The 114160-nt window shown below is 53.2% G+C and carries 113 protein-coding genes, 3 tRNA genes and 1 other RNA gene (1 of these 117 cut by a window edge); 71 read left to right on the top strand and 46 right to left on the bottom strand.

Going from position 1 to position 114160, the window contains the following annotated elements; translation table 11 throughout:
* The 3 genes from AC4IE8_RS14545 to AC4IE8_RS14535 all read left to right on the top strand — a co-directional run.
* A protein-coding gene (locus tag AC4IE8_RS14545; protein ID WP_490791325.1) for a cyclic nucleotide-binding domain-containing protein crosses the window boundary here: on the top strand, nt 1–1443 show its 3' portion. It extends 3819 nt beyond the left edge of the window; the window shows 1443 of its 5262 coding nt (coding positions 3820–5262); its start codon lies off the left edge, out of view; it ends in the stop codon at nt 1441–1443.
* 123 nt (nt 1444–1566) lie between these two features.
* On the top strand, nt 1567–2418 hold the full coding sequence (locus AC4IE8_RS14540; RefSeq protein ID WP_068989064.1) for a PfkB family carbohydrate kinase: 852 nt from the start codon (nt 1567–1569) through the stop codon (nt 2416–2418).
* A gap of 17 nt (nt 2419–2435) precedes the next feature.
* Entirely contained in the window at nt 2436–2792 is a 357-nt protein-coding gene (locus AC4IE8_RS14535; RefSeq protein ID WP_490791324.1) for a Rieske (2Fe-2S) protein, read from the top strand.
* Between the two features lie 55 nt (nt 2793–2847).
* Here the strand turns inward: AC4IE8_RS14535 and AC4IE8_RS14530 are convergent, their stop codons facing one another.
* The 3 genes from AC4IE8_RS14530 to AC4IE8_RS14520 all read right to left on the bottom strand — a co-directional run bounded on the left by AC4IE8_RS14530 (nt 2848) and on the right by AC4IE8_RS14520 (nt 5010).
* A complete protein-coding gene (locus AC4IE8_RS14530; RefSeq protein ID WP_068989068.1) occupies nt 2848–3054 on the bottom strand; it encodes a hypothetical protein in 207 nt (68 codons plus the stop codon).
* Between the two features lie 434 nt (nt 3055–3488).
* Nucleotides 3489–3782 carry a DUF6763 family protein gene (locus AC4IE8_RS14525; RefSeq protein WP_490791323.1) on the bottom strand — a complete coding sequence of 98 codons (294 nt, stop codon included), beginning with the start codon at nt 3780–3782 and terminating at the stop codon, nt 3489–3491.
* Between the two features lie 187 nt (nt 3783–3969).
* Nucleotides 3970–5010, bottom strand: coding sequence for an NADP(H)-dependent aldo-keto reductase (locus tag AC4IE8_RS14520; protein WP_490791322.1), 1041 nt, complete (start codon nt 5008–5010; stop codon nt 3970–3972).
* 82 nt (nt 5011–5092) lie between these two features.
* Here AC4IE8_RS14520 and AC4IE8_RS14515 point away from each other — a divergent pair, with 82 nt between their 5' ends.
* From AC4IE8_RS14515 to AC4IE8_RS14500, 4 genes are all read left to right on the top strand, one after another.
* A complete protein-coding gene (locus AC4IE8_RS14515; RefSeq protein WP_068989072.1) occupies nt 5093–5758 on the top strand; it encodes an energy-coupling factor ABC transporter permease in 666 nt (221 codons plus the stop codon).
* A 113-nt stretch (nt 5759–5871) separates the two neighbouring features.
* Complete coding sequence (gene djlA / locus AC4IE8_RS14510; protein WP_490791321.1) at nt 5872–6681, top strand: co-chaperone DjlA; 810 nt, start codon at nt 5872–5874, stop codon at nt 6679–6681.
* Between the two features lie 49 nt (nt 6682–6730).
* Nucleotides 6731–6961 (top strand): DUF350 domain-containing protein, encoded by a 231-nt coding sequence (locus AC4IE8_RS14505; protein ID WP_068989080.1) that lies wholly within the window; start codon nt 6731–6733, stop codon nt 6959–6961.
* Nucleotides 6962–6993: 32 nt separating this feature from the next.
* Nucleotides 6994–7548 (top strand): transglycosylase SLT domain-containing protein, encoded by a 555-nt coding sequence (locus tag AC4IE8_RS14500; RefSeq protein ID WP_068989083.1) that lies wholly within the window; start codon nt 6994–6996, stop codon nt 7546–7548.
* Nucleotides 7549–7555: 7 nt separating this feature from the next.
* Here the strand turns inward: AC4IE8_RS14500 and AC4IE8_RS14495 are convergent, their stop codons facing one another.
* Nucleotides 7556–8368: an alpha/beta fold hydrolase gene (locus AC4IE8_RS14495; protein WP_490791320.1), complete on the bottom strand. Its 813-nt coding sequence runs from the start codon at nt 8366–8368 to the stop codon at nt 7556–7558.
* Between the two features lie 217 nt (nt 8369–8585).
* Between AC4IE8_RS14495 and rpe the strand changes: the two genes are divergently transcribed.
* From rpe to AC4IE8_RS14450, 9 genes are all read left to right on the top strand, one after another.
* A complete protein-coding gene (gene rpe / locus AC4IE8_RS14490; RefSeq protein ID WP_490791319.1) occupies nt 8586–9278 on the top strand; it encodes a ribulose-phosphate 3-epimerase in 693 nt (230 codons plus the stop codon).
* 316 nt (nt 9279–9594) lie between these two features.
* The gene (locus AC4IE8_RS14485) at nt 9595–10272 is read left to right on the top strand and encodes a phosphoglycolate phosphatase (protein ID WP_490791318.1); all 678 of its coding nucleotides are present in this window, start codon (nt 9595–9597) and stop codon (nt 10270–10272) included.
* Nucleotides 10273–10442: 170 nt separating this feature from the next.
* A complete protein-coding gene (trpE, locus tag AC4IE8_RS14480; protein WP_068989099.1) occupies nt 10443–11939 on the top strand; it encodes an anthranilate synthase component I in 1497 nt (498 codons plus the stop codon).
* A gap of 2 nt (nt 11940–11941) precedes the next feature.
* Nucleotides 11942–12523 (top strand): anthranilate synthase component II, encoded by a 582-nt coding sequence (locus AC4IE8_RS14475; RefSeq protein WP_068989102.1) that lies wholly within the window; start codon nt 11942–11944, stop codon nt 12521–12523.
* A 124-nt stretch (nt 12524–12647) separates the two neighbouring features.
* Complete coding sequence (trpD, locus tag AC4IE8_RS14470; protein ID WP_068989105.1) at nt 12648–13670, top strand: anthranilate phosphoribosyltransferase; 1023 nt, start codon at nt 12648–12650, stop codon at nt 13668–13670.
* Between the two features lie 320 nt (nt 13671–13990).
* The gene (trpC, locus tag AC4IE8_RS14465) at nt 13991–14788 is read left to right on the top strand and encodes an indole-3-glycerol phosphate synthase TrpC (RefSeq protein WP_490791317.1); all 798 of its coding nucleotides are present in this window, start codon (nt 13991–13993) and stop codon (nt 14786–14788) included.
* 17 nt (nt 14789–14805) lie between these two features.
* Nucleotides 14806–15492 (top strand): helix-turn-helix transcriptional regulator, encoded by a 687-nt coding sequence (locus AC4IE8_RS14460; protein ID WP_068989112.1) that lies wholly within the window; start codon nt 14806–14808, stop codon nt 15490–15492.
* Nucleotides 15493–15734: 242 nt separating this feature from the next.
* A complete protein-coding gene (locus AC4IE8_RS14455) occupies nt 15735–16154 on the top strand; it encodes a VOC family protein (protein WP_490791316.1) in 420 nt (139 codons plus the stop codon).
* Nucleotides 16151–16726, top strand: a complete 576-nt coding sequence (locus tag AC4IE8_RS14450; RefSeq protein WP_490791315.1) for a DNA-3-methyladenine glycosylase I — start codon at nt 16151–16153, stop codon at nt 16724–16726. Before AC4IE8_RS14455 ends, AC4IE8_RS14450 begins: the two co-directional genes overlap by 4 nt.
* A 284-nt stretch (nt 16727–17010) precedes the next feature.
* Here AC4IE8_RS14450 and crp read toward each other — a convergent pair whose 3' ends face one another.
* Nucleotides 17011–17664 (bottom strand): cAMP-activated global transcriptional regulator CRP, encoded by a 654-nt coding sequence (gene crp, locus AC4IE8_RS14445; RefSeq protein WP_068989118.1) that lies wholly within the window; start codon nt 17662–17664, stop codon nt 17011–17013.
* Nucleotides 17665–18051: 387 nt separating this feature from the next.
* Here crp and AC4IE8_RS14440 point away from each other — a divergent pair, with 387 nt between their 5' ends.
* Genes AC4IE8_RS14440 through AC4IE8_RS14430 form a run of 3 tightly spaced genes read left to right on the top strand, consistent with a single transcriptional unit; the run spans nt 18052 to nt 20472 of the window.
* The gene (locus tag AC4IE8_RS14440) at nt 18052–18468 is read left to right on the top strand and encodes an OsmC family protein (protein ID WP_068989121.1); all 417 of its coding nucleotides are present in this window, start codon (nt 18052–18054) and stop codon (nt 18466–18468) included.
* Nucleotides 18461–20059, top strand: a complete 1599-nt coding sequence (locus AC4IE8_RS14435; protein WP_490791314.1) for a DUF885 family protein — start codon at nt 18461–18463, stop codon at nt 20057–20059. Before AC4IE8_RS14440 ends, AC4IE8_RS14435 begins: the two co-directional genes overlap by 8 nt.
* Nucleotides 20056–20472 carry a VOC family protein gene (locus AC4IE8_RS14430; RefSeq protein ID WP_068989125.1) on the top strand — a complete coding sequence of 139 codons (417 nt, stop codon included), beginning with the start codon at nt 20056–20058 and terminating at the stop codon, nt 20470–20472. Before AC4IE8_RS14435 ends, AC4IE8_RS14430 begins: the two co-directional genes overlap by 4 nt.
* 164 nt (nt 20473–20636) lie before the next feature.
* Here AC4IE8_RS14430 and AC4IE8_RS14425 read toward each other — a convergent pair.
* The 4 genes from AC4IE8_RS14425 to rplM all read right to left on the bottom strand — a co-directional run bounded on the left by AC4IE8_RS14425 (nt 20637) and on the right by rplM (nt 21768).
* A non-coding RNA gene (locus AC4IE8_RS14425) (RtT sRNA) lies at nt 20637–20766 on the bottom strand.
* Nucleotides 20767–20811: 45 nt separating this feature from the next.
* Nucleotides 20812–20885, bottom strand: a tRNA-Gln gene (locus AC4IE8_RS14420).
* A 47-nt stretch (nt 20886–20932) separates the two neighbouring features.
* Nucleotides 20933–21322: a 30S ribosomal protein S9 gene (rpsI, locus tag AC4IE8_RS14415; protein WP_068989128.1), complete on the bottom strand. Its 390-nt coding sequence runs from the start codon at nt 21320–21322 to the stop codon at nt 20933–20935.
* A gap of 17 nt (nt 21323–21339) precedes the next feature.
* Nucleotides 21340–21768: a 50S ribosomal protein L13 gene (gene rplM / locus AC4IE8_RS14410; protein ID WP_490791313.1), complete on the bottom strand. Its 429-nt coding sequence runs from the start codon at nt 21766–21768 to the stop codon at nt 21340–21342.
* Nucleotides 21769–22312: 544 nt separating this feature from the next.
* Between rplM and AC4IE8_RS14405 the strand changes: the two genes are divergently transcribed.
* From AC4IE8_RS14405 to ptsP, 14 genes are all read left to right on the top strand, one after another.
* On the top strand, nt 22313–23284 hold the full coding sequence (locus tag AC4IE8_RS14405; RefSeq protein ID WP_068989135.1) for a calcium/sodium antiporter: 972 nt from the start codon (nt 22313–22315) through the stop codon (nt 23282–23284).
* Between the two features lie 46 nt (nt 23285–23330).
* Nucleotides 23331–24314, top strand: a complete 984-nt coding sequence (locus AC4IE8_RS14400) for a KpsF/GutQ family sugar-phosphate isomerase (RefSeq protein ID WP_068991543.1) — start codon at nt 23331–23333, stop codon at nt 24312–24314.
* 92 nt (nt 24315–24406) lie between these two features.
* A complete protein-coding gene (kdsC, locus tag AC4IE8_RS14395; protein ID WP_068989142.1) occupies nt 24407–24928 on the top strand; it encodes a 3-deoxy-manno-octulosonate-8-phosphatase KdsC in 522 nt (173 codons plus the stop codon).
* Nucleotides 24925–25488 (top strand): LPS export ABC transporter periplasmic protein LptC, encoded by a 564-nt coding sequence (gene lptC / locus AC4IE8_RS14390; protein WP_490791312.1) that lies wholly within the window; start codon nt 24925–24927, stop codon nt 25486–25488. The genes kdsC and lptC overlap by 4 nt, the downstream gene beginning before the upstream one ends.
* Entirely contained in the window at nt 25475–25987 is a 513-nt protein-coding gene (gene lptA / locus AC4IE8_RS14385; RefSeq protein ID WP_490791311.1) for a lipopolysaccharide transport periplasmic protein LptA, read from the top strand. The genes lptC and lptA overlap by 14 nt, the downstream gene beginning before the upstream one ends.
* The gene (gene lptB / locus AC4IE8_RS14380) at nt 25984–26709 is read left to right on the top strand and encodes an LPS export ABC transporter ATP-binding protein (RefSeq protein WP_068989149.1); all 726 of its coding nucleotides are present in this window, start codon (nt 25984–25986) and stop codon (nt 26707–26709) included. The genes lptA and lptB overlap by 4 nt, the downstream gene beginning before the upstream one ends.
* A gap of 206 nt (nt 26710–26915) precedes the next feature.
* Entirely contained in the window at nt 26916–28400 is a 1485-nt protein-coding gene (locus AC4IE8_RS14375; RefSeq protein ID WP_490791310.1) for an RNA polymerase factor sigma-54, read from the top strand.
* A 153-nt stretch (nt 28401–28553) separates the two neighbouring features.
* Entirely contained in the window at nt 28554–28874 is a 321-nt protein-coding gene (gene hpf, locus AC4IE8_RS14370) for a ribosome hibernation-promoting factor, HPF/YfiA family (RefSeq protein WP_068989159.1), read from the top strand.
* 30 nt (nt 28875–28904) lie between these two features.
* Entirely contained in the window at nt 28905–29375 is a 471-nt protein-coding gene (gene ptsN, locus AC4IE8_RS14365) for a PTS IIA-like nitrogen regulatory protein PtsN (protein ID WP_490791309.1), read from the top strand.
* Nucleotides 29375–30310: an HPr(Ser) kinase/phosphatase gene (hprK, locus tag AC4IE8_RS14360; RefSeq protein ID WP_490791308.1), complete on the top strand. Its 936-nt coding sequence runs from the start codon at nt 29375–29377 to the stop codon at nt 30308–30310. Before ptsN ends, hprK begins: the two co-directional genes overlap by 1 nt.
* Nucleotides 30311–30328: 18 nt before the next feature.
* Entirely contained in the window at nt 30329–31195 is an 867-nt protein-coding gene (gene rapZ, locus AC4IE8_RS14355; protein WP_083225985.1) for an RNase adapter RapZ, read from the top strand.
* On the top strand, nt 31192–31590 hold the full coding sequence (locus AC4IE8_RS14350; protein WP_068989174.1) for a PTS sugar transporter subunit IIA: 399 nt from the start codon (nt 31192–31194) through the stop codon (nt 31588–31590). Before rapZ ends, AC4IE8_RS14350 begins: the two co-directional genes overlap by 4 nt.
* A gap of 13 nt (nt 31591–31603) precedes the next feature.
* On the top strand, nt 31604–31873 hold the full coding sequence (locus AC4IE8_RS14345; protein WP_068989177.1) for an HPr family phosphocarrier protein: 270 nt from the start codon (nt 31604–31606) through the stop codon (nt 31871–31873).
* Nucleotides 31870–33609, top strand: a complete 1740-nt coding sequence (gene ptsP / locus AC4IE8_RS14340; RefSeq protein ID WP_068989179.1) for a phosphoenolpyruvate--protein phosphotransferase — start codon at nt 31870–31872, stop codon at nt 33607–33609. Before AC4IE8_RS14345 ends, ptsP begins: the two co-directional genes overlap by 4 nt.
* A gap of 304 nt (nt 33610–33913) precedes the next feature.
* Here the strand turns inward: ptsP and AC4IE8_RS14335 are convergent, their stop codons facing one another.
* Nucleotides 33914–35599 carry a PAS domain-containing hybrid sensor histidine kinase/response regulator gene (locus AC4IE8_RS14335; RefSeq protein ID WP_490791307.1) on the bottom strand — a complete coding sequence of 562 codons (1686 nt, stop codon included), beginning with the start codon at nt 35597–35599 and terminating at the stop codon, nt 33914–33916.
* A 521-nt stretch (nt 35600–36120) separates the two neighbouring features.
* Here AC4IE8_RS14335 and AC4IE8_RS14330 point away from each other — a divergent pair.
* The 4 genes from AC4IE8_RS14330 to AC4IE8_RS14315 all read left to right on the top strand — a co-directional run bounded on the left by AC4IE8_RS14330 (nt 36121) and on the right by AC4IE8_RS14315 (nt 38295).
* Nucleotides 36121–36447 (top strand): PilZ domain-containing protein, encoded by a 327-nt coding sequence (locus tag AC4IE8_RS14330; RefSeq protein ID WP_490791306.1) that lies wholly within the window; start codon nt 36121–36123, stop codon nt 36445–36447.
* Nucleotides 36448–36545: 98 nt separating this feature from the next.
* Nucleotides 36546–36857, top strand: coding sequence for an STAS domain-containing protein (locus AC4IE8_RS14325; protein ID WP_068989186.1), 312 nt, complete (start codon nt 36546–36548; stop codon nt 36855–36857).
* 67 nt (nt 36858–36924) lie between these two features.
* Nucleotides 36925–37239 carry a hypothetical protein gene (locus AC4IE8_RS14320; RefSeq protein WP_068989189.1) on the top strand — a complete coding sequence of 105 codons (315 nt, stop codon included), beginning with the start codon at nt 36925–36927 and terminating at the stop codon, nt 37237–37239.
* 381 nt (nt 37240–37620) lie between these two features.
* Nucleotides 37621–38295 (top strand): response regulator transcription factor, encoded by a 675-nt coding sequence (locus AC4IE8_RS14315; RefSeq protein WP_490791305.1) that lies wholly within the window; start codon nt 37621–37623, stop codon nt 38293–38295.
* 45 nt (nt 38296–38340) lie between these two features.
* On the opposite strand, the gene AC4IE8_RS14310 is transcribed toward AC4IE8_RS14315, so the two are convergent.
* From AC4IE8_RS14310 to AC4IE8_RS14240, 15 genes are all read right to left on the bottom strand, one after another.
* Nucleotides 38341–40098, bottom strand: a complete 1758-nt coding sequence (locus AC4IE8_RS14310; protein ID WP_490791304.1) for a cytochrome C — start codon at nt 40096–40098, stop codon at nt 38341–38343.
* Nucleotides 40099–40193: 95 nt separating this feature from the next.
* Nucleotides 40194–42668: a glycogen/starch/alpha-glucan phosphorylase gene (locus AC4IE8_RS14305; protein ID WP_068989192.1), complete on the bottom strand. Its 2475-nt coding sequence runs from the start codon at nt 42666–42668 to the stop codon at nt 40194–40196.
* Nucleotides 42669–42955: 287 nt separating this feature from the next.
* Complete coding sequence (locus AC4IE8_RS14300; protein ID WP_490791303.1) at nt 42956–43360, bottom strand: VanZ family protein; 405 nt, start codon at nt 43358–43360, stop codon at nt 42956–42958.
* Nucleotides 43353–44651, bottom strand: coding sequence for a phosphoribosylamine--glycine ligase (gene purD, locus AC4IE8_RS14295; RefSeq protein ID WP_068989198.1), 1299 nt, complete (start codon nt 44649–44651; stop codon nt 43353–43355). The genes AC4IE8_RS14300 and purD overlap by 8 nt, the downstream gene beginning before the upstream one ends.
* Nucleotides 44651–46210 (bottom strand): bifunctional phosphoribosylaminoimidazolecarboxamide formyltransferase/IMP cyclohydrolase, encoded by a 1560-nt coding sequence (gene purH, locus AC4IE8_RS14290; RefSeq protein ID WP_068989205.1) that lies wholly within the window; start codon nt 46208–46210, stop codon nt 44651–44653. The genes purD and purH overlap by 1 nt, the downstream gene beginning before the upstream one ends.
* A 203-nt stretch (nt 46211–46413) precedes the next feature.
* On the bottom strand, nt 46414–46710 hold the full coding sequence (fis, locus tag AC4IE8_RS14285) for a DNA-binding transcriptional regulator Fis (RefSeq protein ID WP_305782040.1): 297 nt from the start codon (nt 46708–46710) through the stop codon (nt 46414–46416).
* Nucleotides 46707–47693, bottom strand: coding sequence for a tRNA dihydrouridine synthase DusB (dusB, locus tag AC4IE8_RS14280; protein WP_068989207.1), 987 nt, complete (start codon nt 47691–47693; stop codon nt 46707–46709). The genes fis and dusB overlap by 4 nt, the downstream gene beginning before the upstream one ends.
* A gap of 382 nt (nt 47694–48075) precedes the next feature.
* Nucleotides 48076–49296 (bottom strand): zinc-ribbon and DUF3426 domain-containing protein, encoded by a 1221-nt coding sequence (locus AC4IE8_RS14275; RefSeq protein ID WP_490791302.1) that lies wholly within the window; start codon nt 49294–49296, stop codon nt 48076–48078.
* 100 nt (nt 49297–49396) lie between these two features.
* Nucleotides 49397–50284 carry a 50S ribosomal protein L11 methyltransferase gene (prmA, locus tag AC4IE8_RS14270; protein ID WP_490791301.1) on the bottom strand — a complete coding sequence of 296 codons (888 nt, stop codon included), beginning with the start codon at nt 50282–50284 and terminating at the stop codon, nt 49397–49399.
* A gap of 13 nt (nt 50285–50297) precedes the next feature.
* Nucleotides 50298–51638, bottom strand: a complete 1341-nt coding sequence (gene accC, locus AC4IE8_RS14265) for an acetyl-CoA carboxylase biotin carboxylase subunit (protein WP_068989215.1) — start codon at nt 51636–51638, stop codon at nt 50298–50300.
* 8 nt (nt 51639–51646) lie between these two features.
* Nucleotides 51647–52096: an acetyl-CoA carboxylase biotin carboxyl carrier protein gene (gene accB, locus AC4IE8_RS14260; protein ID WP_068989218.1), complete on the bottom strand. Its 450-nt coding sequence runs from the start codon at nt 52094–52096 to the stop codon at nt 51647–51649.
* A gap of 24 nt (nt 52097–52120) precedes the next feature.
* Nucleotides 52121–52561 (bottom strand): type II 3-dehydroquinate dehydratase, encoded by a 441-nt coding sequence (aroQ, locus tag AC4IE8_RS14255; RefSeq protein WP_068989221.1) that lies wholly within the window; start codon nt 52559–52561, stop codon nt 52121–52123.
* 250 nt (nt 52562–52811) lie between these two features.
* Nucleotides 52812–55106 carry a protein-disulfide reductase DsbD gene (locus AC4IE8_RS14250; protein ID WP_490791300.1) on the bottom strand — a complete coding sequence of 765 codons (2295 nt, stop codon included), beginning with the start codon at nt 55104–55106 and terminating at the stop codon, nt 52812–52814.
* Nucleotides 55085–55414 carry a divalent-cation tolerance protein CutA gene (gene cutA, locus AC4IE8_RS14245; protein ID WP_068989226.1) on the bottom strand — a complete coding sequence of 110 codons (330 nt, stop codon included), beginning with the start codon at nt 55412–55414 and terminating at the stop codon, nt 55085–55087. Before cutA ends, AC4IE8_RS14250 begins: the two co-directional genes overlap by 22 nt.
* 236 nt (nt 55415–55650) lie before the next feature.
* Entirely contained in the window at nt 55651–56496 is an 846-nt protein-coding gene (locus AC4IE8_RS14240; RefSeq protein WP_490791299.1) for a CsgG/HfaB family protein, read from the bottom strand.
* Nucleotides 56497–56608: 112 nt separating this feature from the next.
* On the opposite strand from AC4IE8_RS14240, the gene AC4IE8_RS14235 reads away from it, so the two are divergent.
* Entirely contained in the window at nt 56609–57058 is a 450-nt protein-coding gene (locus AC4IE8_RS14235; protein ID WP_068989232.1) for an FxsA family protein, read from the top strand.
* A gap of 84 nt (nt 57059–57142) precedes the next feature.
* Here AC4IE8_RS14235 and ppk2 read toward each other — a convergent pair whose 3' ends face one another.
* Entirely contained in the window at nt 57143–57970 is an 828-nt protein-coding gene (gene ppk2 / locus AC4IE8_RS14230; protein WP_068989236.1) for a polyphosphate kinase 2, read from the bottom strand.
* 355 nt (nt 57971–58325) lie between these two features.
* On the opposite strand from ppk2, the gene groES reads away from it, so the two are divergent.
* The 7 genes from groES to darH all read left to right on the top strand — a co-directional run bounded on the left by groES (nt 58326) and on the right by darH (nt 66804).
* Nucleotides 58326–58616 carry a co-chaperone GroES gene (gene groES / locus AC4IE8_RS14225; RefSeq protein WP_068989238.1) on the top strand — a complete coding sequence of 97 codons (291 nt, stop codon included), beginning with the start codon at nt 58326–58328 and terminating at the stop codon, nt 58614–58616.
* Between the two features lie 72 nt (nt 58617–58688).
* A complete protein-coding gene (gene groL / locus AC4IE8_RS14220) occupies nt 58689–60332 on the top strand; it encodes a chaperonin GroEL (protein WP_068989241.1) in 1644 nt (547 codons plus the stop codon).
* A 193-nt stretch (nt 60333–60525) separates the two neighbouring features.
* Entirely contained in the window at nt 60526–62787 is a 2262-nt protein-coding gene (locus tag AC4IE8_RS14215; protein WP_490791298.1) for a methyl-accepting chemotaxis protein, read from the top strand.
* Between the two features lie 520 nt (nt 62788–63307).
* Nucleotides 63308–64261 (top strand): dialkylresorcinol condensing enzyme, encoded by a 954-nt coding sequence (locus AC4IE8_RS14210; RefSeq protein WP_490791297.1) that lies wholly within the window; start codon nt 63308–63310, stop codon nt 64259–64261.
* Nucleotides 64258–65406 carry a beta-ketoacyl-ACP synthase III gene (locus AC4IE8_RS14205; protein ID WP_490791296.1) on the top strand — a complete coding sequence of 383 codons (1149 nt, stop codon included), beginning with the start codon at nt 64258–64260 and terminating at the stop codon, nt 65404–65406. Before AC4IE8_RS14210 ends, AC4IE8_RS14205 begins: the two co-directional genes overlap by 4 nt.
* On the top strand, nt 65403–65810 hold the full coding sequence (locus AC4IE8_RS14200) for a DarG family dialkylresorcinol biosynthesis protein (RefSeq protein ID WP_068989252.1): 408 nt from the start codon (nt 65403–65405) through the stop codon (nt 65808–65810). The genes AC4IE8_RS14205 and AC4IE8_RS14200 overlap by 4 nt, the downstream gene beginning before the upstream one ends.
* Nucleotides 65803–66804: a BtrH-related acyltransferase DarH gene (darH, locus tag AC4IE8_RS14195; protein ID WP_490791295.1), complete on the top strand. Its 1002-nt coding sequence runs from the start codon at nt 65803–65805 to the stop codon at nt 66802–66804. Before AC4IE8_RS14200 ends, darH begins: the two co-directional genes overlap by 8 nt.
* On the opposite strand, the gene AC4IE8_RS14190 is transcribed toward darH, so the two are convergent.
* Genes AC4IE8_RS14190 through AC4IE8_RS14170 form a run of 5 tightly spaced genes read right to left on the bottom strand, consistent with a single transcriptional unit; the run spans nt 66782 to nt 71191 of the window.
* Nucleotides 66782–67651: a hypothetical protein gene (locus AC4IE8_RS14190; RefSeq protein ID WP_490791294.1), complete on the bottom strand. Its 870-nt coding sequence runs from the start codon at nt 67649–67651 to the stop codon at nt 66782–66784. The two genes, darH and AC4IE8_RS14190, sit on opposite strands and share 23 nt — an antisense overlap.
* Complete coding sequence (locus AC4IE8_RS14185; protein WP_068989260.1) at nt 67651–68799, bottom strand: beta-ketoacyl synthase N-terminal-like domain-containing protein; 1149 nt, start codon at nt 68797–68799, stop codon at nt 67651–67653. The genes AC4IE8_RS14190 and AC4IE8_RS14185 overlap by 1 nt, the downstream gene beginning before the upstream one ends.
* A 4-nt stretch (nt 68800–68803) precedes the next feature.
* Nucleotides 68804–69073 (bottom strand): phosphopantetheine-binding protein, encoded by a 270-nt coding sequence (locus tag AC4IE8_RS14180; protein WP_068989264.1) that lies wholly within the window; start codon nt 69071–69073, stop codon nt 68804–68806.
* The gene (locus AC4IE8_RS14175; RefSeq protein WP_068989271.1) at nt 69073–70263 is read right to left on the bottom strand and encodes an ABC transporter permease; all 1191 of its coding nucleotides are present in this window, start codon (nt 70261–70263) and stop codon (nt 69073–69075) included. The genes AC4IE8_RS14180 and AC4IE8_RS14175 overlap by 1 nt, the downstream gene beginning before the upstream one ends.
* A 4-nt stretch (nt 70264–70267) precedes the next feature.
* Entirely contained in the window at nt 70268–71191 is a 924-nt protein-coding gene (locus tag AC4IE8_RS14170; RefSeq protein ID WP_490791293.1) for an ABC transporter ATP-binding protein, read from the bottom strand.
* Between the two features lie 231 nt (nt 71192–71422).
* Between AC4IE8_RS14170 and glnE the strand changes: the two genes are divergently transcribed.
* From glnE to AC4IE8_RS14145, 5 genes are all read left to right on the top strand, one after another.
* Nucleotides 71423–74305, top strand: coding sequence for a bifunctional [glutamate--ammonia ligase]-adenylyl-L-tyrosine phosphorylase/[glutamate--ammonia-ligase] adenylyltransferase (glnE, locus tag AC4IE8_RS14165; protein WP_490791292.1), 2883 nt, complete (start codon nt 71423–71425; stop codon nt 74303–74305).
* On the top strand, nt 74289–75212 hold the full coding sequence (locus tag AC4IE8_RS14160) for a branched-chain amino acid transaminase (RefSeq protein WP_068989280.1): 924 nt from the start codon (nt 74289–74291) through the stop codon (nt 75210–75212). The genes glnE and AC4IE8_RS14160 overlap by 17 nt, the downstream gene beginning before the upstream one ends.
* A 25-nt stretch (nt 75213–75237) precedes the next feature.
* On the top strand, nt 75238–75426 hold the full coding sequence (locus tag AC4IE8_RS14155) for a zinc-finger domain-containing protein (RefSeq protein ID WP_068989283.1): 189 nt from the start codon (nt 75238–75240) through the stop codon (nt 75424–75426).
* Nucleotides 75427–75791: 365 nt separating this feature from the next.
* Nucleotides 75792–76217, top strand: coding sequence for a response regulator (locus AC4IE8_RS14150; RefSeq protein ID WP_490791291.1), 426 nt, complete (start codon nt 75792–75794; stop codon nt 76215–76217).
* Between the two features lie 3 nt (nt 76218–76220).
* The gene (locus tag AC4IE8_RS14145) at nt 76221–77918 is read left to right on the top strand and encodes a putative bifunctional diguanylate cyclase/phosphodiesterase (protein WP_490791290.1); all 1698 of its coding nucleotides are present in this window, start codon (nt 76221–76223) and stop codon (nt 77916–77918) included.
* Here AC4IE8_RS14145 and AC4IE8_RS14140 read toward each other — a convergent pair.
* Complete coding sequence (locus AC4IE8_RS14140; RefSeq protein WP_490791289.1) at nt 77915–80119, bottom strand: TonB-dependent receptor plug domain-containing protein; 2205 nt, start codon at nt 80117–80119, stop codon at nt 77915–77917. The genes AC4IE8_RS14145 and AC4IE8_RS14140 overlap by 4 nt on opposite strands.
* A complete protein-coding gene (locus AC4IE8_RS14135; RefSeq protein WP_490791288.1) occupies nt 80116–82293 on the bottom strand; it encodes a TonB-dependent receptor plug domain-containing protein in 2178 nt (725 codons plus the stop codon). Before AC4IE8_RS14135 ends, AC4IE8_RS14140 begins: the two co-directional genes overlap by 4 nt.
* 187 nt (nt 82294–82480) lie before the next feature.
* On the opposite strand from AC4IE8_RS14135, the gene AC4IE8_RS14130 reads away from it, so the two are divergent.
* The 3 genes from AC4IE8_RS14130 (at nt 82481) to AC4IE8_RS14120 (ending at nt 85886) form a co-directional block, all read left to right on the top strand.
* Nucleotides 82481–84085 (top strand): sensor histidine kinase, encoded by a 1605-nt coding sequence (locus tag AC4IE8_RS14130; RefSeq protein WP_490791287.1) that lies wholly within the window; start codon nt 82481–82483, stop codon nt 84083–84085.
* Between the two features lie 87 nt (nt 84086–84172).
* A complete protein-coding gene (locus tag AC4IE8_RS14125) occupies nt 84173–84970 on the top strand; it encodes a PhnD/SsuA/transferrin family substrate-binding protein (protein WP_068989299.1) in 798 nt (265 codons plus the stop codon).
* Nucleotides 84960–85886 (top strand): ABC transporter substrate-binding protein, encoded by a 927-nt coding sequence (locus AC4IE8_RS14120; protein WP_068989302.1) that lies wholly within the window; start codon nt 84960–84962, stop codon nt 85884–85886. Before AC4IE8_RS14125 ends, AC4IE8_RS14120 begins: the two co-directional genes overlap by 11 nt.
* A gap of 51 nt (nt 85887–85937) precedes the next feature.
* Here AC4IE8_RS14120 and AC4IE8_RS14115 read toward each other — a convergent pair whose 3' ends face one another.
* The gene (locus tag AC4IE8_RS14115) at nt 85938–86180 is read right to left on the bottom strand and encodes a hypothetical protein (protein WP_068989304.1); all 243 of its coding nucleotides are present in this window, start codon (nt 86178–86180) and stop codon (nt 85938–85940) included.
* A gap of 210 nt (nt 86181–86390) precedes the next feature.
* Between AC4IE8_RS14115 and AC4IE8_RS14110 the strand changes: the two genes are divergently transcribed.
* The 3 genes from AC4IE8_RS14110 (at nt 86391) to AC4IE8_RS14100 (ending at nt 88216) form a co-directional block, all read left to right on the top strand.
* Nucleotides 86391–86969 carry a tetratricopeptide repeat protein gene (locus tag AC4IE8_RS14110; protein WP_068989309.1) on the top strand — a complete coding sequence of 193 codons (579 nt, stop codon included), beginning with the start codon at nt 86391–86393 and terminating at the stop codon, nt 86967–86969.
* An 84-nt stretch (nt 86970–87053) separates the two neighbouring features.
* A complete protein-coding gene (locus AC4IE8_RS14105) occupies nt 87054–87872 on the top strand; it encodes an SDR family oxidoreductase (protein WP_068989316.1) in 819 nt (272 codons plus the stop codon).
* Nucleotides 87873–87991: 119 nt separating this feature from the next.
* Nucleotides 87992–88216: an RND transporter gene (locus tag AC4IE8_RS14100; RefSeq protein ID WP_068989319.1), complete on the top strand. Its 225-nt coding sequence runs from the start codon at nt 87992–87994 to the stop codon at nt 88214–88216.
* 28 nt (nt 88217–88244) lie between these two features.
* Here AC4IE8_RS14100 and AC4IE8_RS14095 read toward each other — a convergent pair whose 3' ends face one another.
* The 5 genes from AC4IE8_RS14095 to thiS form a co-directional block, all read right to left on the bottom strand.
* Entirely contained in the window at nt 88245–89048 is an 804-nt protein-coding gene (locus tag AC4IE8_RS14095; protein WP_068989322.1) for an ABC transporter permease, read from the bottom strand.
* A complete protein-coding gene (locus AC4IE8_RS14090) occupies nt 89045–89641 on the bottom strand; it encodes an ABC transporter ATP-binding protein (protein WP_068989325.1) in 597 nt (198 codons plus the stop codon). Before AC4IE8_RS14090 ends, AC4IE8_RS14095 begins: the two co-directional genes overlap by 4 nt.
* Nucleotides 89641–90333 (bottom strand): tRNA (guanosine(46)-N7)-methyltransferase TrmB, encoded by a 693-nt coding sequence (gene trmB / locus AC4IE8_RS14085; protein WP_068989328.1) that lies wholly within the window; start codon nt 90331–90333, stop codon nt 89641–89643. Before trmB ends, AC4IE8_RS14090 begins: the two co-directional genes overlap by 1 nt.
* 87 nt (nt 90334–90420) lie before the next feature.
* Entirely contained in the window at nt 90421–91215 is a 795-nt protein-coding gene (locus AC4IE8_RS14080) for a thiazole synthase (RefSeq protein WP_068989330.1), read from the bottom strand.
* Nucleotides 91216–91259: 44 nt separating this feature from the next.
* Entirely contained in the window at nt 91260–91460 is a 201-nt protein-coding gene (gene thiS / locus AC4IE8_RS14075; RefSeq protein WP_068989333.1) for a sulfur carrier protein ThiS, read from the bottom strand.
* 129 nt (nt 91461–91589) lie between these two features.
* Between thiS and AC4IE8_RS14070 the strand changes: the two genes are divergently transcribed.
* Nucleotides 91590–93422 carry an AMP-dependent synthetase/ligase gene (locus AC4IE8_RS14070; RefSeq protein WP_068989336.1) on the top strand — a complete coding sequence of 611 codons (1833 nt, stop codon included), beginning with the start codon at nt 91590–91592 and terminating at the stop codon, nt 93420–93422.
* A 76-nt stretch (nt 93423–93498) separates the two neighbouring features.
* A tRNA-Gly gene (locus AC4IE8_RS14065) sits at nt 93499–93572 on the top strand.
* Between the two features lie 50 nt (nt 93573–93622).
* On the opposite strand, the gene AC4IE8_RS14060 is transcribed toward AC4IE8_RS14065, so the two are convergent.
* Nucleotides 93623–93874, bottom strand: a complete 252-nt coding sequence (locus tag AC4IE8_RS14060; protein ID WP_068989339.1) for a hypothetical protein — start codon at nt 93872–93874, stop codon at nt 93623–93625.
* Nucleotides 93875–94220: 346 nt separating this feature from the next.
* Here AC4IE8_RS14060 and AC4IE8_RS14055 point away from each other — a divergent pair, with 346 nt between their 5' ends.
* The 6 genes from AC4IE8_RS14055 to AC4IE8_RS14030 all read left to right on the top strand — a co-directional run bounded on the left by AC4IE8_RS14055 (nt 94221) and on the right by AC4IE8_RS14030 (nt 98742).
* Entirely contained in the window at nt 94221–94595 is a 375-nt protein-coding gene (locus AC4IE8_RS14055) for a hypothetical protein (protein ID WP_490791286.1), read from the top strand.
* A 119-nt stretch (nt 94596–94714) separates the two neighbouring features.
* Nucleotides 94715–95041, top strand: a complete 327-nt coding sequence (locus AC4IE8_RS14050; RefSeq protein ID WP_068991559.1) for a putative signal transducing protein — start codon at nt 94715–94717, stop codon at nt 95039–95041.
* A gap of 3 nt (nt 95042–95044) precedes the next feature.
* On the top strand, nt 95045–97189 hold the full coding sequence (locus tag AC4IE8_RS14045) for an AsmA family protein (RefSeq protein WP_490791285.1): 2145 nt from the start codon (nt 95045–95047) through the stop codon (nt 97187–97189).
* A complete protein-coding gene (mutY, locus tag AC4IE8_RS14040) occupies nt 97186–98310 on the top strand; it encodes an A/G-specific adenine glycosylase (RefSeq protein WP_490791284.1) in 1125 nt (374 codons plus the stop codon). Before AC4IE8_RS14045 ends, mutY begins: the two co-directional genes overlap by 4 nt.
* Complete coding sequence (locus AC4IE8_RS14035) at nt 98307–98576, top strand: oxidative damage protection protein (protein WP_068989352.1); 270 nt, start codon at nt 98307–98309, stop codon at nt 98574–98576. The genes mutY and AC4IE8_RS14035 overlap by 4 nt, the downstream gene beginning before the upstream one ends.
* A 90-nt stretch (nt 98577–98666) precedes the next feature.
* Nucleotides 98667–98742 (top strand) — tRNA-Phe (locus tag AC4IE8_RS14030).
* A gap of 114 nt (nt 98743–98856) precedes the next feature.
* Here the strand turns inward: AC4IE8_RS14030 and moaA are convergent.
* The 4 genes from moaA to AC4IE8_RS14010 all read right to left on the bottom strand — a co-directional run bounded on the left by moaA (nt 98857) and on the right by AC4IE8_RS14010 (nt 103675).
* Entirely contained in the window at nt 98857–99843 is a 987-nt protein-coding gene (gene moaA / locus AC4IE8_RS14025; RefSeq protein ID WP_490791283.1) for a GTP 3',8-cyclase MoaA, read from the bottom strand.
* Nucleotides 99844–99927: 84 nt separating this feature from the next.
* Nucleotides 99928–101319 (bottom strand): sigma-54-dependent transcriptional regulator, encoded by a 1392-nt coding sequence (locus AC4IE8_RS14020; protein ID WP_490791282.1) that lies wholly within the window; start codon nt 101317–101319, stop codon nt 99928–99930.
* On the bottom strand, nt 101316–102791 hold the full coding sequence (locus AC4IE8_RS14015; protein ID WP_490791281.1) for a sensor histidine kinase: 1476 nt from the start codon (nt 102789–102791) through the stop codon (nt 101316–101318). The genes AC4IE8_RS14020 and AC4IE8_RS14015 overlap by 4 nt, the downstream gene beginning before the upstream one ends.
* Before the next feature lie 14 nt (nt 102792–102805).
* Nucleotides 102806–103675: a substrate-binding domain-containing protein gene (locus AC4IE8_RS14010; protein WP_083225990.1), complete on the bottom strand. Its 870-nt coding sequence runs from the start codon at nt 103673–103675 to the stop codon at nt 102806–102808.
* A 557-nt stretch (nt 103676–104232) separates the two neighbouring features.
* Between AC4IE8_RS14010 and AC4IE8_RS14005 the strand changes: the two genes are divergently transcribed.
* The 7 genes from AC4IE8_RS14005 (at nt 104233) to AC4IE8_RS13975 (ending at nt 113102) form a co-directional block, all read left to right on the top strand.
* A complete protein-coding gene (locus tag AC4IE8_RS14005; protein WP_490791280.1) occupies nt 104233–105810 on the top strand; it encodes a NapC/NirT family cytochrome c in 1578 nt (525 codons plus the stop codon).
* A gap of 15 nt (nt 105811–105825) precedes the next feature.
* Complete coding sequence (locus AC4IE8_RS14000) at nt 105826–106680, top strand: 4Fe-4S dicluster domain-containing protein (RefSeq protein ID WP_490791279.1); 855 nt, start codon at nt 105826–105828, stop codon at nt 106678–106680.
* Between the two features lie 5 nt (nt 106681–106685).
* On the top strand, nt 106686–109235 hold the full coding sequence (locus AC4IE8_RS13995) for a molybdopterin-dependent oxidoreductase (protein ID WP_490791278.1): 2550 nt from the start codon (nt 106686–106688) through the stop codon (nt 109233–109235).
* Nucleotides 109236–109264: 29 nt separating this feature from the next.
* Nucleotides 109265–109918 (top strand): TorD/DmsD family molecular chaperone, encoded by a 654-nt coding sequence (locus AC4IE8_RS13990; RefSeq protein WP_490791277.1) that lies wholly within the window; start codon nt 109265–109267, stop codon nt 109916–109918.
* A 909-nt stretch (nt 109919–110827) separates the two neighbouring features.
* Nucleotides 110828–111727 carry a helix-turn-helix domain-containing protein gene (locus AC4IE8_RS13985; RefSeq protein ID WP_490791276.1) on the top strand — a complete coding sequence of 300 codons (900 nt, stop codon included), beginning with the start codon at nt 110828–110830 and terminating at the stop codon, nt 111725–111727.
* A gap of 91 nt (nt 111728–111818) precedes the next feature.
* Nucleotides 111819–112109: a putative quinol monooxygenase gene (locus AC4IE8_RS13980; RefSeq protein WP_068989389.1), complete on the top strand. Its 291-nt coding sequence runs from the start codon at nt 111819–111821 to the stop codon at nt 112107–112109.
* 360 nt (nt 112110–112469) lie between these two features.
* On the top strand, nt 112470–113102 hold the full coding sequence (locus AC4IE8_RS13975) for a rhodanese-like domain-containing protein (RefSeq protein WP_490791349.1): 633 nt from the start codon (nt 112470–112472) through the stop codon (nt 113100–113102).
* A gap of 44 nt (nt 113103–113146) precedes the next feature.
* Here AC4IE8_RS13975 and AC4IE8_RS13970 read toward each other — a convergent pair whose 3' ends face one another.
* Both AC4IE8_RS13970 and AC4IE8_RS13965 read right to left on the bottom strand, forming a co-directional pair.
* Nucleotides 113147–113902 (bottom strand): hypothetical protein, encoded by a 756-nt coding sequence (locus tag AC4IE8_RS13970; RefSeq protein ID WP_068989393.1) that lies wholly within the window; start codon nt 113900–113902, stop codon nt 113147–113149.
* A gap of 21 nt (nt 113903–113923) precedes the next feature.
* On the bottom strand, nt 113924–114076 hold the full coding sequence (locus AC4IE8_RS13965; protein ID WP_490791275.1) for a hypothetical protein: 153 nt from the start codon (nt 114074–114076) through the stop codon (nt 113924–113926).
* Nucleotides 114077–114160: the final 84 nt, after the last annotated feature.

The following is a 114160-nucleotide window of genomic DNA, read 5'->3' as shown; positions in this document are numbered from 1 at the left end:
ATTGCCGACCAGCTGGCAGAGACTGAATCGACCCGGGATAACTTGAACTCTGAAAAAGAGGATCTGCAGCAACAGATAGCCCAGCTCAACTCCGAATTGGATCAGTTCAGACAGGATCAGCAGAATCAGCAGACCGATCATGAGTCGTTGCTGGCAAATGTAGAGGCAGAACTGGCAGCAGAAAAAGAGCGCGTTCAAACCGTCACCAACACCCTGCAGGAAGCGGAAACCAGTCGGGATTCTCTGAGTCAACAATTCAACGCGCTGGAGCAAGAGAAACAGCAGTTGCAGCAACAGCTCGATGAGAGCAAAGCTCAGCAGTCGACGCTTACTGAGGAGCTCGGGCGAGCCAATGAGTCCCTGGCGGAGGCGGCATCTGACGATGATCTGAAGAGTGCGCAGCAGGCGCTGAGTGAATCGGAAGAGACGATTATCAGACTGAAGCGGGAAGTCGAAGGCCTGAGAGAAGTCCAGTTGGAGATGGAGAGCCAGCTCACAGATGATGTGGACAGCGAGGTGAATGAGCTTCGCACCGCCCTCGAGGCAGAGCAGAAAAAGCGTGAAAAGAATGACAAGCTGGCAAGGCAGGCGAATGTACTGAAGCGGGAACGCGATGTACAGGAGACCGCCATCGAAATGCTTGGTGAAGATCTTGAAAATCTGACCGAAGAGAAAGATCGCCTGCAGCAGGAGCGGGACAGCCTGGCCAAACAGCTGACTGAGATGCGCGATCAGTTTACCGATCTGGTAAATGAGAACGATCATCTCAATTCCGAGATGAGCGGGATGCGGGACCATGTGTCAGATTCCAATCTGGCGGATGATCTGCTGGTGCAGATGGAAGAGTTGCGTATCAAGGCTGAGAACCTTGAGACCGAGCGGGATGAAGCGAATGACGAAGCCATCCGCATGCGCCGGGAAGTCGGCGAACTGCGCAGTGTCATCGAAACCTATGTAGAGCAGATACAGGATGTACAATCCTTTGGTGTCGACGAGCAAGTCAATGCCCTGCGTACCGAACTGGATATGGTGCGTCGTCAGGCAGCTGAGGATCTTGAGCATATGCGTCAGGAGCTGGAGCGCACCAAATCCAACCAGTCTCTCTCAAGCAGCCGGGATGTGGATGAAGTGGCAGCCTTACAGGCCAGTCGTCAGGAGATGCTCTCCCTGCAACAGTCACTGAATGAAAAGGACCATCTGCTGAGGCTCTCCCAAAGCCAGTGCCGGTCCCTCGAGGATTCGGTTGAAGACAGGGACAAGGAAGTGGATCAACTGAAACGCAAGTTGGAGTTGCTGCTGAGAAAGACCGGTGGACTGGATAACGCGACCTCACCGGCACGGGAAACCTCCGAAGCCGCTTCACGGCTATCCGAACTGGGCCAGCCGGGAGAGGATGGGGATTCCAAGCGTAACTCGCTGGGGCGTCTGTTCCGCCGCAAATAATCCACTCACTCCGGACGGTTGTGAGTCGCTTGTTGTACATCGGCCCGACCGTTTCGGCCGCACCGTCTGTGACGGTGTCACTCACTCTTTTTCAGCTCGATAATAGGAGTTAAACAATCTCCGATGCGAATTCTGGCAGTGGGGGTGGCAACCCTCGATATCGTCAATCGGGTCGAGGCCTACCCGCAAGAGGATCAGGAGATCAGGGCCATTTCACAAAGCCGCCGACGAGGTGGCAACGCCTGTAACAGTTTGACCGTGTTGAGCCGCTTGGGGCATAGCTGCAGCTGGGCCGGAGTGATGGCGGACGATGAGGCGAGTCGATTCATTCTCGATCAACTGCACAGCGTGCAGATCGATACCCGCTGGGTCCGGGTTGAGTCAGGGGGCATGACTCCAACCTCCTATATCACCACCGCTGAAGCGAGTGGATCCCGGACGATTGTTCACTACCGGCAGCTCTCCGAATTCAGTTATGAAGATTTTGCTGAAATTGACCTGCAAGCATATGACTGGGTCCATTTTGAAGGCCGAAATCCGCAAGCGACCCTGAAGATGCTGCAGCAGCTGAGGCAGCAGTATCCCAACCTGCAGGTATCGCTTGAGCTGGAAAAGCCCAGGCCGGGTCTGGAGCAGGCGCTGCCTTATGTGGATGTGGTGTTGATATCCCGCGCCTACAGCATGGCCAAAGGTATTGCGGATGCCCGGCAGCTGTTCGACCATATCACTCCGATGATCCGACAGGCGCTCTGTTACCTTGCCTGGGGCGAGCACGGCAGCTGGATGCTGGATCGGGATCGCGGGGTGCATTTTGAGCAGGCTGTCAAGCCGGCAAAAGTGGTGGATACCCTGGGGGCCGGGGATGTTTTCAATGCCGGCGTGATCCATGCTCTGTTTGAGTGGTTGGATCCCCTGGAGGCGCTGCGCTATGGCAACCGCATTGCCGGTGAGAAGTGTGGTCGGGACGGGCTTTAGCGGTGAATTGAAGGCTTATGTCATCCATACACAGATTATGCAGATTTGATGAATTCGAGGATCCGGGGAGCCGGGGTTTCAGCGTGGAACTGGAAGGTGGTACGCAGGAGATTCTGGTGGTGCACAAAGGAGGGCGGGTCTATGGCTATCTTAACCGTTGTCCTCACACCGGAATCAATCTCGAATGGCAGCCAGACCAGTTTCTCGATTTGAGCCAGAGCTACATTCAGTGCGTTACCCATGGTGCGCTGTTTCGCGTTGAAAATGGTCTCTGTCTGCGCGGTCCCTGTGCGGGGGATGCCCTCTCGCCGATACAGGTGGATGTGCGGGAAGGTGATGTTGTTGCGATTCTGGACTCTCCCCCCGAGGCATAAAAAAGCCGGGCCAAAAGGCCCGGCTTTCGAGTCACGAAGTGAGCGCCTTATCCTGTCAGCTCATTTTTTCGACAAAGGCGTTTAGGTCCGCCAGGACCAGCTCAGGCGGGAAAGCGCACTTCGTGGGAAGCTCGGAAGTGACCGGTTGCAGACCAAGCTGCAGTGCCGGCTGATCGAACTCTGAGGCGTTTTGAGGCGCAGACAGAGTGGTATGACCGGTTTCAATGATCTGGCCCGTACTCATATCATAGACTGTCTTCATCACACACCTCCTGGTTCGTTCTCGAAACAAGGTCCTGTTACTTTTAATAACGGCCCTGAAAAAGCAAACTTTAGAGCCCCGGAACAGCCTTCAAGCGCATGCTTGATGCCGCCGCATGCTGTTTATTAATTGATACGTCCGGGTAATTAACCTGGTTTCACTTTGCCTAAGTGACGGTTTTCAATCAACGTTATTGATTTCATGGTTAATTTCGACCGTTCGGCCCTGTAAAACTGATATGCTGGACCTCTTCGGTCAAGCTGCTTCAGAGTGGAATTTCTTTTCTTCATTCGGTGCCAACCCCGCTGCTTTGAGCAATAAATCTGATACACCGATCGCAAAACGGGCGCGAGCTGTACTGCAATGACCGATCATAGGGGGTTCGTAAGCTGTTGGGCTTACGACTGGCGTGGTGGGAAGTTCAGCCATGACGTCTAATCGGTATCTTCCAGGTGATCCAGGGGGTTGTAGTGGGTGTCCCCGGCCGGCTGGTCCAGGTCTACGCCGTAATCATCCTTGGAGAGATCATAAGAGCCTGCCCAGTCTTCCGGTGGGGCTGTCGGTACAATCTGAAGCTCCTTGAGGTCTTCCAGGTCGTACTCTTCCACTGTGCCATCGTAAAACTGGACCTCCACGACTCCCTCTTCCAGATCGTGAGCGACAACTTCGAACTGATCTCCATTGACGGTCCTGAACCAACTGCCGATACGGATTCTTGGTGCATTCATTTTCATACTTCTCCGCTGTTCAACTCAATCAGACAGTGTGATGGCACTGTTTTTTTCGCTATCTTTTTACAATAGACAACCCGCTTGGTATTGATCTTTTAATCGGTCTCTTGATCATGACTTTAGCCCATTTTTTCTGTTGATCCTATGCTCTTTGTCATGGAAACAGGGCACTTTTTGTAAAGTTTCATGGACTTGGGTTCGGCTGCTCTGTGTGGATCTTTTCAATACCTTCAAGCACCTCCCGGTCCAGGCTGAGATCGATGCTGGCCAGATTCATCTCCAGTTGCTGCTGGGTGGTCGCACCGATGATGGTACTGGTGACAAAAGGGCGGCTGGTGACGTAGGCCAGAGCCATCTGCCCTGGATCCAATCCATGCTCCCTGGCCAACGTGACATAGCGTTCACTGGCAGCGCTGGCCTGGCGGTTGGTGTAACGGGTAAAACGCTCGAACAGGGTCAGGCGGGCCTTGGCGGGTTGTTTGCCCTCCAGGTATTTGCCTGACAGAACACCGAAGGCCATCGGCGAGTAGGCGAGCAGGCCACAATTTTCCCGGTGGGCAATCTCAGCCAGGCCGATTTCGAAACTGCGATTCAACAGATTGTAGGGATTCTGAATCGAGACCACTCTGGGCAGTCCCTTCTGTTGTGCGACCTGCAGATAGCGCATCAGGCCCCATGGGGTCTCGTTGGAGACACCGATATGGCGGATTTTGCCGGCTTTTTTAAGATCCCCCAAGACCTCCAGGGTCTCTTCGATGGGGGTTGCTGACTCATGCTTCGGATGCTGATAACCCAGGGCACCGAAATAGTTGGTTTTGCGATCCGGCCAGTGCAGCTGATAGATATCAATGTAATCTGTCTGCAGACGTTGCAGACTCTGCTCCAATGCGGCCTCGATATTGGATCGGTCGAGGTGCAGATTGCCGTCCCTCAGATAGCTGAGCCAGTCTGCCGGACCGGCAACTTTGGTGGCGAGAACCAGTTGCTCCCGTCGGCCATGGCGTGCCAGCCAGCTGCCGATATGGCGTTCTGTTTCGCCCTGGGTATTGGCTTTCGGCGGAACCGGATACATCTCCGCTGTGTCGATAAGATTAATACCTGCCTCAATTGCACGGTCGAGTTGAGCATGGGCTTCGGCTTCGCTGTTTTGTTCACCAAAGGTCATGGTGCCGAGTGAGAGAGCGCTGACTTTGATTTGGCTATCACCGAGGGATCGGTAGATCATTGGGTTCTCCCCTGTCATAAATCTGCTGTGTCAACAGCCGTCAGCATAGCTGAAATCGGCTCGGAGGAAAGGAAGGAAATCGATGGAATTGGATGGTGGTCTGTTTTCAACGACCCTGCTGTTCTGGCTTGCCGGTCTCTGTGGTGCCGTGCTGATTGCTGCGTTGAGACTGGCTACCTGGCAGCGTCTGACACAACAGAATCAGATTCATGTGTTCCTCGGTGCGATTGTTTGTCTTATCGCGCTTTGGCATATGCGGGGTCAGATCCAGCCCGGCCTCTCGTTTCATCTGCTGGGCGTGACGGTGATCACTCTGATGTTTGGCTGGTCACTGGCGATTATCGCCGCCAGTATCGCGCTGTTCGCGGTGAGCATGAATGCAGGCTACGGCTGGGAAGGCTATGTGGTCAGTTTCCTGACCGTGGTATTAGTGCCGATTACCCTGTCGCAGATCGCTCTGGTGCTGGTACGCTCCTGGTTACCCAAGCAGTTTTTTGTCTATGTCCTGGGGAACGGCTTCTTCACCGCCTGGCTGGTGGGTTATATCAGCGGGTATCTGGCCATGCAGCTGCTGGTGTTGAGTGGCGCCTACACGATGGCGGAACTGCAGGTGACGATCATCCCCTTCTTTCCACTGATGTTCTTTCCCGAAGCCTTGATCAATGGCTGGGTGATCACCATGCTGGTGGTGTTCTTCCCGGCCTGGGTCTACTCCTTCAGCGATGAGCAATATCTTCACGGTAAATAGCTTAAGCGGGGTCGGCTGAGGTATAGTCTGCCGATTGCCATGGTGATTGAAGGCTCTGAGTCTTGCTCTCGCTGTGTGGATTGGTGTTAACAGGCCCTAAGTGAGGTGCAGCCTTGAGTTGGTGGGGAAAACTGGTTGGTGGCGCTTTTGGATTCATGCTTGGTGGGCCCTTGGGGGCTGTACTGGGCGCCGCCTTGGGCCACAAATTCGATAAAGGCCTGAAAGGGCTGCCGGATGATGACATCAGCTGGGGGCCAGGGGATCAGGAGCGGGTCCAGACCGCATTTTTTACCGCAACCTTCTCGGTCTTAGGCCATCTGGCAAAGGCGGATGGGCGGGTCTCCCAGGATGAGATCCGGCTTGCCGAAAACCTGATGGGCCAGATGTCCCTCTCCAGCGAGATGCGACGCACCGCGATCCGTCTGTTTCAGGAAGGTAAATCGGACCAGTTCCCTCTCGATGATGTGGTAACCCAGTTCCGCCAGGAGTGTCACCGGCGCCAGACGCTGATTCAGATGTTTCTGGAGATCCAGATCCAGGCGGCCTATGCCGATGGTGAGATGGACCGGCAAGAAGAGCTGTTGCTGCTGCATATCTGTGAGCTGCTGAATATTCCGGAATTCACCTTTCGCCGTCTTGAACGTATGGTGCGCGCCCAGTCTCACTATGCCGGGGCGGGCAGTCAGCCGCCACCCAGAACCCAGGGAGTCTCGCTGAATGACGCCTATGCGATTCTTAATGTTTCCCCGCAAGCATCCGATCAGGAAGTGAAACGGGCCTACCGTCGTCTGATCAGTCAGCATCATCCGGACAAGCTGGTATCGAAAGGGTTGCCGGAAGAGATGATGAAAATGGCGGCACAGAAAACCGATGAGATAAAGAAGGCCTATGAGCGAATCAAAGAAGCGCGCTCCATGGGCTGAAGAAACATGAATTCAATAACGCTTCTCAATCTCTCCCTGGGAGGGGAAAATGACCGATAGCCTAGATCCCATCCTGCTTAATTTCGTGTATGTGATATTTGGTGGAGCACTCACCATCTTCTTTATGTGGTTCGGCTGTAAAGTGTTCAGCCACATTGTCAATTTCAGCATTCCCGATGAGTTGAAGAAGGGCAACATCGCTGTCGGTATCATGATCATGGGAATCTTTATCGGCATCGGCACAGCCCTGGGGCTGGTGATCGGTCTGGGGCTCAACTAGGGGCGGCCGGATGAGTGTGCGCTAGGCTCTCTATGTTGCGTTGCTGTCTACTGTTGCTACTGCTGCCTGGGCTGCTGGTCGCTGGTCCATTCAAGCATGTTAAGCACGATCATTGGAGTGATCGTTACGACAACTACTTCCGAAAGTACACCAAACACTATTTCGGTCCCCATATCGATTGGCACTGGTTCAAGGCGCAGGGCATCGCTGAATCAGGATTGCAGCCAAAGGCCCTCAGTTCCGCCGGTGCAAAAGGGATCATGCAGATTCTGCCGGCCACCTACCAGGAGATCAAAGAGGATAACCCCCATTTCACCCATATAGAAGAACCTCGCTGGAATATTGCGGCGGGCATCTACTACGATCGAATGCTCTACCGGAAGTGGAAAAAAGGGCTGCCTACTGAGGAGCGTCTGGCCTTTGCTCTGGGGAGTTACAATGCGGGATACGGCAATGTGTTACGCGCCTACCGCAAGGCGATAAAAGCCCATGGAGAGGTCAAGAACTGGTCTCAGGTGGAAGGCTATGCACCGGGAGAGACCAGGCACTATGTCCGTCGAATTAAAGCCTTGATGGTGACCAAGTAACCCTCCCTCAATTCTGTGCTTCGACCGCACTGGTGCGCTTCAGCCAGGCGTGAATACGCTGCTGCAGGCTCGATTGCATGCCACGGAAGAAGTGATCTGCCCCAGTCATGACCTCCTGGCGATACCCTTCTCTGGCATTCGCTGAGGCGATCTGACGGCGCTTGGCTGCGCTCCCGGTGACGACAGGCAGGTCGCGACTGCCATACAGATCCAATATCGGGGTCTCTAACTGCGCAATGGCCTCGGATACCGGGTCGGACTCATCGGAAGGATCGATGCTCAGGCTGATCGCGGCAATGGCGTTGACCCTCTGGTTGGGCTGTTTGGCAAGATGGTGCAATGCCATGGCGGCCCCAAGACCATGGCCTACCAGCACCAGATTAGATTGCTGCTGGGGATCGAAGTAGTCGATGGCACTTTGAATCCTCGCTGACGCCTTCTCCATCAGATACAGACGGGCTGTTGCATCGGGGCTGGAGTCGGTAGCCGGCAGTTGCAGCGCCAAGGTGTTCCATCCCTGTTTGGCGAGATGTTTTCTGAGCGGCTGAACCACCTCCAACCAATCTGCATGGGTCCCCTGATCGTGCAGTATCAGCGCCCCGCCAAGACTCAGCTTGGTCTCGCTGGGGCTATAGATGGCGAGAAAGCGATTGGCGCCATTTTCAAGCCAGACTGCCTTACCCGACAGGCTGGGGCTGTCCAGGGTAGCGGAAATCCGCCGTTCCAGACTGAGGTTGGCTGCCTGGAGTGGCAGTGCAAGCCCGACCATGAGCAGTAGCAGGGCTGCGATTCCTGGCTGAGTGATTTGGCGTTTGGGCATGGCTCATCTCCTGATCTGTTGATCCATATTAACCCGCCAGCCAGTCGGATTGCAGAGTCTGCCCACAGTCACGCCTCCACCCCTCCCGGATGGGATAGCTGAAAAGCGCAACGCTTTGGGGTAAAGTGGCCCTCCTTTTTGCAATCCGGCGTGAAAATGGGTTTGCGCCAACCTCAGCCTGGTCCGGCGTGGGGATCGAACAGTAGGAGATAAGAATATGGCCCGTCAGTCCGATAAGATCGCACCTTCAATCCTCTCTGCGGATTTTGCCAAGCTTGGGGAGGAGGTGGATAACGTCCTCGCTTCTGGCGCAGAGATCGTTCATTTCGACGTCATGGACAACCACTATGTGCCCAACCTGACAATTGGTCCGCTGGTCTGTGAGGCATTGCGGAAACATGGCGTGACCGCCGATATCGATGTTCATATGATGGTCAAGCCGGTGGATCGGATCATCCCCGATTTCGCCAAAGCGGGTGCAACCTACATTACTTTCCACCCGGAGGCATCCGAGCACATCGACCGCAGCCTGCAGCTGATCCGCAACGAAGGCTGCAAATCGGGCCTGGTCTTCAATCCGGCCACACCGCTGAGCCACCTGGATTACGTGCTCGACAAAGTGGACATGATCCTGCTGATGTCGGTGAACCCTGGATTCGGTGGACAGAGCTTCATTCCCGCCACCATGGACAAGCTGCGCGCCTGCCGCAAGCTGATCGACGACTCCGGTCTGGATATCCGTCTGGAGATCGACGGCGGTGTGAAGGTCGACAATATCGCCGAGATCAAGGCGGCCGGTGCGGATACCTTTGTTGCCGGTTCCGGTATCTTCGGTTTCCCGGAAGCGGGCGACGCCAATCGCTACAACACCATCGTCGGCAAGATGATGGATGAGCTGGGCAAGGTTTGATCCTAAGGGGTTAAATAGCCGGATGGCGCTTACTTAAGCGGCATTTGGTGGGGCTGGCCCCACCCTACAGCTGTGCAACGGTAGGGTGGGGCTCTGCCCCACCAATACCTTCGATCAAACCAACTGCATTCGGTTAAGAGCCCTTTTTGTCATGCCGGTACTGGCCAGCATAACGACAGATACAGAGATCCCCTGATTTTAACGATTGAATTGTTCACTTGGTGATTGTGTAGGGTGCGGCCACTGCGGAGCTGGAATCCCCGCTTGGATTTGTCAGTGGATTAGTTGTTTGATTTTTAGCATGAGAGAGTTTGGCATGATCAAAAAACCTGAAATGATCCTCATCGATGTGGATGGCACCCTGGTGGACAGCGTTCCGGACCTGGCCTACTGCGTGGATGAAATGATGAAGCGGCTCGGTCGTCCCGTGCATGGCGAGGCGAAGGTACGTGACTGGGTCGGTAACGGGGTGGAGCGTCTGGTTCGTCGGGCGTTGATCGGTCAATTGAATGGTGAACCCGATGAGGCGGATTTTGCTAAGGCCTATCCGATCTTTCTCGAGCTCTATGCGGAAAACACCAGTCTGCGTTCTGTGCTCTATCCCGGTATACGGGAAGGTCTCGATTACCTGAAAGACCAGGGTTACCGTCTGGGTTGCGTGACTAACAAAGCAGCCCAGTTCACTCTGCCACTGCTCAAGGATCTGGGTGTCCACGACGACTTTGAGATCATCATTGCCGGTGATACCCTGCCGAAAAAGAAGCCGGATCCGATGCCGCTGCTGCATGCTGCGGAAAACCTTGGTGTCGATCCCACGGCGGCGCTGATGGTGGGTGACTCCCAGAGTGATGTCAAAGCGGCCCGTGCGGCGAGCTTTCAAATCGTCTGTATGAGCTATGGCTACAACCATGGTGAAGATATCCGCAACTACAATCCCGATGCGGTGATCGACTCGCTCACCGAGATCCAGGGGATTCTGGAAAACGCCGCTTGAGATAAGGTGGCGTTTTCGAGTATGGTTAAGCCCAATCGAGGCTTTAACCCTTTAGTAGACAGCAATGATCCTGCTTTCACGCAATGAGACTTTGATGAACGGTGCACGATGGCGTTGGTGATGGCCAACTCTGAAGCAACTGTTTTGTCGTCTATTGTGTGGAGAGGAAAATGACCCCCCAAGAATTCAATGCTCTGGTAGAACAGGGCTACAATCGCATACCTGTCGTCTGTGAGGTCCTGGCCGACCTCGACACCCCCCTCAGTGTTTACATGAAGCTGGCCAATGGGCCCTACTCCTATCTGTTCGAGTCGGTACAGGGTGGCGAGAAATGGGGGCGTTATTCAATCATCGGCCTGCCCTGTAGAACCCATGTCAGGGTCTACGACAAGCGTGTTGAGGTAGTCACTGACGGGGCTGTGATCGAACAGCATCAGGTCGAGGATCCACTGGCCTGGGTCGAGACATTTCAGCAGCGCTACCGGGCGGCTGAGCTGGAGGGGTTGCCCAGGTTCAACGGCGGCCTGGTTGGCTATTTCGGTTACGACATCATTCGCTATATCGAGCCAAAACTGGCCGATTGCGCCAATCCGGATCAGCTGAATACACCGGACATTCTGTTGATGGTCTCCGACGAGGTGGTGGTGTTCGACAACCTCTCCGGTCGTCTCTATGTCATTGTGCATGTCGATCCTCACAATGGTGGTTCACTGGATACCGCCCAGACCCGAATCGTGGAGCTGATTCGGGCGATGCGTCAGCCGGTACCCAAATTGGCGGCTGGCGATCCGCGCCAGGTGGATGAAGCGGATTTTGTCTCCGGCTTCACCGAGCAGGGTTACAAACAGGCGGTTGAGCGGATCAAGCAATACATCCTCGATGGGGATTGTATGCAGGTGGTGGTATCGCAGCGCCTGTCGATCCCCTTTCAGGCGCCGCCACTGGATCTCTATCGAGCCCTCAGAGGTCTCAATCCCTCTCCCTATATGTATTTTCTCGACCTCGGCGAGTTCCATATCGTCGGCTCCTCACCGGAGATTCTGACCCGTCTCGAGGATGGGGAGGTTACCGTGCGACCGATCGCAGGCACCCGCCGACGGGGTTACAGCGAGGAGGAGGACAAGGCGCTCGAAGAGGAACTGCTGGCCGATCCCAAAGAGCTGGCCGAGCATCTGATGCTGATCGATCTGGGGCGCAACGACACCGGTCGGGTGGCCAAGATCGGCAGTGTCACTTTGACCGACAAGATGATTGTGGAACGCTACTCCCATGTCATGCATATCGTCTCCAATGTCACCGGCAAACTGCGGGATGACATGAGTGCCATTGATCTGCTGCGCGCCACCTTTCCGGCCGGTACGGTGAGCGGCGCACCGAAGATCCGCGCCATGGAGATCATCGATGAGCTGGAGCCGGTGAAACGCGGCGTCTATTCGGGGGCGGTGGGTTACATCTCCTGGAACGGCAACATGGATACGGCGATTGCCATCCGCACTGCGGTGATCAAGGAGAAGACCCTGCATATCCAGGCCGGTGCCGGGGTGGTAGCCGACTCGGTGCCCGAGCTGGAGTGGAAAGAGACCATGAACAAAGGCCGTGCAGTATTTCGGGCGGTGGCGCTGGCTGAAGCCGGACTGGATCGCCATGCCTGTGATGAGGAGGTCTAGTCATGTTACTGATGATCGACAATTATGACTCCTTTACCTACAACCTGGTGCAGTATCTGGGCGAGCTGGGTGTCGAAGTCAAAGTAGTGCGCAATGACGAGATCGGTGTGGCCGACGTGAGCGCAATGAAACCCGACCAGATCGTCATCTCACCAGGTCCCTGTACCCCGAATGAGGCCGGTATCTCGGTTGAAGTGATTCAGACATACGCGGGAAAGATCCCGATTCTCGGCGTTTGTCTCGGCCATCAGTCCATCGGACAGGCCTTTGGCGGAAATATCATCCACGCCCGGGAAGTGATGCATGGCAAGACCTCGCCGATTCATCATCGGGATCAGGGTGTCTTCCATGGACTGGAAAACCCGTTTCAGGCAACCCGTTACCACTCCCTGGTGATCGAAACCGAGAGCCTGCCGGAAGAGTTGGAGATCACTGCCTGGACGGAAAAAGCGGATGGCGGTATGGATGAAATCATGGGAGTGAGGCACAAGACTCTTCCGATACAGGGAGTCCAGTTTCATCCTGAGTCGATCCTCACCCGGCATGGGCATGACCTGCTGAAAAACTTCATTGAAGGGGTGTAGGTTAAAGCTCTGTTGATGCTATGCAGGCCGCCGCTAAGTACGTCGGTCCATCGGCAGTCCGGTAACCGGCATCTGATGTACACTGTCTAGTCTGAAAAACAATAATTCCTAGGGGGGAGAGCGCGTGGAAATGCAGCAAGCCATCAATAAGGTACTGGCCCGTCAGGACCTGACGGGTGATGAGATGACCGGTGTTATGCGAACCATCATGACCGGTGGCGCCACGGCAGCGCAGATCGGCGGTTTTCTGATTGGTCTGCGGATGAAAGGGGAGACTGTGGCGGAGATCGCGGCGGCAGCCTCGGTGATGCGTGAACTGGCCTCAGGGGTGTCGATCGGTGGTTTGAGTCACCCGGTGGATATCGTCGGTACCGGTGGTGACGCCTCCGGCACCTTCAATGTCTCCACCGCCTGTATGTTTGTCGCAGCGGCGGCAGGCTGTCATGTGGCCAAGCATGGTAACCGTTCCGTCTCCTCCAAATCGGGTAGTGCCGACGCCCTGGAAGCAGCCGGCGTGCGGCTGGATCTCACCCCTGAACAGGTGGAGCAGTGTGTCCGTGAAGTGGGGGTTGGGTTCATGTTCGCCCCAGGCCACCACAGTGCCATGAAGCATGCCATCGGGCCACGCAAGGAGATGGGGGTTCGCACCATCTTCAATGTGCTGGGCCCGCTGACCAATCCCGCCGGCGTGCCCAATCTGCTGCTGGGTGTCTTCAGCAGTGAGCTGCTGGAGCCACTGGCGGAGGTTCTGCAGCGCCTCGGCAGTCGCCATGTGATGGTGGTGCACTCCCGCGATGGACTGGATGAGATCAGCATCGGTGATGTTACTGATGTGGCTGAACTGAAGGATGGTCAGATCCGACGTTTCTCCATTCAGCCGGAGGATTTCGGGGTCACCCGTAACCCGCTGGAGGCGATTCAGGTCAATGATGCGGCCGAGAGTCTTAGCACCATTCGTGGGGTTCTGGAGGATAATCCGGGTCCGGCGAGAGACATCGTCATGATCAACGCCGGCGCGGCAATCTATACCTCCGGTAATGCCGCTACCCTACAAGAGGGTGTCGATCGGGCCAACGAAGCCATTGCCAGCGGTGAAGCGCGTAACCGGCTCGACCGCCTGGTGGTACTGACCCAGAGTTTCGATTGATATTATAACGGTGCCGTTAACACTGAGGATTGAGTATTCACTGACTCATCGTCAGAATTGTCATCAATCGACCAAATGGGTAGGCAAGGTGGTTCCCCTCTCCTCTCGTGGGAGAGGGGCTGGGGGAGAGGGGGAAACTGAGCGCATTCATTCAGCAGAAATCGACGCGATAATGGCAATGAGTCAATGTGTTTTTTAAGTTTTGCCGGATCTAACGCTTCGCGTACACCCTCTCCCCAACCCCTCTCCCCTAAAGGGAGAGGGGCTAATAGAGTAGCTTCTTAGAAGATTGAGCGTTAATGAGATAGCAGTAGACTGAGATGAAAGATACACCAGATATTCTGAAAAAGATCGTCGCCCGCAAACAGCAGGAGATTGCAGCCCGGCTGGAGAATCGCCGTCTTCAGGATCTGCAGGAATTGTTACCGGAGAGTTCCGCGCCGCGTGGATTTGCCAATGCCATTGCGCAGCGGATTCAGGCCGGCGAGGCTGGAGTGATTGCGGAGATCAAGAAAGCCTCCCCCAGCAAAGGGGTGTTGCGTGAGGATTTTCAGCCGGCAGAGATTGCGATCAGTTATCAGCAGGGCGGGGCGGCCTGCCTCTCGGTACTGACCGATATCGATTTCTTCCAGGGCAGTGATGACTATCTGCGACAGGCCCGAGGTGCCTGCAGCCTGCCGGTGATTCGCAAGGATTTCATCATCGATCCCTACCAGGTCTATGAAGCCAGAGCGATCGAGGCGGACTGTATTCTGCTGATTGCGGCCTGTCTGGATGATGCGCAACTCCATAGCCTGAACGATCTGGCCCACGAGCTGGGTATGGATGTGTTGATCGAAGTGCATGACGAAGCGGAACTGCAACGGGCGCTGGCGGTGGAGAATCGCCTGATCGGGATCAACAATCGCAATCTGCGCAATTTCGAGGTCACCCTGGATACTACCCTTGGACTGCTGGATCAGATTCCAGAAGATCGGATTGTGGTGACAGAGAGCGGTATCCTCGATCAGCAGGATGTCAAACGGATGCGCAGCCACCAGGTGAATGCCTTTCTGGTCGGTGAAGCCTTCATGCGCGCAGACGATCCCGGGGCCAGATTGCGGGAGCTCTTTTTCTGATCTGACTGGAGTGCAGCATGCGCCGTGCGGACCGTCTGTTTCGCATTACTCAGGAGCTCTGTGCCGAGCGCTACATTACGGCGGAAAGCCTGGCAGACCGGCTCGAGGTCTCGGTCAGAACCATCTATCGTGATATCGATGCCCTCTCCGCGTCGGGCATTCCCATCGAGGCTGTCGCCGGCAGCGGCTATCGTCTGAGTAAAGGGTTTCGTGTCCCGCCGTTGATGTTCAACGAAGAGGAGCTGACCGCGTTAATGTTGGGTATGCGGATGGTTCAGGGCTGGTGTGATACGGCATTGGCGGAAGCGGCATCCAGCGCACTGGGTAAGGTGGAAGCGGTGGTGCCGGAGAGGATTCGACCGGTGCTCTCCCACGAGGCGCTGCTGGTACCCGATTTTCATATTCCCTCCGAAGTCCGTGAGCAGGTGGCCAAACTGCGTAAAGCAATCGCCCAACAGCGTAAAATAGAGATCGCCTACCGTCGTCGGGATGGGATCCACTCGGCTCGGGTAATCTGGCCACTGGGTCTCTTCTACTGGGGATCTGTCTGGACCTTGGCTGCCTGGTGTGAGTTGCGGGATGGCTTTCGTCAGTTTCGTGTGGATCGAATCGAATCTCTGCAGATGGCGAATGGGCGATACCCGCAGCTCAGTGGCCGGACCCTGAAGGATTACCTGATCAGTGTGGATGGAGAGGCGGATTGATCCCGTCTCTGGGACAAATGACTCTTGGCATCAAGCGATGGATGCCGCAAATGGACGTCAATCACCGCAAAATGCACCGAATAACTTCCACATTGTGGCCACGTTTTGCGGTGATTTGTGTGCGCTGGCGGTTAATCGGATAACAATTCATTGCCTGCGATCCCGGTTTCAATACTGACACCCCGTTGTCAGCAGGCTGTGGATAGACTCCCACTTACCATAACATTCAAGGGAGCAACGCCATGGAGCCAAGAATCAGTCTTATCACCCTCGGTGTGAATGACCTCACACAATCGATTCGGTTTTATCAGCAACTGGGACTGCCTCGCTATGATTTCGACAGCGATGAGGTAGCCTTTTTTGATCTGCAAGGCAGCTGGCTCGGTCTCTATCCTAAGCGAGCACTGGGTGAGGATGCTGGTGTTGAGTTTGGCAAGGCGCAGCAGAGTCCGTTCACCTTGGCCCATAACCTGAGTAGCAGAGAGGCGGTGGACCAGGTCATGGCTGAGGCCGTGAGCGCTGGAGCAACCCTCGTCAAACCGGCCCAGCAGACCTTTTGGGGAGGCTATTCCGGCTATTTCAGCGATCCGGACGGTTTTCTCTGGGAGCTTGCCCATGTGCCCCATTTCTGGATTGGACCGGAGGAGAATAAGACACTATGAAAACCGAACCCTGTCCCTGGTGTCTGGGACATGATGAGTATGTTGAATACCATGATCGGGAGTGGGGGGTGCCATCCCGCGATCCGCAACATCTATTTGAAATGCTAATCCTGGAGGGGGCCCAGGCAGGACTCTCATGGTTGACCATATTACGCAAGCGGGAGGGCTACAGACGGGCTTTTGAAGGCTTCGGTGCGAGTAAGATCGCTGCCTATGGGGCGCGGGATGTGAAGCGGCTACTGGCGGATTCCGGGATTGTGCGGAACCGGCTCAAGGTCAATGCGGCGATCGGCAATGCCCAGGCCTTCCTTGAACTTGAGGCCGGTGAGGGGTTCTCGGAGTTTCTCTGGGATTTCGTCGACGGTGTACCGAAGCAGAACCGCTGGCGTAAATTGGAACAGGTGCCGGCCAGTACGCCGATCTCAGATGCTATGAGTAAAGAGCTGAAGCGGAAAGGCTTCCGCTTTGTCGGCTCAACCATCTGCTACGCGTTCATGCAATCGGTGGGAATGGTGAATGACCATTTGACCAACTGTCCCCGCTACCCGGTGGTAGCGGAGATGGGGAGTTAGGACGGAGTGGTGTTTATTTGAGAGTAATTGCCGCAAATGAACACCAATCACCGCGAAGCTAGGCAGATAGTGGCCATAACTTAAAAAAAGAAATTCGCTGTTTTTTACTCAAGGAAGCCCAGCTATTCCAGCAGAATCGGCTTGAAAGTCTCTCAGGGCCGTGGCGTTTCACTGAGGCAAGAGAATGCCTTTCAAGGATTTGTGTTTTGGCAAGGGGGGTGTTGGGCCTGCAACCTTTCGGGTGCGGCTTGTCCGCACCCTACTCGATCTGGCCGGTGAGAGATTCAGCGGGTGCCGAACACCACGATGGTTTTACCCTTAACGCTGATCAGGCCCTGCTCCTCAAGGTTTTTCAATACCCGGCCAGCCATCTCTCTGGAGCAGCCTACGATCCGACCGATCTCCTGTCTGGTGATGCGGATCTGCATACCATCCGGATGGGTCATGGCGTCAGGCTCCTTACAGAGATCCAGCAGGGTGCGGGCGATACGGCCGGTAACATCGAAAAAGGCCAGATGTCCCACCTTGTTGCTGGTCTGGTTGAGGCGCTGGGAGAGCTGAGCCCCCATCGCATAGAGAATATCCTTGGTGTACTCCTTCAGATCATGGGAAAAGAGCTGCTCCAGCCGCTGATAACTGATCTCGGCAATCTGGCAGGAGGCGCGGGTGCGTACCATCACACTGCGCTTCGGTTCCGGGACGAACAGCCCCATTTCGCCGACAAACTGCCCTTTGTTGAGGTAGGTGAGGATGATTTCCCGACCATCTTCATCTTCGATGTAGACAGCCACCGAGCCTTCCGTGATGTAATAGAGGATATCTGCCGGGTCACCGATATGGATGATCTCGGTATTCTTGGGGTAGCGCCGGCGATGACAAAATGACAGGAATCGTTGGAGATACTCAGGTTCCTGCGGTGGCGGTTTTATGATCGTCATGATCTTTGGACTCTAAATTTATTAAACGTTATATGGTATAGAGATCAGCCTGCCGATTGAACCAGTCATCTGACTGAGTTCAGTCGCGGGTGATCTGTATGGCAAAAAATCTGAGCCCATGCTTCGTATGATGCGAAGTTCAATAAAAAGCGTAGGATCAAATTTAGCAACCCTTATCAACTTGTCGAATTTACAGTCTTCTGTAGACTCGCATAGCTATAGTGTAACAAAAAACAACAAGCCATAAATTTAACGTATTTCATGTTTATCATCTATTTCCGGAACACTTAGGGCGGTTTAACTTGTTTACGGCCTGTATGGCTGTGACCTTAGCCCCAGTTTGAAGTTCTGTATAAATAGGCATAAATACCAACTTTGGAGTAATGAATGAAAGCACGGGTCGTATGGGTGGAGGCAGCCACCATGATGGGGGAGGCCGGTAGTGGCCATGCAATAATTATGGATGGTCCACCGGATCATGGGGGCAGGAACCTGGGGGTCAGGCCGATGGAGATGCTGCTGCTCGGTATGGGAGGCTGCACCGAGTTCGATGTGCTCTCCATATTGAGGAAGTCGCGCCAGCAGGTCACCCGCTGCGTGGTGGAACTGGAGGCCAAGCGTTCTGAGACTGACCCTAAGGTATTTACCGAAATTCATGCCCATTTTATCGTCAGCGGACGGGAACTCAGTGAAAAGCATGTCTCCAGAGCCATCTCCTTGAGTGCGGATAAATACTGCTCCGCCTCGATCATGCTTGGTGCGACCGCGAAGATTACCCACGACTACGAGATACGTGATGAGTAGTGCCGCCAATGACTTCGATGAGTTGGTTGCCGACTACTATCGTGCCTGGTTCCGCTTCCACCCATTGGCGGCTGTCTACGCCTCGGTTTCGGGCTACGAAGGTAAACTGACTGCGGATGGCGATGATGACAACGGAGCCCTGGCGAACCTGATCAGCAACCTTCTGGTGAGCCTGGATAACCTCGATTTTGAGCAACTGGATGCGGATCGTCAGCTCGATCTGCAGTTGATTCGTGGGGCCGCCCTGGTGGAGCACCGGATGTTGCTGGAACAGGACTGGCGCTATCGTGATCCGGCGAAATATCTGCCGCTTAACCAGCTGCAGGAGCTGGTGGTTCGTCAGCCGGAGCGGCTTTGTGAGGCGATGATGGGGGTACTGGAGCTGACACCCAACTATCTGCGGGATGCCCGGGGAAGGTTGTCTGAGCTGCCCGGTGTGGTCTCTACCCTGTGGCTGGCCGATGCCCTGGAAACCGCCGAAAAGGGGGTGCCCTGGCTGAAACGGCTTGGTCGGGATCTGCCGCAGACACGAGAGTGCTGTGCCGACCAGGGTCGGTTGCAGTCACTGGCCAGCCAGGCGGCAGAAGCCGTTGAGGACTACCAGCAGTGTCTGATCAAAAACCTGATACCGGTGGCTTCCGGTACGGCTGATTGCGGTCCGGAGCTGCTGAGCTGGTTTTTGCACAACCGGGACCAGGTCGAGCTCCAGGTCGATCAGGCGCTGACAATCGCCAGATCACGTCTGCAACAGACCTACGAATCGTTACAGCAGCAGGGACTGGATGTTGTCGACTTGAAGGCCTCCGATAGTGAGCGTCTCAGTGGTAACGAACGTATCCAGGCCTATCAGGAAGAGGCACAGATTCTGAGGGATTTCCTGCGGCAGCATCAGCTACTGCCCGACTCTGAGCAGGCGCTGGAGTTTCGCATCACCGACAGCTGTTTTCGCCAGCCGGATTGCGGCAGTTATCTGCGGACTCAGGAGGGTGGGGTGTTCCTGATTCCTCACGATCAGCAGGTCGGAGGCGGTGAGAGCCGCGCTGCAATAAGGATGAGGAATCTCTACAGCAGCTGGGCCGGTCGTCACTATCTGGCCTGGGCCGGCGGTATCTCGGCGCACAGCCTGGTGCGTCAGATCAACCCCTCTGCGGCCTTCAAGCGGGGCTGGGCTCACTACATGAGTCGTGTGCTGGAGACCCGGGGCTATTTCGACGAACAGGATCGTATTCTGCTCAATCAGAGGCGACTGGCGCTGGCTGAGCAGGCCTGTATCGACCTGGAGTTCCATATCGGCGAGATCAACAGTCGGCAGGCCCTGGAGCGCCTGAAGCCTCTCTCGGACATTCCCTGCTGGGCTGAAGTCAGCCTGACCGCCATCTCCAGAAGACCGACGGATGCCTTCATGGCGCTGCTCGGTGCCGATCTGCTCGAGCGCCTCTCCAAACACTACCTGCAACAGAACCCCGGGGCCTCGATTAAAGCGCTGCATGAGCAGTTGCTGGCCCATGGGGCTGTTGCTTTGCCGCTGGTGGTGAAACGGGCTTTGGGTCAGCAGCCGTGGGATCAGGCTCTGAGTGAGGTGTTGTCATGAAGAGACCGGAGAGTCATATGGGGATGCGCCATGTGGCGTTGAATGTCAGGGATATGGCGAGCAGTGAGCATTTCTATGTGCAGCTGCTGGGGATGGGGATCGAGTGGCGTCCGGATCCGGAGAATCTCTATCTCAGCTCGGGTCCGGACAATCTTGCACTCCACAAGACCGCTGCAGAGCAGTTCGATGAGGTGGCCCAACGCCTTGATCATATCGGTTTCTTTCTGGCTACCCCGGAAGCGGTCGATGAGTGGTTTGAGTTTCTCAACGCTCATGGGGTCAGAATGCGAAATGAGCCGCGCACCCACCGGGACGGAGCGAGAAGCTTCTACTGTTACGACCCGGATGGTGTGGTCGTACAGATCATCTATCATCCACCAGTCGTGGCCTATGAGGCTGAAAATCGGAGCTGAATTCCTTGTTCTGCCTTCAAGGCCTTGTCCCTTCGGGGTCAGCTGAAGCTGATCGCCCTCGCGTTGCTCGGTCGTCGAATCTCTGATCGGTTCAAATCCTCCATCCGGGGTGGTTTTTAGCAAGCACTAAAAAAGCCCACACGATGGTGGGCTTTTCTTAGCATTGGCTGGGGATGGAGGATTACTCGGCCTTTCAGGCCTCGCCCCTTCGGGGTCAGCTGAAGCTGATCGCCCTCGCTGTGCTCGGTCGTCGAACCTCTGATCGGTTCAAATCCTCCATCCTGGCGGGTTTTAGCCAGCAATAAAAAAGCCCACACAGTGGCGGGCTTTAATATATGTTGGCTGGGGATGGAGGATTCGAACCTCCACATACGGAGTCAGAGTCCGTTGTCCTGCCATTAGACGAATCCCCAGTTGCAGATCTGGTGCAGGACGAAATCGTCCGCAACACAGACCAGACTTAACGTTTGGAGAATTGAGGACGCTTACGGGCTTTGTGCAGACCGACTTTCTTACGTTCTACCGCACGGGCATCGCGGGTCAGGAAGCCTGACTTGCGCAGCACGCCATGCAGTGACTCGTCATAGGCGTCCAGTGCACGGGAGATACCGTGACGGATGGCGCCGGCCTGACCGGTGGTGCCACCACCTCTGACAGTGACTTTGATGTCAACCTTGTCGAGGGTCTCGGTGGACTCCAGCGGTTGACGTACCACCATGCGGGCGGTTTCGCGGCCGAAGTATTCGTCGAGCGGACGGTTGTTGACGGTGATGTTGCCGCTGCCGGTGGTCAGAAAGACCCGTGCAGTGGAACTCTTACGGCGTCCGGTTGTGATATGGGTGTCTGCCATGGTCTTAAACTCTTGCTTTAGATATCCAGGGGCTGAGGTTGCTGTGCCTGATGGCTGTGCTCAGTACCGGCGAAGACGCGCAGCTTCTTGAACATGGCGCGCCCCAGTGGGTTTTTCGGCATCATGCCTTTGACTGCATGCTCGATCGCACGTTCAGGTGCTTTCTGCAGCAGTTTGTCCAGGCTGATGGATTTCATGTTGCCGACATAACCCGTGTGGTGGTGGTACATCTTGTCGGTCATTTTATTGCCGGTAACCCGAATCTTCTCTGCGTTGACCACGACGATGTAATCGCCGGTATCCACGTGAGGTGTATATTCCGGTTTGTGCTTGCCGCGCAGACGTCGTGCAATCTCGGTGGACAGACGACCCAGGGTCTTGTCTGTTGCATCCACAAGGTACCAATTGCGGCGGACTTCAGCCGGCTTTGCGCTTAAAGTAGTCATCCGATGTCGCTCCAATGGAGAACTATTGTGCTTCGAAAAAGACGGCGGATAATACCTGATCCTATGGGTTGGCACAAGGACTAATTGACGATCCTGGACACCCGTGGTGGTCAGTTTGCCGTCAGGCAAAAAAAAAAGCGCAACAGAGGTTGTTGCGCTGAATGAATATACCACCAAAGGAGGATAACTGAAACATAATGTATCAGTATGTTTGAATTATCTAATATACCGATATAATTGTCAAGCATCTTGTATTGGCTTTCTGCTATCATCTCAACCCTTTGATTATTTTCTTGTTGACGCGATCGGGATCGCGTCGGCTCGCTATCGGTCTGTGGGTAAATGCCGATAAAGCTGTTTGGTTTACGGATTAAAAGCACCAGGGTCCGTTATCACCATTCCAGTTGGCCCCGTTGTGTTAGAAATAGAGCGCCAATCGAAGCGCGAGGAGAGAGGTTTGGTGATTCCAAGAGAACGACGAGTAACCCAGTGCGGCGCCGTTTCCGGAGCAAGCCTATCGATAGGTGAGGTAAGGCCCTAGGTCATGTTGCTGTACAGTCTTTCTATTCTATTGGGTCTGGTTGTTTTGGTTTGGAGCGCAGACCGGTTTATCAGCGGTGCTGCGGCGTTGGCTGACAATCTGGGTGTCTCTCCCATGCTGATTGGCCTTACCGTAGTCGGCTTCGGTACCTCAGCCCCGGAAGTGCTGGTTTCCGTGATGGCGGCCATGAACGGCAATCCAGGGTTGGCGATCGGTAATGCGGTCGGTTCGAATATCGCCAATATCGGCCTGATTCTCGGGGTAACCGCCCTGGTGATACCCCTCTCTGTTCACTCCAGTGTGCTGAAACGGGAGTATCCGATTCTGCTTGGGGTGACGGTGATCTGCATTCTGCTGATGTTGGATGGGGAGCTGGGTCAGCTGGATGGCGGGATTCTGCTTGTCTTACTGGTCGGGGTGTTCGGCTGGATGATCTATACCGCCAAAACCGGTGAGGCTGACCCGATTGCCGGCGAGTATGATGCGGAGATCCCCCATGATGTACCGACCCAAAAAGCGCTGATGCTTTTGCTTGGCGGGTTGGTTCTTTTGCTGATCAGCTCCAGAGTGCTGGTCTGGGGGGCGACCCATGTGGCTGTGGCTCTTGGTGTCAGTGATGTGGTGATCGGCCTGACGATCGTGGCAATCGGCACCAGCCTGCCGGAGCTCGCCGCCAGTATCACCAGTGCGACGAAGGGTGAGGATGATATCGCGATCGGCAATGTGATCGGTTCAAACCTATATAATATGTTGGCGGTTCTGAGTATTCCCGGCCTGGTGGCGCCTGGCACCTTCTCCCCCTTCGTGCTGACGCGGGATCTGCCGGTGATGTTCGGTCTGACCCTGTTCCTTTTCCTGATGGGCTACGGTTTTGGTAAACCGGGGCGGATCAATCGAATTGAGGGATTGGGGTTGCTGCTCTGTTTCATCGGCTACCAGTCCTGGCTGTTCTACTCTGTGGTGGTGCCACTTTGAGATGTCAAATCAAACCGTACATACTGTTCCGATGAAAAGATCCCCGATGCCCACCGAACAAGAGATGGCCCAGATGATTGAGCTGGGTCAGGCTGTCATTGAGACGGAAGCTGCAGCTGTTTCGGCACTGATTCCCCGGCTGGGGGCTGGATTCGCGCAGGCCTGCCATTATCTGCTCCATTGCCGTGGACGGATTGTGGTGATTGGCATGGGGAAATCCGGACACATCGGCAACAAGTTGGCGGCCACCCTGGCGAGTACCGGCAGTCCTGCTTTTTTTGTCCACCCCGGGGAAGCCAGTCACGGGGATCTGGGCATGATCACTCCGGACGATGTGGTACTCGCCCTGTCGAATTCCGGGGAGACCGGTGAACTGCTGGTGATCCTGCCACTACTCAAGCGGCTCGGTGTGCCGCTGATTGCCATGACCGGCAAAGCCCACTCCACCCTGGCCAAAGAGTCGGAAGTGCATATCGATGTGAGTGTCGATAAGGAGGCCTGCCCTCTGGGCTTGGCGCCCACTTCCAGTACCACGGCTGCGCTGGTGATGGGGGATGCACTGGCGGTTGCGCTGTTGCAGGCCAGGGGGTTCACGGCCAAGGATTTTGCCCTTTCCCACCCTGGCGGCTCGCTGGGTCGGCGTCTGTTACTGCATGTGGGTGACATCATGCATAGCGGAGAGGCGCTGCCGGTCGTGAGCCAGGAAGCCAGCCTCCACGAGGCCTTGGAGGTGATGTCCGTGAAAGGTCTTGGGATGACCGCGGTAGTCGATCAGCAGGGGCAGTTGGTTGGTGTCTATACCGACGGGGATCTACGACGCACCCTGAATCAGCCGATCGATATCCACAATATGCGCGTCGCAGAGGTCATGACTAAGAATTGTAAACAGGTTCCACCAGAGATGCTGGCGGCTGAGGCATTGCAGATGATGGAAGAGAATAAAATCAACGGCCTGCTGGTTGTGGATGGGGGACGACGCCTGGTTGGTGCGTTCAATATGCATGACCTGCTGAGAGCTGGCGTTATGTAGTGAGATTCATCTGGCGACCGAATGGCTTGCTTTCAGCCGCCGGGATTATCGACAACGCCACAGAATAAAAATGAAACACTTAGGGGGGCAAAATGCAGGATATTCATGAGAAGGCCAGAGCGGTCAAACTGGTGATCTTTGATGTTGACGGTGTACTCACCGATGGTGGACTTTTTCTGGGTGACGATGGTCAGGAGTATAAAGCCTTCCATTCCAGAGATGGGCATGGCATGAAAATGTTGCAGAACACCGGTGTGGTGATCGGCATTATCACCGGCCGCACTTCTGAAGTGGTGAGATTGCGTATGGAGAGTCTGGGTATTCAGTATGTCTATCAGGGCAAGCTGGATAAACTGCCTGCCTATGAAGAGTTGAAAGAGAAACTTGGGTTGTCGAATGAACAGATCGCCTATGTGGGCGATGATGTGGTGGATTTGCCGATCATGCGTCGGGTGGGATTGGCCATCGCTGTGCAGGATGCCCATCCGTTTGTGGTGCAGCATGCCCACTGGCAGACCCCCCATGGTGGCGGGCGGGGTGCCGCCAGAGATGTATGTGAAATGATCATGCAGGCTCAGGATACCTTGCAGTCAAGCCTGGAACACTATCTTTGAACAGGCGCCTGCTCGGTCTTTTGTTGATGTTTGCACTGGTAATGAGTGTGGCCTGGTGGGTGAACGAGTTGAGACAGCCGGAGATCAAGAGGCCCGAGCTGGCTAGGGATACCCCGGATACCTATGCCGTCAACCTGCTGGTAAAACAGTATGATGACGATGGGCAGTTGTTACAGACTCTGCAGACCCCCAGAATGACCCATTATGAAAAGCGCGGTATCACCGAGCTCTTTAAGCCGGTGGTGCAGCGATTCAGGTCCAATGAGCCTGGATGGCGAATGCGGGGTGAAAACGGGCTGGCCGACCACCGTCAGGAGACGCTCTTTCTTCCGGGCCAAGTGGTGATCGAACGTGAAGGGGTAGCTGACTTTGCGCCTTACCGGATAGAGACCGAGGACCTGACAATCCATGCAGAGAAGTCCTATGCCGAGACCGTTGAGGCAGTCAGAATCAACAGTGGTGTGGATTGGCTGTCGGCGATCGGCATGCGGATCTGGTTTGATGAACCGTCACGCTTAAAGCTCCTTGGTCAGGTACGAGGGCACTATGAATTTGAATAAGGGCAGGGGTTTGATCTGTGGTCTGCTGATGGCGGTTACGATATCGGCCTGGGGGCTCGAGAATGACCGTAATCAACCGATGTCGCTTGAAGCGGACAGTCTCTCCATCAACGAGTCCACCGGTGTCAGTCTCTATGAAGGCAATGTGACGATCGTCCAGGGCAGTATGAAGTTGTGGGCGGATCGTCTCTGGGTTCACCGATCAGCCGGTAAAACTGAAAAGATTGTCAGTGAGGGGCAACCGACAAGATTCAGTCAGTTGCCTGAGGTCGATGGTGTTGAGGTTCATGGTCAGGCAATGCGAATTGAGATCCATCTCAAGCGGAATGAGATGTTACTGATCGACGATGCCCTGCTCGAGCAGGGGGGGAACAGCTTCCGCAATGACCGCATCGTCTATAACCGGGCCAATGCACAGGTCAGGGCTGGCAGCAGTGTCCAGGGTAAACAGCGGGTGCAGGTGGTGATTGAGCCCCAGACCGGGAAAACTGAACCGTGAGTCAGTTGCAGGCTGTCGATCTGCAGAAGCAGTACTACAAGCGCAAAGTGGTGGATGGTGTCTCGCTGAACCTCAACAGCGGGGAAGTGGTGGGGTTGTTGGGCCCCAACGGTGCCGGCAAGACCACCAGCTTCTATATGATTGTCGGCCTGGTGCAGGCGGATCAGGGGCGGATCTATCTGGATGGTGAGGAGCTGACCGACCAGTCGATGCACAAACGAGCCCGTCTGGGTATCGGTTACTTGGCCCAGGAACCCTCCATCTTCAGACGATTGACGGTGGCGCAGAACATTCTGGCAATACTGGAGCATCGCAAAGAGCTGGATAGCCAGGCCCGAAAGGCCCGATGTGACCAGTTGCTGACGGAGTTCGGTATCGAGCATCTGCGCGATAGCATGGCGATGAGTCTCTCCGGTGGCGAGCGACGCCGGCTGGAGATCGCCCGGGCCCTCTCAATGGAGCCGGCCTTCGTTTTGCTTGATGAGCCCTTTGCCGGGGTCGATCCGATTGCCGTGATCGATATAAAAAAGATCATCCAGCACCTGAAATCGCTAAAGATTGGGATCCTGATAACCGATCATAATGTTAGGGAGACACTGGATATATGCGACCGGGCCTACATTATCAACAGTGGTAAAGTGCTGGCGGAGGGAACCACTGAGGAGATTCTCGATAACCAGGAGGTACGCAGTGTCTACCTGGGTGAGAATTTTACGATGTGAGTCTATAGCGCTGTTTTTTAATGGATTAAACAGGGGGCGGCAGGTAAGCCGAAGGTGGTGTCAATGAGCGTGGAATATACTGGAGTGCAAAGTGAATCCAGGAGAATCGACTCAGTGAAGAAGAATCTTTCCGTAGACGGCTATTTTTAGCTAAAATGAGAATAAAGACATACAAATAACATACCAGGTTCAAAGATATCTCTGCTATGAAGCAGGCTCTACAGCTCCGACTCGGACAACATCTCACCATGACACCTCAATTGCAGCAGGCAATCCGCCTGTTGCAGCTCTCTGCGCTCGATCTGAGCCAGGAGGTTCAGGAGGTGCTTGAGACCAACCCGATGCTCGAGGGCGAAGAGGAGTTCAGCACTCAACTGCAAAAGGAGGGGGATGCTCAGGAGAGTGGCGAGCAGACCCGCGAGAGCAAGGAAGTCGAGGGGTCGAATGATATCAATAACGAGCGGGAGATTAAGACCGACAGCAGTCAGCTGACTGAGGATCTGCCGGTGGACAGTGAATGGACCGATGTCTACGACAGTTACCTGCCACCGGCCAGCAGCGGCGGTGATGCCGCAGACCATGACTATCTGGTACAGCGTAGCGGCACTGTAACCCTGCATGACCATCTGGTCTGGCAGATGACCCTGACCCCTTTTACCGAACAGGATATCCTGATAGCCACCACCCTGATCGACAGTATCGATGAGGACGGTTACTTCAAAGGCGATCTGCAGGAGATTCTGAGTTCGCTGAATGATGAGGAAGCGACTCTGGAGGATATCGAGGCGGTGCTGCACCGGATTCAGGCATTCGATCCACCGGGTGTCGGAGCCCAGGGCGCCCAGGACTGCCTGCTGATTCAGCTGCGTCAATTGGCGGAAGAGACCCCCTATCGGGATCAGGCGATAAAACTCTGCCGGGATCACTTCAATCTGCTCTCCGCCCAGGATCAGAATCAGATCATACGTCGCATGAAGGTGGATCAGCAGGAGCTCGCCGCCATGATGCGCCTGATCAGAACCCTGAATCCCCATCCGGGCACGGCCATTGCAAACAGTGAGCCTGAATATGTGATTCCGGATGTCTTCGTCAGCAAGCGTAACAACCGCTGGGTTGTGGAGCTGAATGGCGAGGTTACCCCCAAACTTCGGGTCAACAATGATTACGCCAGACTGATCCGGCGGGCGGATCAGAGCGACGACAATACTTTTCTGAAGAATCATCTGCAGGAGGCACGCTGGTTCATTAAAAGCCTGATGAGCCGTAATGAGACTATTCTGCGCGTAGCGAGTAAGATTGTTGAATATCAGCGGGGCTTTTTTGAACATGGCGAGGAGGCTATGAAGCCGCTGGTTTTAAGGGATATTGCCGAGGCGCTGGAGATGCATGAATCGACCATTTCCCGGGTGACGACCCAGAAATATATGCATACCCCGCGTGGCACGTTGGAGTTCAAGTATTTCTTCTCCAGCCACGTCAATACCAGTGCCGGGGGAGAGTGCTCCTCCACTGCGATTCGTGCACTGATTAAAAAATTGATTGCCGCTGAGAATACAAGCAAACCGCTCAGTGACAACAAGATCGCCGCCATCCTATCGGAGCAGGGCATCAAAGTGGCCCGCCGAACGGTGGCAAAGTATCGTGAATCGATGAGCATACCGCCATCGAATGAGCGTAAACGACTGATGTAGGTGAATCGATCTGTCAGGTAGGATGTCTATGAAAACAGGGGTTGTGGTAAAAGCCGAATCCGGCTTCATGGTCAGCCTGATCGATGATTTCGGGAATCGATTCAACGAGTCGGTCAGAGTGATGAGCCAACTCATCTAAGACAGGAGATAATTATGCAAATAAGCGTTACCGGTCATCATGTGGAAGTAACCGATGCCTTGAAAAGCTATGTAGATAATAAATTCGAACGTCTTGAGCGGCATTTTGATAATGTTATCAATGTGCATGTCATCTTGAGCGTTGAGAAGCTGAGGCAAAAGGCGGAAGCCACCATGCAAGTGAACGGTGCCAGCGTATTCGCTGATTCAGTGCAGGAAGACATGTATGCCGCCATTGATGGCTTGACTGACAAGTTGGACAGGCAGGTGCTAAAACACAAGGAAAAGATGCAGAGTCATCGCGCCGGTAGTGGTGCGAAGTATGCGGTTGAGTAATTTTCGATAGATTGAACTGGCGAGGTCTCCATGTTTCCCGACGGATTTCTGCTTGAGGAACGTCTCGGCTGCGGTGTGGAGGCAGCCAGTAAAAAACGCGCCCTTGAGCAGCTTGGTCAGAGATTGGCCGATGCTGCTCCTGGGCTGTCACAGGATATAGTGTTCGATGCATTGCTTGAGAGGGAGCGGCTGGGCAGCACCGGACTGGGCAAAGGCATTGCGCTACCCCATGCGCGTATGTCCCAGGTCACAAAGGCCACCGCGGCATTCATTCAGATGCCCAACGGCGTTGATTTCGACGCCATAGACAGTCAGCCGGTCGATCTGGCGTTCGCCATGCTGGTACCGGAACAGGCCACAGATGAACATCTGCAGCTCCTGGCGAAGTTGGCCAGAATGTTCGATGATCCCCCTTTTTGTGCCGCTCTGCGTGAGGCGGAAACAACGCAGCAACTGTTTCAGTTGATCAAGCAGCGAGAAACCGTAACCGCATCAGATTAATGCCATCCAACTACACCATTCGCGATCTTTTCGACGAATTTGCCAGCGAACTTGAGCTCAGCTGGGATGGTGAGGGTGGTGAAGAAAAAATTCTTCTCGACAGTGAGTCACTCGACGGACAACAACCCGTAGGTCCGCTTAACCTGATACGTCCAAATCAGATACAGGTGGTTGGTCCTCCGGAACAGCAACATCTGCTGTATGGTGGCGATACGGGTTACCTGGAGTCCCTGAAAACCCTGTTCGACTCTTCTCCGCTTGCACTGATCTTCACCGATGGCCTGCAACCCAAGCCGGCCTGCCTGGAGTCGGCTAAAAACAGCCATACGGCTTTGATGTTTACCCCCAAAGGAGATAACCACGTCATCCATAGACTGCTGGAGAAATTCAGCCTGCCTGTGGGTGAGACCCTGCTGTTGCATGGGGTCTATATGGAAGTGCTGGGTAAGGGTGTGTTGTTGAGCGGCGATCCGGCAATCGGTAAAAGTGAGCTTGCTCTGGCATTGATCTCACGGGGACATCGACTGGTTGCGGATGATGCAACCGAGTTCTATAAAACCGGCACAAATACTCTGAGCGGGCGCTGCCCGAAGGTGTTGCAGGATTTTCTCGAAGTTCGTGGGCTGGGTCTGATTAATGTCAGGGCCATTTTCGGTAATAGTGCGATAAAGCCGAATAAACAGTTACACTTGATCATAGATCTCCTCTACTTTGACGATAAAAAACTCGATAACATGGATCGCCTGGAGGGGTGCCACTCACATCGGACCTTATTGGGTGTTGATGTTCCCCAGACGAGTCTGCCGGTTGCGGCAGGCAGAAATCTGGCGATCCTGGTAGAGACTGCTGTCAGGCAGCATCTGCTGAAGATGGATGGGTACAATGCGACCCAGGATTTTATCGAACGTCAACAAAATCACATCGATCAAGATTAGTCTTGGGGCCTGAGCGAGATGGCAAATGAGATAAAACTGCAGATTGTCACCGGACTTTCCGGGTCAGGAAAGACCATCGCTTTGCATACCCTTGAAGATCTGGGTTACTACTGTATCGATAATCTGCCGGTCTCACTCTTGGGTTCCGTCTCCGATTATCTGAACGATGAGCCAGAGGAGACTTTCAAGAAAACCGCTGTCGGTATCGATGCAAGGAGTCAGCCCGGTCAGATTTCCAATCTGCCGGAGGTGGTGAAGCGTATTCGGCAACGCGGTCTCGACTGCAACATGCTGTTCCTGGATGCCCAGCTGGATACATTGATCAAGCGCTTTAGTGAAACCCGGCGCAAGCATCCACTGACCAATCAGCAGCGCTCACTCAGTGAAGCGATCCAGCATGAGCGGGATCTTTTGCAGCCATTGAATTTGACCGCGGATCTGAGAATCGATACCACCCACACCAATGTGCATGAGCTTCGGGACCTGGTGCGCAATCGGATTGGCGGTGCAAGCGGTCAGGTATCGATTCTTTTTGAGTCATTCGGTTTCAAGCATGGTCTGCCCAGAGATGTGGACTACCTGTTTGATGTGCGTTGCCTGCCCAACCCCTATTGGCAGACGGAGCTGCGCAGCTTCACCGGAATGGACAAACCGGTGGCGGATTTTCTGCATGAGCAGGAAGAGACCAAACAGATGGTTTCGGATCTGATCGATTTTCTGTCACGCTGGATACCGACGTTTGAAGCGGATGGGCGTAGCTATCTGACGATTGCAATTGGTTGTACCGGCGGTCAGCACCGTTCAGTCTATGTAGTGGAGTGTCTGGCCAAGCACTTTAAAGCGGCAGGACTGCAGGTAATGAGCCGTCATCGTGAATTATCATGACGATTGGCTTGCTGTTGGTCACTCACAGTCGCATCGGTGATGCGTTGATGGAGACTGCCAAAAAGATGTTTCTGGATAGTTCGTTGCCGATCGAAACCTTAACTGTGAGTACCGAGTGTAATCCTGATCAGATCAAAACAGAGGCACACCGTATGGTGGAGAATCTGGATCAAGGTGATGGTGTGTTGGTGTTTACCGACATGTATGGCTCCACACCGAGTAATATTGCTTACAGCCTTGCTGATAGCGGGCGAGTGAATGTGGTTTCAGGGCTCAATCTGCCGATGCTGATACGAACCCTGAATTATCTCGATCTCGATCTGAAGTCGCTGACTGAAAAAGCGGTCAGTGGCGGCAGGGAAGGGATCCATTGCTGCGAAAGGCCAATTAATTAAAATTCTGAATATCATGTTGCAACAAGAAGTAGAAATCATAAACAAACTCGGTCTGCATGCCCGTGCGGCGGCTAAATTGGTTAGTTGCGCCAACAGTTATGAGAGTGACGTTTTCCTCAAGCGCAATGGGCAGAGAGTGAATGGAAAGAGCATCATGGGGGTGATGATGCTGGCTGCCAACAAGGGCTCGATGCTGAAACTGGAAATCGAAGGTCGTGACGAGGATCAGGCGATGGAAGCATTGATCGTGCTCATCAACGATCGCTTCGGGGAGGAGCAATGACACTATCCTGTCAGGGTATAGGGATTAAAACCACGCGAGAAGTCGCGATTGGTGAGGCCTACCTGTTACAGCATGGTGTACCTGAAATCAGTCATCGTGAAATTCCCCAGGAGCGGGTGGATGCTGAAATCGAACGTTTCGAATCCGCACTCCTGACAACCACCAACCATCTACGATCAGTGCGGGATCAGATCCCCTCCGATACGGCACAGGATATCAGTGAGTTCATCGATACCCATCTGCTGATGCTGGAAGACAACGCCATCAGCCAGGCAACGGTAAGCCTGATCCAGGAAAAGCTCTATAGTGCGGAATGGGCGCTGCAGGTTCGGCGGGATGAGCTGGTGCGGGTGTTCGATGAAATGGATGACCCCTATCTGCGTACCCGCAAGGATGATGTGAACCATGTGGTCGGTCATGTGCAGTTCGTCCTGGCCGGTGGCAAACCGGAACAGCGGGGCGATCTGAAAGGGCGGGTCATTGTTGCTCGGGATCTGACTCCGGCAGAGACCATTATGATGAAAAACCAGGGGGTAGCCGCTTTCATCACCGAGTTTGGTGGGCCTCTCTCCCATACCGCCATTCTGGCGCGCAGCTTGGGTATCCCGGCGGTGGTCGGTGTTCATCAGGCGACCGTGCTGTTTCGTCAGGGTGAGCCCCTGGTGGTCGATGGGGCCCAGGGTGTGGTGCTGGCCGACCCCACAGAACGGATACTCGATTACTACCGACAACGTATCGAGAGCCGGCGAATCCGCGAGGTGGAGTTGAGGCAGCAGGTCGATCTGCCGGCATTGACCACCGACGGTGAACGAATCTCACTCTGCTCGAATATCGAGTTACCCGATGATATTCCGGTAACCATGGAGAACCGGGCTGATGGGGTGGGGCTTTTCCGCACCGAATTTCTCTATATGAACCGCACGACGCCACCGACTGAAGAGGAGCAGTATGAGGTCTATGTCGATGCGGTGAAGGGGCTGAATGGTATTCCTCTGACGATTCGCACCCTCGATCTGGGTGTGGACAAAACCACCGACACGATGGCGGACTCAGGTTGTATGCCGGCGATCAATCCGGCGCTCGGTTTGCGTGCGATCCGTCTCTGTCTGAAGGAGCCGGAGCTCTTCATACCCCAGCTCAGGGCGATATTGCGAGCTTCAGCTGAAGGGCCTGTGCGGCTGATGATTCCCATGCTTTCCGGGGTTCAGGAGCTGAAGCAGGTGCTAGCCATTATCGACAAGACGAAACAGGATCTGGTCGATGAGAAGGTGACGTTCGATCGGGAAATTCCGATCGGAGGCATGATCGAGGTTCCGGCAGCGGCACTGGCGGCAAGACGTTTTGCCCACTATCTCGATTTTCTCTCCATCGGCACCAATGACCTGATTCAATACACATTGGCTGTGGACCGTATGGATGAAGAGGTGAACTTTCTCTTCGATCCGCTCCACCCGGCCGTACTGATGCTGATCCGCCATACCATCATGGCGGCTCAGGATGCGGATATTCCGGTCAGTATGTGTGGTGAGATGGCGGGTGATCCCCGTTATGTCCGGTTGCTGCTGGGTTTGGGCTTGCGGGAGCTGAGTATGCAGCCCAGCGCACTGCTGGAAACACGCGAGCTGATTCGCAAATGCAACCTGTTTGACCTACAGCAGAAGACCCGGATCTTCATGGATGAGCTGGAGGATAACGATGATGAGCAGCTGTTCGATAAGGTTTTTCTCGAGGTATAAAGGTCTGATCTCGATGTTTATCAAAACTCCTCAGTCAGTTACTGTTTCGCCAGGTTGATAATCTGGGTATTGGAACAATACTTTTCAAACTATCTGTACGGGTTATGACGGAGGAACTGGTTTTTCTCTACGACTAAAATGCGCATATTTTGAAATATGCAAGCTTTGTGGTGATTAGAGAGTGGTTGGTTTAGCTTTCGGACCGAAAGCGAAAATAACGTACTTCGTAATTACTATCTGAAGTGCCTGAATCTCTTTATCTATACGAGTCATAACGCCTGATTGTTCTATTGGCAATAAACATTCAGCCCATGATCTCCTGAATATGATGGTTCAAAATTTCTGCGCCGACTGGTTTATGCAGAAGTTTCAGTCCCGAGTCGGCAATCTCCTGTGACATGGATATCTCCAGATCTCCGGTAATAAGCAAGGCAGGTATTTCAAATCCTAAAGTTTGACGAATTGTTTTGATAAGTTCTATGCCGGTCTCGCCATTAGGCAATCGGTAATCAGAAATAATGAAATCAAATTGTCGTGATTCTTCCTTTATTATTGCTATTGCATCATGACCACTCTTTGTTCCAGTGACTTGGTATCCATAACTCTCCATCAAATAAATCAATGAATGGAGAATGATGTTATTGTCATCAATAATCAACAGTGATGTTTTCGGGTTTTCTGTGTTTTTGAGCTTGTGGATTGATGTTTTTTCCAATTTTGTCTTTTCAAAATTGATCAGTGGTGCATCGATCGAAAACATCGATCCATTTTTCCACGATTTAACCGCTATCTTTTGCCCCAATAGTTTCGCGCTTCGTGCAGCAATTGCCAGACCAAGTCCAAGGCCTTTGCTGTGGTCTCTGGCAGGGTTGTAGAGTTGATAGTAATCATCAAATATCTGTTCGCGTTGGTTCTCTGGTATGCCAATGCCCGTATCCCAAATCTCAAAGCGCAACATCGATTTACGGCGTCTACAACCGACCAGTACTTTACCTGAATCCGTGTAGCGGATAGCGTTTGAAACTAAATTGTCAAGGATTTGATATAACAGAATGGGATCACACCGGAGTGCTGAAGAGCAGTCGGCCACACGTAGATTCAGCTGCTTATCCATCGCGAGTGGACGATATGTCACATCCAAGCGATTAAGCAGCTCGTTCGCATAAAATGTCTTCAGTTCAGGCTCAATTGAGCCGGATTCCAACTGGCTGACATTGAGCAGGGTATTGAATAAATCAGTCATACTAATCAGGCAACTGGATAGATTATTAACCAAACCAAGAGATTCTTCATCAGCCAGCTTTCTTTTCAATAAATCACTGATAGTAGTCATTGCTTGTAAAGGCTGGCGAAGATCATGACTGACTGCTGCAAGAAATTGTGATTTAGTAAAGTTTGCATCTTCAGCTGCTTGCCTCGCCTGCTTGTTGATAACTTCATTTTCCTTGAGTTTTGTAATATCGGTTATGAGGGTTAAGCATTGACGCTTGTCTTTCTCGCCGTTAGGCTGAACAACGCTATCCAGTTTGGCAAAAAAAACCGTCCCGTCGCTCAATGTGATTTTAACTTCACAGGTTTTTCTGATTTGATCTTTGAATACATGGCGGAAGTGTCGAAATAGATCTCTTCGATATTCCTTGGCGACAAACGTATAGAAGAAGACTCCAGTCAACTGAAGCCTATTCATACAAAACATTTCATTGCTTAGAAGATTGCTACGTACAATTCGGCCTGTATTGTCAATTATTAGATAGCCTACCGGCGCAAAATCAAACAGCTCTGCAAATTGATCTCGTGAGGTTTCCAATTCCATCTGGCTGCGTTGTAGATCTTCATTTTGAATCTTAAGTTCAATTTGATGAACTTCCAGTTCGTGGATCTGTGCGGCAAACAGTTCAGGCTGTATTTCCAATGAGTCATTTTTACAGTCTTGCAGACACTTTTCAGCCTGTCGGCGCAATTCTTTTAATTGACTGTCTACATCACTCATGGATATAAATCTAACCTCTCGGTCCTCGTTATAGTTCTCTTTAGATGAGGGCTTATGAATATTATAATAATTTAATTGTTAAGCGACTGAACAGTGTCGTTCAATTATGGTGGATGGCTCTGGTCCCTATCTGCTGCCAAAAGAGCTTAATTCTTAAAGTAAGTATCCTTCAAATGTTTCTCTGATAATGTGGCTTAAAGAAATAAATAGCTACATAGAAGGCAGTCTATATGGGGATGTTAGATTGTGATTTGGTTAGTGTAAAGTCTTTGATAACCAGGCAGTTGACTCAATAAGTAAGTGACTACTGGAATTAATAGATAGCTGTCGTCAGGCTGGCATACGTAGAACTACGTAGGTAAACGTCCGAATTATCATCCTTTATGCTTTCATCTAGAGTCTACATCAACCCTAAGGGACAAAAAATAAAAAGTGGGTAATTCTGAGTTGCATAGAAAGATATCTCCCTATCTATAACAACTTGTATTCAATACTTATAACTGAAATGGATGGGGTCAATTATGGATCAGCGATTTGGAGCCCGTATTGCTGCTCAAGTCATGGTTACGCTTGATCGCAATGGGCATCATTTAGGGGTATACAAAACACGCGATATATCAGCTACAGGGCTTTTTATAGAGACCGATAGTCTGGATCTCCATTTGGGGGCTTTAGTTGACTTGACTTTTGTGTTCAAGGATAAACAGAGAGAAACTCACAAGTTCAGGGGTATGCTGGTACGGTATACATATGAAGGTGCAGCTTTCATACTCAACAACTCAGTGATAGAGATCCTGCCTTACCTGGAACAATTCAACGCGGAAACTCTAGAGGCCAACTCCCAATAACACGAAATATATGCAGAATCATATAACCTGCAAAATAAGTAAAGCCATCCTTATTCTTATGTGACGATTTAGAGTGTTCTAACATCATAGGGATTGAAATGACAAATATTACGGAAAGCAGTGGGATCCCTGATGAAAAGATTATTATCCATGCTGCAAAAACTTTGGACTGTAGTGCTCATGGAACTTTTGTAGAGGCATGTCAATGCGCCAGACAGAATCATATACAGGTGATGGTAGTTGATCTGAATGTGACTCAGAATATTCGAGCATCTGGCCTTGGAATTCTGTTGATGTTAAGTAAAAAAATGGAATATTCACCATTTAAAATCCAGATTGAAAATTGTCAGCCTGATGTCAGGGCGCTACTGAGTGAGAATCGATTGTTCTCTGGCTTTTCAATATCCTGATTGAATCCTTCTTTCCATTGTCCAAATTCTGTCATGCGCACTCGTGTAAAATCCGGTAGATATATTGATGTTTGAAAAACTGTTCAACAAGGTCAGTAACTGCAAGTTCAAGCAAGCCGAGAGTACACTTTGTGTCATGTGTTGCCATGTATTGGAAAAAAATACGCCGATTCTATCAGTAGCACATGACATGGAAGATATTTGGCAGTTTTTTTGTGGTGCCGATGGTCACGAATACAATGACATCAGGATTGTTACTTTGTCAGAGGTTACAGAGCTCGATTCCTGCATCAATGAATTAAGTGAAATCCCACTGGGTGCAGGTGCGATTAGAGCCTCTACCGAGGAGGCATGGAGACAATACACACTTGATGTAGAATGAACGAATAATTGATCATTATTCAGATACTCATCTGATCGTTAACACCTCCCACTTGGTGATGTCCCTGAAAATGTTCCAAACGGTTAGTTGGAATAATCGGCGACCCGCTATCCCTCATTGTCTATTGCTTATATCAATACTCTTTCCGTCTTGCCTAGGATTATTGCAGAAGATTCTTGATAATTACTATTATTTCGTGCTTTTTCAAAACTTGGTAAGAAGAAAATGTAGTATATTTCCATAAAGCGTGTTGCCATTTGCTTGTTTGACTTCAAACCGCATTAATAGGGGCAACACACTGATTATCATCATTATATTTGTGCAGTGTGCAGTTGTATTACCATTGATTGTTCGTTGTTCTGTACCATCGGCATTAAGACTATGACAAAGAAACGTCAAAAGGTCGGATTATGCACAAGGACTGGTATGCCAGTCTCAACAATATTTATTGTGGAAGACAACGTGATGGTGCGCGAAGCCCTGACATCACTGCTCGCAAACGAAGGCCATGACGTCAAGGCATACTCAACGGCTACTGATTTTCTTAATGCCTATCAACCTGAGACCCCAGGTTGTTTGCTGCTTGATATCAATCTACCCGACATCTCGGGCATTGAGCTGCAAACACTGTTAGCTGAGCAACAGCTGAAAATCCCGATCATATTTCTAACAGGCCAGGCAAATGTGCCGATTACCATCCAGGCGTTCAGGAATGGTGCAATTGATCTCCTGGAGAAACCTGTTTCTAATGAGATGTTGCTTGAGCGAATAAACGAAGCGCTCACAATTGATGCAAACATACGCACCAAAGCACTGAGCCAGTCAGTTATTTGGCAACGGGTTGAACGATTGACTAAGCGGGAGAGGGAAGTGATGGCGCTCCTCGCCTCAGGTTATTCAAATAAACAGATGGCTCAGGAGTTGGATATCAGTTCTAGAACAGTTGAGATCCATCGCCGACGAGTTTATGAAAAAACAGGCGTTGAATCACTCGCTGAACTGATAGATTTGTTGCATGTCATCGGATATTTAAAGCGAACCGTATTTGAAGAATAAGCCTCTTATATACTCTGGGTTAGTCGGGTTTACAGGCTAGGCTTATCAGTCATCCTCCTCCTCCGGGTATTCATGACAGAGCGTGCAACTCACTGCCGTACCCTTTGTCAGAAACAGGCTTCGCTCACCGTCATCATCCCGCAGATAGGTTCTGTCGGTGGCGGTTTGCGAAAGTACCGTGCCTTGCAGATTGGCGCCATGGCAGCTGCGGCAGCTGTTCGGGTCTGCCTCGTAGAAATCCTCGTGGTTGAGGTTCCAGCCACGGCTGTTGACGTTATGCATGCCATGGGGGCCGGACAGGGTCAGAGGCAGGCTGGTGTGGCAGGTGGCGCAATCGCTGACGGTCCCCGCATGACCCTGGAGTTGGATCGATGCCAGGTTGTCATTGGCCTCCGGATTGGCATTGGGCCAGATCGCATGGGTCGAGCCATGGCAGCCCTCACAGGCGACGCCGCCATGGCCCAGGCTGTTTCTGTAGAGGGTGGCATCGTTCTCGGCAAATCGCTTGTTGCTCGCGATGCGTGGTGTTGCGGTATCGATATTATCGGTCCAGGCCTGGCTGAGTCTGATGCTGCTGCCCAGGTGGCTGGTGGCATCGCCGGTATGGCAGGACTCACAACGGGGTTCGTCCAGCCAGGCGGAGCGCTCCTCCCGGCCTACTGCCAGCATACTGCCATGACAATCGGAGCACTCGATGCCGGCACCGCCCATAGCGCCTCTGAGGCATTGGGTGACTTTACCCGGATGACACTGATAACAGGTCTGCTGCAGTGTGCCGTCGCTGGGAAATACCGGTTCGCCACTGCTCTCATCGATCAGCTCCCCATGGTGCCTGTGCATCACCTCTGACATGCTGTCCTGGTTCAGTTGATTGCCGCTTGGTCCGGATCCGTTCAGGTCGAGCGCTGCTGAGTAGTGGCAGGATGCGCAGAGTACCGGTTTGCTGGCCACCAGGTTGGTGGCGTGTTCTGCATCATGCAGCAACAGAATGTTCTGTTTGGCGGCCTGCAGGACGCTGTTGGCGTCATTGATGTCATCGGGCAGTTCAAATGGAATTTCACTGTCGGTGGGTGCGGCGATCTCACCGGCTGCATGACAGTTCTGGCAGTCCGCCTCTGAGGCCACGGGTAAAACCACGTCGAGTGAGGCGAGTGAGTCCTCACTATTCAGTTCTTGCGCTTTCACCCTCATCAGTGGATAGGCGTTGAGTTGTCCGCTGTCATCAATGGGCAGGATGGGAATGCCTTCAGCAGAGAACCACTTTTTCGTCTCGTTGTAGTGGTTGAACGGCTGGGGATCATTGGTGCTGTATGGATTGAGAATGCCCGGCATGTTCTGCTCAAACATCAGCCCTTCGTCAGGCTCAGGATCGTCGCCGAACAGGTCGAACACAAAACGGTTGCCGGTATTCGGATTGGTGCTCCAGAAGTTAGTTTTATTGATGCTGCCTGCCAGGTTCTGGCTGGTGGAGTTGATTGAGCCTGATGGATCAGCAGCGGCGAGATAACTGAGCTGAACCTCGCTGGAGTCGAGCAGACGGGGTGGGTTACCCCGGGCAACCACCTGACTGTGGATGACATTGAAGGGGGGCAGGATGACGAAAGTGGAATAGTCCAGGTCGGCGCAATGCATGCCCAGGTCGTTGAACGCGAGAACCCGGTAAGCGCCGTTTACATCACTGACCCCAGGACCGTTTTCATGGTCATCGTCATCATCATCATCCCCGCCACCGCCACCGCCACCGCAGGCAATCAGAGAGAGGCTCAGCATCAACAGGATCATCCAATGGAATTTACCGCGCATCTGTGTCGCTCCCGAGTTGTCACTATTCCTGGAATTGGCAATAATGGGAATTATATCCCAAATTTTGCATTACATCGAGCGTGGTGTTTGACCCATCAGCGGGATACAGGTGACACCTGCCAGATTTTTTTCGCATATTCGCTGATGGTCCGATCACTTGAAAAATACCCCATGCGGGCGGTATTCAGGATTGCCATACGATTCCAGACGTCAGGCTGTCGATAGATGAGGTCGGCCTTATCGCTGATTCCCATGTAGGCATCGAAGTCTGCCAGCACCTTGAAGTGATCCACATTCAGCAGGCTGTCGGTGATCATGCGGTAGCGTGTTGGCTCTTCAGGGGAGAAGAAACCGTTGGCAATCATATCGATGATCCGCCTGAGTCTGGTGTTCGACTCATAGTATTGTCTCGGTTGGTAGCCTTGCTGATTGAGCCGGGCAATGTCGTCGGTTTGCAGACCGAAGATGAAAATATTCTCATCCCCAAGCTGCTCGCGCATCTCCACATTGGCGCCATCCATGGTGCCCATGGTCAGGGCGCCGTTTAAAGCCAGTTTCATATTGCCGGTACCCGAGGCCTCCATACCGGCCGTGGAGATCTGCTGCGACAGCTCGGCGGCGGGAATGATGTCGGTTGCGGTGGAGACATCGTAGTTGGGGATGAAGATCATTTTCAGTCGGTCACTGACGGCCGGGTCATTGTCGATCACATCAGCAACGTCATTGATCAGTCGAATGATCAGCTTTGCCATCGTGTAGCCTGGTGCCGCCTTGCCACCGAACAGGATGGTGCGGGGTACACAAGCACAGCCCGGGTCATCCACCAATCTGTTGTAGAGTTCAATGGCGCGAAACAGGTTGAGCAACTGGCGTTTGTATTCATGGATACGCTTTACCTGAACATCAAACAGGGTGTGGGCATCGACCTGTTTATCCAGGAAGTAGTTGATCAGTTTGCTGATATGCTTTTTATTGGCCAGCTTGATTGCGGCAAACTTCTCCTGAAAGCTACTATCCCCCGCGAACGCTTCAAGTTGTTGGATCTTGCTCAGATCCTTCACCCACTCGGGCCCTATGGCATCGCTGATCAGAGAAGAGAGTTTTCGGTTGGAGAGATAGAGCCAACGCCTTGGTGTGATGCCGTTGGTGATGTTGATGATTTTACCGGGATAGAACTGGTTGAACTCCTTGAAGGTGGCGTTTCGCAACAGCTCGCTGTGGAGTGCCGAGACACCATTCACCTTATGGCTGCCGATGATGGCCAGATGGGCCATGCGGATGCGCCGTTCACCACTTTCATCGATGATCGAGAGTCTGCGCAGGATGTCCATGTCCCCAGGATGCCGGTGCCCGAGCATCAGCAGAAAGCGTCGATTGATCTCCAGGATCAACTGCAGGTGTCTTGGCAGCAGTGATTCAAAGGATTTCACCGGCCAGCTTTCCAGTGCCTCTGGCAGCAGGGTGTGATTGGTGTAGGAGAAGACCCGGGTGGTGATCTCCCAAGCGGGTTGCCACTCCAGCTGATGTTTGTCCATCAGCAGGCGCATCATCTCCGGGATGGCGATTGCCGGATGGGTGTCATTGAGCTGGATCGCGACTTTATCCGGCAGTTCATACAGGTCGTCATGGTCGGTGAAGAAGCGACGTAAAATATCCTTCAACGATGCGCTGACAAAAAAGTACTGCTGTTTTAGGCGCAACAGCTTGTTCATGGTGGAGCTGTCGTTGGGGTAGAGGACCTTGGAGATGTTTTCAGAGAGGGTCTTGCCGACCACGGCTTCGGTGTACTCCCCCTGGTTGAACTGATTGAGATCGAAGGCTTCATGGGCCTTGGCGCTCCACAGTCGGAGGTTGTTCACCGTGTCGTTATGGTAGCCCGGGATCGGGGTGTCATAGGCCTGAGCGATGACGATATCCCCATCGATCCAGTCGAAGTGCCGGCGTCCACTCCTGTCCTGGTACTCCATGACTCTTCCGCCATAACGTATCCGGTATGAGACTTCGGGTCGGGGAAACTCCCAGGGGTTGTCATGTACCAGCCAGTTTTCCGGCAGCTCGACCTGGTTACCATTCTCAATCTGCTGGCGAAACATGCCATATTCGAAACGGATGCCGTAACCGTAGCCCGGAATGTTAAGGCTGGCCATGGAGTCGAGAAAGCAGGCGGCCAGTCGGCCCAGACCACCATTGCCCAGGGCAGCATCATGTTCCAGGCTGCGTAGCCGTTCGAGTTCGATGCCGAGTTTTTTCAGTGCCTTGCCGCAGGCGTCGTGGATATCCATATTCAACAGGCTGTTGATCAGGCTGCGACCGATCAGAAACTCCATCGACAGGTAGTAGACCCGTTTCGCATCGTGTTTGTAATAGCTGCGCTGGGTCTCCATCCAGCGTTCTATGAGCCGGTCCCTGACCACATGGCTGAAGGCCATCATCCAGTCATGTTCGGTTGCGGTAAAGGGATCCTTGCCGATGGTGTAGACAAGATGGTTGGAGACGGACCTTTGAATCGCCTTGGAGTCAGAGCCCAGGTAGTCGTACTTGAATGCGCTATGTTTTATATCACTGCTCATATGCTGTTGATATGGTTGTGTTGTTATTGTGATCTTGCGATTTCATATTTGGTTAACGATGCAAAACTCAGGTTCTCTGATTATTTCACTTATTGCCATCCCGGTGCATGCATAGATTTATGAAATCCAATCACATCGATTGCCACCTGTACCAGAAAGAATCGTATACCGGAACTCCCCCAATCAAAGACAACAGATCCGGTCAGGTGCAGGATTCCAGGCCTCGTAGTTACTTCAATCATAATACAGCACCCGTGACGGGTCAGGTTCAGAGGTCGGGTTTTTGATCAGGCCTGTGCATTTTTCTGTCGCAGACGTTTGATCCAATTGATGCGCAACAGCCCTGGCAGCATCATGCTGTAGATCATCAGGCCAAGCCCATCCGCGGCCAGGTCAAGCAAGGAAAAGAAACGATAGGGCAGAAAGGCCTGGACAGTCTCGATAAACAGTCCATAACCGAGCAGAGAGAGGGCCTTGGTGAAATTCCAATCTGCTTCAGGCCAGGAAAAGTCGCACAACAGTGCGAGGTAGAGAAAGGCGAGAATGTGGGAGAGCTTGTCATTCAGGCTGCTGACAGCCGGTATCTGCAGCGGTGTGAAGGCCAGAAAACAGATCGCGATCAGGCTGATTGCCAAAGCACCCCGCAACAGGGTGCTTGACAATCGATGCCTGGAAGGCTTTTGTTCAGCCACTATCCGTCGCCTGTTCCCTGGCGATGGCTCGATAAGCAATATCAGTGCGGTAATAGACCCCATCCCAATGGATGGCTCGGGTCAGCTGGTAGGCGTTCTGTTGTGCCTGGGTGACCGTGTCACCCAGTGCGGTGGCACAAAGTACCCGGCCTCCGGAGGTGACGACTTCATCACCGTCCATACTGGTTCCGGCATGGAATACCTTAAGCTCATTGTTGTCGCCCTCCGGTAGGCCGGAGATCGGTAATCCCTTGTCGTAACTTCCCGGGTAACCACCGGCTGCCAAGACCACGCCAACCGATGCCCGGGGATCCCATTCGGTTGTCTGCTGGTCGAGGCTGCCATCCAGGGCAGCCAGACAGTGAGCGACCAGGTCCGATCTCATGCGCAACATGATCGGTTGTGTCTCCGGATCGCCAAAGCGGCAGTTGTATTCGATAACCTTCGGTGTGCCGTCGGACGTGATCATCAAGCCGGCATAGAGAAAGCCGGTGTAAGGCAGGCCCTCTTCGGCCATGCCTCTGACAGTCGGCAGAATCACTTCATCCATGATCCGCCGGTCGATGCTTTGTGTAACCACCGGGGCGGGGGAGTAGGCGCCCATACCGCCGGTATTGAGGCCGGTATCACCATTGCCGACCCGTTTGTGATCCTGGCTGGTGGCCATCGGTAACACATGTTCACCGTCAGCCATCACGATGAAGCTGGCCTCTTCACCCTCGAGGAACTCCTCGATCACTACCCGGTGACCCGCTTCGCCAAAGGCGTTACCTGCGAGCATGTCCTTGACCGCTGATTCAGCAGTCTGCATATCCATCGCGACAATCACCCCTTTACCGGCAGCCAGGCCATCGGCTTTGATCACAATGGGAGCGCCACACTGGTGCAGATAGGCCAATGCCTTGTCGATCTCCGTGAAGGTCTGATAATCGGCGGTGGGGATGTTGTGACGGGCCAGGAAGTCCTTGGTGAAGGATTTTGAACCCTCCAGCTGGGCTGCCCCCTGGGTTGGTCCAAAACAGCGCAGGCCGGCCTGCTGAAAGGCGTCGGTGATGCCCATTACAAGGGGGACCTCCGGACCGATGATGGTCAGGCCGATCTGATTCGATTTGGCAAAGCTGACCAGTTGCGCGATCTCTTCAACACCGATGGCGATGTTTTCGAGTTTCTCTTCCAGTGCCGTACCGGCATTACCCGGTGCCACATAGACCTTCTCGGCCAGAGGGGATTGTGCCGCTTTCCAGGCCAGGGCGTGTTCTCGGCCGCCCGAACCGATTACCAGAATATTCATTAGTGACGGAAGTGACGCATGCCAGTGAAAACCATCGCCATACCATGCTCGTCGGCCGCGGCGATGGCTTCCTCGTCGCGCATTGAACCACCGGGCTGGATGACAGCCGCAATACCCGCTTGCGCCGCATTGTCGATACCGTCACGGAACGGGAAGAAGGCATCGGAAGCCATCACGGAACCCTGTACCTCCAGTTTGGCATGTTCGGCCTTGATGGCGGCGATGCGGGCCGAATTGACCCGGCTCATCTGGCCGGCGCCGACACCGATGGTCATGCCGTTGCGGCCGTAGACGATCGCATTCGACTTGACGAATTTGGCCACCCGCCAGGTGAACAGCAGATCCTGCATCTCCTGCTCCGTGGGCTGTCGTTTGCTGACAACCTTGATCTCGTTACTCAGTTGCAGATCCGCATCCTGTACCAGCAGGCCGCCATTGACCCGTTTGTATTCAGTCCGGTGGATCGATTCGCTCAGCCACTCGCCACAGGCAAGCAGACGGACATTCTTTTTACTGCTGACCGCTTCAAGCGCAGCGGCAGAGACCTTGGGAGCAATGATCACTTCCACAAACTGCCGATCGACGATGGCTTTGGCGGTCTCGCCGTCCAGCTCGCCGTTGAATGCGATGATGCCGCCAAATGCCGATTCAGGGTCGGTGCTATAGGCCCGGTCGTAAGCCTCGAGCAGATTGTCACCATAAGCGACACCACATGGGTTGGCGTGTTTGACGATGACGCAGGCCGGTGCACCATCGAAACTCTTGACACACTCCAGTGCTGCGTCGGTGTCTGCAATGTTGTTGTAGGAGAGCTCCTTGCCTTGCAGCTGTTGTGCCGTTGCCACGCTGGCTTCCTCGATTTTGTGCTCGACGAAGAAGGCCGCCTTCTGATGAGGATTCTCACCATAACGCATGCTCTGACTCTGCTTGAACTGCATCGAGAGTGTGCGAGGAAAGTCGCTGGTTTCGTTGTTCAGTCTGGCGCCCAGGTAATTGGCGATCGCACCATCGTATCGTGCGGTGTGCTCAAAGGTTTTGACCGCCAGATCAAAACGGGTGTTGTCGCTCAGCTGGTTTTCATTGGCAGCCATTTCGTCTGTAACCCGCTGATAGTCGGCGGCATCCACCACGACGGTGACATCCCGATGGTTTTTAGCGGCGGCCCTGAGCATGGTTGGGCCACCGATATCGATGTTCTCGATCGCTGTGGGCAGATCGCAATCCGGATTGGCCACGGTCTGTTCGAAGGGATAGAGGTTGACCACAATCAGGTCGATCGGCCCGATACCGTTCTCTTTCATCACCCCGTCATCGGTGCCGCGCCGACCGAGGATACCGCCGTGGATTTTCGGATGCAGGGTTTTAACCCGACCGTCCATCATCTCCGGAAAGCCGGTATATTCGGAAACCTCGATAACCGGCACATCATTTTCAGTTAGAAGCTTGGCGGTGCCTCCGGTGGAGAGTATCTCGACCTGTCTGTCTGCCAGGGTGCGGGCAAATTCAACGATGCCGGTCTTGTCTGAGACACTGATCAGTGCGCGTTTTATCGATGCCATTAGTGATACCGTTAGTTGTAGTAATGAACAGATTGTGAATAGATCACGATGTAATTCTAAAGGTGGTGTTTATTAACCCGGTGATCCAATAGTCCAAAAGGGCTTCAGCCCCTGTGATGATGTAGGCTTCGGGTGCAACCTCAATTGAGTAAGGCGTGCTCTGTAATCTCTGCGATATTTTGCCCGATCTCAGGAATCGGTGATCAATCCAGATCGTACTGGGATAGTTTTTTGCGTAACGTACTGCGACTGATGCCCAAAATGGTGGCCGCCTGGGTCTGGTTGCCGCCGGTATGTTTCATGACGCTTTCCAGTAGTGGGGCCTCGACCTCATTCATTACCAGACGATAAAGATTATTGGCGCCATGACCATCCAGGTTGTTGAAATAGCGTTGCATGGCATCACTCACACACTGGCGCAAGGGTTCTGACTTCTTGCTGTGAGTGACTGTCAGATATTCTTCGCTCTGTTGGTCGGATAAAACCGCTTCTATCATCATGCTGCCAGATCCCTATTGTCATGCAGAAACTGAAAATACTCTTTGATCGCCTGGAGCTGCTCAGCAGGTGATTCCGAATAGTTTATTCTGTTTCTGAAAACGGCACCTTCAGGGCGCCCTTTGCTGTACCAGGCGATATGTTTTCGAGCTATACGCACGCCAAGGTACTCCCCATAAAACTCATAGAGCTGCTGAACATGTCGGGTTAGAACGTCAGCGACCCATTCAAGCTCCGGCTCTGGTAACAGCTGGCCGGTTGTCAAGTAACTGTTGATCTCATTAAAGATCCAGGGGCGTCCTTGCGCAGCGCGTCCGATCATCAGAGCATCGACGCCGGTTATTTCCAAGACCTCCGCCGCTTTTTGCGGGGAGTCGATATCGCCATTTGCGATAACCGGTATGGCTACCTTTTTTTTAATCCTGCTGATCGTTTCGTACTCAGCCTGGCCCGAAAATTTACAGGCCCGGGTACGACCGTGTACGCTTAAAGCCTGTATGCCGGCATCCTCGGCGATTTCTGCAACTCGTTCACCGTTTCGGTTTTGCGGATCAGTGCCGGTGCGTATCTTTAACGTTACAGGTACATCAACTGCATCAACCGTTGCCTTCAATATGGCTGCCACAAGAGGCTCGTCCTCAAGTAGTGCGGATCCGGCTGACTTTTTACACACTTTCTTTGCCGGGCATCCCATGTTGATGTCGATGATCTGAGCACCCATGGCAACATTGGCTTGTGCGGCCTGGGCCATCATCTGAGGATCGGAACCCAGGATCTGTACACTGATCGGCGCCTCTTCCCCATCGTGATCAAGACGTTTGACACTTTTTTTAGTGCCCCATAATGATGCATCGGCTGAGATCATCTCTGACACAGCCAGACCTGCACCCAGACTCCTGCAGAGCTGCCTGAACGGCCTGTCTGTCACACCGGCCATCGGCGCTAACAGCAGATTATTCGCAATCTCATAAGACCCAATGTGCATTAAAAATCGCCACTCTTCGGGGGCTGTTCTCAGGTGAAGGAGGGGTTGGGATACTACCTGTAAATCAGGGCGGAATCAAAGGCAAAATGGCGTTGAATTGATTCTGCACAGTTGCTTGAAACCGTCGACTCTTCGCAATCGGCTGGAAGGGTGTTTAGTAAGCTATTCAATCTCCTTTAGATATAGGGTTTACGTGAGCCTGAAATCCAAAAAGATTCAAAATGTAAATTTTTTATGAAATTAATTCCCCGTCGTGACTGTGTATTTTGTCTCTCTGTCCGGCACGAGTTTGACAGTGTGTCTGATTGCGGACGAAAGCTTGATTGGTTTAGTGGGTTGTCCGGGGATTGCTTAGGGCTTGTGAATAGGCCCTAGTGGCCCACTAGAGGAAGTCGAAAGTGAAACCGGTCACCTGGCTGCCGGGGTCGACCAGCTCTAATTCAATCTCGATCGGTTGCAACTTGGGCATCAGCTGTTCAATATCCGATACCCGCTCAAGGTACTCTGACTCGGAGAAGGTGCGACGGGCGACGAGTGCACCCATCTCGTTAAACAGGCTCAGTTGCAGTTTGGGGTAGGGTTGTTTAAAGGGTGCGGTGTTGACCACTTCAAGTCTCATGGCGAGTGTGTTGTCTTTATCCGGGTGTGCAGCCAGAGAACGATCGGTTATCAGTATCTTCTCCCGATCGATACGTTGTGGTGGTGTGCAACCGGCCACGGTGCAGACAGTGTTCAACAGCTGTCTGCCTACATCGTGATGTATCAGGCTGTCACGTAACTGCCAGGTCATCTGTCCGATTAAAGGAATCAACAGTAACAGTGACCCGACTGTCCATAAGGGTGAGCGGGGGGAACTTGGGCTTTGCTGTTTCTCTTCCTCGAAGGTGAAGGGTAGCGACTTCTCCAGTTCGGCTTCCTCTTCAGGAGTCAGGGAATCCCCGGTTACAGCGTCATCGGTATCAGAGGGTTGTAGTTCGTTATCCGAATGCAGAAGGGGTTTGCTCTCTTCAAGGCTTGGGCTTTGCAGTCCCTCAACATGCCCGGGGGGGTGTTCTGTTTCGAGCTCGGGAATATCCAGCTCGATAATCTCAGCCAGATTCGGGGCGGGCTTTTCCGAATCGAGCAGCAGCGAGGCTGAGTCCTTGTCGAGCAGTTCCGACATCTGGGATTCGGTGCCGGAAGCGTAGTAGTCCGGTTCGGTCTCCAGGCCATCGTCCTGTTCATAGAGGAACTGACTGCTCTCTTTCAGCAGGCTCTGCTCATCGCTGTCTAGGTTTGAATCATCGGTCAAGGATGGAACCGGTGTGGAGTCGTCAGCAAGATCATCCAGCGACCGTTCGACCTCACTATCGTTGATCAGCAGAGAGCTGTGTTCGTCCTGTTGTGGCGGGTAGTAGATCAGCTTGTCTTCTGCCGTGAGCTCCCCATCGGTCGGGGGCAGTCCCTCTGGCTGGGTAGTAAATGGCATGGGGGATTCATGCAGATTCTCCAATGCATTGAAAGTCTGGTTGCATTGGCAGCATCTGACCTGACCTGCAGCAGCTTTGAGCTGCTCCGGTGTGATGCGGAACAGGGTTAGGCAGTGTGCACACTGAGTAAACATAGCTGAACTATCGATATTGCATAGGATGAGTGTCTAAAGCCCCTGACAGGCCCTAAATAAGACTGTAGCAAAATCCCTGGCAATCCTGAATGCTCTCTTGTCATCCATTTTTGTAATTGACGCCACTGATCAGAATCCACTCCTCCTGTTGCTCCACCGGGTCAAGCGAGGCAAAGGGTCGATAGTGTTGGGTTAGCTCATCGGCCTGTTCGGCAAGAATCCCCGATAGGGCAAACTGTCCATTCGGTTTGATGCGGTCTATCAGTTGTGGAGCAAGTTCGATCAATGGCCCGGCAAGAATATTTGCTACCAGGTAGTCAGCTTTGTCAGCTGGAGCTTCATCCGGCAGGTAGGTTGAGAGTCGGTCGGCAACACCATTTTTCACGGCATTGTCCTGGCTCGCCTGCAGTGCCTGTGGGTCGTGATCTATGGCAATTACCGAGGAGGCTCCCAGCTTAAGCGCTGCAATCGCCAGAATGCCAGAGCCGCAGCCATAGTCGATCACCGTTTTACCGGTTAGCGCCTGACTGTCCAGCCAGGTCAGGCAAAGTGCGGTTGTCGGGTGGGTACCGGTGCCGAATGCCAGGCCTGGGTCCAGTTGAATGACCACCCCATCGGGCTCGGAGATCTGTTCACCAGCCGGACATACCCATAAACGTTTGCCGAATGACATGGGTTTGAAATGTTCCAGCCAGACCCTTTCCCAGATGCGGTCCTCGATCCGCTCCCAGCAAAGTTTGTTGAGCAGCGCTTCGCTCAATGCCTGGCCAAGGGCCTGTTGTAGCAGCTGCTGATCCTGGTCCCCTTCGAACAGGGCGGTAACCCGGGTGTGGCGCCATAGCTGCTCACTGGCGGGCGGTGTCTCAAGCAATGGCTGATCCCCTGCGTCACCGAGGGTCACAGAGAGCGCCCCCAGGTTCTCGAAGACCAGCTCCAGGATCGGTGCCTGCTCCTCGCTGGTATCAAGTGAGAGTTGAAGCCACGACATCAGGTCACTTACTTCAGAGTCCCAGTTTCTTTTCCAGGTAGTGAATATTGGCGCCACCCGCATTGAAAGCACTGTCACGCATGATATCCAGATGCAGTGGAATGTTGGTCTTGATACCGCTGATTACCATCTCCTGCAGTGCGATTCTCATACGTGCGATAGCAGCGTTCCGGTCTTCACCATGGGCAATCAGTTTGCCGATCATGGAGTCGTAGTAGGGCGGTACTTTATAGCCGTTATAGATATGGGTATCGACCCGAATGCCGGGTCCACCTGCCGTGTGCAGTTGTGTGATGGTGCCGGGGCTGGGCATGAAGTTGTCCGGATCCTCCGCATTGATGCGGCACTCCACAGCGTGACCCTGCAGCTTGATATCGCTCTGTTTGAATCTGAGTGGTTCACCTGCGGCGATGAGGATCTGCTCTTTGACGATATCGACACCGGTGATCAGTTCGGTTACCGGGTGTTCGACCTGTACCCGGGTATTCATCTCGATGAAGTAGAACTCACCATTCTCATAGAGAAATTCGAAGGTGCCTGCACCGCGATAACCGATCTGGCGACAGGCTTCGGCACAGCGCTCGCCGACATCCTTGCGTTGCTGTTCAGTGATACCCGGAGCCGGCGCCTCTTCGACAACTTTCTGATGGCGACGCTGCATGGAGCAATCTCGTTCACCAAGATGGATGGCATTACCATGGGTATCGGATAGCACCTGGAACTCAACATGGCGTGGGTTTTCAAGAAACTTCTCCATATAAACGGTGGCATTACCGAATGCCGCATCCGCTTCTGCCTTGGTCATGGCTACGGCATTCAACAGGGTGGCTTCAGAGTGAACCACCCGCATCCCTCGACCGCCACCGCCGCCGGCCGCTTTGATGATCACCGGATAGCCGATCTCATTGGCCAGCTCTCTGGTGCGTTTGGAGTTTTTGTCGAGTGGGCCGTTGGAGCCTGGAACCGTCGGTACATTGGCCTTGATCATGGCATCAATGGCGGCAACTTTATCGCCCATGACGCGAATTGTGTCAGCTCTTGGACCGATAAAGATAAAGCCGCTGTTCTCAACCCTTTCCGCAAAGTCAGCATTCTCCGAGAGAAATCCATATCCAGGATGGATTGCCACCGAATCGGTGACCTCTGCGGCACTGATGATGGCAGGTACGTTGAGATAGCTTTCTGTAGAAGGTGCGGGTCCGATGCAGACAGATTCGTCGGCAAGCAGAACATGTTTCAGGTCCCGGTCCGCTTCGGAATGAACGGCAACGGTTTTGATACCCAGCTCTTTGCAGGCTCGTTGAATGCGCAGCGCAATTTCACCACGATTGGCGATTACTATCTTGTCTATCATGGGGCTACTCAATCAATGATGTATAGGGGTTCGTTGTATTCCACCGGCTGACCGTTATCGACCAGGATCTTTCTGACGGTTCCAGATTTGTCGGATTCGATCTGGTTGAGGATCTTCATGGCTTCGATGATACACAGGGTATCGCCGACGCTGACCTGCTGGCCCTCTTCGACAAACGGCTTACTGCCAGGTGATGGGGAGCGATAGAAGGTGCCGACCATGGGTGAGCGAACCGCATGACCCTGGATCTCCTCTGATGGTTCACTCTCCACGGCCGGGGCTGCAGCCGCTGCGGCTGCAGGAGCCGCCGCGGGTGCCGCTACCGGTGCGGCAAGCGCAGCAGGTATGGAGTTGTTGCGACTGATGCGGACCGATTCCTCTCCTTCGTGGATTTCAATCTCCGCAACATCCGACTCCTCAAGCAATTCGATCAATTTTTTTACTTTGCGAATATCCATGATGTTTGTTTTCTCTAAGATTATTTATTTGTTGAGCCGCTTGGCAGCGGCTTGCAATGCAAGTTCATAGCCCTCGGCACCGAGGCCGGTGATGACGCCTTCAGCCTTATCCGAGAAGTAGGAGTGTTTTCTGAACTCCTCTCTGGCGTGCACATTGGAGAGATGAACTTCGATATAGGGTATGCCGGTTCCCAGCAGGGCGTCCCTCAAGGCGACACTGGTGTGGGTGAAGGCGGCCGGATTGAAGATGATATAGGCGACCTTTTGCTCATAGGCCTGGTGAATCCAGGTGAGCAGTTCGTGTTCAGCGTTTGATTGACGGAAGTCGACTTCATGACCGAGCTGGTCGGCCAGCTGCTTCAAGTTCTGGCTGATCTCATCTAAAGACTCATGGCCGTAGTGTTTGGGCTCACGGACACCAAGCAGATTCAGATTGGGGCCATTTAGGATCAGAATGGTCGCCATGTTTCTGTGTTCCCGGACAATGAGTTATGTAGAAAACCGCTCATTATTGTCCCAATTTCCGTGCCTGGGGATCGTTTTTGCGGTGTCTGTATGAGATGAATGTAATTCTGCAAGATCAGCGCGGTTTTGTCCAGTTTCAATGCAGAACTTATCAAGATCGTTACAATTTATCGGTGTGTAAAAGAGCTGTGCAGGTGCTTCAAAGCCCACTTGCACCCAGTTGGTGCAACTCTCAACGCCTGGAATCCTGTTACTTTATCGCCTGTTGCGCGTGTTCAGCGAAGGCGTCAGCCGGTTTGAACCCAACCACCCGGTAGGCTTTACGCTCCTGACCGTCCGTGCCATAGAAAATGATCGCCGGAGGTCCGGGCAGGCCGAAGTGCCCCTGTAGCAGTGCCTGGTCGATATCATCGTTGGCCGTGACGTCAGCCTGCAGCAGGACGGTATTGCTGAGTGCGGCGATCACTCCTGTATCGGTGAAGGTGTATTTCTCCATCTCCTTGCATGAGACACACCAATCGGCATAGAAATCGAGCATCACCGATTGCCCGGCTGCTGAGGCTGAGGCTACTTCCTGCTGTAGGTCCTGCAGACTCTTGATGCGCTTGAAGACCAGCTCCTGATGTGCGGCTCCTGAACCACCGCCGACGGCTAATCCACGCAGTGGCTGCAGGGTGTCTTTGCCGCCGGCCGCCGCGCCGACCAGCATCAAGGTGCCGTAGACGAGGAACACCACGCCCAGACCTTTCCAGAGTTTCTGCCAGCCGCTGGCCTCAATCTGAAGATTACGCAGTGCTCCCATATAGACCGCAGAAATGATCAACAGAATACCCCACAGCAGCATCGCCACCTCGGCCGGGATGATACGTTCGAGCATGACAATCGCAACACCCAGCAGGGCCACACCGAAGACGGCTTTGACCGCATCCATCCAACTGCCTGCCCTGGGCAGCAGTTTGCCCGCTGAAGTACCGATGGCGATCAGCGGAGCACCCATACCCATGCTGAGGGCGAACAGTGCCAGGCCACCCAGCAGGGCGTCGCCGGTCTGACCTATATAGATCAGTGCGCCGGCCAGCGGTGGGGCCACGCAGGGGCCGACGATCAGGGCGGAGAGAAAGCCCATGATGGCTACCCCGGCAAGGGAGCCCCCCTGCTGTTTATTGCTCGCATCAGTCAGTCGGCTCTGCAGACTGCTGGGCAGTTGCAGATCGTAAAATCCGAACATCGACAGGGCGAGCAGCACAAACACCAGAGCGAATGAAGAGAGGATCCAGGGGTTCTGGAAATAGGCCTGTAGGTTCTCTCCGAACAGCCCTGCCAGGACACCCGCGATGGTGTAGGTGATCGCCATCGCCAAGACATAGACCAGCGAGAGCACAAACGCCTTGCGGGTGGTGATCTGATCCCCATGTCCGGCGATGATGCCGGAAAGGATTGGGATCATCGGAAAGATACAGGGGGTGAAGGCCAGGCCCAGACCCAGCAGAAAGAAGACGCCAACGATCACCAGGGTTGAGCCGCCTTTCATGGTGTTGGTGATCTCGTCTGTCTCAGACTGGAGTAGCTCGGGGGGTGCCGCAGAAGTGCTGGCCATGGCGGCAGTTGACTCCTCCGCCTGGGCGGTGGAGATGCCAGGCAGGCTGAGGGTGAACTGTTTGGTGATGGGTGGATAACAGACACCGATCTCAGCACAACCCTGATATTTCGCTTCGAGGACTACCTCTCCCGGATCCGTGCTGCTTCTGACCAGCGGCACATTCAACGCCACCTGATCGTGATAGACCGCCACATCCCCGATTGTGCCGTCGGGGCGGACCGAGTCCTGTTTGATCTCTGCCTGGGGTAATTCGAACTGGCCCAAAACGGCGGTCTGATTCTCCACCAGGGAGAGTTTGATCTTATCCTGGTAGAGATAGGTGCCCTCGGCAATTGCCCAGTCGAGCTGCAGGTGGGTGCCATCCTCAACTCTAGCGCTCAGTTGGTAGGCCTGGTCCGGCTCAAGCAGCTCATCCTCTCCGCCATTGTCGAACAGGGGGGCGCTATCATCCAGAGCAAGGCTTGGGATGGTGCTCTCTGCTGCGGCGTTCTCCACCGGCATTGGTAACAGCGCCAGTCGAACTTCCTGCATATGTGGAGGAAAGCAGATGCCCTGGTCCGCACAGCCCTGGGAGCGTGCTTTCAATAGCAGGGTTTCAGTTGATCCCTGAATTCGTTTGAGTGGGATTTCGGCAACCGCTTTATTGCGGTAGATGGCTACCTCGCCAAAGAACTCATCCTGTTTGATCTTCGCCTTCGAGAGATTGGGTTCACCCAGTTCGATACCGATCGCTTCCGTATCGAAATGGATTTTGTCCCGGTACATGTAGTAGCCGTCAGCAATGCGCCATTCGACTTTAAGGGTGTCGGCTGTGACGCTCTGCCCGGATATCTGGAACGCCTGATCCGGCATCAGCAGCTCATCTTCGTTCCAGTCGGCCAGGGTTGTGCCAGCCAGCCCTGTCAGTAACAGGACCAGGACGATCAAATTGATTGGTTTGTGCATCTCTCCACCCAGTTTACGTAGTCATCCAGCCCCTGTTCTACAGGGACTGCAATGATTTCCGGAAGTTCATAGGGATGTTCCGCCCGGAGTGCCGATTCACAAGCCTGGTAGCGCTCCTTTGTGGTTTTTATCAGTAGCAGGATCTCCTCGGACTGCTCGGTTTTTCCCTGCCAACGATAGATCGAGGTGATTGGTGCAGAGAGATTGACGCAGGCAGCCAGTTCCTGTTCTACCAGCATTCCGGCAAGACGTTCGGCAGTGCCACGGTCGGGGACGGTACAGAGCATCAGCAGGAGTGAGGTCGGCATGCGCGGCAAAATACACTATCCGGCCGCAGCAAGCAAAGAGAAACGGCCCCTGTGGATTTTCTCCCTGTTGCGGTAAACCCTTGTATATTTTAAGGGAAATGCGGCGATTCCCTGATTGGAAATCAGTGTTGAGGTGGGGGTTGTCCAGCAGCTCAGCTGATGATCTGCCTGGCTCAGCATCAGGGCAACAGCGACCGGCTCTGGCCGGTCGCTGTGCATTTCAGGTGGTCGATTTTTTATTCGCTGACCTTCAAGCGTCCGCCTTTGCCCAGGCCGCCCTTGACGGTTTGTGCCTTATAGTTACGCAAGGCTTTGACCATCTGGTTGTAAGAGTCAGCGAAAGCGGCAGTAACGACCTTACCTTCCGGAGTATCGGTAAAGCCTTTGACGCTGCCCCATTTGCCACCACCGAAGAGGCCGCCCCAGAGATTGAAGTCAAAGTTCTGAGCACTGCCTACGGACGATGAAACCTGAACCCCTGAACGGTTGTCGATCAGCAGCAGGGTGGTGGCCGCTTCATTGGATTTCACGCCGCCGGCCAGTCGTCCGAGTCGATAGTTGCCGAGCAGACCGCCGACTGTTGCTCCGAGACCGCCTGTGCCTTTTTCAGAGAACTGAATGCTGGGATTCATGGTGTAGTCGGCAGCGACCATCTGTCCCTTACCGAAATTGCTCCCCTGGCGCATCTCGCCGGATTGCATCAGCGCGCGTTCCTGCATCATGTTGTTCATTGCGCGACCTCGCTCAACGACCACAAAGCAGTTCGACTGCTGGATCATCATGCGCAGTACGGGCACGGTGGTGCCGAGGGTTGGGTAGCGTCTTCTGTAGGTGTACCACCAGGGAGCGGATTGATCTTCCACCACGGCCAGGGTACCGAGGGTTTCGTCGCAGTTCTCCAGTTGGCTGTTGGCGCCGGAAGATGTCTCGCCGCCTGCAGCGCCGGTTACCGTATTGCCCGAGGAACCGCCCAGGGTGGGCATGGTTCCGCCGCAGCCCGTCAGCCCGATTAGCGCAGCAACCGTAACCCAGGTCGCTGTTTTGAAAGAAGTTAATAATTTGCTCTGGAATTGCATACTCATTCTAATCCCCTGTGAAGTCCTGTCAGTTAAAGGTATAGCATTTCGTCACAATATTAAGTGCGAAATTGTCTGTTGCTTGTGTGACTTATTTCGGCGGCGTAAGCTCTGCCCTATGAATCCCCTGTTACTTGTTTTGTTGTTATTTGTCGGCATCCCCCTTGTCGAGCTCTATTTTCTGATCAAGGTGGGCGGGCAGATCGGCGTGATCGCCACGCTCTCCCTTACCCTGTTTACCGCTGTGCTGGGTGGCTGGATGGTCCGTGCCCAGGGAGTTTCCACCTTTGCCAGGGTGCGGGATGCCATGGATCGCGGTGAGGTGCCGGCCATCGATATGATGGAGGGAGCGGTATTGCTGGTCTGCGGGTTTCTGCTGCTGCTGCCCGGGTTCATTACCGACATCGTTGGTTTCATCTTTCTCATTCCTTGGGTCAGACGCTGGTTATTGACCGTGGGCCTACAGAGTAGTGGAGTCATGCGTCCGATGCAATCGGGCCCGTATGAGCCGCAGAGCCAGGAGCAGAAGCGGGTTATCGAGGGAGAGTTTCGTCGCGAGGATGAGTAACTGTCTACTGGTATAGGTGGGGCTAGGCCCCACCATCATTTCACTCAGGCATCTCAGAGTTGCCTGGTCAGAGGTCCGAAGGGGTTAGGGATAGACGTCCGGAATGAAGGTCTGATCGGTGATCGGTGGTCTGACATAGCCGATATCTTCCGTCCGCTTCGGCAGTTCGATCGATTCCGGGGTCAGGTCCTTGTAGGGGATCTGGCTGAGCAGATGGGCAATGCAGTTCAGTCGGGCATGTTTCTTAATATCCGAATGGACCACATACCAGGGCGCCTGCTTGATGTCTGTGTGGGCGAACATCTCATCCTTTGCTCTCGAGTACTCCAACCAGCGGGAGCGTGACTCCAGGTCCATTGGGCTCAGCTTCCAGCGTTTGTGAGGCTCTTCCAGACGGCTCTGGAATCGGCGCTCCTGCTCTTCGTCTGAGACGGAAAACCAATATTTAATAAGGATGATACCGGAGCGCACCAGCATCCGTTCGAACTCGGGGCAGGAGCGCATGAATTCCTGATACTCATCCTCATTGCAAAACCCCATGACCTTTTCGACGCCGGCCCGGTTGTACCAGCTGCGGTCGAACAGCACCATTTCACCCGCTGCCGGCAGGTGGGGCACATAGCGTTGAAAATACCATTGGGTTTGCTCCCGTTCGGTGGGGGCGGGCAGCGCGACCACCCGGCAGATGCGCGGATTCAGGTGCTGATTGATGCGTTTGATCACGCCACCCTTGCCGGCCGCATCGCGCCCCTCAAATATAACAACGACCTTCAAGCCCTCTTGTTTAATCCACTCCTGTAGTTTGACCAATTCCAATTGAAGTTTGAAAAGCTCTTTCTCATAGACTTTGTTGTCGATCTTCTTAGGCTTCTTACTTTTCGCTTTTTTTTCTGGCTTGGCTTCTTCTGCCATGGTGATCTCCCGGAGTATGGCTAAATAGTTGCACTGCACTGAATGGTAATGCGGGTTGACGGTTTGATGGTGAATATTTGCAAGATAGTGCGGCTGGCCACGGTGATCGGATCACGCTGGCTGCCTGGAAATGCCTCCCCTTATCTTTATTGAGCTCTCTATTATCACACAGAATAGCGGTAAATTGACTCAGAACTGAAAAGCGTGCGAGAAAATATTCCCCGCCGGTCTTGACTCTCGGCATTTTGCCTCTATTATTAGCACTCAGTGAAGGCGAGTGCTAACAAACTTGCCAACTGACAAATCAAATCATTCGATTAAAAACACCAAATATATAGCTTAGGAGAAACAGTCGATGAATATTCGTCCGCTGCACGATCGCGTAATCGTTCGTCGTATGGAAGAAGAGCGCACCAGCCCGGGTGGCATCGTGCTCCCTGATGCAGCCACTGAGAAGCCCGTTGAGGGTGAAGTGCTGGCCGTGGGTAACGGCAAAGTAACCAACAGCGGCGAGGCCCGTCCGCTGGATGTCAAAGTCGGAGACCGAGTCCTGTTCGGCAAATACTCCGGTACCGAAGTGAAAGTGGGTGGCGAGGAAGTTCTGGTCATGCGCGAAGAAGACATCATGGGTGTGATCGAGGGCTGATCCCGTATCAGCGATGACCCGATCAGGCTGAGCCTGATGACGAATCTCAACATTTTCCAAGGAAATTAAGACATGAGTGCAAAAGAAGTACAATTTGGTGATGACGCCCGTCAACGTATGATCAAGGGCGTTAACATCCTGGCCAACGCGGTCAAGGTAACCCTCGGCCCCAAGGGTCGCAACGTGGTCCTCGAGAAGAGCTTTGGCGCGCCGACTGTGACCAAAGACGGTGTCTCTGTGGCGAAAGAGATCGAACTCGCCGACAAGTTCGAGAACATGGGCGCACAGATGGTCAAAGAGGTCTCCTCGCAGACTTCCGATGTGGCTGGTGACGGTACCACCACAGCGACCGTACTGGCTCAGGCGATGGTTCGCGAGGGCCTGAAAGCCGTTGCTGCCGGTATGAACCCGATGGATCTGAAGCGCGGCATCGACAAAGCTGTCGTGGCGGCGGTTGAAGAGCTGAAGAACATCTCCCGTCCCTGTTCCGATGACAAGGAGATCGCCCAGGTAGGCACCATCTCCGCCAACTCCGACGCCAATGTGGGTGACATCATCGCTGAAGCGATGCAGAAGGTTGGTAAAGAGGGTGTCATCACCGTTGAAGAGGGTTCCGCCCTGCAGAATGAACTCGACGTGGTTGAGGGTATGCAGTTCGACCGCGGTTACCTCTCTCCCTATTTCGTAACCAATCAGCAGAACCAGGCCGCTGAACTGGACGAGCCCTTCATCCTGCTGCACGACAAAAAGATCTCCAACATCCGTGACCTGCTGCCTGTGCTCGAAGGCGTAGCCAAAGCCGGTAAGCCACTGCTGATCATCGCTGAAGACGTGGAAGGCGAAGCCCTGGCCACACTGGTGGTCAACAATCTGCGCGGTATCGTCAAAGTGACTGCGGTCAAAGCGCCCGGTTTCGGTGACCGTCGTAAAGCCATGCTGCAGGATATCGCGATCCTCACCGGTGGTACCGTGATCTCTGAAGAGGTCGGTCTGTCACTTGAGAAGGCTACCCTGGAAGACCTGGGCAGCGCCAAGAAAGTGACCATCACCAAAGAAGAGACCACCATCATCGATGGTGCCGGCGTGGAAGGCGATATCAAAGCCCGCGTTGAGCAGATTCGTTCACAGATCGAAGAGACCTCTTCCGACTATGACCGTGAAAAGCTGCAGGAGCGGGTTGCCAAGCTCGCCGGCGGTGTTGCGGTGATCAAAGTCGGTGCGGCCACCGAGGTGGAGATGAAAGAGAAGAAAGCGCGTGTTGAAGACGCGCTGCATGCGACCCGCGCAGCCGTTGAAGAGGGCGTTGTCCCCGGCGGTGGTGTGGCGCTGGTCCGCTCTCTCTCTGCACTGGATAATCTGAAAGGTGAAAACCACGATCAGGATGTGGGCATCGGCATTGCCTGCCGCTCCATGGAAGAACCAATGCGTCAGATCGTTGCCAATGCGGGTGGCGAGCCATCCGTGGTCCTGGACAAGGTGCGCAGTGGCGAAGGCAATTTCGGTTTCAATGCCTCCAATGACACCTATGGCGACATGATGGAGATGGGTATCCTGGATCCCACCAAGGTTACCCGTTCTGCGCTGCAGAATGCCTCTTCCGTAGCCGGCCTGATGGTCACCACCGAGTGCATGGTCGCTGATGAGCCTAAGGATGAAGCGGCCGCTCCTCCAATGGGCGACATGGGCGGCATGGGCGGCATGGGCGGTATGATGTAATTGCCTCTCAACGCTCTTGGGGCCTAATAACAGGCCCCGAAATGCCTCTAAAAACCCCGTCTCCGTCAGGAGGCGGGGTTTTTTTGTGAACTCTGTGTAAGGAACTAAATAATTTCCCGATTTTGCCGTTATCTCTTATGGCTAAGTAATTAACGCACAGGGACGCGCAATTCTTTCCTGAGGTGTTAAAAAAATGTTCCGCAATATCGGCATTTCCGCGCGGTTTGTGATTGCTACCGTTGTTGCTGTAATGGTTGTTCTGGCTATTACCCTTGTCACCACATTCAACTATATGGGAGGTATTCTGAGTGCCTCTGAAAAGAATGAGATGAGTGAAATCTACCAGAATGTGGTCGCAGGCATCGATTCGGAGGGACGCTTGGCGCGAGCCATGAGTGCCCTTGTGGCCGGTATCCCCGATGTCCAGGAGGCGTTTGCCGACAAGGACCGGGAGACCCTGCATGGGCTGTTCGTACCCGGTTTCGCCAAGCTGAAGAAAGAGTACGGAGTCCGTCAGTTCCAGTTTCATGAGCCCCCTGCCACCTCCTATTTGCGTGTCCACAAGCCGGCGAAATTTGGCGATGACCTCTCCGGTTTTCGTCTCACCGTGGTGGAAGGCAATAACAGCAAAAAACCGATTCAGGGATTGGAGGTTGGTGTTGCCGGTCTGGGAATTCGTGGTCTGGTGCCAGTCAGTAACAAGGGCAAGCATATCGGTACGGTCGAGTTCGGAATGTCCTTTGGACAGGCCTTTTTCGATGAGTATGCCCAGAGTCATGATGTGGATCTGGAGCTCTATATCGACCGTAAAGGTAATATGGACCGCTTCGCCACCACCATGGATGGCAATGAGTTGATTGCCAAGGATCAATTGGGTCAGATTCTCCGGGGTGAAGGTCAATATGGACGGGGTGAGTTGAACGGCAAGCCGGTGGCTTACTATGCCGCGAACGTCACCAACTATTCCGGTGATCCGATCGGTGTACTGCTGGTTGCGAAAGATCGTTCCGAAGCTGCTGAAGCGGTTACCAAATTGACCTGGATACTGCTTGTCCTGGGTCTGGTATCGGTGGCGGTGATCGGTCTGCTGGTCTGGCTGATCAGTCGCGGTGTGGTGCAGCCGATCTGCAACGCAGCAGAGGCCATGGAGGGGATCGCCTCTGCGGATGGGGATCTGACGGTACGCATGGATGAGACCGGAGAGGATGAAGTGGCTCGTCTGTCCAAGGGCTATAACCGTTTTGCAGACAAGATTGAGGGAATGGTCAAGAACGTCTCCAACTCGGCGGGCAATCTGAGCGTTCAGATCGGTGAGTTTGCCAATCTCGCCGAACATACCAACAGCGGTATCCGCAAGCAGTATGAGCAGACCACCCAGGTGGCCACGGCGATGACCGAGATGTCTGCGACTGTGCACGAAGTGGCACAAAATACCACCCAGACTGCCGAGGCGGCCCAAGAGGCGGATAAGCAGGCGAATTCCGGTCGGGAAGTGGTGATGGATGTGACCAAGAGCATCGATCGTCTGGCGACCGATGTGGGGAAGGCAGTCGAAACGGTACAGCATGTGGCCCAGGACAGTGAGCGCATCGGTTCCGTGCTGGATGTGATCCGCGGTATCGCCGATCAGACCAACCTGCTGGCACTCAATGCGGCCATCGAGGCGGCGCGTGCCGGTGAGCAGGGACGGGGATTTGCCGTGGTGGCCGACGAGGTTCGCACCCTGGCAAAACGGACCCAGGACTCCACCGAAGAGATCCAGGAGATGATCGAGAGCTTGCAGTCCGGTGTTCATCAGACGGTATCCGTTATGGAGACCAGTCAGAAGCAGGCGGCTGAGAGCGTGGAGCAGGCTGGGCGGGCCCATCAGTCACTCAAGGAGATTACCCAGGTAATCGATTCGATCTCCAGTATGAGTGGACAGATCGCCACGGCGGCTGAAGAGCAGAGTGCGGTTGCGGAGGATATCAATCGCAACATCATCGATATCACCCAGATTGCTGATGAGACCAGCAAGGATTCAGACCGTAGCTATGAGGCGAGTACCGATATGTCCGTTGAAGTGGACAAGCTGAGTCACTTGCTGGATCAGTTCAATATCGGCGATGGCCATGCCAAGCAGTTGCAGCAGGCGATGGTGGCCCATCTGAGCTGGAAGACCAAGTTGAGAGGTTTTCTGGACGGCAAGGGTGCACTGGATGAGCGGGTCGCCTTCGATCATACCCAGTGCGGTTTCGGCAAGTGGTATCACACCCAGGGTAAGCATGAGCTGAGCCATATCAGTGAGATCAATCAGATCGAGAAACCCCACAAAGAGCTGCACGATCTGATCAAGACAATCGCCGACCTGAAACGGAACGGCGACATGGTCGGCGCGGAAAGGGAGTATGAACGGGTTGGGCCGATGTCGGAGAATATCGTCAATCTGATGCGCAGTATCAAAGGCAAACTTTAAACAACCCCTGCCTTCAACCAGCGGGGTATCAATCTCCCGCTGGTTGAAGCTGGCATCCCCCCTTTGAGCTGATCCCGGCTCAATTGACAGAATCCCCCGCTATAGGCAGACTGAAGCTGTCTCCATCACCTTCATATGTTTCAACCTGGCGACTGAATTACTCCAGTCAGGGCTTCAGACATGCGCCTGATCAAGGCGAGGTTTGCAGAGAACGAGGGGCTGCCTTCGTCAGAGGGTTGGTAAAATCCCCTGATGGCATGGCCAGGCATGGTTAAATGTTTGCTGCTGCTCATAATTGTGTGTGGTGAGAGACAGCTTCAAACAAACGGATTAGTATTAGGGCCAATTGGATTCGTGTTAACAGGGCCCAACAGGCCGAACAATTGGATCATATTGAATTACACCCGACTGAGAATGGGGTAGCCCGGTAACAAAAAGGGAGCTGTCGCCTTGAATTTGGCGTATTGAAGCGCGCCATGAGCGTTCCGGGTGAGAGAGCCTGACTGATACCAATCCAGATATGAAAAAGATCCTAGTACTTCAATTTTCGCAAACCGGACAGCTCTCCAATATTGTGCAATCGATCAGTACGCCGCTACAGGAATCGACCGGAATTGAGCTGAAAACCGAGACGCTTCAACCGTTGGATCCCTATCCGTTTCCCTGGCCGTTTTTCCGGTTTTTGGATGTTTTTCCCGAATGCGTCTATCTGGATGCCCCTGAGTTGCAACCGTTGCAGATTGATTCAGATTACGATGCAGATCTTGTGATCCTGGCCTATCAGGTCTGGTTTCTGGCACCGGCCCTGCCGATAACCGGCTTTCTGCAGAGCGAACAGGCTAAGCGGTTACTCAACGGTAAACCGGTGATCACGGTCATCGGCTGCCGCAACATGTGGACTCGGGCGCAAGAGACCATGAAGGCCATGCTGGATGACTGTGGCGCCCGTTTAATTGATAATGTGGTGCTGACAGATCAGGGCTCCCTGCTAGCCTCCTTTATCACCACCCCAAGATGGTTGTGGACGGGTAAAAAGGGGCCCTTCTGGGGATTTCCGGCCGCCGGGGTATCCGATCAGGATATCCAGGCCTGCTGCCGCTTCGGTCAGGCGATAGAGCAGGGGCTTGGTGAGGACGCTGAGAAGAGCGAAGGCCCAATGCTAGGGGGCCTGCAGGCCGTGGAAGCGGATGTGAGTCAAATTCAATCAGAAAAAGTGGGTTATCGTAGTTTTCTGATTTGGGGTAAGTTGTTACGCAGGATTGGCAAACAGGGTGACGCCAAACGAACACCTGTGCTGGCGGTCTATGTGGTATTTCTGATTCTGATGATTGTCACCGTGGTGCCGCTGAGCATGCTTCTGAAGGCGCTATTGGCGCCGCTGATGAAGCAAAGATACCAACAGATTAAAACATATTTTGAGGCGCCTTCCGGTTCAGGGAGTGAGCGCATGGAAGAATTCGGTTGCGGTAAATGAGGGCATACATAACCAATACGTCGGCTTTTCTGCCGAACCAGCCTGTTGAGAATGAGCAGATCGAGGATGTACTGGGCATGGTGGGTGGTAAACCTTCCCGTGCCAAGCGTCTGGTATTGCGCAGTAACGGTATCAAGCAGCGCTACTATGCAATTGATCCGGAGAGTGGCGAGCTGAGTCACAGCAATGCCGAAATGACCGCACTCTGCGTGCGGCGGCTGTTTGCTTCAGAGGCTGAGCTCAATCAGATGCAGTGTCTGGTCTCCGGCACCTCCATTCCGGACCAGGTGATGCCGGGTCATGGGTTGATGGTGCATGGGGAGCTGGGGAATCAGTGTTGCGAGGTGATCTCCACATCCGGGATCTGCCTGAGTGGGGCAGCGGCGCTGAAATATGCCTATCTGGCGGTGAAAAGCGGCGAATTCAAACAGGCGGTCTCCACCGGCTCGGAGCTGGTTTCACCGGTGTTGCGGGCCAGCCACTATGAAGGTGAATCGAAATATAAAATCGAAAACCTGAAGAAAAACCCGGAAATCGCCTTTGAGAAAGATTTTCTGCGCTGGATGCTGTCCGACGGCGCCGGAGCCTTTCGAGTCGAAAGTGAGCCCAGCCAGCGGGCGGAACAACCGGTAGTGGAGATTGATTGGATTGAGATCTACTCCTATGCGAATGAGCTTGAAACCTGCATGTACTCAGGCGCGGAAAAGCTGGAGGACGGCAGTCTGGAGAGCTGGAAGCTCTACACTCAGCAGGGATTGATCGATCACTCGGTGATGAGCATCAAACAGGACGTCAAACTGCTGAATGAGAACATCGTACCCATGGCGGTCAAGGAGACCCTGAAGCGGGTGATTGCCAAAACCGGTCTGCAGGCTGATCAGGTGGACTATTTTCTGCCCCATATCTCCTCCATGTATTTCGATGAGAAGGTCTATGAGGCGCTGGTGGAGCTCGATTTCGAGATTCCCCGTGAGCGTTGGTTCACCAACCTGACCACCCGGGGCAATACCGGTTCCGCATCGATCTACATCATGCTGGATGAACTGCTAAAATCCGGACAGTTGAAAAGCGGTGAGCGGTTGCTCTGTTTTGTCCCGGAGAGCGGGCGCTTCTCCAGTTCATTCATGTTATTGAGCGTGGTATGAAGATCAAAGACATTCCGCAGGATAAAGCCGGGTCCCTGGGCGGAGAGACCAAAGTAATCTATGCAGAATCGGACTCCGGCAGGATCGAGTCATCCGAGACCAACGGCTGGGAGGTTGAAGAGATCGTACTCGGCCAGGCGCTGGATGAGATCAAACGGCTGACCGTAGATGCCTATCAGCGGGCCAGGCAGGGAAAAACCTCAGCACTGGAATTTCATATGTACCATCAGCGCATGGACCTGCCGATGCTGGCCCAGGCGATGGGACGCTTTCAATGGATGGTGAAACGGGACTTTTCACCGCAGCGCTTTGCCAGGCTCTCTGTCGATAAGCTGGACGGTTATGCCGAAGTACTGGGTATCGATCGGGATACACTAAAACAACTACCTGAGACATATGAATAAACCACTCGAGCACCGGCACGCGGCGCATTGTGAGACAGGCGTCATGTCCGCCATGCTTCGCTATCATGGACTGGCGGTGTCCGAGCCCATGGCCTTCGGTCTGGCAAGCGGCCTGACCTATGCCTATATCCCCATGGTAAAGATCAACGGTATGCCGTTGATCGCCTATCGAACCCCTCCGCGGATGATCATCCGCGCCCTCTCACGGCGCATTGGCGGGCTGAAGATGACGTTTCAGAAGTTCCGTAAACCGGGCCAGGGCGAAGCCGCGCTTGATCGGTTGTTGGATGAGGGACGGATTGTCGGTCTACAGACTTCGGTCTTCTTTCTGCCCTATTTCCCCGAGGATATGCGTTTCCATTTCAATGCGCACAATCTGCTTGTCTACGGTCGGGAGGGGGACGCCTTCCAGGTCAGTGATCCGGTGTTCTCCCACCTGGTGACGGTGGACCGGCAGAGTCTGAGTAAGGCGCGGTTTGCCAAAGGCGCACTGGCCCCAAAAGGTCTGCTCTACTACCCAGCCGAGGTGCCGGCGGAGATCGATTTCAAAACCGTGCTGCCGAAGGCGATCCGCTTCACCGCCAAGATCAACGGCAATCGAAGTCCGGTACCCATTGCGGGGTCCAAGGGTATTCACCGGGTGGCCAGAAATATCCGCAAACTGGTCGAGGCAGAGGAGCGTTATGCCCATCTCTATCTCGGCCATATTGTGCGTATGCAGGAAGAGATCGGCACCGGTGGCGGGGGCTTTCGCTTCATGTATGCCGCATTTCTGCAGGAGGCAGCAGAGCTGTTGTCATCGGATCAGTTGGCCGAAGCGGCGGATGAGATGTCGTCGATCGGTGATGAGTGGCGTCTGTTCGCGCTGATGTGTGCGCGCAAGAGCAAAGCCCGCTATGACGACACCTTTGACTCGATCGCCGACCAGCTGGATAAGATCGCCCTGCGTGAAGGGGCGCTGTTTGCCCAGCTTAGCGCTTTAGAATCAAAGTAACGGTCAGGCGCTCACTGCCGGAGGTGTTGTTCAGCAATCCCAGGCGTTCGCCGGGGCGTGCGCTGTCAAGCCAACGCTGCAGGTAGTCTGCGTTCTGTGTCAGGTAGTGCCCCTGGCTTTGAGTCACCAGCCGTTCTCCTGGCAGTTGAATCTCACTCAGGGCTGATTCCCGAAGCAGATCCCCGAGCAGGTGGTGGCTGATCTGACGCTCCCGTAAAAAATCCCCGACGTTCCTGCTGTCCCGCATCGGCCCGCAATATTCGATGGTGGCAATCGGGGGCTCTTGTTGCTGTGGGTGTCCACAGTGAAACCAGAAGCTGCCTTCCGCCAGCGGGGTTGTCGGCGGCATGTGCAGGCGCCGTCGGTGCTGCTGCGGATCATTGGGTATCTCATCGACTGTTCCCAGCAGGATTGGTGAGGGATCGCTGTGTTGCAAGGTTGCCGCGATCTGCAGGCCGGCCTCCAGTGAACAGTGGTCCCTGGATACGCTGATCGCCTGCCCCTGGATCCCCAGGCTGACACAGAGATGGTAGGCGGTAGAGTTGTTGACGGTATTAATGAACCCGATCGGATTGGGCAGGGTGCCGCTGTCAAAGATCTGTTCACTGTTGAGGATGGTGCTGTTGAGGTTGGCATCGCCACTGGCCAGCACCAGATGAGTCCCCGCCTCAAAGGTGTCGCTGTCTGGTGTGTGTCGCAGGCCCAGCAGGCAGAGCTGGGTGAGCCGGTCCGACCGGCGGGGCAGCTTGTGGGATACCGCCTTCAGCGGTTCGTTCAGATCGGGTAGCTGTTGTTCAACGGTATGGCTGAAGCCGCCATAGGCAAATAGAGAGAGGTTCAAATCCATTAGACCTTGTCCACTACGACAACGGTATTGCTACCGCCAAAACCGAAATAGTTGAGTAGATAGACACCATCCCGGGCGTCAATATCCTCATTCAGTGGGATGAGAGACAGTTCCGGGTCGGGGGTTTCAAAATTGGGTGTCTTTGGCACATACCCCTGTTCGAGTGCCTCGGCAAACAGAATCAGTTCCAATGTGCCACAAGCGCCCAGGGTGTGCCCGATATAGGGTTTGATGGCCGTGATTGGGGGTGTCTCCTCGGGAAAGGCGGTGATTATCCCCTTCGACTCGGAAATATCGTTCATATAGGTCGCTGTGCCGTGAGTTTTGATCGCCACCACCTCGGACTTGTCGATCGCGGTATCGCGCAGTGCATTTTCCAGAGTCTGGGCAATCGTCGAACCATCCGGATTCGAGGTGGTGATGCTGTAGGGGTCAAAGCAGCTGCCTCCCCCGCAGAGCATCAGGGAGGGTGTCGTCTTACTCCGCTTGCCGATGATCATGGCGGAACAGGATTCACCGAGGATGATGCCGTCCCGGGATTTATCGAAGGGGGCAATACGCTGTTCGGCAATCAGCTGCAGCCCGGCGAAACCGTTGATGGTGGTCTCGTTGTAGAGCTCGATGCCGACCACCAGCGCATGTTCATAATGACCCTGCCGGATCATGCTGTGGGCCAGCAACAGGGCATTCGCACTGGAGGTGCAGGCCGAGTTGATATTGAATGGTTCGCTGTCGATATCAAACTTCCGGCAGATCGAGTCACCAAGACGGTTGTAGCCGGTAAAAGGCATGGGTACAGCTGCTGGATCCCCCGCCACAAGCTTCTGCTTGTAATCGATTTCACTGTCGCGCAGATCGTACGAGGAGGAGCCGATGAACAGTCCGGTCCGTTTGATCTCGGCAGGGCTCAGTTGACTTCTCAGCAAAGCCTTTTCGATCACCTCGAAAAGGATGCGTTCGGTTCGGTCCAGTTCATCAAACCGGTCGTCGATCGAATAGTAGGGGAGTTGCAGTGCTGTGGATTCAAGTTGCAGCATCGGCGGTCCGAATCGCCCCGGTGCATCAGTCTGGGTCGGCGCATTGCTCAGTGATTCGCCGAGGTGGGATGCGCAGGCATATCCTATGATGGGAAGCTTAGTTGGCTCCATGTCCTTACTCTGGGCGCAAATGGTCCGCCAGGTTGTTGATGGTGGCAAGAATCTCTCTTGATTCGGCGTCATTCTGGATGTGTACGCCGTAACGGTTTTTGATCGTGACGATGACTTGAAGCATATCGATTGAATCGAGGCCGAATCGAGCCTCTTGCCCGGCCAGATATTCGTCATCCTTGATATCCTGAGGATCGAAATCATCTAACCGGCATTCATCAACGATCATCTTTTTGAGTTCCAATTTGAACTGTGTATCCGCTGAACCTTTCATTATTTGATTTCCGTCAGGCCTTTGTATGAATGGAGAGAAAGTAAAAACAAACAGCCGGAGAATGCCAAAAGCTTGAGAATCTCGGGCCCGGCCATGGCCCATCCACCTTGTCTCAATAGGATGGAGAAGAAGCCTTCCAACGCCCAGTTCATGGGTGACAGGGCGGCGATCTGCTGCATCAGTTCAGGCATTACAAAAGTCGGCACCATGATACCACCAATGGCGGCCAGAATAAGGTTACTGATTCCTCCCAGGGTCGTGGCCTGCTCTGTGGTCTTGGCCTGGGTGGCGATCAGCAGGGCGAAACTGATCGCCGACAGGCTGGTGGCGACGATCAACGGCAGCAGCAACCAGCTCTGCCCGTTGAGTTGCAGTCCCTCACCGGTCAGGAGCGGCACCAGATGGATGCCAACCAGCAACATCAATGCCGCCTGTATCAGGTTGATTCCCAGGTAAGGTATCAGCTTGCCGATCAGCAGGTAGCTGCGGGGTACGGGCAGGGTCTGCAGGCGATGCAGGGTGCCTTGCTGTCGTTCTGTCAACAGGGTTGTCGAGATTGGCAGCACCACAAAAAACATCGCAAAGATCAGCCAGGCGGGAACACTCTGCTGAACTGAATTGGGCTGGGATTCCGTTATGGCGCCATGGGTTTCTGTGACCACCAGGGATTTTCCCAGCAGATGGTCGACCCGCTGCTGGCGTTCTGTTTCACTGAGATCGTCATGTTTGAACAGCTGATTAACCTGATAGGCACCGAGAGCCTGTCGCACCGAACCCAGGATCGATCGACGCATTGAACCCGGGAGTGTGGCGGCATAGAGGACCCGCAGCTTTTCGCTGTGCTCGGTCACTGGGGATTGAATGATCTTCTCGAACCGGGCGGGCAGCATGACGCCGCCGATGATCTCTCCCTGTTGCAAGGCGCGGGTCAACTCGGCCGGGCTTTCGAAGTTTTCAACCCGAACCCCTTCAAGTTGTTGGAAGTGTTGGCTCAGCTCGCCGTTGAGGCGGTTGTCGGCTGCCATCCAGAGGCCCACGGCGGGGCGGTCCTTGGACTCGCCACTCATCCGGTCCTGCAGTGCCAGGGACATGATCAGAATGAATACGATCGGCAGCAGGAACAGCACCAGCAGCGCATGGATATCACGGGATACCAGCAACAGCTCTTTTTTGATCACCGCAAACAGCATGCTCTCAATCTCTCAAGTGGGTTTGGGTCAGCTCGAAAAACAGCTTTTCCAGGGTATGTTTTCCGTAGGAAAGGTTGATCACAGACAGGTTGAGTGAAGCCAGGGTTTGCAGCAGTTCGCAAACCTCTGTCTGATCTTTTGGGTGACCGCTGATCGTCAGTTCAGAGAGATTGAAGCCCTTTGCCTGCAGGGCATTGCCCAGCTGGGTGTATCGGTTTTGGTCGCTTATCGGCCCAAGCTCAACGATCAGTTGAGGGTCCCGCTTGAGGATTTGGCGTAACGGGCCGTGCACCAGGATCCTGCCATGATCCATGATCGCCACCTGGTCGCAGAGCTGTTCGATCTCTTCCATGTAGTGGCTGGTATAGACGATGGTGCTGCCTGCCTTGTTCAGTTCCCGGATCGATTGCAGAATGAAATGGCGGGACTGAGGATCGATCCCCACAGTGGGTTCATCGAGAAAGATCAGCTGCGGTTTGTTGAGCAGGCCGATCGCCAGATTGAGGCGCCGTTTCAAACCACCGGAGAAGTGTTTCGCCAGCTTTTCCCTCTGCTCTGTCAGGCCGGTCAGCACCAGGGCCTGCTCGATCAGCCCGGCCCGGTTGCGGGCCTGATTCGCATACAGGCTGGCGAAAAACTGCAGATTCTCCAATACACTCAGCTGGGGGTAGAAGGCATATTCCTGGGGAATGTGGGCCAGTTTCTGCAAGATCGACGTTCGTTGAGTAGGGTAGCTCTGCCCATCGATCTCGATCTCGCCGGCGGCGGGTTGCAATTGCCCGGTCATCAACGAGATCAGGGTGGTTTTACCGGCCCCATTGGGGCCCAGCAAGCCAAATAGAGAACCCTTGGCAATCGCCAGGTTCACCCCCTCGAAGAGCGGGGGGTGGTGTGGGTAGTGATAGTCTATTTGCTGCAGCTTGATCATGCCTGATCGGGTCTCTGGCGCCAGTTTGCGGAGAGAGCAACCCTATGTGATTTGTAACGCCTTGGCAATAATCGTTATCCCCAGCTAGGCTCGCCTGGTGATTTGTGCTCCTGCCGCCTGCCAGATTTCGCCGGATGGAAAGCAGCTGCCAATAACAGGTTGGTAGAATCCCGCTGCCGGTGTAACCTGAGCACGGTGCCGAAAGAATAAGTCAGATTGATGAGAAGAGGCGTGGAGCTAGATCAAGAGCACGAACAACAGTGGCAGCAGTGGTGTGAAAAGCTGGCTGATGCCGAACTGAGTCCACCGAAAGATCGGGTATTTATCAACCAGTTGAAGCGGGTCTGGGAGGGCAGTGAATTTGTCGTCCAGGTGGCCAACCGATTTCCGGAATTGTTGCCGGAACTGCACCAGCAAGGCCTGTTGGGGGTCAGTTTTGAGGCAGGTGAAATGGCATCCCATCTGGCTGGCGATCTCAGCGGAGTCAGCGATGAGCAGGCGTTGGGCAGGCAGCTTCGCCAATTCCGCCGTCAGCAGATGGTGCGCATCATCTGGCGTGACCTGACCGGCCTGGCGGAACTCGCTGAGACCCTGGAGGATCTCTCCGCACTGGCGGATGCCTCGATTGAACTGGCCCTGCAGCATCTCTATCAGTGGTGCTGCAACGAGATGGGGGTGCCGAGAAACGAACAGGGGGAGGCTCAGCCCCTGGTGGTGTTGGGTATGGGCAAGCTGGGTGCTCGGGAACTCAATCTCTCCTCCGATATCGATCTGATCTTCGCCTATCCCGAGTCAGGCCAGACCGATGGCGCACGACGTCTGACCAATGAACAGTTTTTCATTCGTCTCTGCCAGAAGCTGGTGCAGGCACTGGATAACCATACGGCCGATGGCTTCGTTTTCAGGGTGGATACCCGCTTGCGTCCCTTTGGCAGTGTTGGCCCACTGGCGATGAGCTTTTCCGCCATGGAGAGCTACTACGGCTCCCAGGCCCGTGAGTGGGAGCGCTATGCCATGATCAAGGCCCGGGTGGTTGCCGGTGATGTGGATGCGGGAGATGAGTTGATGGCGATGCTCAGGCCCTTCGTCTACCGCCGCTACCTGGATTTCAGCGCCATCGAGTCGCTGCGGGAGATGAAGCAGCTGATCAGCAGTGAACTGCATAAGAAAGGTATGGCGGCCAACATCAAACTTGGACCTGGCGGAATCCGTGAGATCGAATTTATCGGGCAGGCCTTTCAGTTGATCCGTGGTGGTCGGGACAAAGATCTGCAGACCCGCCCCATACTCCTAGTGTTGAAGCTGTTGCAGGAGCGGAAGCTGCTGCCGGAGTATGCGGTACGGGAACTGACCGAAGCCTATGAGTTTCTGCGTCTGGTGGAAAATCGTATTCAGGCCTGGCAGGACAAGCAGACCCACCTCTTGCCATCAGATGAGATGCTGAGACTGCGTCTGGCGCGATCCATGGGATTTGATGACTGGGCGGGTTTCTCAGAGGTGTTGGAACAGCATCGCAAACGGGTACAGGGTCATTTCGATATGGTTTTCGCTGCCCCGCAGGCTGAGGCGGATCAACAGAATCAGCCATTTGCCGCGGTGTGGAATGATCTGCTGGATGAGGAGCAGGCCGAATCGGTCCTGCATCAATATGGATTCAGTAAGCCGGATCAGGCGCTGCATCTGTTGAATCACCTGCGCAACAGCCATGCCTGCCGCCAGTTGAGCAGCAAAGGCCGGGAGCGTCTCGATCAGTTGATGCCGCTGTTGCTGCAGGCGGTCGGGCAGTCGGAGAGTGCCGATGCCACCCTGCCCAGAGTGCTCAATCTGCTGGAGGCGGTGGCTCGCCGAACCGCCTATATCGCTCTGTTGATTGAAAACCCCATGGTCCTCTCCCAGCTGGTCAAGCTGGCCGGTATCAGCCCCTGGGTGGCGAGCATGCTGACCCGTCATCCGATCCTGATGGATGAGTTGCTCGACCCGCGGCGACTCTATAAACCCCTCAAGCGGGAAGCACTGACTCAGGAGCTGGGTGATCAGTTGTCCCGTATCGATGCGGATGACCTTGAGAGCCAGATGGAGCGGTTACGCCAGTTTGCCCAGAGTAATCGCTTAAGAGTGGCGGCGGCGGATATCGCTGATCAGATTCCGTTGATGGTGGTCAGTGACTATCTCACCTGGATCGCTGAAAGCATCATCGATCAGGTGATTCAGCTGTGTTACCAGGAGATGGTGCGGCGACATGGCCATCCGCCGGGAATTGAGCCGGGTGAGACCGGCTTCGCCGTGGTCGGTTACGGAAAACTGGGCGGTATCGAATTGGGCTTCGGCTCTGACCTGGATATGGTGTTTCTACATGACTGTGCCGACCGGAATGCCTATACCAAAGGCAGTAAACCGGTCTCAGTAGACGTTTTCTATGCCCGCATGGCGCAGCGTTTCATCCATATCATGACCACCCGAACCCCATCGGGGATACTCTATGAGGTGGATATGCGTCTGCGGCCGAACGGCAATTCCGGCATGATGGTGGCCTCCTTGGAGACCTTTGAGACCTACCAGAAGAACAGCGCCTGGACCTGGGAACATCAGGCCTTGGTGCGTGCCAGGGTGGTGGCCGGGGATGCCAGGATGGCTGAGCGTTTCGATGAGATACGTCGTGGCATAATCGCTTCTCAGCGCGATCCGGAGAAGCTGCGTGGTGAGGTTATCGAGATGCGGGAGAAGATGCGCTCCAGCCTGGATAAGAGCAGCCGGGAGCTGTTTGACCTGAAGCAGGGTCGGGGCGGTATCGTCGATATAGAATTTATGGTTCAATACACGGTCCTTCGGTGGGCGCATTACCACCCAGAACTGTTGGTCTGGACCGATAACATTCGCCTGCTGGAGACGCTTTCCAAACTGGGATTGCTCGATAATCATGCCGCAGATCGCATGATGGGGATCTACAAGGTATTGCGGGCGGTCTACCATCGCAGTGCGCTACAGGATCAGCCGGCCTTGGTGGAGAGTGAAAAGCTTGCCGAAGAGCAGGCTCTGGTGCAGGACATCTGGTCCTGTCTGATGCACAACGAAGAGTTGAACGAGAGAAGTTTTCATGATGTCGACAATGGCTGACCGTGACGGTGTCATCTGGCTGGATGGCGAAATGGTTCCCTGGCGCGAGGCGAAAACCCATGTGCTGACCCACACCCTGCACTATGGGATGGGTGTGTTTGAAGGAGTGCGCGCCTACCATGCCGAACAGGGTACTGCGATTTTCCGCCTGCAGGAGCATACCGACCGACTGTTTCGTTCCGGCCATATCCTGAATATGACGATTCCCTTCGATCGCGAGACAATCAATGAGGCTCAGCGGGCGGTGGTGCGGGAGAACAATCTCGACTCGGCCTATATCCGGCCGATGTGCTTCTATGGCTCCGAAGGCATGGGGTTGCGGGCGGACAATCTGAAAGTCCACTGCATGGTTGCCGCCTGGGAGTGGGGCGCCTATCTGGGTGCAGAAAACATGGAAAAAGGGATTCGTATCCGGGTCTCCTCGTTTACCCGTCACCATGTGAACATCACCATGTGCCGGGCAAAAGCCAACGGTAACTACATGAACTCTATGATGGCCCTGCAGGAAGCACTGCATGACGGCTATGACGAGGCTTTGCTGCTCGACGCTGAAGGCTATGTCATGGAGGGTTCGGGAGAGAACATCTTCATCGTCCGTGATGGGGTGATCTATACCCCGGATCTGACTTCGGCGCTTGACGGGATTACCCGCAAGACGGTGATCGAGCTGGCCGAAGAGCTGAATTACAAAGTGGTTGAAAAGCGCATTACCCGGGATGAGGTCTATATCGCTGACGAGGCCTTTTTCACCGGTACCGCAGCGGAAGTGACGCCGATCCGTGAGGTCGACAACCGGGCCATCGGTGCGGGTGGCCGGGGGCCGGTAACCGGGGAGCTGCAAAAGCGCTATTTCGACCTGGTACATGGTCGATTGGCATCCCATCCGGAATGGCTCGACTATGTCTGATCAACAGGTCCGAGGAGAATCGTATATGACTCAGGCAGAAACACAATCCACCCAGCAGGAGATACATAAGGTCACCCGTAAGGACCTGCCGCTCTGCTGCCCTCGCCCCGGCGAAACCCTGGCGGCACTCCACCCGCGGGTCTATCTGCCGATTGAAAAGACCGGCAGCGCCACCTGCCCCTATTGCGGCGCCAGGTATCAATTGACTGAATAACTGAGCCTGTTAACCCGGCAACCCAAGATACCGTTGCCAGGTTGATCACGCCTGACAATCCAGAACCTCAGCCAGGTTCGCTTCAACGCCGGCAGGGCAATCAGCTGTTGTCCCATCCGTGTTCAACAATAAACGGCTTTTCTGGTTAACCAATTCACCTTCCATCCATCCAGCTGGCCACCAATCTACAGATTTCCCGGCTACTGGACGATATAGACAGGGATGATTGATCGACATCAGATTCATAGGATGTCTAAATGTCTTAGGTCAATGTCGGCAGCCGAACAAAATGGCACCATTTCCGGTCATGGGGGACCGATACTCTCGGTCTATATGGGTTGTGAATGACCGACTGGACTACGGTTATGAACGAAAATCATATTTTACTGGTTGAAGACAATCCCGATGATGAGCTGCTGGCTTTACGTGCGTTTAAAAAGTCGAACATCAGTCATCGGGTCGAAGTGGCTCGTGATGGTAGTGAAGCGGTAAATTACCTTTTCAGGATGGATGAGAGCCAATCCTTGCCGAAAGTTGTTCTACTGGATCTGCAGTTGCCGAAAATGAGTGGTTTGGATGTATTGAAAGCGATACGTGAATACCCGCGCACCCAATTGTTACCGGTGGTGGTGCTCACCTCATCCGACGAACAGCGGGACATGGTAGAGAGCTACCGGTTGGGAGCCAACAGCTTCATCAGAAAGCCGGTGGATTTCACCCAGTTCACTGATCTGATTCGTCAGTTGATTACCTATTGGATGACGATGAATATGACACCTGAGAATTGCTGACGGATGAACAAGCCGCCACTACGTCTGCTGTTGGCCGAGGACTCGGAAGATGATGCTCTGTTACTGCTGCATCATCTGAAGAAAGATCAATGGACGATTGAGCATCATGTTCGAGTGGACAGTCCGGAGACCCTGGCGCAAGCATTGACCGACCCGTCCTGGGATCTGGTCATCACCGATCACAATATGCCCTCGTTCGACTCGGAAGAGGTGCTGAAGATGGTGAACGACGCGAATGGCGACATTCCGGTGATCATCGTCTCGGGAAGTATTGGTGAAGAGCTGGCGGTTTCGATGATGAAGTGCGGCGCAGCCGACTACATCATGAAGAGCAATCTGACCCGCCTGGGCGCCGCTATCGAGCGGGAGTTACAAGAGGCCAAATCCCGCGAGGCCAGACGTCTGGCGGAAGACCGGTTGCATCACATGGCCTTTCATGACTCCCTGACCAACCTCAAAAACCGACATGAACTGGAGCAGGCGCTGCAAAAGGCCCTGGAAGAGGCGCGTCACGCAAATCAGTCCCACGCCTTCATGTATCTGGACCTGGATCAGTTCAAGGTAGTGAATGATACCTGTGGGCACATGGCTGGTGACGAGCTGCTGCGACAAGTCTCTGCGGTATTGAAAAAAAGGGTGCGGGGGAGTGATCTGCTGGCCCGCCTTGGGGGTGATGAGTTTGGTGTGCTGCTGCTCAACTGTCCCCTCGATCGGGCGGAGCAGCTGGCGAATATTCTCAGGGAGACGGTGGAGGCCTTTCGGTTTATCTGGGAGGGGCGGCCATTCAATACCAGTGTGAGCATTGGCCTGGTCGACATAACACCGATGACCAAGAGTGGAATCGAAGTGCTGAGTAACGCGGATATGGCCTGTTTTGCCGCTAAAAGCCGGGGCCGTAACCGGGTGCATATCTACACCGCTGAAGATGATGAGTTGGCACTGCGACGGGATGAGATGCAGTGGGTCAGCCGGATCAATAGTGCACTGAGCGAGGATCGTTTTCTGCTCTATCAGCAGCCGATTGTACCTTTGGTAGCGGTGGAAGGGCCCTGCCATACTGAGGTGTTGCTGCGTATGCAGGGTCCGGATGGGGAGATCATTTCACCCGGGGCATTCATACCAGCCGCAGAGCGATACGATCTGATGCAGCGGTTGGACCGCTGGGTGGTCAACTCCATATTCACCTATCTGGGAGAGCATAGGCAGGATCGGGATCGGGGACAGCTGTTCTTTATCAACCTGTCTGGGACATCGCTGAGTGATCCCGACTTTTTTGAGTTCATTCGGGAACGAATGAACCGCCTCAAGGTATCGCCCCGATCGATCTGTTTCGAGGTGACCGAGACCGCCGCCATCAACAATCTTGAGATTACTGAGAGTTTTATTCAGGAGATCCGTGAGATGGGGTGTCACTTTGCACTGGATGACTTTGGCGCCGGGCTCAGCTCCTTCTCCTATCTGAAATCCCTGTCGGTGGATTTTCTCAAGGTGGATGGATCATTCGTCAAGCAGGTTGAAGAGGATGAGATGAGCCGGGCGATCGTCGATGCGATTAATACCATCGGCCATGTGGCCGGCCTGAAGACCATCGCCGAATTCGTCGAACGACAACAGACCCGGGAGATGCTGCAGTCGATGGGGGTGGACTTCGCTCAGGGTTACGGGATTCAGAGGCCGCAACCGCTTATCGAACGAAGTTAATCGTAGTTCACCTCGAGCGCCAGCCAATAGGCCCGGCTGTCCATGGGATACTCGTTGATGATGGTTGAACTGGCGGGTTCCGCAATCTCATCGTCCAGCAGATTCCTGATGCCGAATGCCAGATCCACAGCGTCGATCAAGCGATCTTTACGCAGCGTCAGATTGAGCAGATGGTATGCCTCGATATCGTCCCGGTTGTCCCCTTCAGCCCGTTTCTGTTCTCCGACCCAGAACCACTGGCCGTCGAGTGACCAGTTCGGCAAGAGCTGCCAATTGGCCCGGGCGTAGTATTGGAAGCCATGGGAGTTGGCCAGATCCTTGCCGCTGTCACTGTCTTCGCTGTGTTGCCAGGCACCGTTGCTCTGCAGCCGGAGTTGCTGGTTGATCTGCCAGTCGACCTCGAATTCGATACCGTGTCCCCGCTGGTCCCTGGCGTTCTGATTGGTGTTGCTGGCACCACCCTTATCAGGGACCGCCTCGATCAGATCTTTTATCTCATAAACGAACAGATTGCTGGCCATTCTCAGGTCCGGGGTGGGACGCCAATCTATGGCGAACTCCAAGGTGTCGATGGTCTCCGGATCCAGTTCGGTATTGCCCAACTGAACCGGATTGTTCTGTGCATAGAGTTCGGAGAATGAGGGGGGACGGAAGGCCCGGCCATAGAGCAGTTTGGTGGTTAGGTCGTAGCGTGTCTGCCAGACCAGCGCCAGTCTGGGGTTGAATGTGTCACCGAAGTCCGAGTAGCGGTCATAGCGGGCGCCGAGGGTAAGATCCCAATCCCTGGCCAAAGCCCATTCGTCCTGCAGGGAGAGATACCAGAGATCCCGTTTGACGTTTGGGCTGTAGTTATAGGGGGTACCGGTGACGTCGGTCAGGCTGCCATCAACTTCCTGCGGACTTCCGTCGAGCACACCGGGACCAAAGTTCTGTTTCGAGCCGGCCTTGTACTCCATCCTGTCGTAGCCTGCCGAGAGACGAATCAGATGGTGCGCCAGGCCATCATAGACACCAATGATATTGTTACGGTAGATACGGTTGGTCGCCGATGGGTGGCCAATGTAGCCGTCACTGAAAATGGTGACGCCCACCGGATTGTTGAAATCCAGGTTACCGTCAGCGCCGATCGGCAGGGTGGCGCCTGGCGGGAAGAGATTGAACCTGCTGACATAATCGGCGTAGTTGTAGTTAAAGCGAAGCTCCAGATTCCAGTCCGGGTGAAGCTCCTGGTTCTGGTAGAGCAGATCGAGGTTGTAGAGATCCTTGTCGTGTGAACCATCGCCATCCAGCACCGGAGCGGCACCCACGCCGACACCGGCATCCCGTTGCCTTATTCCCCAGAGGCGGGCAGTCCACTCAGCCTTGTGCAGGCCGAGGTGGAAATTGATAAGACGCTGATCCAGATTCATGGCGCCAGGGGCCTGGGAGGCCTGGGTGCCGAAGCTCTCATCGAGGGTGGTTTGCAGATCCTGCTGAATGATCCGCTGGTCATCGGTCTCCTGCTTCAACGCCTCGATGCTGGCAACCAGATCCCAGCCCTGATGATTGCCGCCATACTGCAGCCAGCCACTGCTGGTATCGAACGACTCATGGCGGTAGCCGGCGCGGGTGCCACCGATCTCCTGGCCATCCTTGGTGATGATATTGATCGTGCCGGCAAAGGCATCGGCGCCATGGATCGCAGAGCCAGGACCCCTGACCACCTCGATCCTGGAGATCATCTCCACCGGCATCTCAAAGCGGTGGCCGAGATTGCCGTTCCACAGGTCCTTGATCGGCGCGCCGTTGATCAACACCAGAACTTGCGGATTCAGCGCGGTGGTGATCCCGCGAATGTTAATGTTGGTAATCAACGGGCCGAAGTTGCTTGAGGGGGTGACATGGAGTCCGGGTACCGTCTCCAATACTTCATACAGACTCCTCGCCCCCATCTCCCGGATCTCCTGCTTGCTGATGACACTCGTCACCGAAGGGGCCAGAAACACCGGTTTGGCGCTGCCGGTAGCCGTCACCAGCTCGGCGTCGGTGCGGTAGTAGTCCTCTTCACCTGGTCCGCTGAACAGGCTTTCAGCCTCACTCATCTGCTGATCGGTGATCACAGGGGGATTGGCCATGGCAGCAAAAGTAAACAGCAGTGGAAAGAGAGTGACGAAGGAGAGTCTTTTAAACCGATGCGTTAACGGAATAGCGGAGTGCGTCATAGATTGATTTGCAATTCTGCCCAGATCTCGCGTCCATTCATCGGGTAGTCATCGGGGATTACGGAGGTGCTCGGTTCCCGCGCATCCTCATCGAACAGGTTACGCACCGCGAGGGCCAGGTCCAGGTGTTCGAATAGGGCCTGCCGGCGCAGTGTCAGATTGGTGATTGAGTAGTCGTCAATCTCATTGCGGTTATCGCCACTGGCCCGTTCCCGTTGGCCTATCCAGAACCATTGGGCATTGATCGACCAGTCCGGCATAAAGGTCCAATCAGCTGCGAAATGGGCCTGCAGGCCGGGCGCGTTCGGTACCGGGTCGCCGGTCTGTTTGTCTTCAGACTCCTGCCAGGCCATATTCGACGTCAGCCTCAGGCTGTCAGTAACCTGCCAATCTCCCTCGAGCTCAAGCCCGCGACCTTTCTGATCCCGGGCGTTTTGCGAGGTGCTGGTTGCTTCACCCTCATCCGGTTCAAATGCGATCAGACCTTCAATATCGTAGACGAACAGATTGGCGGCGATCCGCAGATCGGCTGTTGGTCGATAGTCGAATACCAGTTCCAGGGTGTCCAGGGTGGCCGGATCCAGGTCCGGATTGCCTAAGCCGATCGGGTTGTTCTGTGCGTGCATGTTGGCGAAGCTGGGCGCCCGGAATGCCCGTCCGTAAAGCAACTTTGTGGTCATGTCGTAGCGGGTTTGCCAGACCAGGGCGGCTCTGGGATTGAATGTCCCACCAAAATCGGAATAGCGGTCGTAGCGGGCGCCAAGGGTCAATTCCCAGTTTTTTGCAAAGCTCCACTCATCCTGGGCGGAGAGATACCAGAGGCGACGCTCCACATCCGGCATGAAGATTCTGGGGTCATCGGTGAGATCGGTCAGCGTCCCATCGACCACTGTCTGAGTACCGTCGAGTACCCCTGGCCCCCAGTTTTGATAGGCTTTGAACACCACATCTGTCACTCGATACCCCAAAGCCAGTCGAAGATGATGTTGGGGGAAGCCATCATACAAGGCTGTGGTCTCAGCGCTGTATTGGTTTTGGGTGCGTGTAGGAAAACCGATATAGCCATCGGTAAACAGGGTGAGCCCAGCGGGATTGGTAAAATTGAGGTTGCCGTCACTGCCGATCGGTAACAAGGCGCCGGGCGGGAATAGTTGCAGGTTGGTGGCCGTCTTGAGATAGAGATAGCTGAGACTGAAGTCGAACTGCCAATTGTTTAGCCATTCATCGTCGCTGTGTGTGACACCTGCCTGAAAAACATCGTTTTGCAATTCGTTTCCGTCAGCCAATGCATTCGCAAGTCCAGCATAGGATCCACCATCTCTCTCCTGCCATCCCCAAAGATAGATCTGCCAATCGGGGCGGTTGAAACTGAAGTAGGCGTTAATCAGATCATACTTCGTATCCATTGCTTTGGGTGTGATAGAGGCGTTGGTAGCAAAGCTTTGGTCCAGCAATGATTGAAAATCCTCTTCAATGATGCGTTCGTCGTCACCCTCCGATTTCATCCTGTCCAGGGTCATGGCGATGTCCCAGCCCTGATAAGCTCCGCCATGCAGCGCCCAGACGTCCTTACGGGAAAAGGAGCCGCCACGGTAACCGCCCTGTGACCCGGCAATCTCCTGTCCATCCTTGGTGATCACATTGACGCTGCCGGCAAAGGCGTCAGCACCATGAACTGCTGATCCCGGTCCTCTGATCACCTCAATCCGGGAGATCATGCTAACCGGTATCTGCAGGTGATTTGGACGCCCTCCCTGCAGCATATCCTGGACCGACTGCCCATTGATCAACAGCAGAACATGAGGATTATCGTTGGTGTGAACGCCACGGATCGACCACTGTTTCTGGTAGTTGGGTGATAGTGACATGTAGACATGCAAACCAGGCACGGTCTCCAGAACTTCATCCAGCGTGGTGGCGCCCATCGCCTTGATCTCTTCCTTGGTGATCACACTGGCGACGGAAGGTGCCAGGAATACCGGCTTGGCACTGCCGGTGGCGCTCACCAGAACGGCATCGGTTCTGTAGTAGTCCTCTTCAACCGGTCCGCTGAACAGACGTTCCGCCTCCTCCATCTGCTGGTCCGTGATGAGCGAAGTCTCGTTTGCCTGGGGGGCAAGCGGGTAGCTTAAGATGAGTATTGGGATGAGGCTCTTGCAGGAAGTGCGTGGCATTTTGATTGTCTGTTTGTTCCTATCATTACTCTGCATCATCTCCCCTCAGGGGATCGTGATTCGAGGTTGATATCAACGGTCAAATCTATAATGAAAGATGTAAACCTAGGAGGGTGATTGAGAAAAATCAAGAGAAAACGCATTCTTAGCTGACATAAAGCAATGTGCTATCTAAACTTGGGCCTCTATGGGACTTAAAAGTATTCGATATCATGCCGGCAAACTGCCTTCGATCCGGGTCTATCTGGTGTCGATGAATCTGGCATTGCTGCTGCTTTTTATGGCGATCAGTCTGCTGTTCTGGCAGCAGATTAACAACTTCTACCAAACTGAACAGGCAGAGGATATCGCCTCGATTCATGATGCCATGCAGGCCCGTAGCGCTTCACTGGTCCGCAGTATGGCCCTCAGCGCCAACCAGGCGATCACCGGATACGATTTCAGCTTTCTGATCAACCTGATGAAACAGGTCACCGATGGTGATCAGGATATTCAGTACTGCAAGGTACTCAGCAATCTGGGTCAGGTGGTGGCTCACAACCGGGTTGATCGGGTCGGAAGTCTACCGGACACCCCGGTCGATAAGCAGGCATTGGCCTTGTTGGAAAATGAGTTCATTGATGATCAGGTAACGGATTTTTCGATTCAGATCATCGACACGCCGAGCGCTGTTGAGACTCAGAGTCAGATGATGCAGGTCGTAACACCGGTATTCAATGGTCAGGAGCTGTGGGGCATTTTGTATTGTGGCATCTCATTGGAGAGTGTGCAGGAGAGTATCATTGAGCGGACTGCAGAATGGGATCATGAGATCACCCGGATCTGGGTTTTCTATATCAGCGTAGCGGCCATCTTCATCCTGTTCGGTTTTATGATTTCACTGTTTATCACCAGGCGTCTGCTGAAGGCGGTCGACCAGCTCGACGCCGGTGTCAAGGAGGTCTCTGCCGGTGATCTTAACTACCGCCTGAGTATGCAGGGGTTGATGTGTGCAGAGTTCGGCACCTTTGCCACCTCCTTCAACCGCATGGCCAGCAATCTTGAAAGCTCACATCGGGCACTGGATGATTACAATCGTTCACTGGAGTACAAGGTCGAGGAGAGGACCACCGAACTGGCTCGAAGCAACAAAGAGCTTGAAGCGTTCAACTACTCGGTATCCCACGATCTGCGAGCCCCATTGCGCAGTATTGAAGGATTCAGCCAGGTGCTTTCAGAAGAGTATCAGGCGCGTCTCGATGAGACTGGGCTTGATTACCTGAGTCGGGTCAGAGCCGCGGCATCCCGAATGGGTGTGTTGATCGACGATATGTTGAGGCTCTCAAGGCTCGGGCGACAGGCGATGCAGGTCGGTGAGGTCGGTTTGAGTGAACTGGCCAATGTCACCCTCAGTATGCTGGTAGAGAGTGAGCCGGAGCGTGAGGTGAGTTTCCAGGTTGAGCCCGGCTTGATGGTCCAGGGTGACCGCCAGTTGCTGGGTATCGCTCTGGATAATCTGATCGGTAATGCCTGGAAGTACACCAGTCGTCGTGAAAAAGCTGAAATTCTATTCGGTAAAGCTGTAAAGGAGGGCAAATCCTGCTACTTTGTACAGGATAATGGCGCCGGATTCGATATGCGTTATGCCGACAAACTGTTCGGTGCATTTCAACGGTTGCATAAAAACAGTGATTTTGAAGGGACTGGCATTGGACTGGCGACTGTCGCCAGGATCATTCATCGACATGGTGGTTCCGTGTGGGCGGAGTCCGAGGTGGATGCCGGCACAACTTTTTACTTCCAACTGCCTTAGGGCCTGTTTACACGAATTCCAGCAGGGCCGATTGGGTTCGTGTAAACAGGTCCTGGGGTTGATTACGGCTCCCAGGGAGCAGACTGATTGCATAACCTGAAACGATTAAACCTGGTGTGGTGGCTGTTATGGCTGTACCTGCTGATCGTGCCTGGTCAAGTGGCCGGGGATGATGGGTTGCGTTTCTATTACTTCAATCCCGACTCGCCACAGAATAACCTCGGCCGCCTGAAGAGCGATATGGAGTTTTTGCTGGAAGGCTTTGATACGGCCATTGAGTTCCAGCCATTTGCTCATTTGACCGATTTTGATGCGCGTGTGCGGAGTGACCGGCCAGCCTTTGTGTTTGCCCCTCACTGGTACCTGAAGCGTCATGCGGATGAGATTCGCTTTAGGCCGCTCCTGCAGTCTGTGCGCCAACAGCAGAATAGCTATCGAAAATTATTGGTCGCCAGACTTGGCCGTGATAGTGAGATCAACAGACCCGAGCGTCTGACCCTGGCCATGACCAGTCTTGGTCCGGGTTCAAAATTGATACTGGCAAGTATGCTGAACCCGGATAGCTTTGTGGCTTTCGACAAACTGAGTATTGTGGAAGTGCCTAAAGACGCTGATGCGATCTTTGCAGCGGCATTGGGACAGGTTGATGTGGCCCTGGTGTCCCAAGCCAATATGAAGCTGTTTCGAAAAATAAATCCCAGACTAATCGATTCATTAGAAGTCATCAGTGAATCGACACCAATTGATATGCCTGTACTGGGCTATATCGATGGGGTTGTGACAAAGGAACAAGCGGCTGCACTCAAAGAATTTATGTTTTCTTCCCAAAACAGTACTGTCATGCGAACACTTCAGATCGAAGGCTGGAGCAGTCATGAAAGATAGATTTCTGCTGATATTTATCTTGCTGCTGTTGACCCAGCCAGTCTGCTCGGCCGAACAGAAGATAGCTGTGCTGCTATCGGATTCGGAGGCCGTTTACCAGCAACCCCTGGGTGAGTTTAAGGCGAAAGTGAAACAGCCGATCGAGGTCTTCAATCTCCAGGGGGATATCCAACAGGCGCCACAAGTGCTGGGCCAAGTGATGTCGTCAAATCCTTCATTGATCGTGGCGTTTGGCGCCAAGGCGGCCTATTTTGCCAAAGCCGCGACCCAGAACAGCCAGCAGGTGCCGGTGATATTCGCCATGGTGCTGAACTGGGAGCGTTATCGCCTGTTGGAGGGGCAGGAGAATCTGGCCGGCATCAACGCCGAGGTCTCACCAGGTACCCAGTTACTCTCAATGAATCTGTTGTTTCCGGATATCAACCGATTAGGGGTGATCTACAGCAAGTCCCACAGTGCTACGAGCGTTCGGGAAGCAAAGGGTGCCGCAGAACTGGTGGGTATCGAGATCAGTGCCAGGCCGATTGAACGGGCGAAAGAGCTGAAACAGGCCTATCGCAGGCTGGCCGGTGAGGTCGATGCGATCTGGTTGCCGACAGATCCGGTGCTCTACACCCTGGAAAATATCCACTGGCTGAAACGGCAGTGTGTCAAGGACCGACTGATCTGTATTGGTCAGTCGGACAACGTGGTCAAGCTTGGACTGTTGTTGGCCGTCAATCCCGATATCCCGAGTATTGGCGGACAGGCGGCTGCCCTGGCGACACAGATACTCTCTCTGGGCGTCAAGCCGACACAGATCGGTGTGCAGGATCCGTTGGGCACTCGTCTGACCCTGAATGCCAAAACAGCCAGTAAGATCGGTGTGAAGCTGGCGGAAGATGTACTGATTCTGGCCGACGAAGTGATTGAGTGATTCTTCTATTGCTCCCCAGGCATACTCAGACGCCCGGTTGAAAGCAGCAGATCAGCGGCGAAAGTCGGAGACCGGATGGACACTGACTTCCCCATCTTGCTCCAGAGTGCCGATCTGGTCACCTGTCGGATTTGTCACCACGATGGTGATCTCCTGAAACAGGGGGCGACGGATGAATTTCACCCGCCAGCCAAAGCTTTCGATTTTCTGTAGCGTGTTCTGTTGCCACTGATTGAGCAGTTCCGCGAAGTTGTCCGGAACCGGTGATATGCCTGTGCGTTTTTCCCTGGCCATGCGATCTATTCCCTTAGGCTGTGATGTTTCAAGCTTCCTGTTGACACTACGATTTCGATGGTCTGATTTTAATTCTTTTTGATTTGATGTACAAAACTTAAGGGCATCCCGGTTGACAGAGAGCTGGCTCAGAGCGCAGTCTTGGGCCCTGAACGCTTTACAGAGCGTTAGGATAACGATCGACTTAACAAAACTAAGATATTGACAGATATGCCAAAATTCAGTGTACTCACATGGTTGGTTATCATCGTTGCGCAGATTACGTATGGCCTGATGGTTTATGCAATCACCCGAAGCTACTATGAACAGAGACCGGTAGTTGCCGCGACACCCGCGCCTTCCACTCCGGTTGCCCCCCATCCGATGCCCAATCCCAACCCGACGGGTTTAACCCCTGGAATGGGCTATACCCCGACGATCGAGGATCTCAAGGAGGAGGATCCCGAGCTGATCGCAAGACTGGCGGATAGTTATTTCGCGCAGAAAAACTACTCACAGGCAATCGAGCTCTACGAACGTGCTTTGACCATCGATCCCAAGAATGTTGAAACCTATAACGATCTGGGCCTGGCGTTGTTTTATACCGGCCAGAACGAACAAGCGGTCGATATCCTGTTGGCCGGGATTCAGCAGGATGGGGAGTTTCAACGCATCCGCCTCTCATTGGGATTCATCCTGGCCCAGATCGGTGATAAAGAGGGGGCTGCGGCCGCCTTCAATAAAGCGATCGAATTGGGCGCTGACAACAGCGTCGGTATTGAGGCGAAACGTATGTTGGGTGAGCTTTAGGATTTTCCCTCGATCAGCAGCGCTGGGATCGGTATCAAAATAAATATCATAAAATTGGATTGATAACGGATCCTGGAGGTGGCTATGGCGCAGCAGATCGACTTCTCCGGACAGTCGGTATTGGTGGTTGGCGGAACCAGCGGTATCAACCTGGGCATCGCTGAAGCATTCGTCGCAAATGGGGCGAGGGTTGCGGTGATTGGCCGTTCCAGGGAGCGGATGGAGAGCGCCCTGTCACGTCTTTCAGCATCTGGGGGGGAGGCCATTGGCCGCTGTGCCGATGTGCGGGATCTGTCGGCTGTGGAACAGGTTATCGGCGAGATCAGCGATCACTTCGGTGGTATCGATGTGCTGGTCTCCGGTGCAGCCGGTAACTTTCCGGCCAGCGCGCTGGATATGCCTCCGGCAGGCTTCTCCGCTGTGGTCGATATCGATCTGTTGGGCACCTATCATGTTCTGCGCACAGCCTATGCCTACCTGACAAAACCGGGTGCTTCGGTGATCAATATTTCAGCCCCTCAGGCCTACATACCCATGCCGTTGCAGCTGCATGTCTGCGCGGCCAAGGCAGGGGTGGATATGGTGACCCGGGTTCTGGCCATGGAGTGGGGTGAGTCCGGGGTGAGAGTCAATTCGATCGTACCCGGTCCGATTGCCGACACCGAAGGGATGAAACGCCTGGCGCCCACCACGGAAGCGAGAGAAATGATCACCGACTCCGTGCCTCTGAAGCGGCTGGGAAAAGCCGGGGATGTGGCCAATCTGGCACTGTTTCTCGCCTCACCGATGGCCAGCTATATCACCGGAGCGGTCATGCCGGTGGATGGGGGCTGGTCTCTGGGTGGTCTGAGCGCCATGGCGGTGGAGCTGCAGCGACACTTCAAACCTGGCGGTCGGGACTGAAAGACGCATTGAAATCGGTAATAATGATGCAGCAGTTTGCCCGGGTCCGAATCCGTATCAGGTAAAAATGGGAGCGGCTGCCTTATTGGCTGGTGTTGAAGTAGAGGAAACAAAACGAGATGTTCAATTGGCTTGACCGCATTCCCATGCATATGATCGTACTGCCTGCGCTACTGCTTGGGCTGGCGCCGTTCGTACCTGAGCCTCATTTGTGGGAGAAGCTGAAGATGCTGATGGCCGGTACTCTGCATCGCCCGATCGATATCTTCGACCTGCTGATGCACGGTACGCCGGTGATTCTGCTGGCGATCAAGGTGTTCCGCGGGGAACGGGAGCCTGAATAGGGTCTCGAGGGGGCTGTTGCTCGGCGAGTCAGGCGCGCTTTTTACCCAAACGGTCGAGTCGTAGACGCTCCCGGTCATCGAACAGCCGCTTGGCGCCAATCCATACCGCCGCCGTGGCGCCGAAACCGGTTCCCGCTGCAATCAGCAGCATGATCAGAATCTGGTACTTAGAGGCTTCCATCGGTGGCGTGCCGGCGAGGATCTGGCCGGTCATCATACCGGGCAGGCTGACAATGCCGGCTGCAGCCATCGCATTGATGATCGGAATCAGGCCACTGCGCAGGGCATTGCGGCGAATATCCCGGATGGCTTGATCCCAGGAGTGTCCAAGGATCAGGCGGGCCTCGATCTCCTGGCGTCTCTGCCAGGCGTTCTGGGTCAGGTTGTCCAGGGCGATGGCAATCCCTGACATGGTGTTGCCCAGCATCATGCCGAGCAACGGAATCAGATACTGCACCGAATACCAGGGCTCTGCCTGGATGATCACGGTCAAGGCGAGGATGGTGACACTGAAGGATGAGATGAACATCGAGAGGGTGCCCACGCCAAACCCCCAGATGCCGCTGAAACGGCGCTGCTGTCTGGCCATTACCTCATATCCGGCGACAAACAACATGAACATCGCCAGTGCGCTGATCAGCAGCGGGTGGGACTGAACAAACAGAAATTTCAATACCAGGCCGAGCAGACTGAGCTGAATCACGGTTCTCAGGGCGGCAATCAGCAGCTTGCCCTCGATTCCCAGGGAGAGCCGCAGTGAGATCAGTGCCAGCGCCACCACCAGGGTTGCGGCGATGGCCAGATCGAGGGGGGTCAGCAGGATCAGGTTCAAGGGGCCTTCCTCAGTCGCCCCGACTCGATCAGCCAGCTGTGGTCACTGACCCGTTTTCGCTGTTGCGGATCGTGGGTGACCCAGAGAACAGCTACCTGGTGCTGTTCTCGCCAGTCGGCGATCAGTGCTTCGACTTTGGCGGTATTGGCCTGATCCAGATTGGCCGTGGCTTCATCCAGCAGCAGAACCTGGGGTTGGTTACTCAGCAGTCGGATCAGCGAGAGTCGCTGGCGTTCACCGCTGGAGAGGCGGCTGACCTCCCAGTTGATCGCATCACTGGGTAGCTCCAGGCGCTCGAACAATTCTGCCTGCGGTTGTTTGAAGTGGTCGCCGACCCGTTCCAGCCACCAGCCGCTTTCGGCCAGCAGCAGACCCACTTTGCTGCGCCACTGGGGGGCGCTGAAAGTCGATCGCTCCTGATTGTTGAGAGAAACTTCTCCCTGGGCCGGATCAAGGTCGGCCAGCGCCCGTAACAGGCGGGTTTTGCCCGATCCTGATGGGCCGCTGAGAGTCTGGCATTCACCCGCCCGCAGATGCAGGTCGATCGGCTCCAACAGTGGCGCATGGAACTGCTTCAGGGTCAGGCTGCCCATTAGGCAAGTCGCTCGAACAGCAGATCCCAGACCCCATGGCCAAGGCGTTCACCACGCTGTTCGAATTTGGTCAGTGGCCGGGTTTCCGGGCGGGGAGAGAAGTTTCCCTCACCGGCCTGATTGTTGAACCCCGGATGGGCTGACAATACGTTCATCATTTGCCGGGCGTAATCTTCCCAGTCGGTTGCCATGTGCAGAATGCCGCCAGGGATCAGCGCCCGGTGGACCAGTTCGGCAAACTCATCCTGCACAATGCGCCGTTTGTTGTGTTTGCGTTTATGCCAGGGATCGGGGAAGTAGAGCAGCACCCGTTGCAGGGAGCCGGGTTGAAGGTGGTGGCGCAGCAGCTCCATGGCGTCGTGCTTGAGGATGCGGACGTTGCTGAGTTGATACTGCTGCAACTGAATCATCAGATGACCAACCCCAGGACCATGCACCTCGATTCCGAGAAAGTTTTGCTCCGGTTGTTTCTGTGCCAGTTGGCGCAGGCTCTCACCATTACCGAAACCGATCTCCAGGGTGACCGGTTGTGTTTGCTCGAACGGTCCGGAGAGATCGAGTTGATCACCATCGAGCTCCACACCATAGCGGGGCCAGAGGGCCTCGTAGGCCTTTTGCTGGCCTTCGGTCATGCGACCCTGGCGCAGCACATAGCTGCGTATCGGACGTGACTTTTGGTCAGATTGGGGCATAAGTGGGTCTGGTTGCTATTCTGCTGGCGAACGGGTGCGACGTTGCCGCACCAGAGTCTGCCGGTTTCTGACGTGGAAACATATCCGCTAGAAAAACAGTCCGTCCGTTGGGGATGAGGCTGAAGCAAAACGCTTCGCCGGCATGCGACCTGCGAGATAAGCCTCCCGACCCGCCTGGATACCCTTCTTCATCGCCGAGGCCATCAACACCGGGTTCTGGGCCGCGGCAATGGCGGTATTCATCAACACCCCGTCACAACCCAGCTCCATGGCAACAGCCGCATCGGATGCGGTACCCACCCCGGCATCGACCAGAATCGGCACCTTGGCATTTTCAACGATGGTGCGGATGTTGAGGCGATTGCGTACCCCAAGGCCGGAGCCGATTGGCGCCGCAAGGGGCATCACGGCTGCACAACCCAACTCTTCGAGTCGCTTGGCCATGATCGGATCATCGTTGGTGTAGACCATCACATCAAAATCCTCTTTGATCAGAACCTCGGCCGCTTCCAGGGTCTGCACCACGTCGGGAAACAGGGTCTGCTCATCGCCGAGCACTTCGAGTTTGACCAGATTGTGGCCATCCAGCAGTTCCCGGGCGAGACGGCAGGTACGGATGGCCGTTTTCGCATCGTAGCAACCGGCAGTGTTGGGTAGATAGGTGTATTCGCTCGGCGGCAGGGTCTCCAGGATATTCGGCTCATCCTGGTTCTGGCCGATATTGGTGCGCCTTACCGCAATGGTGACGATCTCCGCACCACTGGCGTCGATTGCCGCGCGGGTCTCCGCCATATCCTTGTATTTGCCGGTTCCCACCAAGAGTCGGGATGTAAATGCGCGCCCGGCGACGCTAAAGCTGTCTGTCTGGTTTTCGTTTGACATCGGATTCTATCTGTAGAAGTTGAAATAAAAAGTCTGTCTGCAACTCAACCGCCGCCAACCGCATGGATGATCTCAATGCGGTCCTGGTCGTTGAGGAGATGACCACTGAAAGTCGTGCGCGGAACCAGCTCCTCATTGACCTCGACGGCAATGCGCTGGTCAGTCAAATCGAGCATTTCAATCAATCCGGCCATATCCAGTGAGTCAGGGATTTGCTTTTCCAAGCCGTTTAAGTAAATCTGCATCTCATATGATCTCTGTCAGGAGTAGAGTCAGGTTCAGTTTTTGGATTCTACCTCAACTCAAGGAGACAACCTACGCAAAGGACAAAATGATAACAGCCCCGGATCTGACAGAGCCAAGCAAAGGGGTGGATGCAGGAGAGAAAAGTGGATTGGAGTGAAGACCTCATACCCTTGGATCAAGCAGGAACCCTGGATGGGCTCTTTTTCCAGCGGGTGCGTCGCACACCGGATGCGATTGCCTACCGAAATTACGACCGTACCCAAAAACAGTGGTATGAGTTGAGCTGGGATGACATGGCCCGGCATGTGGCCCGCTGGCGCCAGGCGCTGAGTGGCGAAGATCTGGAGCCAGGTGACCGGGTGGCGGTACTGCTGCGCAACAGTCCCGAATGGGTGATGTTCGATCAGGCCGCCCTCTCTCTGGGATTGGTGGTGGTGCCCCTGTATACCGATGATCGGGCGGATGCGATCGCCTACATCCTCAAGGATGCCGCCGTAAAACTGTTGCTTGTTCAGGATACCGGGCGCTGGAACCGGATGGCGGATGCGGTGGAGGAGTTGCCCGACCTGCAGCGGGTGGTGGTACTGGAGACGGCCAGGCAGCCGGATCCGGGAGAGGATGACCTGGTGCGGGAAGCCAGTAACTGGTTGCCGCCCCGTGGTGAGGCGTTGCAAAAGCGCAAGGCGGATCCCCACACACTCGCCTCGATTGTCTATACATCCGGCACCACCGGGCGACCCAAAGGGGTGATGTTGAGTCACTACAACATGCTCTCCATTGCCCACGCCTCGGTGACGGTGGTGGATTGCTATCAGCAGGACAGCTTTCTCTCGTTTCTGCCCCTCTCGCATACCCTGGAGCGGACTGGGGGATACTATCTGCCGATGATGGCGGGTGCTTCGGTCTCATTCGCCCGCTCCATCCCGCAACTGGCGGAAGATCTGCAAACCATTCAACCCACGGCGATTATTGCCGTTCCGAGGATTTTTGAACGGGTCTATGCCCGGGTTCAGGACCAGCTGAAACATAAACCGGCTTTTGCCCGGATGCTGTTTCAGATGGCGTTGTCGGTTGGTTTTAAGGAGTTCGAATATCGCATGGGACGCCAGCGCTGGTTTCCCGGCCTGTTGCTCTATCCATTGCTGCGGCATCTGGTGTCGGCAAAGATTCTCGACAAGCTGGGTGGCCGGTTACGGGTCGCTGTGAGTGGTGGGGCCGCCATCTCACCGGAGATTGCAAAAGTATTCCTTGGTCTGGGATTGCCGATGCTGCAGGGTTACGGCCTGACAGAAACCAGTCCGGTGATCAGCGTCAATCCTATGGATAACATCAAGCCGGAGAGTGTCGGCGTACCGCTGCGCGGGGTAACCACCAAGATCGGCGAAGATGATGAGTTGCTGGTAAAAACCCCAGGCATGATGCTCGGCTACTGGAACAATCATGCGGCCACAGCTGCGATGATCGACCCACAGGGCTGGCTGCATACCGGCGACCAGGCCCGTATCGATGAAGATGGCCATATCCATATTACCGGTCGAATCAAGGATATTCTGGTGCTCTCCAACGGGGAGAAGATTCCACCATCGGATATGGAGATGGCGATTGCGCTGGATCCAGTGGTGGAGCAGGCGATGGTGGTGGGTGAGGGCAAGCCCTATCTGGGCGCACTGGTGGTGCTCAATCCGGATCTTTGGGGTGGTCTGGCCGAGGAGTTTGACCTGGATTCCTCGAATCAGGAGAGTTTGAATGACGAAAAGATTCAGGGTGTTTTTCTGAAGCGCATACGAGGTGCGCTGAAGGATTTTCCAGGCTACGCCAAGATCAGGCGGGTTGCCGTGTTACTGGAGCCCTGGAGTATTGAGAACGGTCTGATGACGCCGACCATGAAGATCAAACGGCAGAAAGTTACCGAGCATCATCGGGATCTGATCGAAACCCTCTACAAAGGTGGGCCGGTGTGATGTGCCGATGGCGTGGCCCTGTCCAGGTGGCAATTTGAGTCGGGGCTGGTGTAGGATTCCCAGACGGCTTTACACTGCGGGTGTAGTTCAATGGTAGAACTGTAGCTTCCCAAGCTACTAACGTGGGTTCGATTCCCATCACCCGCTCCAATCACCCTCTCTCCGGCCGGTCGCTGCAGATCCTTTATTCAGGGGGCTGACTATTTCAAGCAGGCCTTTTTATGTCTTTCAATCACCGCATGGCGACGTTGGGGTTTGCCTTTCAGGGCTTCGATCTGCTGCTGCAGCTGCTGGCATTTCTCAGCCTCGCTCAGCTGTTTTGGCGGTGGCTCGGTAAACGGATGTGCTTTGGGTTTGAACATCACTGACTCTCCCCGTTCGGCGATGGCGCTGGAGAGCGGCAGTAGGAGCAGTGTCAGTAGCAGCATCAATAGGGTTGGATGGTGTTTCATATTCTCTCTGTTGTACCGTGTTAATCATCTTCTGATCAGTTTTGCGGGCGCAAGACGTATTGGATTTCGTGTTAACCGACCCAAGCTTGATCCGGCTACAAGGTCCATATAATGGACTCAATGTATCACTAAATTTACACAATGTTACACAGTCAATGTGGGGATATTCTCTTGTATGTCTTGATAGCATGTATGATTTAAGCTATCCGGGAAAGCTTGACAGTAACCGGCTTGACTACCGTTCGTCTCTGAAGCCGGCTGTCAGCTGAATCAATTTAGACACCGCTTGGCCCGTCGGATCAATTATGGCTGGGCCCAAGACGAAGTGGAACTGCAGGGGGTGCTCGTGAGAACAATCAAAAACCTGGTCGTCATCATCATCTTGATGGCACTAACAGCAACGGCTTCTGCGTTGGGATTGCGATTGGAGGAATCCACGCCGATCAAGTACTTTAGCAAAGAGGATTGGAGTCAGGCCAAACAGGTGGTGAAAACGGCTCTTGAACAGGGCAAACCGGATGAAACCTTTGACTGGCATAATGAGTCTACCGGTCATAGTGGCTCCTACACGGTATTGCGTTCAGTGGAGATCGATGGGCGGAGCTGCCGCGACCTGCTGATAAAACATAAGGCTGGACCGGCCAACGCCCGTGGTGATTATCGTTTCTGCCAGATGCAGAACGGTGAGTGGAAGACCATGGGTAGGGCGCCCTCCAAGTGAGTCTTCAGGTGGCCGGTTGTGAATTCTTAACGCTATGTTTTTAAATGAAAATATATCGATTGCATGGGAGTGTTACAGGTCTGGATTGATGCTGCTTGAACTGATGGTATGTGGCAAAGATGATTGAACTTTTTCAAGCGCAGGATCGGATTGAGGCGCAGATGCTGAAGGATTATCTGCAGGATCAGGGAATCGAAACAGTGATACTCAACGACCACCTCAGTGGCGCACTGGGTGAACTACCGGCTAATATATTCCCAACGCTTTGGTTATTGGAAGACCAGGACCTGAGCAAGGCCAGGAAACTGAAACAGCAGTTTTTAAATCTGCATGCCCCGAAGGCCGCCGCATGGCGCTGTCCGGCCTGTGGTGAACAGATCGATGGCGGATATGAGATTTGTTGGAATTGTTCCACCCCTGGCCCAAAAGATAACAATAAGGAGTAGAGGATGGGTAAGACCCTGAAAGTGTTAGGCTGGTTGGTCGGGATGGTCGTAGTGCTGGTTATCGCAGCTATCATCCTGATACCAATGTTTGTCGATCCCAATGATCACAAAGATCGCATTGTTGCCGAAGTGAAACGGGCCACGGGCAGAGATTTGACCATCAGCGGCGATATCGGCCTGTCTGTATTTCCCCGCTTGGCACTGGAACTGAACGGCCTGACCTTGAGTAATGCACCTGGCTTCAACGGTTCTGAATTCGCTTCGGTCAAACACGCCTCGGTAAGTGTCAACCTGCTGCCCCTGTTGTTCAAGCAGCTGCTCGAGGTTGATACGGTTCAGGTGGATGGGGTCAGGCTGAATCTGGCGAAAAGCGAAAACGGCACAACCAACTGGGAGGATATGGCCGGTGGCAAGGCTACAGGGAAGAAGCCGGGGTCGGCTCCAGAGACTGGCGAGTCCGGAGACATGGGCCTGCTCGCTTTCACCATTGGTGGCCTGAATATCAACCAGGCGAGTGTTGCCTGGGACGATCAGTCCACCGGTGAACGCTACAGTGTGGACAATATCCAGCTGGAGACAGGCGAGGTGGCGCCGGGCGAGCCGGTGGATCTGAAGTTCAGCCTCTCGGCCGACAGCCAGAAGCCGGCAATGAATGGCAAGCTCTCCATGACCACCCAGCTGGTGGTAAATCCCGACAGCCAGTCGATCGGTATGGATGATCTGGATCTTGACGTTGAGGTGAGCGGTGAGGGTTTACCCAAAAAGGGGGTGGCCATTTCACTGCAGTCGGATGTGGCGCTCAATATGAGCAGCGGCACTCTGGATATCCAGGATCTCAGTCTGGAATCGGGAAACCTCAAACTGACCGGCCGTCTGGAAGGTCTCGATATCCAGAACAGTCCCAGTATGAAGGGAGAGCTTCGTCTGGCTGAATTCAACCTGAGGGAGTGGATGGAGCAGTTCGGTATGACTGCACCGGAAACCGCCGATGAGACCGTGCTGGAGAAACTACAGTTTTCCACCAGCTTTGTCGCCAATCCCGAACAGTTGCAACTGAGCGACCTGGTGGCGACCCTGGATCAGACCAACCTGAGGGGTAAATTTGAAATTGTCGATTTTGCCGATCCCACCTATCTGTTCAATCTGGATGTAAACAGCATCAATCTGGATCGCTATCTTCCCCCATCCAATGAACAGACATCACCACCGGCCGGCCGTCCGGGTAAACAGAAAGGGGGCAAAGAGGAGCCCCTGTTTCCCACCGAGATGTTAAGAAAGTTGAAACTCAACGGCACCATCCGGATCGACAACCTGACCATCAACAATCTCCACTCCGAAGCGATTCTGGTGAAGCTCAGAAGCCGGGATGGCAAGCTCAGTGTGGATCATGAGATCGGCCGGTTTTACGATGGCCTGCTGAAGGGGGATATGGAGCTGGACGTGAAGGGCGCCAAGCCCCGTTTGAAGCTGAATCAGTCGATATCGAGAATATTGTCAGGGCCCCTGCTGAAAGACCTGACCGGGGAGGATACCCTGCTGGGCAGTGGTGATCTGGAGATGGCGCTGACCAGCCAGGGGGAGACCGTCAGTCAGCTCAAGAGATGGTTGAATGGAGATGTTTCATTCGACTTTCGTGATGGGGCTGTGAAGGGATTCAATCTGGCGAAAATGATCCGTGATACCAAAGCCCGCCTGAGCGGTGAGCCGATCCCGATATTGAATGAGCCGGAGCAGACCGATTTTTCCGAGCTGACCGGAGTGGCCAAGATCGTCAACGGAGTGGTCAACAATCAACGCCTGTATGCCAAGTCCCCCTATATCCGGCTGGAAGGTAGCGGTAAAGCCTATCTGCTTGAGGAGCGGCTCAAATATACAATCCGACCGGTCATCGTGAATACCTCGACCGGGCAGGGCGGCAAGGCCCTGGAGGATCTGAAAGGCATTCCAATTCCGGTGAAGATCAAAGGCAACTGGAATGATCCCGAGTTCTCGATACAGCTCTCCAAAATTCTCGAAGAGCAGCAGAAGGCCAAGCTGAAAAAGAAACTCGACGACAAGATCGACGAGAAGGTCAGCGAGGAGCTGGAAGAGAAGCTGCCCGAAGAGCTGCAGGATCAGTTGAAGGACAAGCTGAAAAACCTGCTTTGAGTAACACGCCCCCAGCGACTCTACCCGACAGCGCGGCGAGCGGCAGATTCGCCAAGCAGGTTCTCGGCTGGTTCGCTCTACATGGCCGTAAGCACCTCCCCTGGCAGAATCCCCGGGATCCCTATCGGGTATGGATCTCCGAGATCATGCTGCAACAGACCCAGGTCACCACGGTGATCGACTACTTCAATCGCTTCGTGGAGACTTTTCCCGAACTCAAATCTCTGGCCGAGGCGGATTCAGATCTGGTCATGCACCACTGGTCCGGGCTGGGTTATTACGCCCGGGCGCGTAATCTTCACCGCTGTGCTCAACTGGTGATGGCCGAACACCAGGGCAATCTGCCGGAGGACCTTGAAAGTCTGCAATCTCTGCCCGGTATCGGCCGTTCCACTGCCGGAGCAATCCGCTCACTGGCGTTTGGGCAGTATGCATCGATACTGGACGGCAATGTGAAACGGGTACTGGCCCGCCACTATGCCGTCGAAGGCTGGCCGGGGGAGACGGCGGTATTGAAACGGTTGTGGCAACTGAGCGAGCATTTGACTCCGCAGCGTCACTGCGCCGATTACAATCAGGCCATGATGGATCTGGGTGCGATGGTTTGTGTTCGCACAAAACCCCTCTGCGAAGCCTGCCCGTTGGTACAGAGCTGTGTGGCCAGAGCGCGGGGAGAGATCGATCGGTATCCTGGTAAAAAGGTCAAATCGAGTAAGCCGGTACGTTCAGCGCAACTGCTGGTGGTGCTGGATGACGCTGACAATATTCTGCTGCAGAAACGGCCGCCCAGTGGCATCTGGGGTGGTTTGTGGAGTCTGCCGGAGTGCCCGGCAGAACAGCGCGGAGAGCACTGGTGCCAAGTCAATCTGGGGTTGCAGGTGAAGCCGCTCTCCCAAATGAGTCTCCGTCGTCACACATTCAGCCACTTCCACCTGGATATCACTCCGGTTCTGCTGAAAATGGAAAAACCACTTAAAGCGGTCATGGATGAGAATTCCCTGGTTTGGTATAACCTGTCGCAACCTGAGGATCTCGGACTGGCAGCGCCGGTGTCGACAATCCTGCAACAGATCGATCCAAAGATTCCGATTGCCGAAAACAATGAAGGAGAGGCCAGATGAGCCGTACAGTAGAATGTGTCAGATTGAAACGAGAGGCCGAAGGGCTGGATCGCCTGCCCTATCCCGGGGAACTGGGCCAGCGGATTTTCGATAATGTCTCCAAAGAGGCCTGGCAGGAGTGGTTGCGGCATCAGACCATGCTGATCAATGAAAACCGGCTGAGCCCGGTGGATCCCAAGGCAAGAAAGTTTCTCGAAGAGCAGATGGAGCAGTTCTTTTTCGGCGAAGGATCGGAGCTGCCCCCGGATTACAAACCCCGCGCCTGAACAACCCTCTAAAGCGAAACCGGGGAGCGGGAATGGCAATCCAACTTGACTCGGCCCTTTAACATCGGTTTAATACGGCCCTCTCACCGAGGCCAGGTAGCTCAGTCGGTAGAGCAGGGGACTGAAAATCCCCGTGTCGGCAGTTCGATTCTGTCCCTGGCCACCACTTAACTCTGCACTCTTTTAAATTCGCGGTCTCTGACCGGTTTCAGCCCTTCTTTCTCAATAGCTGTACTGATGTAGCATTCGAAATCTAGTCCTTGGTTTGAGCGGGGCTGGTTTATCCTCCTGACTTCGCCATGAAACGGATCAACTTCTCAGGCCGTTCACTGAACTCATGACGCTCGGGTTTGAGGGCAATGGCACGGCGCAGGTGGTCGGTCAATCCGGTGTCGTCTATCCCATCCCGGAGTAGCTGACGCAATGGGTACGCATGCTCATGGCCCAGACATAAATAGAGATCACCGTCCACTGTCAGCCTCACCCGGTTGCAGGTCTCACAAAAGTGTTGTGATATGGGGGTGATGAAGCCGATGCGGGTATCGGTGCCTGCAAGCCGGTAGTAGCGAGCAGGACCACCACCGGGCAGTATGTCAGGTATCAAATCGATGCGCCGCTCCAGGCGTTGCCTGACGGTTTGTAGATCGATGTACTTATTCACGGCGTTGCGACCGGTATCGCCCATGGGCATGGTCTCAATGAGACGTAGTGTGAAACCTCGCTCAATGCAGTAGTCCAGAATGGCGTCGATTTCATCATCATTGACTCCTCGCATCACAACCGTGTTCACACGGATCGGCTCAAATCCTGCTGATTGGCACGCCTCTATGCCCGTCAGCACTTTGTTGAGAGAACCACCGGTAATCTTCTCGAACACTTTTGGGCGGAGGCTGTCCAGACTTACGTTGAGGCGGCTTACCCCGGCCCTGTAGAGGGGGGCTGCGAGCTTGTCCATGCGAGTGCAGTTGCTGGACAAGGCCAGGTCCGATATGCCTGGAAGATGGGCTAGACGGTCGACAAGTTCCGTTAGATCTCGACGCATCAGAGGTTCGCCACCCGTGAGGCGTATCCTGTGCACACCCATGAAGGCAAACGCCCTGGTAACACGCTCGATCTCTTCGAAACTGAGCCAATTGGCCGGCTCCTCGAAGCCTTTAAAGCGCTTGGGCAGGCAATAACTGCAGCGCAGATCGCACCGGTCGATTACTGAGATTCTCAGATATTCAATGCGGCGTCCAAACATGTCTGTCAAGGTGTTGGATGGCATGGATTATCCTCCAGCAAATAATAAAAAGTAGGTATGATTCAGACCGCCTGTATTTGTTCTGGATCAGCCAGAAGTTACAAAAAACTACTTCTCAATCTCGTATCGTTTCATCTTCTCCCATAGATTCTTTCGCGAGATGCCCAGAGTATCTGCAGCCAGATTAATTTTTCTGTTGTTTTCGGCCAATGCCTTATTGATCGCCTTTCGCTCCGCTTCCTCGATAGATTGTCTCAATGTCGTAGTAGTGATCTCCCGGCTGTCAATCTCCTGGGTCTGTAGGTCAATGGCGCCGATCCAGGGAGCATCACACAAGGCGACGGCTCTCTCTATCACGTTTTTAAGTTCACGTACGTTACCTGGAAAAGTCATGGCTTGGAGCAGTAACTCAGCCTCTTTAGACAACCCTTTAATTGAGCTTCCAGACTTTTTCGTCAGATCACTGACAAATAATCTTGCCAGATAGATGATGTCTTCCCGGCGTTCCCGCAAAGGGGGGATATCTACATGTATTACATTGAGTCGCCAATAGAGATCAGACCTGAACTCTGAGGTTTCAATGGACTTTTTCAGATTGACCTGGGTAGCGGCAATGACTCTGACGTCCAGTGTGATGGGCTCTACACCACCGACACGCTCAATTTCTCGCTCCTGCAGGACGCGCAGTAGTTTGACCTGTATGTCGGGAGAGACTTCGGCAATCTCGTCAAGGAAGATGGTGCCCCCTTGCGCTTGTTCAAACCGGCCGATGCGTTGATGCATCGCACCGGTGAATGCCCCTTTCTCATGGCCAAACAGTTCGCTTTCGATCAGGCTGGGGGAGAGGGCGGCGCAGTTGACCCGGATCATAGGCGCCTTGGCGCGAAGGCTGTTGTTGTGGATTAGACTGGCAACAACTTCTTTACCGACACCTGACTCACCGGTGAGCAAGACTGAGCTGTCGCTCCCGCCAAGGCGTGCGACCAGTCGCTCGATTCTGCGCATTGCTGAACTCTTTCCAAGGCGTCCACTGCCGGGTTTGAATTGTTTTTCTTCAGCGTCAGAATTGACCAGCGTTAAGCGGGTATCAGCGATGCGGGAGAGATGACGCTCCACCTTCTGAATGAAGTTGCTGATATCAAATGGCTTGGTCAAATAATCGAGTGCTCCGGCTTTAACCAGAGTAACAGCATCGGCTATCTCTCCATAGGCTGTTATAAGGATAACCGGAACACCGGGAAAGTGGCATGAAATATCCTTAAACAGTTCGATACCAGTGCCATCCGGTAAACGGATGTCTGTCACAACAAGATCAATGTCACCTTTTTCAAGTTCTCTTCTTGCACTGGCCATATCGCTTACAGCACGGGCAGGGATCTCTTCCAGGTGCAGTCTGTCTTCAAGGGATAGACGCATGATATCATCATCCTCAACAAGGAGTACGCAATAAGCCTTGAGATCATTATTAATCGGAGTCTTGTCGAGACTATTCACTATCATGCTGCCTTCTTGGTGATAACCGGTATTGCCACATGAAATATTGTACCCTGACCTTCTTCACTCTTGATCTCAATGACGCCTTCCATACTCTGGACAAGGCGGTAAATTATCCAGAGCCCCAATCCTGTACCGTCAGGTTTAGTGGTAAAAAAGGGATCAAACAGTTTGTTTCTTATATTGGATGGGATACCCGGTCCGTTGTCGCTGACTTCAATGATTAGGAATGGTCCGCTCTGATGAAGACTGCAAATAACTGTCCCGCCATCTGCAACAATCTCTACGGCGTTCTTTAGCAGGTTACATACAATCTGTTCTGTCTTACTGGGAATATGGAGATTTTGATCTGTATTGTTTACCCAGATAATGTCGATATCTTTGTCACCACTCTCTGCGGTAATAAGATCATGTAGTTTGTCGATGCGTTGAATGCTAATGGATTCTTCGCCACCTTCGATCTTGAGTCCCACAAGCAGATTGTGGACGATCTCTTTGATTCTGTGTAGACCCTGATCAATGACGGGTAAGTAACGATCGATGAGATCCTTATCGTTAGGGTGTTTGCGTAAGGTATCGATACAATTAAGTAAGCCGGCAAGCGGATTGTTGACTTCATGGGCGACGCCGGCAGTGATACGACCGAGTGCAACAAGTTTTTCATTCATTGCAATCTCTTCCTCAAGCATCTTCTTCTCAGCTAATTCCGCCATGATTTGATTGAAGGTGACGCTGAGACGGCCGATTTCATCCCTCTCTTTTACCGGGATCGGTGAGAAATCAGTCATTTCTCCTCGGCCGACTGCTTCCAGCCCTTGTGTGACTGCGGTGAGAGGTTTGACCATGCGTCTGGAAACAATGGTGCCGAGAGCGCTGCCGATGATAACAAAGCAGAATATCAGGGCAAGAATGAGAATTGCTGTACTTGTTGCTTTCTCGTATAGCTGTGCGATAGACAAACGTACTCTGACAACACCCAGGTATTTTTGATCTGAGAATAATGGAACAACGCCTTCCTGGAAACCTGTCTTTGAGAAACTGTCACTGCTTATTACTATGGGTGCCCTGGTGCTCATGGCCTGCTCGTAGAGCTCCTGCTCCAGTCTGTTGCTTGGTGAAAAAGGCAGACCCATTGGGTTGTCTGCAGGGTGAAGGTGTGCCTGAATTCTGCCTTCTGCATCAAGTACCATCGCCGTTATGACACCATGATTACCTTTTGATTTCGGTCTTCTGGAAGCCATGTTTTTCAGGCTTTGATAAAGCTGCCAATAGTCTTTGCGTAGCATGGCTTTGGGGGTGGTGGCGGCAATTGATTCCGACAGCAACAGGGCCTTTTCACCAAGTACGTCATGAAAGCGTTTCCAATCCTGGACAATCATGACACCGCCAATCATAAAACCAACAGCAGCCACAACGGTTGTAATGGTGAGCGATAGTTTTATTGCCAATGGCCAGGTTTTAGGTTGAGTTAGCTGCATTTTGAATTAAAGAATTAGTCAGTTGCAATCATATTGGACAGTAGGTTATTTCTTTTGGTTGTGTTTGCCAAAGCACGTATCCCATTGAACAGGGAGTCCGAATAATGAGCAAAACCATCCAGTTTAAGTCGAGCGAGGAGTCTCTTGCCGCTTGGGTCCTGGTCCATATTCTCTAGTGTTTGCTTCATTAATTTAACCGTTGTGTGATCCACTCCTAATCGGGAAACGATTGGTGGGAAACCAAAACCTGGAGATTTCTTGATGATGCGAGTCTGTTCTGTGATGTCCGGCCTGAAAATGGCAAGGTATTCCCAGATGTAGGAATCTACCGCGCCGCCATCCGCAACCTGTTCGGAGACCGCCTGCACAGTCTCGGCGTGATTGAAGGTGAAAAAAGTATGACGGAAAAAAGTTTCGGCATCCTCATCTTGTTCAGCTATCAGGCTCAGGGGATAGAGAAAACCGGAATTCGAGTCAGGGTCGGAGAAAGCGAAAATCTTGTCTTGTAGATCGGTAAAGCTATTATAGGGACTGGTATGGTGGACGATGATGTAAGAGTGATAACGAGGTGCTCCACGATAGACTGGTACCGTTAAAAGCTCTAGGGATTCTGGCGTTCTTTTTTGAACGTATGGATAGCCACAGATCCAGGCAAATTCAATGCCTCCAGCGGTCACGAGATCCATCACCTCTCGATATGACTTTCTGAGCACGAATTCTATCTGGCGACCCATTTTTTGTTCAAGGTATTGACTCCACTGATCGAGGAATCTGAGATTTTCTGTGAGTACTACGGCCGTTAAGCCGAATCGGATAGGCTGTTCAGCTTTAGCTGCATAAGTGGGGGGGAGCCACAACAGTAAACAAAGATAGATCAAACGCACATGGACTCCTTATTCTTGCATCACTAGTAAGCGTAACCCCTGGTTTTTTAACTGTACCTGTTTGCGATATGAAAAGTAACTCGCACACAGTATAGAAAGCCGTTCTGGAAACCTAAAGTTGAGCTCTTACGAACAATATCATCGAAGTACAAGATAATTTATTTATTATTATATTTATGGATGCTGCTTTATGATTCTCGAGACAGATCAATTGGGTTATCTATGAAGATAGTATTAGCTGCTTTTTAGTAAAGAGTGAAGTGGGTTTTCAAATTGTCCTTTTTATATCATCTGGATTGTTACCTTTCGGTAACTTAGTGTCTCCTGTCGATGATTATAACTATCTGAAATAATAAGAAAAATAAGAATAGTTACTGAATCTCTGGAAACGTTACCGTCGGGTAACAAAAGCCTTGATCATCTGTGTTGTGAAAGCATTTATTTGTGATATTTCAACTAGATGAGAATTTGGCAAGCCTCTTGCTGGATCCCTTTCCAATAATTGATAGATCAACAAATCGTTTTTTATAGCATTGGTATGGGAGGAGTGGATGACCATGAGTAGTGATAGTGGCTTTGGGTTTCATGTGACCTGGAGACTGTTATTGGTTCTATTCATTGGTGTTACTGCCGCGCTCTTAATCACTTATCAGGGGGTTGAGTATTATACCTCCCAGTCCTCGTTTTGTGGTGGTAGCTGCCACACCATGGCAGAGCAGTATGAAGCCTGGAAGAGTGATTCTCATCATAAAGAAAATAATCCAGATGGGATGCAAGCGGATTGTATCGATTGTCACTTTCTGCCGGGTGAGCATAAGTCATTGAAGGCAAAATATGAGGGCTTACGTCATCTTGCAGCTTACCTTTACGATCCTGATGCTCCACTGCCGATTCGTCCTGTTATAAAGGATGGAGCCTGTCTTCAGTCAGGTTGCCATAATCAGCATCAGTTGGCACAGAAGGAGATAGCGCTTACTGAAAATGTCCGCTTCAAACACGAGATACATTTTAGTGACAAGGCGCTTGATGGATACAAGATAACTTGTGATACCTGTCATTTCAAAACAACAGAAAAAAAACATTTCGAGGTACCGCATGAGATCTGTTTTCTCTGTCACTTGAAACTACAGAAGCCCACGCTGGAAATAGCCAAAATGGGTGAATGTTGTGAAGATGGCAGTTTTGAAAAGATCAGTTTTGCAGGCAAGCCTTCTGTCAACTTCAATGAGGGAAAATCTCGATGTGATATCTGTCATACGATCCCGGTAACCTCATTACAGAGCCAGTTGCAGGTCGATGATGACACAACGACGAAGAACCCGATTACCCATCAGACCATTCAAGAAGCGGATGTTGCCTGTGAGAGTTGCCATTTTGAGGTGGTAAAGGGTCATGGCGAAATCGAAATAGGAAATGTGGTCTCGAATGGATGTCTGACCTGTCACAACCGGAGTCAGACCCTGCTGGCATCTTCGGGGGATCAGGCTCTGATGCATGACAAACACATACCTGACAAGGCTGACTGTTTTGACTGTCATAGCGTTGTTGAACACAGGAACAGAACAGATCATCTCGATTTTGTGCGGGAGGATTGTCAGCTGTGTCATGTCAATCAGCATAAATACCAGAAGCTGCTCCTCTCTGGTGAGCCTGTAGATAGTGATATTTCCGGTGCGCCACACCTGATGTACGAAGTCAATGTAAATTGTATGGCCTGCCATCTTAAAAAGGCAATAAGCCGGGGTCACGATGTAAGAACTGCTGCCGGAGATACCTGTGCTGCCTGTCATACAGAGCAACACTACAAAATGCTCGATGATTGGAAAAAACAATTGGAGAGTGAAGTCGTAAGCGCTGAAGAGGTTGAAAGTGAGGCGCTGCAACTTCTTTCCGCATCAAGAGACAGTCTAAGCAAGCAACAATTGAATCAAGCTCAAGAGATGATCGCTAAAGGGAGTGAGCTGCTCAATATTGTACGGGTCGGAAATGGCGTGCATAACAAGAAATATGCAATCACCATTCTCGATGGTGCATTTGGAAATTTTGAAGAGACTATTGAGCTAATTGAAGGTGCAGAGGTGATTGACCAGGGAGTGTCTCAAGCGCCATATACAAGTTCGGAGGTGATGAGATGAACAGGAGAGAACAAGATGAGTGATAAAAAAGCACCCGATGTCAGTCGTCGGAAGTTCCTAACGGATGCTGGAGTGGCAGCAGTAGGTGCTGCAGCAGCAGCGACACCTGGAGTGAGTCTTCAGGCTGCTGAATCCAAAAAGGCGCCGCGCTGGGCAATGGTGATGGACCTTAGGCGGTGTATAGGATGCAGGGCGTGTACAGTAGCCTGTAAATCGGAAAACAGGGTCTCCCTTGGTCGATTCAGAGCTGTAATTCAAGAAAAAACCACGGGAACTTTTCCAAATACGAAGAAGGCATTTTTGCCTCTGATGTGTAATCATTGCGAAGGAAATAAGAAAGACGGTGTTCCCCCCTGTGTTAAAGCGTGTCCTGAGTATCCTGGCGCGCGTGCCAAGTTCAAGATAGCTGATGGTAAGACCATACGTTACCGTAGTGGTGCAACTTACAAGCGACCGGATGGCTTGATCCTGATAGATAAGGAAAAGTGCATCGGTTGCGGAAAATGTATTGATGCCTGCCCTTATGGCGTTCGGTCATTTGATCCATTTGTAAAGGCCGGTGGTGATCCAAGCAAGCAGGCAGCAGACAAATGCGACATGTGCGCCCATCGTGTCGATAATGGTGTTGAACCGTCCTGTGTCAATACCTGTCAAGGACGAGCTCGAATATTTGGTGATCTTAATGATCCGGACAGTCAGGTGTCCAAGCTTGTCAAAGAGCATAATCTGGCTACACCCGAAAATGTACTGCTTCATGAGAAAGATACCAATCCTCATGTGTTTTATATCGATCCCGATAACTTGTTGAAAACACTCTATACACAACGAAAGAAGGGCAAACTGGACCATTTTGTGGATCAGATCGTGTAATCCCTGTGAGCTTGTATTGGAGAGGAATTGATATGAAAAAGTTAAATCGTCGTAATTTTATGAAACTGGCTGCAGGCAGTAGCTGTGCGATGGCTGCAGGGTTGGGCCTTAATCAAAAAGCACTGGCCGGATCAATCAAGCTGCAGGAAGGGGGGCGTGATTTTTCTCCCACTACAAAGAAGGAGCTTCAGGCAATCCCCACAGCTTGCTGGCAGTGCGTCACCCGAGATGCCATGATCGGTTATGTGGAAGATGGTCGTGTGGTGAAGTTGGAGGGCCATCCTGACTCTATACGAACCTTGGGTAAACTCTGCGCCAAGGGTCAGGCTGGCATTAATCATGTTTACTTTCCAGACCGTATTCTCTATCCGATGCTGCGTGCCGGAAAGCGTGGTGAACATAAATGGAAACGGATTTCGTGGGACGAGGCTCTGGACTTGATGGCATCGAAGCTGAAACCGCTGCTTTATGCAGGTACACCAGAGTTATTTATGTATCAATACGGGCGTCATAAGGGCAGTCAGTCTTCGATCATGCATGATTTCATGGATGCCTTCGGATCACAAACTATCGGCACTCACACATCAGTATGTGAAGGACCTAAATGGGTTGGGCAGGAGAGTCTGTGGGGCGGCATGTATGATAATTGGGACTACGATCATACCGATTTTGTGGTTAATTTCGGTTCCAACCAGTTCGAAACCCATACCAACCACATCCCAACGTCGCAGCGCCTGATCCGGGCAATGGTTGAGCGAAATGTACCGCTATATACCTTCGATGTGCGTCTTTCAAATACTGCTGCCAAGTCCACTGAATGGATCCCCATCAATGTCGGCATGGACGGTTTGGTGATGTTGTCGATGGTCAATGTCATCATGAACGAAGGCATTTTTAGAAAGGATCACCTGAAATACATGCGCGTATCACCGGATTATCATGCGACTGAAAGTGAAAAAATAGCTGCGATCAAAGAGCATGTGGCCAAGTTTACCCCGGAATATGCTGCAAAAGAGAGTGGAGTGCCGGCTGAAAAAATCAGGCAGATTGCTCGTGGATATGCAAAAGCGAAATCGGCCTGCCTTATCGGCTATCGTGGTACGGTGATGCATTATCACGGAGCAGACCAGGAGCGTGCTGCGATGTTGCTGTCGGCGATAACCAATAACCTTGACAGAAAAGGCGGTCGGATCATGGGTGTAGGTGCTGGCTGGAAACATCCTCATTCACCTAAAGCCAAAATTCAAAAAGGGCTTGATATCGTTAACGGTTTTCCCGGTGAGGCTGCTTTCCCGACCCATCAATGCAGCCAGCAGAATCTACCGATGATCAAAGATGGTCAAAATGGAAGGCCGAAAGTCTACTGGTCAAGTTGCAATAATCAAGCCTTCATTAACGGCAATAACATAGAAGCGGAAGCGGTTCTGAAAGATGAGAGCTTGATTCCCTTTTACGTGAATACAAACATTGTCTATGATGAATCGTCTCAATACGCCGACCTCATACTGCCGGATGTCACCTATTTGGAGCGATGGGATTATGAAGATATGGTGTCACCAACCGGGGTTGCAGAATACTACATACGCCAACCTCTCATAAAACCACTTGGTGAGGCGCGGGATCAGGGCGAGGTATTTTCCGGTTTGGCGAAACGGTTGGGCATTAAACTTGCGTACACAACCAAGGAAGAATATGTCCGCCAATCTTGCGAGATGACACCCGGTGTCAAGGAGGCCGGCGGTTTTGAATACATGAAGAAGCATGGGGTCTGGCACGACAAGGATGCCAAGCCAAATCATGGTTTTTATGAAGCCAAAGTGGATGTGTCCGGTGACGGGATTATTCTCGATGAAAAGACCGGCGTCTATTGGAACTATAAGAAGGCAGGGGTCACTGAGGCTGAAGCCAGAAGCAAAGGCTTTCTGGGGGTGGAGGGTGCCAAGAATGCCTATGTTGCCCAGGACATTGAAGGTACGCCGCGTAAGGCCTATCCTCCAAACACATCGTTCGTGAAATCCGGGCTGCTTGACTTCTATTCCGACAATTTCGCGTCAAAGGGATTTCCCGCATTCCCTACCTACACGCCTGTGCCTGAGCATCAGAAGATGGGCAAGGATGACTTGCATCTTACTACCTATAAGGTCGCCGTACATACCCATTCACGTACGGCTCATTGCAAGTGGCTTTCTGAGATAAAGCATGATAATCCGGCTTGGATTAATAGTAAAACCGCTGCAGAGCGGGGCATAAAAGAGGGAGATCGTATCAAGGTGGCCAGTGACCTGGGTGAGATAACCACCACTGCCCACGTTACCGAGGGCATTATTCCCGGCATCATTGCAATTTCACACCACTTTGGGCGTCAACAGTCCGGTATATACGGCTCGGGGAAAAGTTCACCCACTCCGGGCGGTGCTGCGGCTGACCCGGATGCTAACAACAAGTGGTGGGACAAACACGGCATTCATCCCAACTCGATCATTCCTAACAGTTCGGATCCGATCAGTGGTGGGCAACGCTGGATGGATACGGTTGTCAGGGTTGTGAAAGCGTAATTTTGTGTGTATCTAACCGGAGGGTTGAGATGGAAACTGACTGGAAAGCGTTGGCTGATAGTGCAAAATCAAGAAGCGATATCTATGGGCTGTTGAGCGCAGTTTTCCGGGAGGAGCCCACCGAGACCCTGATTAAACAGATGAAAGGTCCCCAATTACTGGGGGCCTTCACCAGCCTGGGTGTCAAATTAGGTGAGCGATTTTATACCGACCCTGAATCTGAGGTGGTGGAACAGTTGGCTATCGAATATAGCCGCTTATTTATAGGGCCTGGTCCGCATATATCGCCACATGAATCAATTTTTATCGACGCAGAGCATGGAGAAGCTGGCCTGTGGGGAGTGCAGACCGTTGAAGTAAAAAAATTTATCGAAACAACTGGTCTCGATTATGATTCAGGGTTCTGCGGGGTTCCCGATCACGTTAGTGTTGAGCTTGAGTTCATGCAGAAGCTGAGTGAGTGGGAGGCAGATAAATGGTTACAAGAAGATCGCAAGAGTGCAGAATACTGTCTGACTGTACAGCGTATGTTTCTGGAAAAACACCTGTTATGTTGGCTGGCCCGATTCTGTGATGAAGTAATGGATCAGGCGCAACTGCCTTTTTACCGAGCTATAGCGGATTTAACCAAGACTTATATGGAATACGAAAGGGAGAGTATTGCACCCCCAGTATCTGCTTGAATTATAGTAAAAAATAGATCTCCATGATAAGCGTGTGTCTGGACGTATTAAAATATTATGGCTGTGCTGTGTACTTGCGGTATCAGAGACCCTGTGCGGAAGTTCGAATCTGTCCTTGGCCACCATACATTTCCATACCATTCGAATCAGTTCTTACCGGAAGCTATTCTGGATTAGTGCCAATAGAGCAATCACAATCTCCCTTCCTGGCTTCGGATTTTATCGTTTGCTGTGAGAAAACTGTTAGACCTTAAGGGCCGGTGATCTCAAAAGTCAGCATGCTGGAGGGGTAGTGCCTCATAATTATCTGGTCTGTCCCATACAGAAGGGGTTGGATCAGCGATTCGCGTCAGAAAGACGGAGTGACAGAATGATCATTTTGTTGTGGTTGATTCGGCCAGGAAGTGTGCTTGGGTATTTTACACGAACCTGATTCTTCGTATGATAAATATCGCAGTGAGTTTTGATGTCTCTCACCTGAGGCAGGCCGAAGGGTTTTTATACTAATGCTTTTGGCTGTATGAAAATCCGAACACAAGGGCCCGATATGTCGGTTGTTTTAGCGGGGAATTATGATCTCTATCTTCAGCAGAAGGAGTATGACTCAAAGCCGCTTCTTACGGGTGAGACTATTTGTGATCTTAAGCGCCATTGGACTCCCGTTCATTTGGACTTTCTTACGCAAGATGTCTATGAGGTAGTAAACTGAGTAGTTCAATATAGTGGTTCACATGAAGGTGGCGATAGTGGGGTATGGCGGACAATCTCCTACTGTTCAGATCCGTCCGAAAATGGCTTTTGTGCTAACTGGTGCGTAAGATGGTTGAGATGAGTTGGTAAAGGATTTTTTTTATCAGATTTTTGATCGAGTGTTATCAGGGTTGGTTGAGTAACCGTATGTGAGGATGTATGAACCGGCAAATGGCTTTGGCTCACTACTGTGAAGATAATGTTCTTGAGTTACCTGAAGATCTGTTTGGATTGAGGGATATCAATCCGGTTCTTTTCAATAATGAATCCTCTATCTTTTATAAAGATCTGGAGTCGGGTCTTGCTAACATTGAATTTCACACCCGAGTGCCCTGTATTGTCTATATCCAAGCTGGGCATGAGGTCATTACAACCTCAGAGAACCAATCGATAGAAGTTGGTCCGGGGGAGGTAATCTATCTGCCAAAGGGTCTCAATTTACATTCAGATTATTTTCACGCTGGGGATGGATTGAATGCATTTCTGTTGTTCGTCGGCTCTGATGTAATGGCCAAGTTTCTTTCTGCCGGACAGACGCCTTCAGCTGCAATGGTGAATGAAGATGCCATAGTCAAACTTCAGGCCAGCCGGGCTGTGCAGAATTATTTTTCTGCTTTTTATACGATTTATGACAGCTTGGATAATCCATCTCATCTGCTTGAGATAAAGCTTCTAGAAATATTACATTTGCTTGATATACACGACAGTGGACGGTTGCGAGCCAGTTTGTTGGCTGTTCAAAAAGGCGGCGTAAAAAGAAATATCAAACGGTTGATGGATCAATATGCAATCTCCAATCTAAGCGCAAAACAGCTTGCTGTATTGTCTGGTCGTAGTCTGTCAACTTTTAACAGGGAGTTCAAAATACTCTATGGAACCACGCCAAAACAGTGGTTGATAGAGCGGCGTATTGAACAAGCTCATGAGCTGTTATCCACCGAGCAGTGGTCAGTGACAGATACTGCTCTGCAAGTGGGTTACAGTAACGTTTCTCACTTTATAGCTGCTTTCAAGAAAAGGTATGGAAAGACCCCCTATGAAATAAAACAACAATCCTGACCAGAAAACCGTATTTTTGATGATTTATTGGTAGTTTGAGTTTGATTTGGTATTTAATCTATCTCCACAATTAATTGACTGGAGAGCTAAAATGAAAAAAAGAGTAATCATTAAATCTAAGGTGAAAGAGGGTGTTGTTGATAGGCTGATGCCATTTCTGGAGCATAACCTGTCTAATGTCAGAGGTTTCTCGGGTTGTCTGAAGGTTGGTGTGCTGTTTGATAGTGAGTCGGGAAGCATGATCTTTGATGAGGAGTGGTTGTCATTAGAGCGGCACCGGAGCTATCTGGATAGCATTGCGAACAACGGTGTTATGGATGAGTTGATCTCTTATCTTGAATCTCCTCCGGAGGTTAACTACTACGATCTTTTGGACCTATGACCAGTATGGCAGCTCAAGTGCAGTAATATCTGCAAAATCAATACCCGATAGATGATTTTAAATTGACCTCGCAGCCCTGATGGCGCTGTAGAGTTACTCTTTTGAAAATAATAGAGCAAAATCCATTCAGATTGAGTGTTCAATGATGGTTGAAAATAAACTTTCGAGTATTATCTCTACTAGGGCCTGTTAACACTAATTATTTGTGTGTGACATTGAGTGTGTTGATATAGCCCTATTGTTGTTAACTGATTCTAGCTCGTAATTCTGAACAAAGCGCTTAAATAATTCGAGTTTTAATCTGCTATCGCCACCCATACTATGTCACCAGGATCAATATTCAGTTAGCGGTGGTATTTGATGGACATAAAAAGAGTATCGACAATTTCTCCGGCTGGTCTGTTAGCCAAATTGAATCAGGGTATGAACTTAGAGTTGCTTGATGTTCGAACGGCTGCTGAATACAGAGGTGGTCATATTCCCGGATCAAAACTGTTATCTCTTGATGAGATCAGCGATGAATCCCTTGCTCAGCAGCTTGGCCAGTCGATAGAAAGTGGTCTGGCCCCAACTTACCTTACCTGTAAAAGTGGTATTATTATTTTTGCCGCCCCTGATGATGCCCAAAGATTACGCAATGAGTTTCCAGTGAGTTTGCATGGGCAGAACATTCTAACGCCGAGCAGTGGCAGCAGCCTGAGACGAAATCTTGAAATCCGGTTCCAGCGCCAGCAGACCGAACCGTTGGTGGTCGCGGGATTTGAGGACCGAGCGTTGATGAAGACCTTTGGTGAACGTGGTACAGGGGTATTTACCTCACCAACTGCTGTGGAGCGGGATGTGATCGACAAGTATCGTGTCGAGGTTGTGGGACGCTCCGACGAAATAACCGAAAGTTTCTTTGTGGTATCCCCTGAACGGCATATCAAACACCCAGCGGTCAATACCATTACTCAGGCGGCAAAAATAACCTATTCAAATAGGGTTGCTTGAAACAGGATAACAGGCTGACTCCTGTAGCAGATGTGATATTCGATTCAGGCGCAGTTCTCGATGATTTTATAGTATTCGATATTCAGGCTGGTAATGTCCTTGTATTTGAAAACCAGGCGGTCGCCGGATATCTCGTAGAAACGAAGTGCCTCACCGGGCTGCTCGGCTTGCTCCTCAATCGGTGTCTCATCTGCAATCAGTTGGCGTCTGACCACGGAGGATAAAATGATACGGTCGAGATTTCCTGAGTCTGTGAGGTAGAAATCCTCCAGGATTCCATAGTAGAGATAGGTTGCTTCGACCTGTTTTACAGTGACCGCAAGCTTCACGAAATCCGCCTCGTCCCCTTCATCGTTGAAGCCTTTCAAGAGATAGAACCAGGGGGTATCAAAGCGAAAAAAATCGCTCAGTAGAGGGTGCCGATCGAGTTTCAGTTTGATTACCAGTTTTTGTGCAATCAGGCCAAACAGATAGGAGCCAATATAGATCGACATCAAATAGGTGATGAAGCCGGGCATGTGCACGGCGGAGCGGTCAATGGCTAGCTCAAGCAGGTCACCTCTTGCGGCGGTAAACAGGGTCAGAAACACCTGATAATCGATTGATATCGGTGTGATCAGGTTGGTCAGTTTCAGCCAGAGTGCGTGAAGGAAGATGGCCAGGATCAGACTTTTGACGGTTTCAGAGGTAAACGGCCGGTTATCCAGCTGGGTTCTTTCCGATCTCGTGAAGGCGCCACGGAAGATGAAGCCGGGTAGGATCAGCAGAAACGTGAGTAGTGCGGGAAATGCTACGTTCACAGTATCAAACTGCGAATCAGCTTATCGGGTCTTTTTGTTGTTTCGCACGGGTACGATGCGCAGTTTTACAGCGCCATTTTTGAGCGTATCGGATTTACCCGCAATCCACTCCTGAAAGGCATCCGGGTTGGTTTTTTTCAGCTTACGGTAGTTGTCTGATTGCAATGCTTTCATAAAACGGCTTTCCTGATTTCAGCCAGAGGTCGTCCTGTGGCTAGTATAGCGTTTAATCCTGGTGAACAGTAACTCGGGCTCAGG

Source organism: Candidatus Thiodiazotropha sp. AKAK2 (assembly GCF_058244685.1).
This window is presented reverse-complemented; position numbering and strand designations above follow the sequence as displayed.

Excerpts from the sequence above, each read along its gene's own strand:
- AC4IE8_RS14515 (WP_068989072.1), top strand. The coding sequence starts at position 5,093 with ATGGAATTGGATGGTGGTCTGTTTTCAACGACCCTGCTGTTCTGGCTT.
- AC4IE8_RS14400 (WP_068991543.1), top strand. The coding sequence starts at position 23,331 with ATGCCCACCGAACAAGAGATGGCCCAGATGATTGAGCTGGGTCAGGCT.
- aroQ (WP_068989221.1), bottom strand. The coding sequence starts at position 52,561 with ATGGCGACCATTCTGATCCTAAATGGCCCCAATCTGAATCTGCTTGGT.
- dusB (WP_068989207.1), bottom strand. The coding sequence starts at position 47,693 with ATGCACATTGGGTCTTATGAGATTGCGAATAATCTGCTGTTAGCGCCG.
- purD (WP_068989198.1), bottom strand. The coding sequence starts at position 44,651 with ATGAATATTCTGGTAATCGGTTCGGGCGGCCGAGAACACGCCCTGGCC.
- AC4IE8_RS14540 (WP_068989064.1), top strand. The coding sequence starts at position 1,567 with ATGCGAATTCTGGCAGTGGGGGTGGCAACCCTCGATATCGTCAATCGG.
- AC4IE8_RS14525 (WP_490791323.1), bottom strand. The coding sequence starts at position 3,782 with ATGAATGCACCAAGAATCCGTATCGGCAGTTGGTTCAGGACCGTCAAT.
- AC4IE8_RS14135 (WP_490791288.1), bottom strand. The coding sequence starts at position 82,293 with ATGCCACGCACTTCCTGCAAGAGCCTCATCCCAATACTCATCTTAAGC.
- AC4IE8_RS14320 (WP_068989189.1), top strand. The coding sequence starts at position 36,925 with ATGTTTGAAAAACTGTTCAACAAGGTCAGTAACTGCAAGTTCAAGCAA.
- AC4IE8_RS14495 (WP_490791320.1), bottom strand. The coding sequence starts at position 8,368 with ATGCCCAAACGCCAAATCACTCAGCCAGGAATCGCAGCCCTGCTACTG.
- kdsC (WP_068989142.1), top strand. The coding sequence starts at position 24,407 with ATGCAGGATATTCATGAGAAGGCCAGAGCGGTCAAACTGGTGATCTTT.
- AC4IE8_RS14000 (WP_490791279.1), top strand. The coding sequence starts at position 105,826 with ATGAGTGATAAAAAAGCACCCGATGTCAGTCGTCGGAAGTTCCTAACG.
- AC4IE8_RS14235 (WP_068989232.1), top strand. The coding sequence starts at position 56,609 with ATGAATCCCCTGTTACTTGTTTTGTTGTTATTTGTCGGCATCCCCCTT.
- AC4IE8_RS14460 (WP_068989112.1), top strand. The coding sequence starts at position 14,806 with ATGCGCCGTGCGGACCGTCTGTTTCGCATTACTCAGGAGCTCTGTGCC.
- AC4IE8_RS13990 (WP_490791277.1), top strand. The coding sequence starts at position 109,265 with ATGGAAACTGACTGGAAAGCGTTGGCTGATAGTGCAAAATCAAGAAGC.
- AC4IE8_RS14305 (WP_068989192.1), bottom strand. The coding sequence starts at position 42,668 with ATGAGCAGTGATATAAAACATAGCGCATTCAAGTACGACTACCTGGGC.
- rplM (WP_490791313.1), bottom strand. The coding sequence starts at position 21,768 with ATGACTACTTTAAGCGCAAAGCCGGCTGAAGTCCGCCGCAATTGGTAC.
- ptsP (WP_068989179.1), top strand. The coding sequence starts at position 31,870 with ATGACACTATCCTGTCAGGGTATAGGGATTAAAACCACGCGAGAAGTC.
- AC4IE8_RS14325 (WP_068989186.1), top strand. The coding sequence starts at position 36,546 with ATGACAAATATTACGGAAAGCAGTGGGATCCCTGATGAAAAGATTATT.
- AC4IE8_RS14375 (WP_490791310.1), top strand. The coding sequence starts at position 26,916 with ATGAAGCAGGCTCTACAGCTCCGACTCGGACAACATCTCACCATGACA.
- AC4IE8_RS14330 (WP_490791306.1), top strand. The coding sequence starts at position 36,121 with ATGGATCAGCGATTTGGAGCCCGTATTGCTGCTCAAGTCATGGTTACG.
- thiS (WP_068989333.1), bottom strand. The coding sequence starts at position 91,460 with ATGCAGATTTACTTAAACGGCTTGGAAAAGCAAATCCCTGACTCACTG.
- AC4IE8_RS14145 (WP_490791290.1), top strand. The coding sequence starts at position 76,221 with ATGAACAAGCCGCCACTACGTCTGCTGTTGGCCGAGGACTCGGAAGAT.
- AC4IE8_RS14190 (WP_490791294.1), bottom strand. The coding sequence starts at position 67,651 with ATGGATTTGAACCTCTCTCTATTTGCCTATGGCGGCTTCAGCCATACC.
- trmB (WP_068989328.1), bottom strand. The coding sequence starts at position 90,333 with ATGCCCCAATCTGACCAAAAGTCACGTCCGATACGCAGCTATGTGCTG.
- AC4IE8_RS14505 (WP_068989080.1), top strand. The coding sequence starts at position 6,731 with ATGACCGATAGCCTAGATCCCATCCTGCTTAATTTCGTGTATGTGATA.
- AC4IE8_RS14070 (WP_068989336.1), top strand. The coding sequence starts at position 91,590 with ATGCAGGAGAGAAAAGTGGATTGGAGTGAAGACCTCATACCCTTGGAT.
- AC4IE8_RS14150 (WP_490791291.1), top strand. The coding sequence starts at position 75,792 with ATGAACGAAAATCATATTTTACTGGTTGAAGACAATCCCGATGATGAG.
- AC4IE8_RS14475 (WP_068989102.1), top strand. The coding sequence starts at position 11,942 with ATGTTACTGATGATCGACAATTATGACTCCTTTACCTACAACCTGGTG.
- AC4IE8_RS14455 (WP_490791316.1), top strand. The coding sequence starts at position 15,735 with ATGGAGCCAAGAATCAGTCTTATCACCCTCGGTGTGAATGACCTCACA.
- AC4IE8_RS14175 (WP_068989271.1), bottom strand. The coding sequence starts at position 70,263 with ATGCTGTTTGCGGTGATCAAAAAAGAGCTGTTGCTGGTATCCCGTGAT.
- AC4IE8_RS14170 (WP_490791293.1), bottom strand. The coding sequence starts at position 71,191 with ATGATCAAGCTGCAGCAAATAGACTATCACTACCCACACCACCCCCCG.
- AC4IE8_RS14440 (WP_068989121.1), top strand. The coding sequence starts at position 18,052 with ATGAAAGCACGGGTCGTATGGGTGGAGGCAGCCACCATGATGGGGGAG.
- AC4IE8_RS14485 (WP_490791318.1), top strand. The coding sequence starts at position 9,595 with ATGATCAAAAAACCTGAAATGATCCTCATCGATGTGGATGGCACCCTG.
- AC4IE8_RS14080 (WP_068989330.1), bottom strand. The coding sequence starts at position 91,215 with ATGTCAAACGAAAACCAGACAGACAGCTTTAGCGTCGCCGGGCGCGCA.
- AC4IE8_RS14060 (WP_068989339.1), bottom strand. The coding sequence starts at position 93,874 with ATGAAACACCATCCAACCCTATTGATGCTGCTACTGACACTGCTCCTA.
- ppk2 (WP_068989236.1), bottom strand. The coding sequence starts at position 57,970 with ATGGCAGAAGAAGCCAAGCCAGAAAAAAAAGCGAAAAGTAAGAAGCCT.
- moaA (WP_490791283.1), bottom strand. The coding sequence starts at position 99,843 with ATGCCATCCAACACCTTGACAGACATGTTTGGACGCCGCATTGAATAT.
- AC4IE8_RS14520 (WP_490791322.1), bottom strand. The coding sequence starts at position 5,010 with ATGATCTACCGATCCCTCGGTGATAGCCAAATCAAAGTCAGCGCTCTC.
- groL (WP_068989241.1), top strand. The coding sequence starts at position 58,689 with ATGAGTGCAAAAGAAGTACAATTTGGTGATGACGCCCGTCAACGTATG.
- AC4IE8_RS14020 (WP_490791282.1), bottom strand. The coding sequence starts at position 101,319 with ATGATAGTGAATAGTCTCGACAAGACTCCGATTAATAATGATCTCAAG.
- AC4IE8_RS14200 (WP_068989252.1), top strand. The coding sequence starts at position 65,403 with ATGAAGATCAAAGACATTCCGCAGGATAAAGCCGGGTCCCTGGGCGGA.
- AC4IE8_RS14535 (WP_490791324.1), top strand. The coding sequence starts at position 2,436 with ATGTCATCCATACACAGATTATGCAGATTTGATGAATTCGAGGATCCG.
- AC4IE8_RS14180 (WP_068989264.1), bottom strand. The coding sequence starts at position 69,073 with ATGAAAGGTTCAGCGGATACACAGTTCAAATTGGAACTCAAAAAGATG.
- AC4IE8_RS14275 (WP_490791302.1), bottom strand. The coding sequence starts at position 49,296 with ATGTTTACTCAGTGTGCACACTGCCTAACCCTGTTCCGCATCACACCG.
- AC4IE8_RS14100 (WP_068989319.1), top strand. The coding sequence starts at position 87,992 with ATGTTCAATTGGCTTGACCGCATTCCCATGCATATGATCGTACTGCCT.
- AC4IE8_RS14110 (WP_068989309.1), top strand. The coding sequence starts at position 86,391 with ATGCCAAAATTCAGTGTACTCACATGGTTGGTTATCATCGTTGCGCAG.
- prmA (WP_490791301.1), bottom strand. The coding sequence starts at position 50,284 with ATGTCGTGGCTTCAACTCTCACTTGATACCAGCGAGGAGCAGGCACCG.
- groES (WP_068989238.1), top strand. The coding sequence starts at position 58,326 with ATGAATATTCGTCCGCTGCACGATCGCGTAATCGTTCGTCGTATGGAA.
- AC4IE8_RS14345 (WP_068989177.1), top strand. The coding sequence starts at position 31,604 with ATGTTGCAACAAGAAGTAGAAATCATAAACAAACTCGGTCTGCATGCC.
- cutA (WP_068989226.1), bottom strand. The coding sequence starts at position 55,414 with ATGCCGACCTCACTCCTGCTGATGCTCTGTACCGTCCCCGACCGTGGC.
- AC4IE8_RS13965 (WP_490791275.1), bottom strand. The coding sequence starts at position 114,076 with ATGAAAGCATTGCAATCAGACAACTACCGTAAGCTGAAAAAAACCAAC.
- darH (WP_490791295.1), top strand. The coding sequence starts at position 65,803 with ATGAATAAACCACTCGAGCACCGGCACGCGGCGCATTGTGAGACAGGC.
- AC4IE8_RS14430 (WP_068989125.1), top strand. The coding sequence starts at position 20,056 with ATGAAGAGACCGGAGAGTCATATGGGGATGCGCCATGTGGCGTTGAAT.
- AC4IE8_RS14015 (WP_490791281.1), bottom strand. The coding sequence starts at position 102,791 with ATGCAGCTAACTCAACCTAAAACCTGGCCATTGGCAATAAAACTATCG.
- AC4IE8_RS14335 (WP_490791307.1), bottom strand. The coding sequence starts at position 35,599 with ATGAGTGATGTAGACAGTCAATTAAAAGAATTGCGCCGACAGGCTGAA.
- AC4IE8_RS14115 (WP_068989304.1), bottom strand. The coding sequence starts at position 86,180 with ATGGCCAGGGAAAAACGCACAGGCATATCACCGGTTCCGGACAACTTC.
- AC4IE8_RS14405 (WP_068989135.1), top strand. The coding sequence starts at position 22,313 with ATGTTGCTGTACAGTCTTTCTATTCTATTGGGTCTGGTTGTTTTGGTT.
- AC4IE8_RS14005 (WP_490791280.1), top strand. The coding sequence starts at position 104,233 with ATGAGTAGTGATAGTGGCTTTGGGTTTCATGTGACCTGGAGACTGTTA.
- AC4IE8_RS14435 (WP_490791314.1), top strand. The coding sequence starts at position 18,461 with ATGAGTAGTGCCGCCAATGACTTCGATGAGTTGGTTGCCGACTACTAT.
- AC4IE8_RS14050 (WP_068991559.1), top strand. The coding sequence starts at position 94,715 with ATGATTGAACTTTTTCAAGCGCAGGATCGGATTGAGGCGCAGATGCTG.
- AC4IE8_RS14185 (WP_068989260.1), bottom strand. The coding sequence starts at position 68,799 with ATGGAGCCAACTAAGCTTCCCATCATAGGATATGCCTGCGCATCCCAC.
- accC (WP_068989215.1), bottom strand. The coding sequence starts at position 51,638 with ATGATAGACAAGATAGTAATCGCCAATCGTGGTGAAATTGCGCTGCGC.
- AC4IE8_RS13975 (WP_490791349.1), top strand. The coding sequence starts at position 112,470 with ATGGACATAAAAAGAGTATCGACAATTTCTCCGGCTGGTCTGTTAGCC.
- AC4IE8_RS14160 (WP_068989280.1), top strand. The coding sequence starts at position 74,289 with ATGTCGACAATGGCTGACCGTGACGGTGTCATCTGGCTGGATGGCGAA.
- AC4IE8_RS14045 (WP_490791285.1), top strand. The coding sequence starts at position 95,045 with ATGGGTAAGACCCTGAAAGTGTTAGGCTGGTTGGTCGGGATGGTCGTA.
- rpsI (WP_068989128.1), bottom strand. The coding sequence starts at position 21,322 with ATGGCAGACACCCATATCACAACCGGACGCCGTAAGAGTTCCACTGCA.
- AC4IE8_RS14500 (WP_068989083.1), top strand. The coding sequence starts at position 6,994 with ATGTTGCGTTGCTGTCTACTGTTGCTACTGCTGCCTGGGCTGCTGGTC.
- rpe (WP_490791319.1), top strand. The coding sequence starts at position 8,586 with ATGGCCCGTCAGTCCGATAAGATCGCACCTTCAATCCTCTCTGCGGAT.
- AC4IE8_RS14240 (WP_490791299.1), bottom strand. The coding sequence starts at position 56,496 with ATGAGTATGCAATTCCAGAGCAAATTATTAACTTCTTTCAAAACAGCG.
- AC4IE8_RS14350 (WP_068989174.1), top strand. The coding sequence starts at position 31,192 with ATGACGATTGGCTTGCTGTTGGTCACTCACAGTCGCATCGGTGATGCG.
- AC4IE8_RS14215 (WP_490791298.1), top strand. The coding sequence starts at position 60,526 with ATGTTCCGCAATATCGGCATTTCCGCGCGGTTTGTGATTGCTACCGTT.
- hprK (WP_490791308.1), top strand. The coding sequence starts at position 29,375 with ATGCCATCCAACTACACCATTCGCGATCTTTTCGACGAATTTGCCAGC.
- AC4IE8_RS14035 (WP_068989352.1), top strand. The coding sequence starts at position 98,307 with ATGAGCCGTACAGTAGAATGTGTCAGATTGAAACGAGAGGCCGAAGGG.
- AC4IE8_RS13985 (WP_490791276.1), top strand. The coding sequence starts at position 110,828 with ATGAACCGGCAAATGGCTTTGGCTCACTACTGTGAAGATAATGTTCTT.
- AC4IE8_RS14120 (WP_068989302.1), top strand. The coding sequence starts at position 84,960 with ATGAAAGATAGATTTCTGCTGATATTTATCTTGCTGCTGTTGACCCAG.
- hpf (WP_068989159.1), top strand. The coding sequence starts at position 28,554 with ATGCAAATAAGCGTTACCGGTCATCATGTGGAAGTAACCGATGCCTTG.
- accB (WP_068989218.1), bottom strand. The coding sequence starts at position 52,096 with ATGGATATTCGCAAAGTAAAAAAATTGATCGAATTGCTTGAGGAGTCG.
- fis (WP_305782040.1), bottom strand. The coding sequence starts at position 46,710 with ATGATGATAGAAGCGGTTTTATCCGACCAACAGAGCGAAGAATATCTG.
- AC4IE8_RS14310 (WP_490791304.1), bottom strand. The coding sequence starts at position 40,098 with ATGCGCGGTAAATTCCATTGGATGATCCTGTTGATGCTGAGCCTCTCT.
- trpE (WP_068989099.1), top strand. The coding sequence starts at position 10,443 with ATGACCCCCCAAGAATTCAATGCTCTGGTAGAACAGGGCTACAATCGC.
- AC4IE8_RS14130 (WP_490791287.1), top strand. The coding sequence starts at position 82,481 with ATGGGACTTAAAAGTATTCGATATCATGCCGGCAAACTGCCTTCGATC.
- AC4IE8_RS14530 (WP_068989068.1), bottom strand. The coding sequence starts at position 3,054 with ATGAAGACAGTCTATGATATGAGTACGGGCCAGATCATTGAAACCGGT.
- lptA (WP_490791311.1), top strand. The coding sequence starts at position 25,475 with ATGAATTTGAATAAGGGCAGGGGTTTGATCTGTGGTCTGCTGATGGCG.
- trpC (WP_490791317.1), top strand. The coding sequence starts at position 13,991 with ATGAAAGATACACCAGATATTCTGAAAAAGATCGTCGCCCGCAAACAG.
- AC4IE8_RS13980 (WP_068989389.1), top strand. The coding sequence starts at position 111,819 with ATGAAAAAAAGAGTAATCATTAAATCTAAGGTGAAAGAGGGTGTTGTT.
- AC4IE8_RS14210 (WP_490791297.1), top strand. The coding sequence starts at position 63,308 with ATGAAAAAGATCCTAGTACTTCAATTTTCGCAAACCGGACAGCTCTCC.
- ptsN (WP_490791309.1), top strand. The coding sequence starts at position 28,905 with ATGTTTCCCGACGGATTTCTGCTTGAGGAACGTCTCGGCTGCGGTGTG.
- AC4IE8_RS14315 (WP_490791305.1), top strand. The coding sequence starts at position 37,621 with ATGACAAAGAAACGTCAAAAGGTCGGATTATGCACAAGGACTGGTATG.
- crp (WP_068989118.1), bottom strand. The coding sequence starts at position 17,664 with ATGACGATCATAAAACCGCCACCGCAGGAACCTGAGTATCTCCAACGA.
- rapZ (WP_083225985.1), top strand. The coding sequence starts at position 30,329 with ATGGCAAATGAGATAAAACTGCAGATTGTCACCGGACTTTCCGGGTCA.
- AC4IE8_RS14105 (WP_068989316.1), top strand. The coding sequence starts at position 87,054 with ATGGCGCAGCAGATCGACTTCTCCGGACAGTCGGTATTGGTGGTTGGC.
- AC4IE8_RS14205 (WP_490791296.1), top strand. The coding sequence starts at position 64,258 with ATGAGGGCATACATAACCAATACGTCGGCTTTTCTGCCGAACCAGCCT.
- AC4IE8_RS14250 (WP_490791300.1), bottom strand. The coding sequence starts at position 55,106 with ATGCACAAACCAATCAATTTGATCGTCCTGGTCCTGTTACTGACAGGG.
- AC4IE8_RS14155 (WP_068989283.1), top strand. The coding sequence starts at position 75,238 with ATGACTCAGGCAGAAACACAATCCACCCAGCAGGAGATACATAAGGTC.
- purH (WP_068989205.1), bottom strand. The coding sequence starts at position 46,210 with ATGGCATCGATAAAACGCGCACTGATCAGTGTCTCAGACAAGACCGGC.
- AC4IE8_RS14140 (WP_490791289.1), bottom strand. The coding sequence starts at position 80,119 with ATGACGCACTCCGCTATTCCGTTAACGCATCGGTTTAAAAGACTCTCC.
- AC4IE8_RS14090 (WP_068989325.1), bottom strand. The coding sequence starts at position 89,641 with ATGGGCAGCCTGACCCTGAAGCAGTTCCATGCGCCACTGTTGGAGCCG.
- AC4IE8_RS14450 (WP_490791315.1), top strand. The coding sequence starts at position 16,151 with ATGAAAACCGAACCCTGTCCCTGGTGTCTGGGACATGATGAGTATGTT.